This window comes from Paraburkholderia lebeckiae, assembly GCF_014201005.1.
Lineage (GTDB): Bacteria > Pseudomonadota > Gammaproteobacteria > Burkholderiales > Burkholderiaceae > Paraburkholderia > Paraburkholderia tuberum.
Genome location: NZ_JACHDK010000018.1, coordinates 1 through 114,853 on the forward strand (window position 1 = coordinate 1; position 114,853 = coordinate 114,853).

Genomic DNA, 114,853 nt, shown 5'->3' on the forward strand with positions numbered 1-114,853 from the left:
CATACCTTGTCGCTTAGTAACGTGCGAATCATCCCGTCTTGCAATTGCAAAAAACAAGATGTAAACACATTTCGTCAAATGTAAACAGACCCTAGAGATCGACACGGCAAGTATTGAAGTCGCAGAAGCAAGCCGCTTGCGAGGCTGTTTTTGATGCACTTCGGCCGGTCGCCGGGGCGATCGCTGACGACTTCTCGACCGAAGTCGACTCTTGATATCAGGACTGGCAAGGCAGTTATAGGTCTCCTTTGCCTGCCTGCATTTGTGCATCCACGACCTGAAGGTCGGGATGTAGGACACCTTGCACGTTTAGAGGCCCTACCATTGGTAGCGCACGCCGAGATCGCCCTCGACGCCACTACGGCGGACATTGCTGTCTCCACTCACGGCGAACTGGTAGCCGAACTGTCCGTAAAGGTTCAGCCGCTCCTTGATCCTGGCGGTGACACCGCCGGCGAGCTCCAGTCGCGTGGCCTGCACATTCAGCGGCACCCGGTCATTGGCGAAGGTCGTGGTGGCCTGGGCATTGAAATCCCGCCACAGGTTGGCACGCACATACGGCTGCCACACCGCTCCCTGGCTGCCTTCGATGGTCCACTTCCCGCGCACGCCGAGCCGGCCACTCGCGCCCGAAGTGGAGCCGAGGGAGACTTCACCCAGACCATCGTTCGCGTCGGAGAACGACACGTGCTGCCAGATGATCTGCGCCTGCGGCTCCAGCTCGAAACCCGGGCCGAGCGGCAGCGGGATCGGATAGCCCCCCTCGAGTGACGTCGCGAAGCCCGTACCCCGGACCGGCAGATTCGCAAACTGAGTGGTCGCGGCGCCGTCGTAGTGCGTACCCTGCACAACCGCATCGACATACCAGCCACTGGGGCCGTAGTGCGTCCAGTAGCCTCCGCCTGTATATGCATTCAGATGCATTGAGCCGGTGTGCTCCAGCGTGTATCCGGTTGCCGTTGCGTTGGTGACCAGGCCATCGACATCTGCACTGCCGTAGCCGTATGCAAAGTAGACGCCTGCAGCGTCGCGATGACCGGGCCAGACGCTTCCACGCCATATGTCGAGACCGGTCTGCACGCCTCCGACTCCGCCGCTCACGCGCGGATCGGCGTAAGCCCCGTAGCGGTTGTCGATCTGGCCGCCGAACACGCGTCCCCAGGCGGAGTTTGCCCAGCCCGCGCCGCCGCTCTCCGTCGTGAGCGTGTCGCCGATGCGCTCATGGAGCGTCCCGAGCATCTCGACACCCATCTGCCGGGCGACCGGTTGAACTACGCCATAGGTGGCCAGTTCCGGCCCGATGATCGGGTAGACGCCTGGCGGCAGCGGATCCGACGGGGGCTCGGTGCCAGGTCCAGTTCCCGGTTCCTCTTCGCCTCCCTCGGGTGGGGGCGGCACGACGAACGACGAGCGCAGAAACCAGTCCTCGGGATTGCTGCTGTTGAGGCCGCCGCGAAACAAACGATAGTCTTCGGCGCCACCGCGCGCCTCGCCGACGAGCGTAAAGGCGTCCGACGCCGTGGTGCCACCGTTGGTTGTCTCGACGACGAGAATGCCGTTCCCCGTCGTCAACCCACCGGAGCCGCCTGCGTTCGTGATGCGTACGGCTGAAGGGTCGGCGCTGCCGCCGTTGATGATGAGTCTGTCCGACGGCGAGCCATCCAGACCGAGGAACGTGCGCAGCGCGAGCGTGCCGCCGGCACCCACGAAATTTTTGACAGTCATCGCACCGAATTGCCCTGCCGGGAGCCCGAAGCCCGGCTCGACCGTTCCGGCATTGGTGACGGTGTTCAAGTCCGTTCCTGTACCGCCCAGGGTTCCGTTCGCCTCCACATTGACCGGCGACTGCAACGAGCCGGTCAGATTGAGCACGCCATTGCGAACGTTGGTCGGACCGGTAAAGGTGTTCTGGCCGGATAACGTGAGCACGCCGTTGCCGGCCTTGGCCAGTGCCCCGCTTCCGGAGAGCACGCCGGACCATGTCGCGCCCATGCCGTTGGTGTCGATGGTCGACGTCGTGCCTCCGACCAGCGTTGCGTTGACGCCTGCGCTCAGCGCCGAACCCACCACCTGTATCGTTCCTCCACCGAGATTGAATGCATAGGTGCCACCCAGATTGTTGAAGTCGCCGAACAGCGAACTTCCGCCAATCTGCAGGGTGCCGCCCGACAGGTTATACGTGCCGTTGCCGGCCGCCGCGAGGAACAGTCTCGACGCGCTGCCGATTGCAAGAGTACCGCCGGTCTGGTTGATCGTACCGGTGCCCTGGCTACCCGTGGACGTGACGTTCGAGCCGATGAACAGCGTCCCGTTAGCCACGTTGAAGGTGCCGCCGCTCAGGTTGAGCGTGCCGCTGCTCGGGCTGCCTTGCGTATTGCGGCCGAGCGTCATGAAGTCGGTGGTGCTGTTGCCGAATGTGACCGTTCCGCCCGCCAGGTTGTAGGTGCCCGTGCCGCCCTGGTTGCCGATGTTCAGCGACACCGGCGTGCCCGGCATACCGAAGACGACGTTGCCCGCGGTCTGCGTAACCGTGCCCGTGCCGCCGAAGTCGCCGACCTGGAGCGCGGAGTTGAACGTGAGCGTGCCGCCGCTCACGTTCAACGTGCCAGACGACGTCGATCCGGGGACCTGCGTCGCGAGGGAATTGCCGAGGCCCAGCGAAAGATAGTCGATCGCGGTGCCGCCGCTGGAGACCGCTAGTCCACCGCCCACCACAAAAGCCGAGCCGCCCTGAATCCGCGCACCGTTGATCGTGAACGTCCCTGCGCCAGTCTTGACGAAGATGCCGTGCAGCGCGTCGCTCGCCGTGCCGGCATTGATGATCGTGCCGGCGAAACTGGTGCTCGTGTTATCGGTGCCAACCACCAGTATGTTCGTGCCGTCGATCACGGTGCCGCTGCCCGACAGGTTCGGCAGCGGCACGACACCCGTCGCGACCCCCGGAATCGGAGTGGTTGTGACGCCCGAAATATCGAAGGTGCCGTTGTTTAACATCCCGCTGGTCAAATTGATGCTGCCGCTTCCCGTCAGCGCCAGCGTGCCGGCAGAGATGGTCGTCATGCCGGTATAGGTATTCGCATTGGTCAGCGTGAGCACGCCGTTGCCGGCTTTGGCCAGTGCCCCGCTTCCGGAGAGCACGCCGGACCATGTCGCGCCCATGCCGTTGGTGTCGATGGTCGACGTCGTGCCTCCGACCAGCGTTGCGTTGACGCCTGCGCTCAGCGCCGAACCCACCACCTGTATCGTTCCTCCACCGAGATTGAATGCATAGGTGCCACCCAGATTGTTGAAGTCGCCGAACAGCGAACTTCCGCCAATCTGCAGGGTGCCGCCCGACAGGTTATACGTGCCGTTGCCGGCCGCCGCGAGGAACAGTCTCGACGCGCTGCCGATTGCAAGAGTACCGCCGGTCTGGTTGATCGTACCGGTGCCCTGGCTACCCGAGGACACGACGTTCGAGCCGATGAACAGCGTCCCATTAGCCACGTTGAAGGTGCCGCCGCTCAGGTTGAGCGTGCCGCTGCTCGGGCTGCCTTGCGTATTGCGGCCGAGCGTCATGAAGTCGGTGGTGCTGTTGCCGAATGTGACCGTTCCGCCCGCCAGGTTGTAGGTGCCCGTACCGCCCTGGTTGCCGATGTTCAGCGACACCGGCGTGCCCGGCATACCGAAGACGACGTTGCCCGCGGTCTGCGTAACCGTGCCCGTGCCGCCGAAGTCGCCGACCTGGAGCGCGGAGTTGAACGTGAGCGTGCCGCCGCTCACGTTCAACGTGCCAGACGACGTCGATCCGGGAAGAGTTGGGGCATTGCCCAGGCCCAGCGAAAGATAGTCGATGGCGGCGTCGCTGCTCGTCACTGCCAGTCCGCCGCCAATCACGAATGCGGAGCCCCCCCGGATCCTTGCGCCGTCGAGCGTCAGTGTTCCGCCTCCCGTTTTGACAAACTGGCCTTGTTGCGACGCTGGATCGCTCGCAACGCCAGCATTGTTGATCGCGCCGGAGAAGCTGGTGCTCGTGTTATCGGTGCCAACAAACAGGACGTTGTTGGCGGGAGTGTCGATCGTTTCGCTCCCGGAGAGATTGGGCCGTTCAGTCACCGTCTGCTGCGCCAATGCCGGCACGGGTGCCAGGCCCATGAGCCATATGGCATGGAGGATGCAGAAAGGGTTGAGTCGCTGATGCCGCGTCGTCAGCGGAATTGTCAATCGACCGTGCGCGCCCCCGGCCAACGTGCTTAACGATGCGCGATGAATCGTTCTTGCCGCCACGACGACCCTCCGTTACCTGCCGGTGGAAGTTTGCCAAGTCAAGCGAGCTTGACTTCGGGAGACCGACCCATCGACGTTGACTTTGGAAAGCATCTCCCCGAACAGTCGTTGCCTTACTGGTTGTGCGCACGCGATTGAGCTGTTGCCAAGTTCTGCTAAGGGTAGGTAGGCATATTGATTTGTCAAGAATTAACCTGGAAGGCTTCGCTACAAAAAGCGGACGCATGACGCACGTTATCAGACCGGAGTTGGTCCAATGCAGCTATCCGTGTGCGTATTTCAAGTACCTGCAGCACGGATTGCCCGCGCGGCCTGTTAGCGTCCCGGGCTCACTCGCCTGGTGACAAGGAAGCCTCAACCGCGGACCGCCACAGTAACCACGATGAGAGCCGAGAAGATCAGCGCCGGGGCGAGATGCCGGAACGGCTCCCGGTTTCGTAGCAACGTGAAGAGCGCACCGATCATGATCGCACCGGCCAGCGTTAGGCCTACGACTCTGGTTTGTTGTCCAAGAAGAAGTGCCGCACTCAACAACTCGAGAGCGCCACAGAGCCACTGAAACCATGCCGGATAACCCCAGCGTGCGAAGTCGCGCTTCACCGCGCCGGGTCTTACGAGATTGACCACCCCAGCAACCGCGAACAGAACCGCTACGATCGTCGCGAGGATCGATTCTAAAGACGCACTGTTCCACGCCATCGTCATGCTCCGTTGATTTGCTGAAAGTGTTTTTGTGCAGAGAGGTCCGCAATCAGGCCGGGGCCATGGGGCTCCCACGCAAGAACTCGCCGGGCATGCTGGCCGCTTACTGTCTGGTCGAGCGCCAGTGCGTCAGCGAACAGTCCAAGCGATTTGCGAGCATCGTCGAGCGACCAGAGTTCGACGCGATCGGCGCCGACCGAAGCCCGAATCGCTTCACCCATTTCGGCAACGGCAACGGCATCTTCCGCGACCACGTTGAAGATCTGTCCCGTGACTCGATCGTCCCCGCTTGCCGCCTGTTCCACCGCGCTCAGGTAAGCCGCGGCGAGATCGTCGACGTGAACGGCAGGCCAGTGATCGCGACCATCGCCGACGATCCTCACACTGCCGGTCTGACGGACCATCCCGGCAAGCATGCCGAAGACGCCGCCGCCGTAGCCGTGCACCATCGCAGGCCTGAGAATCACTGCGACAATCGAGCGGCTCGCCGCTAGCGCCCGCACATGTCGCTCCACTGCGGGCCGCCAGGCGACAAGTGGTGTCGGGTTCAGCGCCGAAGCTTCAGTCGCGGGCTCCCCCTCCGTATTGCCGTAGACCCAGGTGCCCGACGTATAGACAAACGCCGCGCCCGGCTGCAAATGCGAAAGCATCGCTACAGCCGCAGCCTCGTCAACGGCACCGGCGGAAGCATCACTGGTCGATGCCATGTGCACCACGCCATCAGCGACACCGGCAGTCGCAGCGAAAGATTGTGGCTCACGCAGGTCGCCGGAATGCAGTTTCACGCCGAGACGTGCCAGCGCGCTGGCGGCCGCCGACCTGTCCTGGCGCACCAGCGCCGTCACCTGATGGCCGCGGCTGATTGCCTTGCGCGCGACCGCTTGCCCGATGTAGCCAGTACCACCTGTAATGAACAGTTCCATAGCGTTCTCCTCGATGATTGCCCGCGAAATTGATAAGTCACATGAACGAGACTTGCCGGTCTCGTTTGGCGAATCTAAACGAGACTGACCAGTCTTGTCAACTAGTCGGCGATCTGTTATCTATCTCGGATGAACACGCACTCTTTCCCCGACCTGAGCCCGCTGCAACGCCGTAAGCGGTCCGCCATCCTCGAAGGCGCGAAAGCCGTCTTTTTAAGCCAAGGTTTCGGCCTGGCCACAATGGACGATGTCGCCGCGGCCGCTGGCGTCGGCAAACAGACGGTCTACCGCCACTTCAAGTCGAAGGAGGCGCTCTTCGTTGGACTGGTGAGCTCGATGTGCGCTCAGGTGGGTGGACTTCTTGCCAGCGCTCGGGACGAGCAATCCGATGGATCGCCCGAAATCGAGTTGCGCGAGTTGGGATGGGTGTTGGCACGAAACCTTATCGCGCTCGACAATCTGCGGCTTTACCGGGCCATCGTTGCTGAGGCGGAGCGTCTTCCGGAACTCGGCCAGGTGTTTTACGAAAATGGCGCAAAGGTCGTGCGTGCCTTCGCGGCAAAAATTCTGCGAAAGCGATTTGACGAATCGACTGCTGTATTGCGGGCAGCGACATTCGTTCAGTTGGTGCTAGGCGACGCGTATCTGGAACTGTCAATTGGCTACGCGGTGCCCGATGTTGAAGCGCGCTTTGCGCTGCAAATTGACGAGGCGGTCGCGGCTGCGCTTCGCTAAAATGGGCCAATCCTGGCAGTTTTCCGCGTAGCGACACTGCAAATCAGTTCATTTTGACGCCGCGACCACACTAAGCGCGTATGCTGGGAATACCACCTTGTCACGCAATGCACCGGGAGCAACACCATGGCCAAGAGTCAATTACGCAGCACTCGCGAAGCGAAAAAGCCCAAGCAACCCACGAAGCCGTCAGTGCCGGCAAACCCGTTCAGCACGGTTCATTCGCGGGTTGCGAACGAAGTTGTCGCCAAGAAGAAGAAGTAAATCGGTTGGCCGCGGACACGCGGCACAGCGATCACATGCAATTTGTAATGTTCACCGCAGGAAATTGATATCTCCACATTGAAGGCGCAAACCGCCTCGGGAGGCGCATCATGATCCACCACAACTCGGACCCCACTTTTCGTGGGCTTCCGCTCACGGCCGAGCAAGACTCGGAAATTCGTCACTACCTGAACAGGAAGGCCAAGCTGGGCAAGCCATGGAATACTCCCGAACTGCGCGGGATGCTTGAGGACATGCTGCTGCCGCCAAGTACCGAAGACGACAGCGAGAGCGATATCCCGGGCGACGCGTCGACCGCCGCTGAGCGCGCAGCCGCGTTCGTCGATCAGGACATGGAACCAATCGAGGCGTATGAGGAATTGCATGCCGCGATGGAAGCCGAAAGCATGAAAGGCGATCCGCACTAGCGGGAGCGCTCCGCGCAGGTAGTGAGCGTGCAACCCGGTCCATCCAAGGCGTAGAACGAAGGACGACACATGGCACTCAGTTTTTCCAACCCCAGCCGCAGCTATGATGGGATCAGGCATGGCGTGTGGTTCTGGGGATACGACAAAGCACGCGAGATTACCTTCTTTGTGGAAGACCGCGTACTGAAGCATTTCGACTCCGCCCTCGGTACTGACGAAGCCGAGGTGCTGGCCTCCTTCGACCGGAATCGCAATGAGATCCTGAAGGTCGCCATGACCCTCTATGCCGAGGGGCCGCAGACTCTCTACACGCTGCACTAAAGAAGCCTGGGCAGGCCGCGAGCGACACACCCGCCGCATCGGGCGCGCAGGCATCCGCCGAGGCTTGCGCTCAAGGCGAGGATGCAGGAGAAAGCGCACGCTCGCTTCGACTTGCTTCGAGAAACTCATGCGATGAAGCCTCGAAAGATCCACTGATCCCTTCGCCGCGTCCAGACCGGCAATCGGACCCCGAGCCGGCGTTCGGTGTGTCACGAATAAAGGGCTGCTACGCATTGCCAACGGACTTTCAGATCGGGCAAGCATCGCTTCGTTCGCACCCGACGCCGCGGGATACGGTTCTCGACAGATTCTCAGCCTCGGCGGTGATCAGCCGTCCGTCGAAACGGTGGTAGCCTCCCAGGCATCGATTTCCGCGTTCAATGCCGACAACTTGTCTCGAACGAGCCCGAGTGCGTCGCTACCGAGCAAAAGACGCGTGGGCGGATGATCCGCTGCAATGGCGGCCAGCATTGCGCGCGCCGCTTTCCTGGGATCTCCCAATTGCTTGCCGCTTTTTTCCTCGCGGGCCTGGCGGATGGGATTGAAAATATCGTCGTAATCCGAAATCGAGCGGGGGGTCCGCGTCATCGAGCGACCTGCCCAGTCAGTGCGAAATGACCCCGGCGCCACGGCCGTCACGGCAATACCGAAGGGCTTGACCTCTTTGCCAAGCGCCTCGGAGATGCCCTCCAACGCGAACTTGCTCCCGCAGTAATAAGCGATTCCCGGCATCGTGATGTAGCCGCCCATCGATGTGATATTCAGAATGTGGCCGCGGCGGCGCTCACGCATGAACGGCAGGACGGCCTTCATCATGGCGACCGCACCAAATACATTCACATCGAACTGTCGGCGCATATCCGAGAGCGGCGATTCCTCCATGATGCCCTCGTGGCCGTAGCCGGCATTGTTGACCAGCACATCGATTGGTCCGACGCCAGCCTCGATTTCCGCCACGACGCCGTCGATCGCGTCGAAGTCGGTCACGTCGAGCACACGTCCCCAAGCGGCATTCGCGGATAAGGACTCGAATTCATGCTTCGCCTGGGCACTTCTCACCGTGCCGACGACCTTGTGACCCACCGCCAGCGCTTCCTGTGCGAGCGCGCGGCCAAAGCCGCTGCTGACGCCGGTGATGAGCAGAGTTTTGCTGGTTGCCATTGAAGCTTCTCCCGAATGTCGATTGGAGAGTGCATACTAATCTGACGCGCGAGGCAAATTAAGCCGAATTCCGCTAATTTTCTTGCATAAAACTATGAACACGATACGCGCTTCGACCCAGCATCCAGCTTTATCCTCTCGAAGCCAGAAACGCATGATTGTCCTGCTCCGCGCGTTGGCGCCCGACGAGGGCTACAACCTGACGGCACTGCCGAGCGTCCGCATCTTGCGGTCGAACCGGGCGCTATCGCGCACGCCCGTTCTGTACGACCCGGGTATCGTGATCGTCTGCCAGGGCCGCAAGCGAGGTTATTTCGGCGACCAGCTCTACCTGTACGACGAGCGTCACTACCTGGCCGTGTCCGTGCCCGTGCCGTTCAGCATGGAGACCGACGCAACCGTGGAGCGCCCACTGCTCGCGCTGTATCTGCACCTCGATTTCGCGTTGGCCGCCGAACTTGCGGAGCGGATCGACCGCGAAGGCGTGGGGGAGTGCGCACCAGCACCTCAAAGCATGATGTCGACGCCGATGGATGACGCAATGCAAGCGTCCGTGCTGCGCTTCCTCGAGGCGATGCATCGGCCACTCGAATCTGCTGTGTTGGGCGCCGGGCTGCTGCGTGAACTGTATTTCCGGGTGCTCACCGGAGCTCAGGGAGGCGCGTTGCGCGAGGCTTTGGCGATGCGAGGACAGTTCGGCCAGATAGGCCGCTCACTCCGCCTGATTCATGCAAGCTATGGGCAGCCCCTCGACGTGAGGCAACTGGCCGACGAAGCGGGTATGAGCATTCCGAGTTTCCACAGCCACTTCAAGGCAATTACGCAGGTGTCGCCGATGCAATATGTGAAGTCGACGCGCCTTCATCAGGCTCGCCTGTTAATGGTGCGCAATGAGCTAACCGCGGAGGCGGCGGGACATGCTGTGGGTTATGCGAGCCCGTCCCAGTTCAGCAGGGAATTCAGGCGTCTGTTTGGCTTGACGCCGGCCGCAGAGGCAAAGCGTATGCGCGAGAGCTTCGCGATCCCGGCAGTATTCGCTGATACGGCTTATGTCTCGTCGCACTGAATTTGCCGCGGTTCGGTTCGATCGTAGATCAGTGACCGGACATCCACGAATGTCTGCTAGACGGTGAGAAGCATGCGCCCGCAACTCGTCATGGAGGACGGTTACTTTTGACGAGGGAGGTTTTCAGCGCAGGTTGAAACCCGTCGCGAGTAACGGTCTTCGCTGGCTGCGGGTTGCAGACCGCCGGCCCCGCGTCGTAATCAAGGCAGCGCTGGATCACAACCGGCACCGATGAGCGCGAACGTTCGATGTCACGCCGATCGTGCGAAAGTTAGGGGGTACTGGGACGGCGGCCGTTTTCGAGCGGCGATGCAAATCACCGAGCCTACGGATTAACTGACCGAGGTCCGTCCTTGATTCGTTGCGCGGCCGCCGCCTTGAACTCCGCCGTGTACACCTGGTTTGGTACCTTGAACATCTCTTCTTTCCTTCCTTTGGGTCGATTTTATACACGACCTACTGGAAGGCGAAATTTCGGGGGAAGCTCAAGTGACCGTGCGACGGCGATGGCGAACCGCTGCAGCTGGGCCGTACTGCGTCCGACAGCGTCCGGCTCAGTTCCCCGGTCATGGTCCATTGCTTTTCCACGGAGCGGTCATTCAACGTTGGGGCGAACCCGGCCTTCTTGCGCGTTATGACCGGCCAGTCACACCCATTTTTTTCTACCGTCGCGATCTGTGTTGCCAGTCGCTGCTATTCGGTCACGCTACGCCCGACGAAATTGAACCGCTTGGTCGCTTGCGCTCATTTGCGCCCGGTTGCCAGCCTTGATTGCTCTCATTGGCCGGCTGGCGACTTTGTGGTTGGGGTCGCCAGCGAGTTGTTAACCCCGTAAGCGGGGGGGCGGGACGTCGAGCTACTGTTCGCGCTATTCGGCTGGCCCGAGGTCGGCGACCCGGCGCCGCTGTCCGTGTTGCTGGCACCAGGCGCGCCGTAGCCACTCGTTGCAGCAGCCGGCGACTGTGTGGTCGGAGTCGCCAGCGTGTTGTTGCTTTGTGCATATACGCTGCCCGACAGCGTGAGTGCGGCGACGGCCGCGATCAATGTGCTGGTTGCCTTGTTCATGACACGCTTCTCCTTGGTTGGACTGCGATTTCGACGCAAACGATGCTTTCGTACTGTTTCCGTCGCGGTCTCGTAATGCCAAGTTTAGGAAAGCGGTGGCTGATAGTTACGCGCATTATTCACAATGGTGAATATCGATTTTCGGCGCTAACCGGGTAACCTGGCGCGCGCAAGACTGCCACTGTGGCCGCCATCATTTCCCTTCCCGCATCCACGGCGTAAACGTGATTCCGACCAGCAATCCTTCCGGCCCGATGAAGCGACTGACCGTCTGGCCCCACGGCTCATTCCGGTTCCTGACCAGCATCCGATACCCTTGCGATTCAAGTTCCGCCGTTGCCGCCTCGACGTCGTCGACATCGAATTCGATCCAGGCTTGCGGGATGGGTACGTTGCGAGGCCACGAATCCGTGCCGAAGCACGACTGAGAGGCGTGGGAGAGCGGCCACAAGGCGAAAGAGTTTGCGCCGTTGAGACCCTCCGTATGGAGATAGCCGCCGTTCTCTTCCTTGAAGGGGATACCGAAGGCCCGACCGTAGAGATCGCGGCTTGCCTGGGTTTCAATCACAATCGGGCCAAAGCCTGCGATGAACAAGGCCGTGGCTTTTGGGATCTTTTCCATGGCTTCTCCTTTGCCGCGAAAGAGCGGCGCGATGAAGAACGAACATGTTCGCCCACGCCCATCGAACTGATCTGGCGGCGAGTTTTCCGGTACCGCGGGGCATGGCATGGTTGAGTGTAGGCTTGTTTCGGGTGGCCGGCGATGCGTCGCGCGGGGCCGTGGCGCGTGCGTCAACGCGAAACGGCGTTGGCACGCTTTACCGTCGCTTTGCAAGACTTGCAGAAATGTGCGCGGGTGCGATGCCCGGCGTCTTGCGCGTTGTCCTCGCCGCCTCGTTCAAGCGTGCTGCGATATGCGCGCGACTGCATCTCGGCAAGCCGGCTCAGCGTACGCGACAGATCATGCGCGCCTTCGAGGGTTCTGTCGCAGTAAGGCAAGTGGCACAAGCAAAGGCGATATGCGAAGGATGGCTTATGAAACCAACGAGTAAAATTGCTGGGCGGCAGACAGCGGAGTGTTGCCCGAACATTGCAGCTGTCCTTTCTTGGTCATGTGCATCAATTCGGGCCACGTACCACCGCACGCACGGCAGCATCACTTCAAGCGGATAGTGCAGCCGCTTCAGAACCTTGGCGATGCCCGGAGCAAGCGTAGTTCGTGGGGTCAGTGTCTTCTTCATCGTGCGGCCAAAGCGTTTTCCTCAGCGTCGAACTTTACCTCCCCCGCGTTAATGCGACAGAGCCGCGCGAACAGCACATCGGCGAGGCCCGCCGTCACGACGTGAAGATCAGAGTTCTCCTATAGCTAAGGACTGTAAAAAAATATAGCGTCGGACACGATACCTGCCGCCACAGCGATAGCTACGCGTCGCTGTCATCAATGATTGACAGCGCTTCGGGCGTTGTCCCATCCGAACGTCTTCAGGAAATGCATGTTGTCAAAATTCATCAACGCTTGTCGCGTGGCCAGTGCGGCCATTTTCTGTACCTTCGTAATCCCTGTCCCGACTGCCCTGGCAGGCCCGGCCTGGCCAGCTTCGGCGACGATTCCGGTGAATCTGGGCGGGAACGTAGCTGGACAATATACGGACGCAGCCGGTAACGTCTTCGACGGAACGGGTTACACGGTAGTCGACATTGACGGTGCATTTCGCCCCGACAATCCAGCATTCCAGTCCTCTGCCGGGAAAGCGAAAATTATCAGCGAGGCATGTTTCGGCGCGACCGCTGGAGCGATATTTCCCGATCTCTGTGACTTACCGACTTCCACCGTTTCATCCAGCCTGAGTGGATCGCCCGTCAGTTACTACTTCTCGTCGCTGCAAAAGTCTTCCTATCCTTCGGACTCGCCGTTCAGCTCCTGCCGGCAAACAGACATGGCGACGAACCAGCTAGCCCTTTGCCATTATTTCCATGGTACGGCCACGGCGGGCGTAATCGTCGGCCAGCAGACTTCCCGCTGGGAAGGCAGCACCCAGTTCTTCTATACGGGTGCAGCACCGGGCGCGAATGTCATTGCAATCAAGGTTGGCGGAGGTGCCGGTATCGATGCCAGCAACACAACCGGGTGGCCCATCGATTCCATAGTCAACGCGCTGTGGTACGTGAACGGCGCGCTTCTTCCCCGGCCGGACCTTGGGCGGATCGTGGCGGTCAACATTTCTGCGAACGGCATGTCGGCGGCAGGTGATTTTCCATGCGACGCAAATTCGGATGGTGCCCGGATTGACGCCGTCGCTGCCGTCCTCAGGTCAAAGGGCGTTGCCGTTGTCATGGCGGCGGGCAACGATGCTGTCAACGGAACGGGTACGTGGACATGCGGAAACAATGTCATCGCGGTAGGCGCGACGGGCATCGTGAACCCGGCCACCCCCACGACGGATACCAACATTTCACCGCGCGTCGCACTCTTTGCTCCGGTCGGCAGCGCCAATCGCAACACCTATGACTATGTGCTTGCTCCGTGGCAAGGTCTCGGCTCGTTCTATGTCGAGGGCACATCGTTCGCGGCACCGCAAGTAGCGGCCGCCTTTGCTGTCCTTCATCAAAAGTTCGGCCCGAATGTGAGTGTGACGTCGCTTCTGGATCTGCTGCAACGCACGGGCACGAAACTCACAGGCACCCGGTCGGGGCAGGCCAGCCCCAATGCTTCGGTATTGAACATCCGTGCGGCGCTGAACGGGACGCCATAGTGCTGACTTGATGCGCGACTGGCGGCTCAGGCGGGCTGGCGACCGGCCTGCGGCGAAGCAGACCCAATGAGCGCGTGCACGGAGCGCGCGCCATTTTACCAGCCACGTTCTGCGTCGAACGTTGGCACGCACACGCGTCGTCGAGCCGCTATCGCGTCATTTGTCGTGACGCCCCGGCAGCACGGCACCGAGCACCTGCTTCGCCGTTTCGACCACCACGTTGCCCTGATCGGGGTCGCCCTTCATCAACGTCTCGGCGAACGCTTTGGCCTGCGCGAGCGTGACATGCGGCGGCAGCGGCGGCACGTTCGGATCGGACTTCACCTCGATCACGACCGGACGATTCGACGCGAGCGCGTCGTCCCAGGCGGTGGCCATCTGATCGGGATTGTCGACATAGATACCCTTCAGACCGATCATCTCCGCGAAGCGGTGATAGGGCACGGACGGAATGTTCTGCGAGGCCTCGAACTTCGGATCGCCTTCCATCACGCGCTGCTCCCATGTGACCTGATTCAGGTCGCCATTGTTGAGCACCATGCAGATCCAGCGCGGATCGCTCCAGCCTTGCCAGTACTTCGCGACCGTGATCAGCTCGGCCATGTTGTTCATCTGCATCGCGCCGTCACCGACGAGCGCGATCACGGGCCGCTCGGGGTACGCGAACTTCGCGGCGATCGCATAGGGCACGGCCGCGCCCATCGACGCGAGCCCGCCCGATAGCGAGCACATCATGCCGCGCTGCACTTGCAGATCGCGTGCGTACCAGTTCGCGACCGAGCCCGAATCGCTGGTGACGATCGCGTTCGAGGGAATGCGCTTCGACAGCTCCCATACCGAGAGCTGCGGATTCAGGCCATCTTTCGCGGGTTCGTGCGCGCGTTTTTCCAGCGTCTTCCACCAGTCGGACACCCAGCCTTCGATGCGCTCGCGCCACAGCCGATCCTTCTTTTCCTCGAGTAGCGGCAGCAGCGCGCGCAGCGTCTCGGCGCTATCGCCGACGAGGTTCACTTCCATCGGATAACGCAGGCTCAGCATGTCGGCCTTGATGTCGATCTGCACGCCGCGCGCGTCGCCTTCCTTCGGCAGAAATTCCGAGTAGGGGAAGCCCGAGCCGATCATCAGCAACGTATCGCAATGGGTCATCATGTCGTAGCTCGGCTTCGTGCCGAGCAAGCCGATCGAACCGGTCACCCACGGCAGATCGTCGGGCAGCGCGGCCTTGCCGAGCAGCGCCTTGGCGACGCCAGCGCCGAGCTTCTCGGCGATCGCGATCACTTCGTCGCTCGCGTGCAGCGCGCCCGCGCCGACCAGGATCGCGACCTTGCGGCCCGCGTTCAGCACGTCGGCGGCCTGGCGCAACTGCTCGTCGCTCGGCACGACGCGCGGGCGCGCGTAACCGATGCCCGAATGCAGCGTGCCATGCTTGCGCCCCGGCGGCTCGTAGGGGATGTCCTGCAGATCGTTCGGCAGTATCAGCGCCGTGACCGCGCGCTCGGCGAGCGCGATGCGCACCGCGCGATCGACCAGATGGCGGACCTGCGCGGGCATCGTCGCAAAGCCGACGAACGAGCCGGCCACGTCCTTGAACATCGCGGGCAGATCGAGCTCCTGCTGATAGTGTCCGCCGATCGCCGCGCGTGCCTGCTGACCAGCGATCGCGAGCACTGGCATGTGATCCATGCGCGCGTCGTACAGCCCCGTCAGCAGATGCGATGCGCCCGGCCCCGAGGTGGCGATGCACACGCCCAACTCGCCGGTGAATTTCGCATGCGCGGCGGCCATGAAAGCGGCCATTTCTTCGTGTCGAACCTGGATGAATTCGATCGGGCCCGGCTGATCCGTGCTTTTGTGGCGTTTCTTCGCTTCGCTCTGCGCGCGGTTCAACGCCCCGAACACACCGTTGATGCCATCGCCTGGATAGCCGTAGATACGCCGCACGCCCCATGCATGCAGCCGCCCGATGATGAAGTCGCCGACGGTTTCAGCCATGATCCTCGCTCCCTCGATAACCAGTCGATGCCGCCGCGCGAAATCGGCGGCCATGGTCGGTATCGAGCGAGCAAGGGTTGTTCCTTGCGACTGGCTTGCTTAGCCGGTCTTGATCTTGGGTTGCGGCGCGTCGAGCGGTTCGCGGCCGAAGCGCTCGTATTGCGATATCACCTGCGCGCCGAACAGCAGCAAGGTGGCGAGCCATTCGAAGCTGAGCAGGATCACGATCGCCATCGTCAACGAGCCATAGACGACGCTGACCTGCGACAGCGTGGCGAAATACCAGACCAGCACGTGCCGGGTAATTTCCCACAACACGCCGGCCACCACGCCGCCGATCAGCGCGTGTTTGATCGACGGACGTCCCACCGGCATCACCAGATACACCGAGGTCAGCACGAAGATTTCGCCGGCGAGCCCGAACAGATACAGCACCACTCGCGAGAAGCCCTGCAACGACACATGCAGGCCGAACAGTCTGAGTCCTTCTGCGCCGATCGTGTCGAGCGCGCTTGACACGAACGTGACGATCAGCAGCCCCACGCCGAGAAACAGGATGTAGCAGTACGGCAGCAGCGCCGAGATCAGGAAGTGGCGCCGCTTCACGACGACGCGATGCACGAAGATCAGCGACATCGCGTTTTCGAGCACGGTGAATGCGAGCGAGCTGAAGAAGATCATCGTCAGCAGCAGCACCCAGCCGATCACCGCGCGATGCTGAAGAAAATTCGACAGCTCACGCACGAGCGCGGCCGACTGCCCGGGCACGAGCCAGCGCAGCAGATGCGAGAGCGCGTCGAGCACCAGCTGTTGCGGTACCACGCGCGACAGCACGATGACGACCAGGATCAGCAGCGGCACGATGGACAGCAACGCGTAGTACGCGACCGCGCCCGCGAGCAGCAGCCCCTGGTTCGCGCGAAACGCTTTCAGCGTTTGCAGCAGGAAGCGCCAGGGATGTCTGGCGATATACAGCGCTTGCTGGTCGAGCAGGATCGGCATGAGGCCTCGCGGTGCGCGCCGGGCACTGCCGGAGGGCAGCCGCTCACGACACGCCTGTGTGCTTTATATACCGTAAGCAGAAACAGGGCCATCAATGGCGCGGCATATAGTTTGCTTGGCCGCGTTCGCAAGATCGCGTTCCTTTCCCGAGGACAGCCGATGGATCAGTCGTCGCGTCAGACCAACACCGCGCCGCAAGCCAACGATCTGGTGATCGCGCGGCCGGAGGGACTGTATTGCCCGCCCGGCGATTTTTACATCGATCCGTGGCGGCCGGTCGAACGCGCGGTGATCACACATGCGCATTCCGACCACGCGCGTTTCGGTCATCAGCGCTACCTGGCCACGCGCGCGGGCGCGAGCGTGCTGCTGTCGCGGCTGCGCGGCATCGCGCTGCACACGCTCGACTACGGCGAGCCGCTGACGATCGGCGCGGCGCGCGTGTCGCTGCATCCGGCCGGGCACGTGCTCGGCTCGGCGCAGGTGCGGATCGAATACGCGGGCCGCGTGTGGGTGGCGTCGGGCGACTACAAGCTCGAGGCCGATCCGACCTGCGCCGCGTTCGAACCGGTGCGCTGCGATACGTTCATCACCGAATCGACGTTCGGTCTGCCGATCTATCGCTGGGATACGCCGCAAAGCGTGTTCGATTCGATCGATTCATGGTGGCGTCACAACGCCTCCGAAGGGCGCGCGTCGGTGCTGTTCTGCTATTCATTCGGCAAGGCGCAACGCGTGCTCGCGAGCGTCGATGCGGCGATCGGGCCGATCTTCTGCCACGGCGCGCTCGAGCCGCTCAATCGCGCGTATCGCGACGCGGGCGTGCGTCTGCCGGCGCTCGGTCTGGTCGGCGAGATTGCCGCGAAAGACAAGGGCGTATTCAAACAGGCGCTGATCGTCGCGCCGCCGTCCGCGCAGAACAGCGCGTGGCTCAAGCGCTTCGGCGACTACAGCGATGCGTTCGCGTCGGGCTGGATGCGCCTGCGCGGCGCGCGTCGCCGGCGCGGCGTCGATCGTGGCTTCGTGCTGTCGGATCACGCGGACTGGCCGGGTTTGCAAACGGCGATACGCGAGAGCGGCGCCTCCCGCGTGATCGTCACGCATGGTTCGATCGAACCGATGGTGCGCTGGCTCAACGAGCAGGGCCTGCACGCCAGCGCGTTCGAAACGCAATACGGCGACGATACCGTCGAAGCCGACGCAGCCGGCGCCGACGAAGCACCGGCGGCGAGCGAACCATGACGGGCACCGTATGAAACGCTTCGCGGCTCTCTACACCGCGCTCGATGCGACCACGTCGACGCACGACAAGCTCGCGGCGCTGACCAGTTATTTCTCGGTGGCCGACCCCGAAGACGCGGCATGGGCGTCGTATTTCCTCGCGGGCGGCAAGCCGCGTCAACTCGTGCCGACGCGTTTGCTGACCGAAATTGCGCGCGAGCGCGCCGGCTTGCCCGAGTGGCTGTTCGAGGAGTCGTATCACGCGGTGGGCGATCTGGCCGAGACCATCGCGCATATCCTGCCGCCCGCGTCGCGCAACTCCGAGCTGGGTCTCACGCAATGGATCGAGCAACGCATGCTGCCGTTGCGCGGCCTGCCGCCCGACGAGTTGCGCAGGCGTCTGCTCGGCTACTGGGACGAACTCGACTGGGGCGGTCGTTTCCTGCTGACCAAGCTGATCGGCGGCGGCTTTCGTGTCGGCGTCGCGCGGCAACTTGTGGTGCGTGCGCTCGCCGAAGTGGCCGGCGTCGATCACAAGCGGATCGCGCAACGAATGGTCGGCTGGACCGATTCGCAACAGAAGCCCGATGCGGCGCGCTATCTGCGTCTGATCGCGCCGCAGACCGACGACGCTTCGCAAGCGCACGCGCCTGAACACGATAGCGACCTCGGCCTGCCGTATCCGTTCTTTCTCGCGCATCCCTTGCAGACCGATCCGGCGACGCTCGGCGATCCCGCGCACTGGCTGATCGAGTGGAAGTGGGACGGCATACGCGCGCAACTCGTCAGACGCGGCGGCCGCGTGTGGTTGTGGTCGCGCGGCGAGGATCTGATTACCGATCGTTTTCCCGAAGTCGCGGCATTGGGCGAGTCATTACCCGATGGCTACGTGATCGATGGCGAGATTCTCGCGTGGGAGCCCGGCGCGGCAGCGCCATTGCCGTTCGCGCGGCTGCAACCGCGCATCGCGCGCAAGACGCTGACGCGCAAGATACTCGCGGATTCGCCCGCCGCGCTGCTCGCATACGACCTGCTCGAAGCGAACGGACAAGACCAGCGCATGAACCCGCTCGTTGAACGGCGCGCACGCCTCGATGCGCTGGCCAGCTCAGTCGACGGCACGCTCGCGCGTGGTCTGCTGCGCGTATCGCCGCTCGTCCTCGCAGCGGACTGGACCGCGCTCGCGGCGTTGCGCGACGAGAGCCGCGCGCGCGGCGTCGAAGGTTTGATGCTCAAGGAGCGCGAGTCGATGTACGGCGTCGGTCGTACCAAGGCGTCGGGCACGTGGTGGAAATGGAAGATCGAGCCTTATGCGGTGGACGCTGTACTTGTTTACGCGCAGCGCGGTCATGGCCGTCGCGCGAGTCTTTACACGGACTATACGTTCGCGGTGTGGGACGAAGCCGACGGCGTGCGCACGTTGGTGCCGTTCGCGAAGGCCTATTCAGGGCTCACAGATGAAGAGATGCGTCGGGTCGATGCGATCGTGCGCAAGACCACCGTCGATAAATTCGGTCCCGTGCGCAGCGTGACGCCAACGCTCGTGTTCGAGATCGGCTTCGAAGGGATACAAGCGAGTTCGCGTCACAAGTCCGGCGTGGCCGTGCGTTTTCCACGCATGCTGCGCTGGCGCACGGACAAACATATCGACGACGCCGATACGCTTGCGATGCTGAAAGGCTTCATCGATAATCGTGCGGGATAACCCGCAGAGCACAAACCCCTAACATGTCGAGCATTTTTTTATCGGCATCGTCGCTTATTCTTTGGATAAGACCGCGTCATCGATTCGCGCCATAAGTACGATTGCGGCTTGCATTGCGTGGACCCCTCAATCCGTTGAAATACCGATATCGTGCGACGCCTCTGAACGAGACGGACCGCACAAGGACAGTGCGTCGATCGATGTTGCGCAGCGCGCACATCGCAGGCGCCGTCATTCAAACGCCGTGATGAATGGGCACGCTGAATCCCGCATTCCAGGTGATTGCAACGTCGGAATGCGCGACCAGGCGTGCTGGCCGCGGCATCGTCCGAGCGAAGCGGAAATAACAGAAAACCGGTCGTAGTCCGGCAGACGCAACGGGATCGAATCTTGCACGTGTGGCCCGGATGCCCTTCAGGGCCAATGAAAAAGGGCGAGAAAAAATGACTGTGTTCAACGACAACGTGGACAGCAGCGACGACGTGCTCGTATGGCGGCCGATCCGCTATGCGATGGCCGCGCATCGTCGCGTGCTGGTAGTCGACGATTACCGGGAAGCGGCCGATGCGCTGCAAATGCTACTGACGGCCGACGGCTTCGAATGCCGCGCGCTCGACGATCCGTTTGCCGTGTGCGAGACCGCGCGCGAATGGCAGCCGTTCGCGGTGGTGCTCGACATCAAGATGCCTGGACTCGACGGGCTCGAACTCGCGCGGCGGCTGCGCGCGCATCCGCAGACTTCACACATGCTGCTGGTCGCGTGTACCGCGTTTGCGTCGCGCGACGATCGCGCGCTCGCGAAGGCCGCCGGCTTCGATGCGCACTGCGCCAAACCGTTGACACCCGAGCGTCTGCTGCGCGTGCTCGAATCGGCAGCGGCGTTGCATGCGGCGGAGCCATCATCTGAATCACGTTGTTAGCGAAAACTCACTGCCAGTTCTGTTATTTCTGCACGGTCGTCGGCAGAAAATCGCACTCGTCGCTCTGCGAATCCGTTTGTCATCAATCTGCCATCTGTCCGCCACCGTTCTGTCCAACGCAGTTTCTTAAGCCATGCGTGCCCCTGCGCTGCCCGGCGCGCAGGAGTTTCCTCTCGCTATCGCATGCAGGCCCACTCGTTGCTGAATGACCGATGATGCGGCGTGATCGTGCGCGCCGCCCATGTTCATCCGCACCGAGGAGATCCGACATGAGCGACACGCAACGTCCGGCACCGTCGTTTCCTGAACAGCAGCAGGACCACACGCCCGGCCGCACGGCCGACATGAACCCGCAACCGGATCACGGCGAGAAAACCTATGAAGGATCGGGGCGTCTCGCAGGCAAGGCGGCGATCGTGACCGGCGGCGACAGCGGCATCGGCCGCGCGGTCGCGATCGCGTTCGCGCGCGAAGGTGCGGATGTGCTGATCGCCTATCTCGACGAAGACGACGATGCGCGCGAGACCGCGCGCTGCGTCGAGGACGCGGGTCGCAAGGCGGTGCTGGTGGGCGGCGATATCCGCGATCGCAAGCATCGCGATGCGATCGTCGACAAGGCGATCGAGGCATTCGGCCGGCTCGACGTGGTGGTCAACAACGCCGCGTATCAGATGAGCTATCCGTCGCTCGATGCGATCAGCGACGAAGAATGGGACAAGACCTTCGATACCAACATCGGCGCGATGTTCAGGATCACGCGCGCGGCGGTGCGCCATATGAAGCCGGGCGGCGCGATCATCAATACGTCGTCGATCAATGCCGATCATCCGAATCCTGGCCTGATCGCGTATGCGACCACCAAGGGCGCGATCCAGAACTTCACCGGTGGCCTCGCGCAATTGCTCGCGGAAAAGGGCATTCGCGCGAACTGCGTGGCGCCGGGACCGATCTGGACGCCGTTGATTCCATCGACGATGCCGGCCGACAAGGTCGAGCAGTTCGGCAAGCAGGTGCCGATGAAGCGCCCCGGCCAACCGGCCGAACTGGCCGCCGCGTACGTGATGCTCGCGTCGGATGAAGCGAGCTACATCTCGGGCGCGACCATTGCGGTAACGGGCGGCGCGCCGATTATTCAGGTTGTCGAACTGATGGCGGCATGGCCGCCTGCGCTCACGTACGAGGTTCGCGCAGTGGGTTTTCATAACGTCATAAGGGAGAGTGCCATGAAGATCGATGTATCCGTCAAACTGGGTGCCGCGCTCGTTTCAGGCTGCCTCGCGCTAGGCTTTGCGCAGGCGGGCTTTGCGCAGACCGGTACCAATCCGTCCATGCAAAACGGCAAGTCTGCCGCGCAACCCGGCGCAAGCCAGGAAGAGTCGCGCACGCCGGATACGACCAGCGCGAACAATGCGAACGGCAATGTCGGCGAATCGGGGGGCGCCACCAATGGCGTCGCCGGCGGCGGGAATGGGAAAACCACCAACAAGCGCTTCAAAGGCGCGACGCCGCCGCGCGCGGGTAGTGGGGCGGGGCAATAAGCGATCCGTCGAGCGCGTCGGCCTGCCTCGCGACGCGCCGGACGCCGCGGCGGCATCGCGCTCGCGCGCTGTCGCCGCTTTGCATGGGTTTGAGTTGCGTTGAGTTCCGTCGCGTGTCGCATTGCTTGCGCGATGCCTTGTGAGGAGGAAATCCGATGGCTACCCCCGATGCTGAAACCGCCCGGGACGACGCGCCCGCGTCGCATGCATTGACGTTCGAGATCAACGGCGAGACGCGGCGCTTCGACGTCGAAGCGTGGACCTCGCTGCTCGATCTGCTGCGCGAGCATGCGCACCTGAGCGGCACCAAGAAGGGCTGCGATCACGGTCAATGCGGCGCTTGTACGGCGATCGTCAACGGCCAGCGGATCAATACCTGCCTCGCGCTCGCGGTCGTGTACGACGGCGCATCGATCACGACGATCGAAGGTCTCGCGAACGGCGACACGTTGCATCCGTTACAGCAGGCGTTCATCGATCACGACGCGTTCCAGTGCGGCTACTGTACGCCCGGACAAATCTGCTCGGCGCACGCGATGCTCGAAGAAGGACATGCGCGCTGCGCGGACGATGTGCGCGAGCAGATGAGCGGCAATCTGTGCCGCTGCGGCGCGTATACGAACATCGTCGCCGCGATTCTCGACGCTGCGCATTTCGGTGATGAGGACGCAAGGCAAGACAGTGCGCTCGCGAATAAATCTGGAGCGCGGCCATGAACCGCTTCTCGTACACGCGCGCCGATGCGGTGCAGGATGCGCTCGAACGGCATCGTTCGGACACGGGCGCCGCGTTCATCGCGGGCGGCACGAATCTCGTCGACCTGCTGTGCGAAGACGTGGCGCGCCCGGCTTTGCTCGTCGACATCAACCGTTTGCCGCTCAGGCAGATCGAAGCGTCGGCGCAAGGCGGCCTGAAGATCGGCGCGCTCGTCACCAATAGCGCGCTCGCGTATGACGATACCGTCGCGACGCGCTACCCGCTGCTCGCGAAGGCGATCCTGGCGGGCGCGTCGCCGCAGATTCGCAACGTCGCGACGGTCGGCGGCAATCTGCTGCAACGCACGCGCTGCTACTACTTCTACGACATTGGCACGCCGTGCAACAAGCGCGAACCCGGCAGCGGCTGTCCGGCGCTGCACGGCGTGAACCGCATTCACGCGATCCTCGGTGCGAGCGAGCACTGCATCGCCGTGCATCCGTCCGATATGTGCGTCGCGTTGGCGGCGCTCGGCGCCACCGTGCATCTGATCGGCAATGACGGCGCACGCACGCTGCCGTTCGCGGATTTTCACCGGCTGCCCGGCGATACGCCGCATATCGACACCAACCTGCGCGACGACGAACTCGTGGCCGCGATCGAACTGCCGCCGCAAGGCTTTGCCGCGCATCACGCGTACGTGAAGGTGCGCGACCGCGCATCGTATGCGTTCGCGCTGGTGTCGGCCGCGGTCGGTGTCGAACTCGATGACGAGTCGCGGATCGTCGACGCGCGGTGCGCGCTCGGCGGCGTCGCGCACAAGCCGTGGCGCGATCCCGCCGCCGAAGCCGCACTGCGCGGCGAGACGCTGAACGCGCGAAGCTTGCGCGATTTCGCGGCGACGCTGCTGCGCGGTGCGCGCGCCCAGCGCGACAACGCGTTCAAGATCGAACTCGCGGCGCGCGTGATCGTGCGCGCCTTCGGCGAGGCCACACAACGTTCGTTCGAGGAGGCCGCGCGATGAACCGTGCCGAAACCTTGCCGTCGACAGGCGGTCCGAAGCCAGCCACCGGCGTCCCGCATTCGCGTGTGGACGGGCCCGTCAAAGTGACCGGCGCGGCGCAATATGCCGCCGAGTTCTGCGCCGAAGGGCTCGTGTATGGCGTCGTCGTGTCGGGCACGATCGCGACGGGCAAGATCGTGTCGATCGATACCTCGGCCGCCGAGGCGCTGTCCGGCGTGCTGCTCGTGCTCACGCATCGCAAGCGCCCGGCGCTGCCGTCGGACGTCGACGCGTTCAAGGACATGATTGCGCCCGGGGGCACGCCATTGAGGCCGCTGTGGGACGAGCGCGTGTGGTACAGCGGGCAGCCGGTCGCGCTGGTGGTCGCGCAATCGCTGGAACTGGCGCGCTACGCGGCATCGCTGGTGCAGGTGCGTTACGAGGCCGGCTCGCACCAGACCGATATCGAGGCCGCGTTGAAGAGCGCCGTGCCGCCGTCGGCCGAGAAGGGCGGCTTCGATCCGCCTCCGCCCCCGCGTGGCGACCCACGCAAGGCCTTGGCCGATGCAAAGGCGCGCGTGGACGCTTTCTACACGACACCACCGGAGTATCACAATCCGATGGAAATGCACGGATGCACCGTGGTGCCCGATGCGCAAGGACGCTTGACCGTCTATGAAAAGACTCAGGGCGTCGTCAATACGAAGGGCTATCTGACGCGTGTGTTCGGTTTGAAAGACGACGAAGTGCACGTGGTGTCGCCGTTCGTCGGCGGCGCGTTCGGCTCCGGCTTGCGGCCGCAATATCATCTGGCGCTCGCGGTGATGGCCGCGCGCGAACTGACGAAACCCGTGCGCGTCACGCTGACCCGGCAGCAGATGTTCACCTTCGCGCATCGTCCGCAAACGGTGCAGCGCGTCGCGCTCGGCGCGTCGGCGGATGGCCGCCTGCAGGCGGTGATCCACGAGGCGGTGTCGGAAACCTCGCGCTACGAGGACTACTGCGACGTGGTGGTCAACTGGGCGGGGCAACTGTATCGATGCGACAACGTGTCGATGGGCTACAAGGTCGTGAAGCTCGACGTGCCGACACCGGCCGACATGCGCGCGCCCGGCGCGACACAAGGGCTCTTTGCGCTCGAAGTCGCGATGGACGAACTGGCCGAGGCATTGCGGATGGACCCGCTCGAATTGAGGCTCGTCAACTATGCGGAGCGCGACGCGAACAGGAATCTGCCGTTTTCGAGCAAGGCGCTGCGCGAGTGCTATCGCGAAGGCGCGGCCCGCTTCGGTTGGGCGGGACGGCCGCTCGAGGCGCGCGCACGCCGCGACGGCAACGAATTGATCGGCTGGGGCATGGCGACCGGTGCGTGGGACGCGATGCAGAACGAAGCGACCGCACGCGCGGTATTGACGCCCGATGGCCGCGTCGAGGTGTCGAGCTCGACCGCCGATATCGGCACCGGAACCTACACCGCGATGACGCAGATCGCCGCCGACTCGCTCGGCGTGCCGCTCGGCGACGTGAGCTTCGAACTCGGCGACACCCGGCTGCCGAAGGCGCCGATCGAGGGCGGATCATGGACGGTGTCGTCGGTGGGCAGCGCAGTCGATGCCGCGTGTACGCGCCTGCACAACCGTCTGGTTGAACTGGCGCGCGAATATGGTGGGGCACGGTTCGCGTCGGCGACTCGCGAACACGTGCGGCGCGAGCACAACCGGCTCGTGTGCGGCCCACACGCGGACGACTCGATCGCGATTGCGACGCTGTTGCAGCGCGCCGGGCTGGACGAACTCGAAGAGCAGGCCAGCGTGAAGCCGCACGAAAAGCAGCAGGCGTATTCGATGGGCACGCATTCGGCGGTGTTCGCCGAAGTGCGCGTCGACGAAGCGCTCGGCACGGTGCGGGTGACGCGCGTGGTCAGCGCGGTCGCGGCAGGACGCATCGTCAATCCGAAGACGGCGGGCAATCAGGTCGCGGGCGGCGTCGTGTGGGGCATCAGCATGGCGCTGCACGAGCACGGCCAGTTCGATCACGCGCTAGGACGGCAGATGAATCACAATCTCGCCGAATATCACATGCCGGTGAATGCCGACATTCACGAGATCGACGTGCTGTTCGTCGACGAGCGCGATGACATCGTCAATCCGCTCGGCGTCAAAGGTGTCGGCGAAATCGGCGTGGTGGGCGTGGCCGCGGCAGTGTGCAACGCGATCTGGCATGCGACCGGCAAACGCATCCGCGATTTGCCCATTACGCCCGACAAGCTGCTCGGCTGACTACGCCCCTGAACGCATGTGCATGGATGCCCCGTTGCCGCGTCGATCAATTCGACGCGGCAACGCCGCGCTCAATCCGCGTACTTGAACTCCGGCAACGCCTCGATCGATTTCTTCGTCGCCTCGGGCAGCACGATGCGCCGGTTGTCGATCTGCAGATCGTTGAACGGCACGGCGACCAGATGCTTGCCCATGCCGAGAAAGCCGCCGACCGACAGGATCGCATACGTGGTGCGCTCGGTGCCCGGCGACACGATCAGATCATCGAGCGTGCCGATGTTCTCCTTGTTGCGGTTGTACACGTCCGCGCCCGACAGCTTCGACGCGCGATAGCCGCTCGCGAGCTGCACGACGTCCGTGCGTTTTTCGGTGATCGCCTGGGGCGCGCCTTGCGCGAACGCGCTGCCGCACGTGCCCAACGCGGAAATCAGCGTAATCGCGGCGAGAAGCGATGCGGACGCGGCCAGCGGTTTGATCTGCGTGTTGCGCATCATCTGTGTTCTCCCTGTTTGCTGTCGTGGCGTTTCGACGGCGCGCCGATGCGCGCGCCTTGCCGCAATGCTGCAAATCTCATGCCGCGACTTTGATCTGAGGGAAAACGAGGCGGATCAGGCCCATAACTTGCTGGACGAACCGGCCTGCTGCTTTCGCGCGGGGCAACGTCCGGCGCGCGGGCCTCGAATGCCTACACTGGAACAATGCGCAGCAAAGAACATGGGGAAAGGCAGTTGAAAAAAAACACGTGCATGGTCCTGAGATACCAACCTCCTTGCAGCCACTGAGAACACCTATGTCATCCCCACCCAGCTACTCGACGCGCATTTCCGAAGGCACGCCTTTTCCGCTTGGCGCGACATGGAACGGCAGTGGCGTCAACTTCGCGTTGTTCTCCGCGCACGCAACCAAAGTCGAACTGTGTCTGTTCGATGAAACTGGCCAACACGAACTCGAACGGATCGAGCTGCCCGAATACACCGACGAGGTATGGCATGTGTTCGTACCGAATCTGAAACCGGGTGCCGTCTATGGATATCGCGTGCATGGTCCCTACGAGCCCGAAAACGGGCATCGCTTCAATCCGAACAAGCTGCTGCTCGATCCCTATGCGAAGGCGCACATCGGCGAGCTCAAATGGGCGCCGGAAATCTTCGGCTATACGCTCGGCTCGGAAGAGCTCGACCTGTCATTCGATGAACGCGATAGCGCGCCTTTCGTGCCGAAGTGCAAGGTGGTCGACGCGAATTTTTCGTGGAGCCATCCGGAGCGCAACGCGCTGCCGTGGGAGCGCGTGATTCTTTACGAGACGCACGTGCGCGGCTACACGAAACGTCATCCGCGGGTGCCCGAGCATTTGCGCGGCACGTTCGCGGGTCTGGCGCAGCAGCCGGTGCTCGACCATATCCGCAGCCTTGGCGTGACCTCGGTCGAGCTGATGCCGATCCAGACTTTCGTCAACGACAGCCATCTGCTCGACAAGGGTCTCACGAACTACTGGGGTTACAACACGATCGGCTTTTTCGCGGCCGATCCGCGCTTTTTCGCGTCGTCGACCGAGTCGGTCGGCGAATTCAAGGAGATGGTCGACCACTTTCACCAGGCCGATCTCGAAGTGATACTCGACGTCGTGTACAACCACACGGCCGAAGGCAACGAACGCGGCCCGACAGTCTCGTTCAAGGGCATCGACAACGCGTCGTACTACCGGCTGATGCCCGACGAGCCGCGCTACTACATCAACGACACCGGCACCGGCAATACGCTGAACCTGTCGCATCCGCGCGTGCTGCAGATGGTGACCGACAGCCTGCGCTACTGGGTCACCGAAATGAAAGTGGACGGCTTCCGCTTCGATCTCGCGACGATCCTCGGCCGCGAAGATCACGGCTTCGACGAGGGCGGCGGCTTTCTCGACAGCTGCCGCCAGGACCCGGTGCTCTCCAGCATCCGGCTGATCGCCGAGCCGTGGGATTGCGGCCCCGGCGGCTATCAGGTGGGCGGTTTTCCGCCGGGCTGGGCCGAATGGAACGATCGCTTCCGCGACACCGCGCGCGCGTACTGGAAGGGCGACGAGGGCACCGCCGCCGATCTCGCGACGCGCGTCACCGCGTCGGGCGACAAGTTCAATCATCGCGGCCGGCGGCCGTGGGCGAGCGTGAACTTCATCGCCGCGCACGACGGCTTCACGCTGAACGATCTGGTCTCGTACAACGACAAGCACAACGAGGCAAACGGCGAGGACAACCGCGACGGCCATTCGGACAACAAGTCGTGGAACATGGGCGTCGAAGGACCGACCGACGACGCCGACATCCGCCAGCAACGCGAGCGCCAGAAGCGCAATTTGCTCGCGACGCTGCTGCTGTCGCAGGGCACGCCGATGATCCTCGCCGGCGACGAATTCGGCCGCACGCAGCAGGGCAACAACAACGCGTATTGCCAGGACGACGAGATCAGCTGGGTCGATTGGGATGCGATCGACGACGACGGCCGCGCACTGACCGAGTTCGTGCGCAATCTGACCACATTGCGCCACCGCTTGCCGGTGCTGCGGCGCGGCCGTTTTCTGACTGGCGAATACAACGAGACGCTCGACGTGACCGACACGCGCTGGCTATCGCCGGACGGCACCGACATCACTGACGAGCAGTGGGCCGATCCGGCGATGCGCTGCTTCGGCCTCGTGATCGACGGCCGTGCGCAGGCGAGCGGCATTCGCCGTCTCGCGTCCGACGCGACCTTGCTGCTGGTGCTGAACGCGTATCACGACGTCGTCAACTTCACGCTGCCCGACGTTCCTGAGGGCGAGCGCTGGACCTGCCTCGTCGACACCAACATGCCTGTGCGCGCCGAGCTGCCGCAATTCAGCGCGGGCGATGCCTACCAGGTGACCGGCCGCTCGCTGCTGCTGCTCGCGCTCGAAGCGCCGAGCCGCGCAACGCAGCGCGTGTTCGACCGCCTCGAAGAGCAGTTGACTTCCGACGAAGGCGACTCCGCGCCAGGCTAGTGCAGGCTGGCGAGCGACGCCAGCCCCGTTGCAAAAGCGAGCCGCAGCACAGGTACAAGGTTTGCTCCTTCTGTTGTTGACGATACGCACGCGTCTGCGATCTTCGCCACGGCAGGCGTGCGCACGCAAACGGCCAAGCTGGAGTGAACAAATGGAACAGGAACCGAGCGTCGACGAGCAGATCCGCATGCGCGCCTACTATCTGTGGGAGCAGGCGGCCGAGCCGAAGGGCACGCCCGAGCAATACTGGGAGCAGGCCCGCAGCGAGATCGAGAAGGAGGCACCACCGGTCGAGAGCGGGCCGGTGTCGGGCGATACGATGAAATAGACATCGCTCAACGGTATTGAGCAATAAGACTCCGAGCCGGCGAACCGCGTGCGGCTCAGGGACCGTTTTCCCATGCCCGATTTTCGCTCCGCAAGATGAACGACACACCCGAGCCGCGCGGCACGAGCCCCGCCGCGCGCATTCAGGCGGCCTCCACCGCACTCGGTATCGAGGGCCTCGTCACGTTCGGCGTCGGCGTGATCGCGGTCGCATGCCTGTACGTCGCGAGCGCGGTGATGATTCCGATCACGCTCGCGATCCTGTTGAGCTTTCTCGTCGCACCGCTCGCCGATGCGCTGTCCCGGCTCAAACTCGGCCATGTCGCGTCGGTGTGCGCGGCGGTCCTGATCTCGGTGTCGGTCATCGCGCTGCTGTGCGCGGTAATCGCCACACAGCTGACCGATCTCGCGGCCGGCATGCCGCGCTATCAGGCGACCATCCAGCACAAGATCGACACCGTGCACAGTCTGACGATCGGCAAGCTGAACCGTTTCGCGAGCGAGGCGGGGCAGGCATTGCAGCGCGCGACGATCGAGCCGCCGCAGCCGCGAGCGCCGAACGGCGCGGCGGCCGCGGCGAGTCCGCAGGCGTCGACGGCGGTGCCGGTGGAAGTGCGCGAGCCGGTGCCGACGCCGTTCGAGCTCGCGCGACGCGTGCTGTCGCCGGCCATCAGTCCGTTGGAAACCGCGTTAATCGTTTTCGTCGTCACGATCGTGATCCTGCTGCAACGCGACGACCTGCGCGATCGCGCGATCCGGCTGTTCGGCTCGCGCGACCTGCACCGCACGACCACGGTAATGGACGAGACCGCGCGGCGCTTGAGCCGCTACTTCGTGTCCCAACTCGGCGTGAACACCGGCGTCGGTGTCGTGATCGGGGCGGGGCTATTTCTGATCGGCGTGCCGAGCCCGATCCTGTGGGGCATTCTCGCGGCGCTGCTGCGGCTCGTGCCCTACGTCGGCATCTGGATCGCGGCGATACTGCCCACCGCGCTCGCCGCCGCGGTCAGTCCCGGCTGGGCGATGGCGATCTGGTCGCTGGTGCTGTTCGTCGTCGCGGAACTGGCCGTGGGGCAGGTGGTCGAGCCGCTGCTGTATGGGCGCAGCACCGGCCTGTCGCCGTTTTCGGTGGTGGTCGCAGCGATCTTCTGGAGCTGGATCTGGGGGCCGATCGGGCTGATCCTGTCGACACCGTTGACGCTGTGTCTCCTGGTCCTCGGCCGGCACGTGCGGCGTCTCGAGTTTCTCGACGTGCTGCTCGGCGATCAGCCCGCGCTGACGCCAGTCGAAAACTTCTATCAACGCGCGCTCGCCGGCGATCCGGATGAAGCGATCGAGCAGGCCGAAGTGCTATTGCGCGACCGCTCGCTGTCGGCCTACTACGACGAAGTCGCGATCAAGGGCTTGCGGCTCGCGGCCAATGACCTCACGCGCGGCAGCGTGACGAGCGCGCAACTCGCGCGCATCGAGTCGACGACCAACGACCTGGTCGACGGCCTCGACGGCTACGAGGATCGCGAGCCCGCGCCGCTCGCGACGCAGGCGAACCCGGGCGCAGTGGGGCCGCTGGCGTCCTCCGACGAAACGCAGGCCGCGCGGGCGATGCCACGATCGGTCGACGCCGCGAACAGCGGCATCGGCACCACTGCGGTCACGCCTGAACAGATCCACGGCCCGGAGCAGGGGGCGTTCAGCCAACCGTCCGCCGCCGCGCCCGTATTCGCCTGGCATGCGCCGACGAGCCGCGTGTTGTGCCTGCCGGGCCGTGGCCCGTTCGATGCGCTCGCGACGATCATTCTGCTGCAGTTGCTCGGCAAGCACGGCTTCGCGGCGCGCTCGCTGCCGCACGAGGCGGTGTCGCGCGCATCGATCGACAGCCTCGTGGCGGACGACGTGGGCATCGTCTGCCTTCTGTATCTGCAGATCGACGGCATACCATCGCATCTGCGCAATCTGATCCGGCGCATCCGCACGCGCTTGCCGAATGTGTCGATCGTGGTCGGCCTTTGGACACCCGAGGATACGCAGCAGTGGAGCGCGGAACAGCAGGAATCGCTGGAAGCGGAGTGCTCCGTGACGTCGTTGCAGCAGATGCTGGCCGCGTGCCGTCGCATCGATGCGACGCGAACGGTGATCGCGGAGCCGCAGTTCGAGCATGGCCGTTAGGTGGTTTTCCTGAACAATCGTTGCTGATGCGTCCCGGCATCGCGGCTTGTTATCCGTCTATTGACCGGCGGGCTTGTCGTGCCCGCCCTTTGACTTGTCCTGCTCCGGCTCGATCTTCGTGGTGCCGCCCGTCGAAGGCGGGTCGCTAGCCGGGAAGCTGTCTTCGACCTGCTTGTCGATCTGCTGCTCGCTCTTTTCCGCGTGCGGATGCTTTTCCTTGTTTGTCGTCATGGTGGCTCCTTGCTCCAGGTTGAACGTCAAGACATCGGATCGCGCGAGTCCACGTGCGCATCGTCACGACGCCGCCGCTTCCGGCGCGCCGATGATCGCGAGCGCGTCGGCACGCGACAGCCCCCCGCGCATCGCGTCGGAAAGCCGCGCGGTCAGCGCTTCGCGCTCGCAGGCGAACACCGCGTCGACTTGGCCGTCGCGCACGTACAGCGCGATGAACTGGTGATGATCGAAGTCGCCATCGACGACGATCTCATCCCACTCGCTCGCGTGGCCGAGGTATTCGAAGTTCTTGCCGTAGTGATAGGTCCAGAAGAACGGCACGTCGGCATAACGATTGCGCAAACCGCACATGTTCTGCGCGGCGATGCGCGCATGCTGCTGCGCGACGCGCCAATGCTCGATACGCACCGGCTCCTGGTTCTCATGCAGCGTGAACACGGCGATATCGCCGGCCGCATACAGACCGCACGCGGCGTTCATGCCGGCATTGACGACCACGCCGCCGTCCTTCTGCAACGGCAGTCCTTCGACAAACCCCGTAGCCGGCGCAACCCCCGTGCCCAGCAGCACGACATCGGCCGCGATGGCCTCGCCGCCGGCAAGCATCACCGTATGCACATTGCCTTCCTCGCCCTCGAGCGAGGCGACCTTGGCGTCGAGATAAAACTTCACGCCATTGCTTTCGTGCAGCGCGCGAAACATCTGGCCCGCGCGCTCGCCGAACTGCTTCTCGAACGGCACCTTGTCGCGCGAAATCACGGTGACGGGCACGCCGTGCTTGCGCAACGCGGACGCGACTTCGAGGCCGATGAAGCTGCTGCCGAGAATCGCGACACGGGCTTGCGATGCATCGTCGCCGAGCGCGTCGATCAACGCGGCGGCATCGTCGAGGTGTCGAAGCACATGCACGCCGCCGAGTTCGCAGCCGGGCATGTCGGGCACTTTCGGCACGCTGCCGGTCGCGAGCAGCGCGGTGTCGTATTTCAGCGGTTCGATGCTCTGCTCGCTACTACCGGCGCCGGCTTCGAAATGGATCGTGTGCGCAGGCACGTCGAGCCGCGCGACCTTCGCGACGATGCGCTCGATGCCGTGCGCGTGCAGCCAGTCGGGCGGCAGCAGCGGCGGCACGTCGGCGGGCGTCATTTCAAACGAGGGGACGAATTTGCTCAGCGAGGTGCGGTCATAGGGCGCGTGCGCTTCGTCGCCGATCAGCGTGATGCGGCCCTCGAAGCCGAACTCGCGTAACGCGGCACAGGCAGCGGCGCCGGCCGCGCCCGCGCCGATTACCACGTAGTGCTTGCCTTGCGCGGTGGCATCGGGCGGTGATGGGTGCGCCGCCGGTTCCGGCGCTGCGATTTTTTCCGCCGAGACGAGCACCTCGTCGCCATCGAGCGTGACCGGGTAGCGATCGAGCGGCAGCAGCGCGGGCGGTTCGAGCACGTTGCCGGTCGCGACGTCGAACGTACCCTTGTGCCACGGGCAGATAATGCGGCCGTGGCACAGCGCGCCCTCTTCGAGCGGGCCCCCGGCATGCGGGCAATCAGGCGAGTACGCGCGCACGGTGTCGCCGTCGCGCACGAGCAGAATCGGCGTGCGGTCCACCATCACGCGCACCGCGCGGTCCGCTGGTAATTCCGAGAGCCGCGCGACGCGGCGGGCAGTCGTGGACATGGTGAGGCCTCGCGCAAGAAAGAACTCGCGCAGCGCACGCAAACGCGTCGCGAGCGGTGACGGAAGCAGGCTTGCCATCAAACAGCGATAAGGCAGCAATCGCCGTGCCCGGACGCGCCGGCGGAGCAATGCCGTGAACCCGCTTGGGAAGATGGGCTGAGTTGCTGTAAATTTCGAGACAGGGGAATTAGCGCGCGAACAGCGGCGTGCGAATTCACAGGCAATGCCTTCCCTGACCGTATGCAACTTTGATGGAGCAGGTGACCGTGCAGCGTGCAGAACGTGTCGCAGTCGATGTGCCGATGCCGTCACGCAACTTCGCGGCGACGCGGCGCATGCTGCTGATCTTGCTTGCCGTGTCGATCATGTTTCCGTTGGCCTGCCTCGTGGGCTACGGCTACTTCGACTACCAGCGTCGAATCTCCGATGCGAACGATATGCTCGACCGCCTCGCGCGCGTGGCGCAGGAGCAGGCCGTCAAGGTGCTGGATTTGAACCGGCAGATGGCCTCGCGCGTGATCGAGCTGCTCGGCAATTCCGACGACGCGCAGATCCGCGCGCGCGAGCGCGAATTGCACGAACGTCTGCAGAGCATCGGCGGCGACTTTCCGCAGGTGGCGTCGATCTCACTGCTCGGCGTGAACGGCCAGTTACTTGCGTCGAGCCTCGCATATCCGGCGCCGGCAGTGACGATCGGCTTGCGCGACGACTTTCTCGCCGCGAAGGCGATGCGTCCGCAGCCGTATTTCTCGCTGCCGATGTTCGGCGCGCAGTCGAAGGTCGACGTGTTCACGACCGCGATCGGCCGCACGGGTACGGACGGTCAGTTTCTCGGCGCGGTCACGGTGGCGCTGCGCAACGAATATTTTTCGCGCTTCTATCGCGAGCTGACCAACGGCGATCCGTCGCTCGCGCTCGCGCTGTACCGGCAGGACGGCAATCTGCTGGTGCGCTATCCGCCATGGCCGGCCGGCGCGCGGCCGTCGATGCACAGCGCGTTCATGTCCGCGTTGCGCGACAAAGAGCTGTTCGGGCACGTGCATCTGAATTCGACCGTCGACGGTGTCGAGCGGCTGCTCGCGTTTCGCCGCGTCGGCGACTATCCGTTGTATGTGATGAGCGCGTACGCGATGTCATCGATCGTGGCGGCGTGGCGCACGCACTTCATGTTGATCGCGGTGCTGACGGCGGTGCCCTGCATCGCGATCTGGGGGCTCGTGCTGTATTCGCTGCGTCAGCTCGAGGCGGAGCGGCGCGCGTGGGAGCGGTGGCAGGGCGAGGTCGCGATGCGTCTGTCGGCCGAGGCGTCGAGCCGGCAACTGCAGCGCATGGGCGCGCTCGGCAATCTGGTCGCGAATGTCGCGCACGATTTCAACAACCTGCTGATGGTGGTGTCGGCGAACACCGAGCTCGCGCGCCTCAAGCATTACAACGATCTCGAGAAGGAAGTGCATGCGGTCGAGCGTGCCACGGCCACGGCCGAAGCGCTGACGCGGCGTCTGTTGAGCGTCGCGCGAAAGCAGCCGCTGAAGCAGGAGCCCGTCGAGCTTGCGCGCTGGCTGCCGGCCGCCGTGCCGCTGATCAACGCGGCGCTCGGCGACACGATCGAACTGGCGTTGCGCATGCCGGAGAACCTGTGGCAGGTGCTCGTCGATCCGACCGATCTCGAATTCGCGATCGTGAACATCGCGATGAACGCGCGCGATGCGATGCCGCGCGGCGGGCGCTTCGTGATCCGCTGCCAGAACAATCGGCTTGTCAGCAGCGATACGCTGCTGCCGGACGGCGAGTACGTGCAGATCGCCTGTTCCGACGACGGCGAAGGGATGCCCGAATCGGTCGCGCGACGCGCGTTCGAGCCGCTGTTCACGACCAAGCTACGCGGCTCGGGCACTGGCCTCGGGCTCGCCCAGGTACTGTCGATGTCCGAGCAGGCCGGCGGCACCGCGAAGATCGACAGCGTGCTGGGCAGTGGCACGACGGTGCGGATGTTTCTGCCGCGCTATCGTGAGCGCGCCGCGCTGGCCGGCGCCGATGCGCGCCAGCCGCTGCCGACCGCGGCCGGGGCCGTGCTGCTCGTCGAGGACAACGAGGACGTCGCGGCCGGCGTGACCGCGGTGCTCGAAACCTTCGGGTGCGAGGTGCATCACGAGCCGACCGCCGACCAGGCGTTCGACGTGCTGAGCGCCGGCGAGCGCTTCGAGCTCGTGCTGTCGGACATCCAGATGCCGGGCAAGCTGAACGGTATCGACCTGGCGGAGAAGATCCGCAGCGCGTGGCCGTCGCAGAAGATCGCGCTGATGACCGGTTACGCCGACGAGCTCGACCGCGCGCGTCGGCTCGGCATCGCGATACTCGCGAAGCCGTTCAATATCGACGAACTGCATGCGCTGGTGGCTTGCGGCACCTGAAGCCGCGGCACCGTTCGTCTATCGCGTTCATGGGCTTTTGCTGGCGTGCTGTGCTGCGGCACAGCCCTTGCTGAAAAGAGCGCGAGGTTTGCGCGTGCGGTCACCGCGCGCCCACTTCCTTTCGACACTCTCGACACCCAGGAGAATCGCCATGAAGATCAGACACGCAGTGCTCGCTTCCACCTTGCTCGCGGCTTCTTCGCTCGCAATGGCGCAAGGCGCCGGCGGCGGCGCAGGCGGCGGCGGGGGGCCGGCCGGCAACGACCCGAACACCAACGCCGCGACCTCGACACGCGAGGGCGGCGATGCGGGCGCAACCGGGATGACCACGCCTTCGACTCACCATCACATGAAGAAGCATTCGAAGTCGAAGAAGCCCATGACCGACTCGACGAATACGCCGGGCGCCGACGCGAGCAGCGATACGAAGGGGCAGTAAGCGCAGCGTATCAAGGCAGAAGGGCGGCTGGAGTCGCGCGTCGGGTGTGACCCGGCGTGTCGGCTCCTGCCGTTTTGTACATAAACGTGATTACTGGCGATTTGCAATCGCTCGCCAGCGGTCAATCCTTTTCCATCGCCGCGTCGTACTTGCCGAGCGCGGCCGCGCCGTTCAGACGCGCGCGCTTGAGCAACGCCTGCTGCGCTTCCTTCACGTTGGCCGGCTGTCCGCGCCACGCATTCAACGGCGGCTCCTGCAACGCGCGCCCGTACGAAAAGCTCAGATTCCACGGCAGCGCACCGAGCCGGTTCATCGCACCGAGATTGGCGGTGGCCTCCTCGGGCGACTGTCCGCCCGACAGGAACACGAGACCGGGAACCGAAGAGGGCACCGTACGCATCAGCACGCGCACGGTCGCCGCCGCGATATGCGCCGTGCTCGACTGCTGCTGATGCTCGGAGCCGGCCAGCACCATGCTCGGCTTCAGCACGATATGTTCGAGCACCACGCGATGCCGATGCAGCGCATGAAACACCTCGTGCAACACGGCCTCGGTGACTTCCGCGCAACGCTCGATCGTGTGATCGCCGTCCATCAACACCTCGGGTTCGACGATCGGCACGATGCCGGCTTCCTGGCTGATCGCCGCGTAACGCGCGAGCGAATCGGCGTTCGCCTCGATCCCGAGCCGGCTCGGCAGACTCGCGGTGATGTTGTAGACCGCGCGCCACTTCGCGAAGCGCGCGCCTTGCCGCTTGTAATCGACGAAGCGTTTGGCGAGACCATCGAGGCCCTCGGTGATCTCGTCGCCGGGAGCGAGCGCGAGCGGCACCTTGCCGAGGTCGACCTTGATGCCGGGCACGATGCCGTTCGCCGCGGCCACCTGCGGGAACGGCGTGCCGTCGTCGGCTTTCTGGCCGAGCGTTTCTTCGTAGAGGATCACCCCGCTCACGAACTCGCCGAGACCGGGCGTCGTCAGGAGCAGGTTGCGATACGCGCGACGGTTTTCCTCGGTCGATTCGAGGCCGATCGTCTTGAAGCGTTTGGCGATGGTCGGGCCGCTTTCGTCGGCGGCGAGAAGACCCTTGCCCGGTTGAACCATCGCCTTGACGGTGGCTTGCAGCTCGCTACGGGTGTCCATGAGGTGTGCTCCCTTGGGTAGGCTCCGTTCGATGCGGTGTGCGGAGAAGTGCCGGTGACAGTTTCCTTTGCGTGACGAGTGGGTGCGAAAGCGGACTTCATTCGCCGAGCAGATGCAACACGATATCGCGAGGTTGCGGGTGACGCCGATGTTCGAACAGATACAGCCCCTGCCAGGTGCCGAGCACCATCCTTCCATGCTCGACGGGCACGCACAACTGCACCTGGGTGAGCGCCGTGCGCAGATGCGCGGGCATGTCGTCGGGGCCTTCGGTGTCGTGCTCGTAGCGCGTGTCGTCCTCGGGCGCGAGGGTCTCGAAGTAGCGCTGCAGATCTCGCCGCACGGACGGATCGGCATTCTCCTGAATCAGCAGCGACGCCGACGTGTGCCGGCAAAACAGCGTCAGCAGACCGGTACGGATGTCCGTCTCGTCGACGAAGCGGCGCGCGTCGTCGGTAAATTCGACGAGGCCGCGGCCGCGGGCCTGGATACTCAGATGATGGATGACCTGGCGCATGACGGAGCTCCAATCTCAGAGCGACGCGAACGCGTCGTCGATATCCTCGGCGCTGCGTGGCCGCACCACGCGCGCGACCTCGGCGCCGTCGCGCATCAGCACGAGCGTCGGCCACAGCTTGACCTTGAACGAGCGGCCGAGCGGGCGGCCCGGGCCGTCCTCGATCTTCAGATGCCGCAGGCCCGAGTGCGGCGCGAGCGCCTGCCGGATCGATGCCTGCGCGCCCTGGCAATAGCCGCACCAGTCGGTGCCGAATTCGACGACGGTGGCGCCGGGCAGCGAGTCGAGCTCGGCGCGGGTCGGTCCTTTCGGGGAATAAGCTGTCGGCGAGGTCATGCGTGCTCCGCTGCTGATCGTGATCTGCCAAGGGTAGCAGCTATGCCGCGGATCGTCAGCGCAGCGGCCGTATGCTGCCGATGCGCGCGGTGTCACCGCGGCATGTTAAAAAGCGGTGCGCGCGTGCTCGACCGATCGACGCGCCGCGTCATCGCACGGAACCTCGCAAAACATGAACGCACGAATCTATCTGCAACATCCGCAACACAAAGACGCTATCGCGGTCGCGACCGGCTTCAGCTGGGGCGCCTGCCTGCTCGGCTTCATCTGGGCGCTGTCGAAGAGAATGTGGTTCGCCGCGTTCGTGATGCTAGGCATCAACGTGATCCTGCTCGGCATCGGTCTGTGGGGCGAGACGGCCGATCTGATCGGCTTCGTGCTGTCGATCGTGTTCGCGTTCGGATGCGGCGCGTATGGCAACCGGTGGCACCGCTGGACGCTCGAACAGCGGGGCTACGTCGTGGTGTGATGCGTTCGCGCTGGAGCGGGGATTGCTGCGCGCAGGGGTGTTATCGAAGCTGAGTTCAATCCGTCATGGAGGCGTTTCATGCTCATTGCATTGGCAATCGCTGGTCTTTCCGCTGATCGGCTTTCGACGCGCGGCGCGCGTGCGGTCGCGCTGGCTGCAGCGTTGGTCATGTTGGCCATCGCGCCGCTCGCGCACTGCGCCGAAGCGGCGCCCCCCGCCACGATTGCGGCCACCCCAGCCGCGCCAGCCTCCGCGCCCGCCGACGACACCTTCCTGCTGACGATCTTCCTGCGCCACGACGAATCGAAGCCGCTGCCGAAAATCAACGATCAACTGCGCGAGCAGGGCTTCTTCAAGACCTTCCCGCCGCCAGGCATCGAAGTCGTGTCGTGGTACGTGATGATGGGCATCGGGCAGGTCGTGACGCTGCGCGTGCCCGCGAGCCGGTTGCGCGAAGTAAACCGCGCGATCGAATCGACCGCGTGGGGCGGCTATCACACCGAGTTCTATCCGACCTACGACTACAAGGCGCAGGCGCAGCAAATGCGCGCAACCGAGGGCAAGTAGCGGCGAGCGTGCCAGCACGCTTGCCGCTAACGGCACGCATCGGCGCGGCGCGGCGCGAATAGCCGGATGAATCCGCAGGCTTCTCACGGATTTGGGACAGCTATTAGCGGGTTTACGCGAGCCGCGCTCCGGGTCGATAATGCCCCGGTCGTTCCGGCCCCCTGCCTGCGACGCCTAACGTGCCTTCGAGCGCTTCGCTGCGTATCGAGGCCCGCTCCACCTGACCCACCGTCCCCGTGTTGAAAACTGCGCGTTTTTTCGACCTGCTTCGCATTCCTGGCTTCAAGCCGCTCGCCGCCGCCACCCTGATGCTCGGTGTGGCGATGTCCTTCACCGCACCGTATCTGTCTCTGTTCGGCATCGAACGCGCCGGCATGACGCCGTTCCGGCTCGGTGTATTCATGACGCTGATCGCCGCGAGCGGTGTGCTCGCGAGCACGGCGGCGGGGCGCTGGAGCGACCGGAGCGGGCGGCATCGACCGTTATTGCTGGCGGCGCTCATCGCCGCCGCGCTCGGCTACCTGTGTCTGTGCGTGGTGCGCGATTACCGGTTGCTGCTCGTGGTCGGCATCGTGTTCATCGGCGCGGGCGGTTCGGCGATTTCGATGGTGTTCTCGTTCAGCCGCGCGGCGCTGCCGGTGCCCGACCCTGCCGAGCGCGTGTTCGCGAGCGCGACGCTGCGTACGATCCTCTCGGCCGCATGGGTATTCGGGCCGGCGGTCGGCGCGCTGGTGCTCGCCGCGACGAGCTTCACCGGACTCTTCCTGTTCGCGGCCGCCAGCTTCGCGACCTGCGGCTTCATCGTCTGGCGCATGCAGGAGCCGCAGAGCCATCTCGGCGATCATACGGTCGAGGACACCGCGTCGGAGCCGTCCGCGTCGATCACGGTGCCGCCGTTGAGGCAGCCCGGCGAGGACGCGCACGAAACGCTGCCGGTCGCGTCGGCGAACGACATCCTGCGCTCGGTGACCGCGCTGACCCTGCTCGGCCTCGCCGCGAACGCGACGATGATTGTGCTGCCGCTGTACATCGTGCACGGGCTCAACGGCACGCATCTCGACGTGTCGGTGATGCTCGGTCTCGGCGCGCTGACCGAGATCCCGATGATGCTCGCGCTCGGCGCGAAGTCGTCGTCGCTGCACAAGCCGAACTGGCTTGCCGCGTGCGCGGCCGTGCATGCGGTGTACTTCGTCGCGATGTCGCTGGCCGGCAACGTCAGCGTGCTGATCCCGATGCAGATGCTGAACGCGTTCGTGGTCGCCGTGACCTCGTGCCTCGGCATGACCTACGTGCAGGATCTGATGCCGCATTCGCCCGGGCGTGCGACCGCGCTGTTCTTCAATGCGGCGCGGGTCGGCTCGATCCTGTCGGGCGTGCTGTCGGGGCTGCTCGTGCAGGCGTTCAGCTATCGCGGCACGTTCCTGTTCTGCGGACTGCTGGCGCTGGGCGCGCTCGTGCTGTTCGCGGTGCCCGGCTATCGCTATCCGCTGATGTGGCGCGCGGTCAAGCGCTTCGCGGCCGAGCAATACGCGAAGCTGGCCGCCCGCCGCGGCACGCGCGTGCCCGAGCGCAGCGAATGACACGTGGGCCCGCCGCGTTCGCTTTCGTGCGGATGCGGCGCGCCTCCAGCTACGTGGAACTTTGAGCCGCGCTGCGCCTCTGGAAAAAAGTGCGGCTTGCTTCGGTACATTCAGCGTAGCTCGCGACACAGCGCCTATGCTTAAGGGCAGCCACGCCGCCGCAACACGACGACCGGAAAATCGGGCAGCGCAACGCAGCATCTTTCGGAGCGAGCCATGCAGCTAGGCATGATTGGATTGGGACGAATGGGCGCCGACATGGTGCGGCGCCTGACGAGGGGAGCGCAGCAGTGCATCGTCTACGACGTGCAGCCGGCGGCGGTCGACAGGCTGAAGCAGGAAGGCGTGGCCGGCGCGAGCTCGCTCGAAGACCTCGTCGCGAAGCTCGACAAGCCGCGCGCCGTGTGGCTGATGGTGCCCGCCGCCGTGGTCGACGCGACGCTCGACCAGCTCGTGCCGCTGCTCGAGCCGGGCGACGTCGTGATCGACGGCGGCAACTCCTACTATCACGACGACATCCGCCGCGGCCAGCAACTCGGCGCGCGCCAGCTTCACTACGTGGACGTCGGCACGAGCGGCGGCGTCGCGGGGCGCGAGCGCGGCTACTGCCTGATGATCGGCGGCGAGGCTGAGGTCGTCAAACGGCTCGAACCGATCTTCTCGACGTTGGCGCCCGGCGTGGGCACGCAGAGCGCGACACCGGGCCGCGCGGCGGGCGCGAGCACCGCTGAGCAGGGCTTTCTGCATTGCGGCCCGCAAGGCGCGGGGCATTTCGTCAAGATGGTTCATAACGGCATCGAGTATGGGCTGATGACCGCCTACGCCGAGGGTCTGAACGTGCTGCGCCACGCCGACGCCGGCCGGCACGCGCGCGAGGCCGATGCCGAGACCTCGCCGCTGCGCCGTCCCGAGCTGTATCAGTACGATCTGAATCTCGCGGATATCGCCGAGGTCTGGCGGCGCGGCAGCGTGATCGGCTCGTGGCTGCTCGACCTGATCGCCGGCTCGCTCGCCAGCGACTCCGAACTGAAAGGCTATGCGGGCCGAGTATCGGATTCGGGCGAGGGGCGCTGGACCGTCGCGGCGGCCATCGACGAAGGTGTGCCGACGCCGGTGCTCAGCGCGGCGCTGTTTGCGCGCTTCAGTTCACGCGGAGAAGCCGATTTCGCGAATCGCGTGCTGTCGGCGATGCGGCACGATTTCGGCGGCCACGCGGAAAAACCCGTCGCGCCGGATGGCGGGCTGAAGTAGCCGAGGCCATCCACGCGTTTGCTATCACGCCGATCCGCCGAACCGTCCCGCCGAACTTGCCACAAGGAACCCCGATGCCAGTCACCTCCGCCACGCCGCACGACGTCGTGTTTCTGTTCGATTGCGACAACACGCTGCTCGACAACGATCACGTTCTGCAGGATCTGCGCGCGCACATGATGGGCCAGTTCGGCGAGGAGAACAGTGCGCGCTACTGGGAGATCTTCGAAAACCTGCGCACCGAACTCGGTTACGCCGACTACCTCGGCGCGCTGCAGCGCTACCGGACCGAGCATCCACGCGACACGCGCCTGCTGTTGATGTCGTCGTTCCTGATCGAGTATCCGTTTGCGAACCGGCTCTATCCGGGTGCGCTCGACGCGCTGCGGCATCTCGGCAAGCACGGGCCGACGGCGATCCTGTCGGATGGCGACGTCGTGTTCCAGCCGCGCAAGATTTCGCGCTCGGGCCTGTGGGACGAAGTCGACGGGCGTGTGCTGATTTACATCCATAAGGAGCTGATGCTCGACCAGGTGATGGAATGCTATCCGGCGCGCCATTACGTGATGGTCGACGACAAGCTGCGAATTCTGAGCGCGATGAAGAAGGCATGGGGCGCGGAGCTGACCACCGTGTTTCCGCGCCAGGGACACTATGCGTTCGATGCGAAGGAGATCGCGAGCAACCCGCCCGCGGATGTGACGGTCGGGCGGATCGGCGAGTTGGCGGAGATCGACGTGGAAACGTTGTTGCGTAGCGCGAAGGGCAACTAGGCGGCGCCGCGCGCGGTGTGCGGCCGCCGTTTCATGGGTGAAATCGCGGGCTCACGCGCCCAGCGCTTTCAGGCGCGCGTGGGTATCGGCCGCGCCCATCCGTGCGGCGGCATCGGCCGCGCTGACGCCGTTCGCGTCGCGCGCATGCGGGTCCGCGCCGTGCGCGAGCAGCAGATCGACGATCGCGGTGCGGTTGAACATCGCCGCGATCATCAGCGCGGTGCGGCCATCGGGCGATGCGCCTTCGACGTCGGCGCCATGCGCGAGCAAGGTTTCGATCACCTTGTCGAAGCCCTTGAATGCGGCGCCCGCGATCGGCGTCTGGCCCGCGTCGTTGCGCAGGTTCGCATCGGCGCCCCGCTCGAGCAGCGTGCGCACTGCATCGACGTGGCCGTGGTAGCTCGCGAGCATCAGCAGGCTGTCGCCGCGCTCGTTGCGCAAATTCGGCGGCACGCCTTTCTCGATGACGGCCGCGAGCATCGTCGCATCGCCGCGCCGCGCAAGGTCGAAGACTTCGCGCGCGAGCGCCTGCAATTCGGGATCGGGTTGCGATGCGGGCGGGTTGTCGGTGTGGTCGGTGTGGTCGGTCAAGGCACTCTCCTTGCGATGAATGAGCGGCGCATTGCCAATGCCGCGCCCGGTCTTTCAGCGAGCATACACATTCCGTGGCGCTCGCGCTCGCACGCTGGCAGCCGCACCGCTGTGCTAGCCGTGGCCGAACAGCTTGACCAGTAGCCCGAATATGCCGATCGGTATGGCGACAGCCAGGCATGTGAACACGAGCGTAAGGACCAGGATCACGAGCACTTTGAGCGCACTGGGAGATGTCGACATGGTGGCCGTTGACCTGAGATAGAAAATCACGAAAAGAAAGCAGACAGCGCAAGGGAGTTGCAGTATGAATGCCACATTCAGCGCGACATACTGCGAGAGGTAGAAAGCATTCGCCCCCGTTTGAGCAGCCTGGTACATTCGACTCGCACCGCCCGGCTTCGTTTCGAGTGCGCCGCATCATCCGCCAACCAGCCTGACAGTTCTGTTCGAGGAGTGACGCCATGGCCGAAGCAACCTCGCATCCCAACCCACCGCAAGTTCTGGACCCTGATACGCTGCGCAACCTCGATCGCTACTGGCGCGCATGCAATTACCTGTCGGTCGGCATGATCTATCTGCGCGACAACCCGTTGCTGCGCAAACCGCTGAAGCCCGAGCACATCAAGAACCGGCTGCTCGGCCACTGGGGTTCCGACGCTGGCCAGAGCTTCGTGCTCGTGCATCTGAACCGGCTGATCCGCAAACACGATCTCGACGTGATCTTTCTGTCCGGCCCCGGTCACGGCGCCCCCGCGAGCCTCGCGCACTGCTACCTGGAAGGCCACTACTCGGAAATTTATCCGGACCGCAGCGAGGACGAAGCCGGTATGCAGCGCTTTTTCCGGCAATTCTCGTTCCCGGGCGGCATCGGTTCGCATTGCACGCCCGAAACGCCGGGCTCGATTCACGAAGGGGGCGAACTCGGCTACTGCCTGTCGCACGGCTACGGCGCCGCGTTCGACAACCCCGAGCTGATCGTCACCGTGATGATCGGCGACGGCGAAGCGGAAACCGGCCCGCTCGCCACGTCGTGGCATTCGAACAAATTCCTGAACCCGATCCGCGACGGCGCGGTGCTGCCGGTGCTGCATCTGAACGGCTACAAGATCGCCAACCCGACGCTGCTCGCGCGCATTCCGCGTGAGGAACTCGAAGCATTGATGGTCGGCTACGGGCACAAGCCGTATTTCGTCGAAGGCGACGATCCCGACACGATGCATCAGCAGATGGCCGCGACGCTCGAACAATGCATCGGCGAAATTCGCGCGATCCAGCAGCATGCGCGGCAGAACAACGACACCACGCGGCCGCGCTGGCCGATGATCGTGCTGCGCTCGCCGAAGGGCTGGACCGGGCCGAAGGAAGTCGACGGTCACAAGGTGGAAGGCTCGTGGCGCTCGCATCAGGTGCCGGTGGCCGATGCGGTGAGCAATCGCAAGAGTCTGCAGATCGTCGAGGATTGGCTGCGCAGCTACGGCCCCGAAACGCTGTTCGATGCGAACGGCCGGCTCGTCGAAGAACTGCGCGCGCTCGCGCCCGAGGGCGCGCGCCGCATCAGCGCGAATCCGCACGCGAACGGCGGGCTGTTGTGCAAGATGCTCGACATGCCGCCGTTCCGCGACTACGCGGTGGCCGTGAAGAAACCGGCGGCGGCGTATACGTCGCCGACCGCGGTGCTCGGCACGTTCCTGCGCGACGTGATGCGCAACAACATGTCGAACTTCCGGCTGTTCGGTCCCGACGAAACTTCGAGCAACAAGCTGCACGCGGTCTATGAAGCGTCGGGCAAGACCTGGCTCGCCGCGCTCGAACCGGGCGACGCCGACGGCGGCGAACTGTCGCCCGATGGCCGCGTGATGGAAATGCTCAGCGAGCACACGCTCGAAGGCTGGTTGGAAGGCTATGCGCTGACCGGCCGTCACGGACTCTTCGCGACCTACGAAGCGTTCGTGCACGTGATCGACTCGATGTTCAACCAGCACGCGAAGTGGCTCGAAAAAGCCAAGCGCGAGCTCGGCTGGCGGCAGCCGGTGCCGTCGCTCAATCTGCTGATCACGTCGATCGTGTGGCGCCAGGATCACAACGGTTTCACGCACCAGGACCCCGGTTTTCTCGACGTGGTCACGAACAAGAGCCCGGACGTCGTGCGCATCTATCTGCCGCCCGACGCGAACTGTCTGCTGAGCGTCGCCGATCACTGCCTGCGCTCGCGCGACTACGTGAACGTGATCGTGTCCGACAAGCAGCCGCACCTGGACTATCTCGACATGGACGCGGCCGTCACGCATTGCACCAAGGGCATCGGCATCTGGGACTGGGCGTCGACCGATCAGGGCGTCGAGCCGGACGTCGTGATGGCGTGCGCGGGCGACATCGCGACGATGGAAGCGCTCGCCGCCGTGCAGATCCTGAAGGAGCGCTGCCCGACGCTGAAGATCCGCTTCGTCAACGTGGTCGATCTGTTCCGCCTGATGCCCGAGCATGCGCATCCGCACGGACTGTCCGACCGCGATTTCGATTCGCTGTTTACGACCAGCAAGCCGGTGATCTTCAACTTCCACTCGTATGCGGCGCTCGTGCACAAGCTCACGTACAACCGTCAGAATCACGGCAACATGCACGTGCATGGCTATAACGAGAAGGGCAACATCAATACCCCGCTCGAACTCGCGATCATCAACGGCGTCGACCGCTTCACGCTGGCGATCGATGCGATCGATCGCGTGCCGTCGCTGCGCGGCGTCGGCGATCATACGAAGGAGTGGCTGCGCGGGCAGATCATCGAGCATCTCGCGTATGCGCACGAGGAAGGGATCGACAAGGAGGAAATCCGCAACTGGACGTGGAAAGGCTGAGCGAGGAGGCGCCATGCACGATCACGATCAGGAACGGACGATCCTCGTGCTGAACAGCGGTTCGTCGTCGCTGAAGTTCGGGCTGTTCGCCCGGTCGGCCAACGACGAAACACTGTTGCTCGAAGGCGCGGCCGAGGGCATCGGCCGCGACGACGGCCGGCTGCGGATCAAAGCGGCCGATGGCCGCGTGCTGTTGCAGCAGGAGCACTTGCTCGAATCGCAGACCGAGGCGTTGCAGGCGCTCTCGCAGGTGCTCGCGCAGCAGCATCATGAGCGGCCCTCGGCGGTGGGGCATCGCGTCGTGCATGGCGGTCCGCATCTGCGCACGCACCAGCTCATCACCGACGACGTGCGCCGTCAGTTGCGCGACGCGCTGCACTTCGCGCCATTGCATATTCCGCCGGCACTCGCGCTCATCGATGAAGCCACGCAGATCTTCGGCGACGCGCCGCACTATGCGTGCTTCGACACCGCGTTTCACGCGACGCTGCCGCCGCGTGCGGCGCAGCTCGCGTTACCGGGCCGTTACGCGGACGCTGGTGTGATCCGCTATGGCTTTCATGGACTGTCGTACGAATCGCTGGTCATGCAGCTCGGCGCGGCGTTGCCGTCGCGAGCGGTGTTCGCGCATCTCGGCAATGGGGCGAGCCTGTGCGCGCTACTCGACGGCCGCTCGGTCGATACGTCGATGGGCCTGACGCCGACCGGCGGCATCCCGATGGGCACGCGCTGCGGTGACCTCGATCCGGGCGTGCTGCTGTATCTGCTGCGCGCGGAACGGCTCGACGCCGATGCGCTGGAAGCGCTGCTCAATCGCCGCAGCGGGCTGGCCGGTTACGCGGACGGCGAAAGCGACATGCAAGTGCTCGAAAAACGCGCGGCGGCCGGCGACGCGCGGGCGTCGCTCGCGCTCGATGCCTTCGCGACCGCGGTGCGCAAGACGATCGGCGGGTACGCGGCACTGCTTGGCGGCATCGATCTGCTCGTGTTTACCGGCGGGATCGGCGAGCACAGCGCCGAGGTTCGGCGGCGCGTATGCGATGGGCTTGCGTTTCTTGGGCTCGTCGAAAACGATCCGGCGGGCAAGGTGAGGGTGTTGCACACCGAGGAGGAAAGGCAGATCGCGCGGCATTGCCGGCAACTGCTGCAAGCGGGCGGGAGCTGACCCGCCTGACTGAGGTCAGCCCTTGCGGACGACGGTCCGGTCCACGACTGAGGTGACGCCGAACAGACGCGTCACGTCTTCGAGCATCGCGGCGCGCTGTGCTTCGCGCTGAAGCTCGCCCGACAACGTGATGCGCCCCCGCGCGACCTTCACGCGCACGGCGCGTGGCGGCACGGCCGAATCCCACGCGAGACGGCGCGCTGCTTCGGCGGCGATCTGCGCGTCGGTCAAGCGGGCAGATTCGCTCGATCTCGAGCTTGTGGACCGCATGGCGTCTCCGCGAAACAGAATGTCGATCAACTCACACTAGCAGATGTGGCGGGTTTTGCCGGCGTGCGCGCTTCGCCGGCAGCGCAGATTCGCTCGCCGCGCCGCGCTCGCCACGTTTATCATAGTGCCCACCTGACAGAACGCGCCGTCCAGCCGCGAACGGCGCGCGCATCTTCCACGAGACCTCGCAATCCCATGAATTCGACTCCCGACGCTCCTTCCCGACCTTCGCTGCGCGCGCTGACCGCGCTCGAAGGACGTGTTCTCGGCGTGCTCGTCGAAAAACAGCACACGGTACCCGACAGTTATCCGTTGTCGCTGAACGCGCTGACGCTCGGATGCAATCAGAAGACCGGCCGCGCGCCGGTGATGAGCGCGACCGAGGCCGAGGTGCTGACCGCCGTCGACGGGCTGAAACGCCTGAGCCTCGTGTTCGAAGGCAGCAGCAGCCGCGTACCGCGCTTCGAGCACAACATGAACCGCGTGCTCGGGCTGCCGGGACAGTCGATCGCGCTGCTGACCACGCTGCTGCTGCGCGGCGCGCAAACGGCCGCCGAATTGCGCCTGAACAGCGCGCGCCTGCATGGCTTCGCCGATATTTCGTCGGTCGAGGCGTTTCTCGACGAGCTGGCCGCGAACGATCCGCCTCGCGTCGTCCGGCTGCCGCGTATGGCGGGCGAGCGTGAGAATCGCTGGATGCATCTGTTGTGCGGCGAAGTCAGCATCACCGAAGCCGCGCAGTCCGCGCTCGCCGAGGACGACAGCGTGCCGCCGTCGGCATTCGAGGCGCTGAAGGCCGAGCAGAAGCGTCTCGCCGATGAAGTCAGCCGTCTGCAGGCCGTCGTGCGGCGCATGGCGACCGAGCTGGGTATCAGCGCGGACGATCTGTGATCTGAAACTGAAACTGAAACGAAAGCGAAGGCGAAGGCGAAGGCGAAGGCGAAGGCCAAAACGCGCCCGGCCGCCTGTTTCACGCATCACGCCGACGCGGCCTGTCCGCCAGCAACGTGCGCTGCGTGCGATAGAAGATCCGCGGCGGCACGTTCGGCGAGTCTTCGGCGAGACGGTCGAGTTCGGTACGGATTCCGGTGAGGTAGTGCGCTTCGCGCGCATCGGCGTCGCCGGCAAACACCGCTTCGAGCCGCCTACGCACCGCGCCATAGCGCGCACCGGCCGCGCGATGCTTCTCGGCACGCTCCGCATAGCGCAGGAACGTCTGCAACGCGGCCGACATCGCCGCCGCCACGCTGACGAGCCCAACGACTATCCGCACCTCGATCGACACCGGCGGCGCGCTCAACGACGCGAACACCGCCGTGCCGACGAACGCGGTCAGCGCGGTCACGAGCCAGCCCATGCGGCGCTCGCGCGCCGACAGCAGATCCGCCATGTCGTAATGGCTCATCTGCGATTCGCGCGCGCGGCGAATCCATTTCAACAGCAGCTCGGTTTCGTCGACGGGCGGCTCGTAGGCGGGCAGGGTCGTCATCGTTCAGCGTTCGGCACGCGCATCAATCGTAGGAAAACGAGCTGCCGAACTTCTCGATCCGCTCCAGCGCCATGCCCGAGCCGCGTACGACGCAGGTCAGCGGCGCCTCTGCGACGAACACCGGCAGGCCGGTTTCCTCGGCGAGCAGACGGTCGAGATCGCGCAGCAGCGCGCCGCCACCCGCGAGCGTGATGCCGCGCTCGGCGATGTCCGCGCCGAGTTCCGGCGGCGTCTGTTCCAGCGCGATCTTCACCGACGACACGATCTGATTCAGCGGATCGGTCAGCGCTTCGAGGATTTCGTTGCTCGACACCGTGAAGCTGCGCGGAATGCCCTCGGACATGTTGCGGCCTTTGACTTCCATCTCCATGACCTCGGAGCCCGGAAACGCGGAGCCGATTTCCTTCTTGATTGCCTCGGCGGTCTGCTCGCCGATCAGCATGCCGTAGTTGCGGCGGATGTAGTTGACGATGGCGTCGTCGAACTTGTCGCCGCCGACGCGCACCGAGCCTTTGTACACGATGCCGCCGAGCGAGATCACGCCGACCTCGGTGGTGCCGCCGCCGATATCGACGACCATCGAACCGGTTGCATCCGACACCGGCAGGCCGGCGCCCGTCGCCGCGGCCATCGGTTCCTCGATCAGATAGACCTGCGAGGCGCCCGCGCTATGCGCGGCCTCCTTGATCGCGCGGCGCTCGACCTGGGTCGAACCGCACGGCACGCAGATGATGATGCGCGGCGATGGCGCAAACAGCCGCGACTCGTGCGCCATCTGGATGAAGCGCTTGATCATTTGCTGGGTGATGTTGAAATCGGCGATCACGCCGTCTTTCATCGGGCGGATCGCCTCGATGTTGCCCGGTACCTTGCCGAGCATCTGCTTCGCTTCGCGGCCCACGGCGAGGATGATCTTCTTGCCGTTCGGCCCGCCTTCCTGGCGGATCGACACGACGGACGGCTCGTCGAGAACGATGCCCTTGCCGCGCATGTAGATCAGCGTGTTCGACGTGCCGAGGTCGATTGCCAGGTCGTTGGAAAAGTAGCCGCGCAGAAAACCGAACATGCGTATTCCTGTCTTTGCGAAGGCGGGCGCGTGAGCGCCGCCGGGGGCTTGTCGGGGTCTGCCGCTTGCACGCGGCGGGCGGCCAGAGCGGCCGCGCGACAGCAAGAATAGCAGTTTATCGACGGGCGCGGCCGCAGTATCGTCCGCTATCTGCCGCTCGCCGGCCCCAGCCGCGCCGCGATCGTGCGGCATGCCGCAAGCAGCGGCTCGATGTAAGTGGCTTGCACATCGTCGCGACGGCGGAAGGTCGGCATGCTGATGCTCACGCAGCCGGCCACGCGGCCGTCCGGGCCGCGAATCGCGGCGCCGTAGCAGCAGATCGATACTTCGTTCTCCTCGCGGTCTTCCGCGTAGCCGCGCTGCGCGGTCGCGTCCAGCTCGCGGCGCACGGCGTCGAGGTCGGTCAGCGTGTGCTCGGTGAAACGCTCGAGCGGCGCGTTCTTCAGCAGCGCCTCGCGCTCGGCCACGCTGAGTGTCGCCAGATACGCCTTGCCGACCGAACTCGACGTCAGCGACACACGCGTGCCGATGCGCGATGCCATGCGCACCGCGTGCGGGCTTTCGAGCTTTTCGATGTAGACCATCTCGCCCTGGCTGGGCACCGCGAGGTGGATCGTCTCCGATGTGAAGTCGCGCAACGCCATCAACGCATCGACGGCCGCGAGCCGCAGATCCGAGCGCTCCCAGCTATGGCTCGCAAGGTTGATCAGGCGCGGTCCGAGGCCGAAGGTGCTGCCGCTGCCGCTCGCGACGATCAGCCCTTCAGCCTGCAAAGCCGCGACGATGCGATGGACGGTCGGGCGTGGATAGCCGCTCGCCGCGCTCAGCTTCGCGACGTTGGGCGGCGTTGGCGCATCGGCGATCAGCTGCAGCACCGCAATGAACTTCGAGAACGCGGCGGCGCCGGCGACGGCCCTGGAGTCGGCTTTGTTGTCGGCGTGCCCGACAGCATCATGGCCGGCGGCGCCGGCGTGGGAACGGGGTTTGGAAGCGGAACTCGACATCACACAGAGGCAGGGCAGGGGTACGCAATTATGCCTTTATCGATGGCGTCGAACGACGGCGGCGCCGCTTCACGCGACGACTCGATCAAGCGACGAGATATCCGCCGTCGACCGGCACGATTGCGCCCGTCATGAACGACGCCGCCGGCGAACACAGGAACACCGCGACCTGCGCGACTTCCTCCGGCGTGCCCCAGCGACGCAGCGGCGTACGTTCCAGAATCGCCAGCGAGCGGCCATCGTCGTCCTGCAACGCCTGGGTGAGCGGCGTTGCGATCCAGCCCGGCGCAACCGCATTGACGCGAATGCCGTCGGCGGCATAGGCGATCGCGAGCGACTTCGTTAGCTGCGCCACCGCGCCCTTGCTCGCGCTATAAGCGGGCACGAGACCGCCGCCGAAAAAACTCAGCATCGACGCCGTATTGACGATGCAGCCCGCCGACGCCTTCAACGACTCGCGCGCGGCGGCGCACACGCGCATCGTGCCGTTCAGATTGATATCCATCACGCGTTCGAACACGTCGAGCCGATGTTCTTCGACGCGACTGATCACGCCCGCGCAGTTGACCACGATGTCGAGACGATCCAACGCGTTCACCGTGGCCGTTACGGCGTTGCCCGAGCGGACATCCAGCGTGACGCGCGCAATCTCGCGATTGAGCGTATCGGGCGTGCCTTCGGGCAGCGGCAAACCAGCCGCCACCGTGTGCGCGCCAAGCTGCGCGAGCGTGTTGGCGATCGCCGCGCCGATACCGGACAAGCCGCCGGTCACGAGCGCGGTCTTGCCTTCGAGGAGCTGGTTCTGGAATGTCATGGGAGAAGCCGCCTCAGGTGGGTTGGGTCTCGATCGAGCTCGCGAGCGGCGCGGGCGCCACTTCCTGGACGACGAACAGATAGACGAGCGCCGCCGCGAACGCGACGGCCGCGCTGATCAGCAGCGCGTTGACGAACGAATGCGTCCGATCGACGACGATGCCGGTGATCACCGGCGCGAACGAGCCGCCCAGATAGCCGCCGAAGTTCTGCATGCTGCCGAGCGACGCCACCAGATGTCGCGGCGCGGCGACGCTGACGAGCGCCCATGCGCTGCCGCTCGACAGGTTCACGAACAGCATCGCGAGCGACACGTAGACGATCGCGAGCGTCGTGCTCGGTGTGTAGGCGGCCGGCACCGTGAATGCGGCCGCGCCGACGAGACCGACGCACAGCGGCCACTTGCGGCTGCGGATCGGCGCCATGCCGCGCTTCAACAGATAGTCGGCGATCACGCCGCTGCTCGCCATGCCGATCGTGCCGAACACATACGGAATCGCGACGAGCCAGCCGGTGTGCGCGATGCTCAGATGACGCTCACGCTCCAGATAGCCGGGCAGCCACGTCAGATAGAGCCACACCATGTAGATCACGCCCATGAAGCCGAAGATCATGCCCCACGTGTTGCGCAGCTTGAACAGCGCGCCCCATTCGGACCAGCTGAGGCCCTGCGGGTTCTCCTGGCCGGTCGCGCCTTCGTTCAGATGCGCGGTTTCTTCTTCGGTCAGCGCGATTTCGCTGCGATTGCGATAGACGAGGTACCACGCGAGCGCGACGGCAATGCCGGCCACGCCCATGATGACGAACATCGTTCGCCATCCGAAGGAAAGCATCAGCACCGTGAGCAGCGGCGGTGCGATCATCGGCGCAATGGTGGATGACGAGATGAAGGTGCCGATCGGCGTGCCGCGCTCGCGTACCGCGAACCATTCGCTGACGACTTTCGCGCCGGCCGGAAACAGCGGCGCCTCGGCGATGCCTAGCACGACGCGCGCCGTGAGGAAATGATTGAGCGTCTGGATGAAGCCGCCCGCGACCTGGGCGATCGACCACACGAGCATGCCGAGGCCGAGCATCACGCGCGATCCGAAACGGTCCAGCAGCGCGCCAACCGGCAACTGCGCGAACGCATACGACAACGAGAACGCGGACAGCAGCAGCCCCATCTGCGAAGCGGACAGATGCAATTCCTCGCTGACCAGATGATTCGCGATCGACAGCGTGCTGCGGTCGAGATAATTGACGATGCCCGCCACCGTCAGAAAGACGACGGCGACCACCTGGATACGTTTCAGACGCTGCGACTTCTGAAGCATGTTTGTCTCCTGCGCAATGGGTCCTGCTGTGTGGGAATGGTGTTGCCGTGCCTGTCGGTATTGCGGTGTGTCCTGCCTGTTGGTTCCGTCGGGGCTTGCGCGGTTTTTTACCGGACGAACTGGTCGACGTAGTCTTCGCCGAGGCCCACCGCCGCGTAGTGCTTGCGGCACATGTCGATCTTCGTGAATACGTCTTCGTAACCGGTGTAGTTCCCGTACGGATCGCAATAGAACATCACGCCGTTGACCTGGAAGTACGTGATCATTTCCTCGACGTCCTCGGGCACATATAACGTATGCGTTTCGCCCGGCGGCTCGTACACGTAGCTGCCTTCGGTCGCGACCCAGTCATGCTCGAGATAACGCCAGCGGCCCTTGAGCACCATGCCGTGCACGGCCTGCGGATGACGATGCCGGCTCAACACACCGGAGCGGCGTACGCGCAGCAGATTCATCCAGTATCCCTGCGACGCATTCAGGCACAGTGGGCGGAACGACACGTTTTCTGCCTGCGGGACCCACACGCGTTTGTCGGTCGGAATCGCGAAGGGCACGACGATTTCCTTTTGCGCTTCCTTCGGGAACGGTAGCTGGTACGGCGTCAGGTCGGATTGATTTGCCTCTGGCATGGGAAATACCTCGCGAAGTGTGCAGAAAAAAACACTGTCCACATTGTGGATAAAAAGTCCACAGTATGGTTATTATCGGAACCGCTTTGGGCGGGGTCAATCCTGGGGAAATTACTGGTCAGGCACGATAAAGCGACGCCGCATCCGTTCTCGAATCGCGCGAAAGATGCGCGTGTTGCTATCTCATAAAAGCCGCACGACACGCAAAAAGCGCCTAAAACAAGGCCTGCGCGCGAATTCTGATCGAACACCATCTTTAAGTCTGCTTTAAGTGGAGGCCACTACATTACGCATCCTCCATGTAACCCTCCGCAACATTCCCTGACTATGACCACCAAAAACTATTGGCGCGGTAGCGCTGCGATCGGCGTCGTCCTCGCAATCGGCGGCGCGTATGCGCTCAGCCATCGCAATGCCGATGCGTCGGTGAACGACGCGCAGGGCCCGACGTCGTCGCTGCACGCGGCGGCGGATATCGTCGGCTCGCGCTCGTCGGCACCGGACTTCTCCAGCATCGTGACGCGGTATGGCCCGGCGGTCGTGCATATCGGCGTGAAAGAAGCCGCGTCGGTCGACGAGAACGGTGAACGCAAGAGCGGCGGTGAAGCGCTCGGCTCGGGCTTCATCATCAGCCAGGACGGGTACATCCTGACCAACAATCACGTCGTAGACGGCGCGACCAGCGTGACCGTGAAACTCACCGACGGCCGCGAATTCCACGCGCGCGTGATCGGCAAGGACAAGGCCACCGACGTCGCCGTCGTGAAGATCGACGCGACCAATCTGCCGACCGTGAAGATCGGCAACCCGGACAGCAGCAAGGTCGGCGAATGGGTCGTGGCGATCGGCTCGCCGTACGGCTTCGACAGCACGGTGACCTCGGGCATCATCAGCGCGAAATCGCGCTCGTTCTCCGACGATAGCCCGATTCCGTTCATCCAGACCGACGTGCCGGTCAACCCGGGCAATTCGGGCGGTCCGCTGTTCAACCTGAACGGCGAAGTGATCGGCATCAACTCGATGATCTACTCGCGCACCGGCGGCTTCCAGGGACTGTCGTTCGCTATTCCGATCGACGCGGCGATGCACGTGAAAGACCAGCTCGTGAGTACCGGTCACGTAAGCCGCGGCCGCATCGGCGTGGGCGTCCAGCCGCTCAGCGCCGACAAGGCCAAGGCGCTCGGCCTCGACTCGACGGGCGGCGCCCTGGTCGGCTCGGTCGACCCGGATGGTCCCGCGCACGCAGCCGGTCTGCGCCAGGGCGACGTGATCGTCGGCGTGAACGGCAAGCATATCGGTAACCCCACCGAATTGATCGGTCAGGTCGCGCAACTGTCGCCGGGCAGCAAAGCGACGATCAGCGTGTGGCGCAACGGCGGCGAAAGCAAGCTGGCGGTGACGGTGGGCGCGCAGCAAGCGTCGGAGATGGCGTCGGCCGCGCCACCCGAAGAGCAGCAGCAACAACCGCAGCAGCAAAACCGTCCGCGTCTCGGCGTCGCCGTGCGTGCGCTGAGCAGGGACGAACAGCAGCAAGCGCAGTTGCCGGGCGGCGTGGTGGTGCAGCAGGCCACCGGTCCGGCCGCCGAAGCCGGTATTCAGGCTGGCGACATCATCGTTGCCGTCGACGGCAAGGTGATTCACGGCGTCGAGCAGCTGCGCCGCATGATCGCTCAGGCCGACGACAGCGTGTCTGTCACCGTGGTGCGCGATGGTGAACAAGCATCGGTCGACGTAACGCTTGGCTGATGAGTAGAACCGGCCGGTGCAATGCCGGCGGCGGGCACGACGCGCTGCTGTGGCGCGCGTGCCTCAGTTGGACGGCTGGCCCCCCTCAGCGTGAGACGTGCTTTGCGAGACGTTCCGCGGCTCGTCGGGCCCGCCCCCCAATGCGACGTAAAGCGACACCCCGTTCTGCAAAGCCGTCGCCCGAAGCTGGATCAGCTGCTGTTCTGCGGCAAACTGATTGCGTCGCGCATCCACCACCTCGAGATAGATCGAGATCCCGTTTTCGTAGCGCAGCTCCGCCGTTTCGGCGAGTTGCCGCTGCGCCTGCACCGCCTGTTCCTGCGCCGCGATCTGTTCCTTGTAGCGTTGTCGCGCGACCAATGCGTCGGAAACTTCACGAAACGCGTTCTGCACCGTGCGCTGATAATCGGCGACCAGTTCGTCGCGTCGCGCGCGCGCCTGCGATAGTTGCGCCTGGCGCTGTCCCGCATCGAAGATCGGCATGCCGACCAGCGCGCCGAACGACCACGCCTGCTTGGCCGGCACGAACAGATCGCCGAGTTCGGGCGACACATATCCGAAGCTACCCGTCAGCGCGATGCGCGGAAAAAAGTCCGCGCGAGCGGCGCCGATGTCGGCATTGGCTGCGCGCAGTTGCTGCTCGGCCTGCTGGATGTCCGGCCGGTCGATCAGCAGCGCGGAGGGCAGGCCCGCATCGAGCTCGCGGAACTGCGCGGCGTCGGCGATAGGCGGCGCCTGCGGTAGCGACTGGTTGAGCGGCCCGCCGATCAGCACCTCGAGCAGATGGCGCTGCTGCGCGGTGGTCCGTTGCAGCTCCGCCAGCTGCGTCTGCGCCTGCGTGACCAGAATGGCGGCCTGGTCGTAATCGACCATGGACGTGACGCCCGCGTCGAGCCGCATCTTCGCGACTTCCAGCGCGTAGCGCCGACTGTCGAGCGTCTGTTGTGCAAGCTCGATGCCTTCCTCGCCCGAGCGGATCGCGTAGTAGTTCGACGCGACATTGCCGATCAGCGACAAACGGAACGCGTGCTGCGCGTCGACAGTGGCCAGATATCGACGCCGCGCGGCTTCGCTGGTGTTGCGCACGCGCCCCCAGAAGTCGAGTTCGAACGACGTCACCGTCGCCTGAACGTTGTACTGGTTGAACTGGACCGAGATGTCCGTGTTGTCGAACTCGGGATCGATCGAACCGAGTGGCGCCCTGGTGCGGGTCGCACCCGCGTTCACATTGACCTGCGGCAAACGCGCGGCATTCTGGATGCGATAAAACGCGCGCGCCTGCTCGATGCGCGCGATCGACGCAGCGAGATCGCGGTTGTGCTCGAGCGCCGCCTCGATCAGCAGCTTCAGTCGCGGATCGGCGAAGAAGGTCTGCCAGTCGACTTCGCTTGCCAGATGCGCGGTGGCCGGATTGGCGGTCTCCGTCGTGTCGAAATGATCGGCGATCGGCAATTGGGGCTGCTGATAGTTCGGCGCAAAGTTGCAGGCGGCGAGCGAGCAGCAGAAGAGGGGCAGCAACAGGCGCACATGAAGGCATCTACGCATCGCGCTGCCCTCCACCCGAATCGCGCGGCATGGCCGTCGGCAGATCGTCATCGTCGAGATCGATGCTGCGTTTGTTGCGGCTCAGCCAGCGTCGCGCGGCGACATAGAACAGCGGCGTAAAGAAGATGCCGAACAACGTCGCGGTCAGCATGCTGCCCATCACGCCGGTGCCGACCGCGCGGCGGCTCGCCGCGCCCGCGCCGGTCGCGAGCACGAGCGGCAGCATGCCCAACACGAACGTGACGCTCGTCATCAGAATCGGGCGCAGACGCTGCTGTGCGCCGCTTTTGGCGGCGGCTAGCGCGTCCCTTCCTTCGGATTCCTCCTTGATCGCAAATTCGACGATCAGAATCGCGTTCTTCGCGGCAAGGCCGATGATCGTCACGAGGCCGATGTTGAAATACACGTCCGCGGACAGTCCACGTAGCATCGTCAACAGTACCGCGCCGATCACGCCGAACGGGATGATCAGCAACACCGCGACCGGAATCGCCCAGCTCTCGTACAGCGCCGCGAGCAACAGGAACACGACCACGAGCGACAGCCCGAGCAGCATGCCGATCTGGCCGCTCGCCTGTTTTTCCTCGAGCGCGGTGCCGGTCCATTCGTAACTCAGGTTGCCGGTCAACACGTGCGACGCGATGCGCTCCATCTCGGCGATCGCCGCGCCGCTCGAACGGCCGGGCGCGGCCTGACCCGACAGCGTCGCGGACGGAAAGCCGTTATAGCGTTCTAGCTGCTGCGGTCCGGAAATCCAGCGCACGCGCGTGAACGCGGAGAACGGCACCATCTCGCCGCGGTTATTGCGCAAGCGCAGCGAAGTCACGTCCTCGGCACGCATGCGTTGCTCGGCGTCCGCCTGCAACAGCACGCGCAGCACGTTGCCCTCGAACACGAAGTCGTTCACGTAGTTCGCGCCGAACGTCAGCGCTAGCGCCTGGTTGACCTGACCGATTTGCAGGCCTAATGCGCGCGCCTTCACGCGGTCGATCTCGACATACAATTGCGGCGCTTCCGGCATGCCCTCGGCGCGCACGCCCGCGAGAAGAGGGCTTTGCGACGCCTCGATCATCATCCGCCGCGCGGCCTCTTGCAGCGGTTCGCCGCCGATGCCGCTGCGATCCTGGATCTTCATCGTGAAGCCGGTCGCGTTGCCGAGCGACGGAATCGCCGGCGGGTCGAGCGCAAAAATGATCGCCTCGGGAATCTGCCGAAACGCCGCGTTCGCGCGACGCACCAGCGCGCTCGCCGAATTGGCCTCGCCCGAGCGCTCGTCCCACGGCTCCAGATCGACAAACGACAGAGCCGCCGATTGCCCCTGGCCAAAGAAGCTGAAGCCCGTCACGGATGCGACGTTGCGCACTTGCGGCTGGGTTCGCAGAAACGCCTCGACCTGGTCGATCGCGCGCTGCGTGCGCTGGTCGGTCGAACCCGGCGGGCCGGTATACGTAATGAAGATATGCCCCTGGTCCTCGGTCGGCAGAAAGCCGGTCGGTAGCCGCGTGAAGAAAAACACGGTGATCGCGCAGGCCGCGACGAACACCAGCAGCCAGCGCAGCGGCGAGCGCAACATCGCATCGACGCCGCCGATATAGCGCGTGGTGCCCGCATCGAGCCCGCGATTGAAGCCGTCGAACACGCGATGCAGCATTCTTGACGCCGGGTTCTTCGGCCGCTCCCTGGCGGCCGCCTCGCTACGCAACAGCGCCGCGCACAACGCCGCGCCGAGTGTCAGCGCCAACAGCGTCGACAGCAGGATCGACACCGCGAGCGTGACCGAAAACTGCCGGTAGATGCCGCCCGTCGAGCCCGGAAAAAACGCCATCGGAATGAACACCGCGACGAGCACCAGCGTACTCGCGATCGCCGCGCCCGATATCTGCCCGATCGCCTTCACCGTTGCGCGCGGCGCGCCGAGCCCTTCCTCGCGCATGATGCGCGCGACGTTTTCGACGACGACGATCGCGTCGTCGTTGAGGATACCGATCGCGACCACCATGCCGAACAGCGACAGAATGTTGATCGACAGCCCGAACAGATAGAGCCCCGCGCACGTGCCGATCAAAGCGATCGGCACCACGATCGTCGGGATCACGGTCGCGCGCCAGTCCTGCAGGAACAGGAACACCACGACCGTCACGAGCAACAGCGCCTCGACCATCGTGCGGATCACGCCCTGCACCGAGGTCGTGATGAACGGCGTGGTGTCGAACGGCACGGTCCACGCGACGCCGCGCGGGAAGATCGGCTGCAATTCGGCCATGCGCTGGCGCACCGCGTTGGCGACTGCGAGCGCGTTCGCCCCGCTCGCGAGCTGGATCGCGATTCCGGCCGACGCCTTGCCGTTGACGGTCAGGCGGTTGCCGTAGCTGTCGTTGCCGAGCTCGACGCGCGCGACGTCGCCCACCCGCACGGTCGAGCCATCCGGATTCGCGTGCACGATGATTTCGCGGAACTGCTCGGGCGTCGTGAAGCGGCTTTGCGTGACGATCTGCGCGGTGAACTCGGAGCCCGGCGCGATCGGCTGATCGCCGAGGCCGCCGCCCGCGGTCTGGCTGTTCTGCTCCTGGATCGCCTGCAACACCTCGCTGGCCGACAGCCCAAAGCCCGCGAGCTTGCGCGGATCGAGCCAGATCCGCATCGCGTACGACGAGCCGAAAAGTTGCACGTCGCCGACACCGTCGATACGGCGCAGCTCGTTGACGATGTTGTTCGACGCGAAGTTGCCCATCGCGACGGCACTGGTGGTGCCGTCGGTCGCCTGCAGCGCAAGTAGCATCAGAAAGCCCGACGACGCCTTCGTGACGCGCACGCCGACCTGACGGACTTCGAGCGGCAAGCGCGGCTCGACGCGGCTCAGACGGTCCTGCACCTGGGTGCGTGCGATGTCGAGATCGGTGCCGGGCTTCAGCACCACGGTGATCTGCATCGTGCCGTTCGAGCGGCTTACCGACGACATGTACAGAAAATTCTCGATGCCGTTCATCTCGTCTTCGACGATCGACGTGACGGTACGCTCTAGCGTGCTCGCGTCGGCGCCGCTGAAGGCCGCGGTGATGCTGAGCGACGGCGGGGCAACGTCGGGGTACTGCTCGACCGGCAACAGCGTGAGCGCGATCGTGCCGAACAGCACGATGAAAAGGGCGATGACCCACGCGAAGACCGGCCGGGCGACGAAGAATCGATTCATCGGCGAGCCCGTCAGTGCGCGGTCGAAGCGGGAGCGGGCGACGCGGCCGAATGCGCCGCTGGCGACGCCTCGGGGGCGGGTCGCGCGTCGACCCGCTGACCCGGCTGCACCTTCTGCCAGCCATCGACGATCAGGCGCTCGCCGGGCTTCAGACCGTCGCGCACGGTCCAGCGTCCTTCGCCCTGTTCGCCGAGATTGATATTGCGGCGGACCACGGTGCCGTCGTCGGCGACCAACGCAACGCTTGCAATGCCGTTGTCGAGCTGCACCGCGCGCTCGGGAATACGGATGCCCTGCAGATTGCCCGCCGCGATGATGCGCCCGCGCACGAACTGCCCCGGCAACAGCGTGCGGTCCGGATTCGCGAACCGCGCGCGCACCGTCTGCGTACCGGTCGACGGATCGACGACGAGATCGGCGAAGTCCAGAAAACCGCGCTCGTTGTAGACCTGGCCGTTGGCAAGGATCAGTTGCACCTCGACGTGCTTCATGCTGGTCGGCTTGCGCGCGCCCGACTGGATCTGCTGCTCGACGTCGAGCATCGCGGTATTCGACTGCGTGAACACCGCGTTGATCGGCGTCAGCTGATTGACCTGCGTGAGCAGCGTGGCGGCGCCCGCGCTGACGAGCGCGCCTTCGGTGACGAGCGCGCGGCCCGCGCGCCCGGCGATCGGCGTGCGTACGATGCAGCGATCGAGCCGCAGTTGCGCAAGCGAAACCGCAGCTTGCGCATCGGAGACATTGGCCTGCGCCTGCTGCATGGTCGCGAGCGCGGCGTCGTATTCCTGCGCGCTGACCGCATGACGGCCGACGAGCGGCTTGAAACGGTCCACCACCGACGCCGCGTTGTCGCGCACGGCGGTGGCGCGCGTGAGCGCGGCCTGCGCCTGCTGCAACTGCGCGCGATAGTCGCTCGCGTCGATCTGGAAGAGTGGGGCGTTGGCCGGCAGGTCCGTGCCTTCCTGATAGAGCGTGCGCTGGACGATGCCGTCGACGCGCGCGCGAATCTCGGCGGTGCGCACGGCCTCGATGCGGCCAGGCAACTCGACGACATCGGCGACAAGGGTGGTGGAAACCGTTTCGACCAGCACGGGAACCGGCGGCATCGACGCGGCGGTGGGAGTCTGCGACCGGTCGTTGCAGGCGGCAAGCAGGAGCGGCAAACCGGTGATCAGAAGCGATACGGCACGACTACGCAGGCGGAGTGCGGAGCAAAGCAAGAGAAACTCCTTTGATCAAGGCAGTCTTTTTTGCACGTGAGATCGGTGACGGTTTTAACGGTTTGCGGTCGAATTAACTATTCAGAACGTGTGTGGGCGCGTTAATGCGGGGAAAAGATTTCTGTTGATCCTACCGTGTCTGGGTGGCTTGTCAATTTATTCTTGGTGGTCGCGAGTGGAATGGACTCGCAACGACCAGGCGGCGGACGCAGCGGTCACGACCGGGGGATTCCCGCTCGCAGACGAGATCTTGAATGGTAATTGTCAATTACATGTCAATTGCCATCCGGCAATTGCCGCAATTCAAAGGCATGCAATTGTCATCGAAATCGATGCGCCTGAAAAATATTCCGAGTCGCCACACACTCACGTACGTTTGCGCTCCGGATGCCGCAACACCGAATGGTTGCGGCCGTATGACAGATAAATCGTCATGCCGATCACGAGCCACACCACGAGCCGCAGCCACGTGACGAGCGGCAAGCCAACCATCAGCAGCAGGCAGAACAGGATGCCGAGCACTGGCACGACCGGCACGCCGGGCGCCCGGAATGGACGCGTCGCCTCGGAGTCGCTGCGCCGCAGATAGAGCACCGCGCCGCACACGAGGACGAACGCGAACAGGGTGCCGATGCTGACCATCTCGCCGAGCACGCCGATCGGTGTCAGCGCCGCGACGATCGCGACGACGGTGCCGATCAGGATCTGACTCAGATAGGGTGTATGCAGACGAAGATGGACCCTTGAGAAAAAGTGCGGCAACAAACCGTCTTGCGACATCGTGAAGAAGATGCGGCTTTGTCCATAGAGCAGCACGAGTATCACGGTGGTCAGCCCCGACAACGCGCCAATTTTGATCAGGATCGAGAACCACGTGACCCCGATCGCGTCGACGCCCTTGGCGATCGGATCAGGAACGTTCAGTTCGGGGTACGCAACGAGGCCGGTCAGCACGCCGGCGACGAGGATGTACAGCACCGTACAGATGATCAGCGAGCCGAGAATGCCGATCGGCATGTCGCGCTGCGGCTGTCGCGCTTCCTGCGCGGCGGTCGACACCGCATCGAAGCCGATGAACGCGAAGAACACCACGGCCGAGCCGCGCAGAATACCGCTCATGCCGAAACTGCCGAACTGGCCGGTATTGGCAGGAATGAACGGATGCCAGTGTTCCGGCTTGATGAAAAACAGGCCGATGGCGATAAACGCGACCACCACGGTCAGCTTGATCGCGACCATCACGTTGTTGAGCCGCGCCGACTCCTTCGTCCCCATCACGAGCAACGTGGTCAGGATCGCGATGATCAACACGGCCGGCAGGTTGATCACGCCGGTGACCGTCGAGCCATCGGCCAGTTTGACGACGGTGCCGGGGGCGGCGGCGAGGGTAGGTGGAATGTCGATGCCGACATTGCGCAACAGGCTCACGATATAGCCGGACCAACCGACCGCGACGGTCGCGGCGCCCATGGCGTACTCGAGGATCAGGTCCCAGCCGATGATCCACGCGAAGATCTCGCCGAGCGTCGCATACGTGTACGTGTAGCTGCTCCCGCACACGGGCAGCATCGCCGCAAGCTCCGAATAGCACAGGCCGACGAACGCGCACGCGATGCCGCCCAGCACGAACGACAGCGTGATGGCCGGCCCCGCGAACTGCGCGGCGGCGGTCCCCGTCAGCACGAAGATGCCTGCGCCGATGATCGCGCCGATGCCCATCGCGGTGATACTCGTCGCGCCCAGCGTTTTCGACAGGTGACGGCCTTCTTCGACGTCCGCGCTGGCGACGATATCAGCAACGGTTTTGCGTGCCATGTAACCGGTATCGGCCATGATAAGTCGTCCCTTTTCAGTGTTGATCAGGCACGAACCGGTTAGGCTGCCATCGGCTCGTGGAGCACGACAAAAACATCCGTCGCCGTGCGCGGCAACGGCCACGGCAAGTGCGGAGAAAGCGTCTAACGGAAAATTCAGTCTATGCCGGATTAAAAGCAAAGTGAAATCCGCTTGCTTTGTCGGGGCGATAGGGCAGTGCGATGGCTGGCGCGCGCAGCGCCGGGCGTGCCGCGGGCCGTGGTGCATTTATGCATTGCGATCGCAAGCAAGGCCTCTGGTTCGATTCAGGAGGACTTATGATGTGCGATTGCGGAATCGGCAAGCCAAGGTGGACAATTTCAGGCTTGCGGGGCGGACCTCAGCCGATCCGTCCGCGCCGCAGCACGCTGCTCAGACCGAGCGAGTGGCCTGGGTCGTAGTAGTGAATGAGGAGTGTGCGCCGCTGTCCGTTCTGTACGTCGAGGTTCGCATGCTGAAGTGCGAAGCCGTTGAATTCGTAGACGCTGCCCGGCTTGACCGGAATGCGCTTGCAGTTGCCGACACGCAGATCATGCAAGGTATGCCAGCTGCGCCAGCTGAGCGGCAGGCTTTGCAGGAAGCCATGGCGCATCTTGCAGATCACGTTGGTCAGCGTCGTTACGGACAGGCGCGGCTTGCGGTACATCACGAGGTCGCCGTTGTGAACTCCGTCGGGTGCGAGCTGAAGCGGAATCAGCAGCGTCAGCAGGTGCGAGTCGTAGTGGCGGCAGTGGCTCTCGGCCAACGAAGTCTTGCTCGCACAGCGCAGTACGTGGAACGGCTCAGTCGGTAAGTTTGTCCGACCGAACTTCGCGGCCATCGCGCGCGCATTCGCGCAGATCGACTGTTCGAGCTCGCGAAAGGCCTGACCGCGACGCAGCATCTCTGCAATCTCTGCGCCGGACTGCGAGCGCGGTGCCGTCGTGCCAAACAGGTGGTCGATGAAGTCGTTGATTTCGACGATCGACTCCTGCGGAATCACGTCGTCAAAAGACTTCAACGCGACGCTTTTGTCGATTCGAATCCGCTTAGTCTCCGTCTGCCCACGCACGTCTGTCAGGGTGTCCATAGCCCAAATTTCCATTTGCTTTTTGTTCTACGACCGTATTGAAAAATATTCCCTACGAGGCGCGCACAATGTGCGCCAGCGTACATAAAGCCCTCAGGCGATTGAGCTCGATCATTAAATCTAAAGCGGATTTCTCTGACAGTTTTGTAGATCTCGTTGGGCGATTTGGAAAATGCTGCGACTGCGACGTTGCGCGCTGGATTTCGGCGCAATGCCCAAAAAACGAGTCGATCTCGATATTCGACTTTGGACTAACAGACTTTTCGTTGATAATTTATCTTATGTCAAATTGTGAATTCTTCGGAAAAGGCTTCCAGTACGCATCGCACGCGCCACCGTCGATGCGCGTGCAGCGTGTCGGCCCCCACGCCACAGGTGATGCACACCGATGCCCGGTGACGATCGCGAATCGTCCGAACCGCGACTCTTTCGCCTGCCACAACTGGCGCCGGGTGCAGCCCGTTTCAGTGATCAACAAAACTGGCGCGGCAATTCAATTCCAATTTTATGGCGGGCCTAATCAGAGCCCTCACGAATTAAGACGCGCCGTGCGTACCGATTAATTCATGCACGCCACACGCCGCAATTAGACACTGTTAAATACTGCCTTGCGCACCACGAGAATAAGCTTTGTGGCGAAAAGACAATACCGCTATCGCACTTCGCGCGGATTTTTTTATCGTCGGCTATTGCCTTGTGGCTTAGAGACGTTTCGCATTTCTCTCAATCGGAGAGCGTGTCGCCGTTGAGCGACTGTGAATGGGCTACGTGCATTTCGACATGGCATACGGGCGCAACGTGTTCGCCACCCTCCCACTGGCCGCAATCTGAGATGCATGTTCGAACACGCGCAGACGCTCGGCATCCGCAATCAGTCGTTTCTTCGTCATCGAGCGTCCCGCCGATCCGAAGCCCATCACCTTTTCGTACTCACGCGGCCTGCCGTGCCTGAAGCGATTAAAGAAGTCATCGCCCGGCAGGCCGTTGTCGAGGCTCATCAGGCAACCGTAGTCGAGCGACGCGCAATCGCTCAGTGAGCGCGCCGCGTCCTCCAATGCGCGATAGCGGCCTTGCAACGGTTCGTCGCGACCGAAAAGCGCGTGCAGTTCCTGATAAGTCACGAGTCTTTTGCGTTTCGCGGCACGCAGTAGCATCGCGGCAATATCGCGGGTCCTATCCATGTTCATGTCGTTCTCCTTACCGCGGGCTTGCAAGCGCCCAATGGCAACCGATGAAAGCGCTGTCAGCTTTTATCGCGGTTATGCGTATCGAATCGGAAACTGCCCGGCATAAAATATTTCCGGTGTTGAACGACGCCGCTAAAATTAAGCGGGTGGTTACTGGATTCGGGCTTCACAACGCCACTCTGCGCGAATGCCCCGGTTAGCTATAATCCGCCGGAAAAACGCCGCGAAGGGTTTTCAAGCTTCAGCAGTTTTTTCGCAGCTCTCCGGCGAATCGCCACTCTGCATCGAAAAATGCATTCCAATTAGATTCGCAAAACAGGAATCCGCGCACTCAAACGGTTCAGTCTTTCGACCTGTCGCACGCACTTAAAAGCGCCCGACGTCAAGCGGTATGCGGCCTGGCGCTATCCGGGGTGCCAGAGCGAGCCGGGTGTTTAAAATCACTTCATTCAGGTTAGCAAACGTTAAATTCAATCGCAAGACAGATATTTAAGATTTTAGAAAGAAAACATCGGGAAACCGCCTTACGTGATGTTTGCGTGATTTTCTATCAGAGGAAAGACGCGATTGATTTTTTATTCTTTCGGACACAACGGGCGACTTTTAGATTATCTGTAGGTGACGCGCCCTCCTCACTGTCTACCCTGGTAACCGATTGCAGTCCGGTCAGCGGCCCAACGGCGGAGTTCTCCGATGCATCGACCAAATGACGATTTGCCGACCGTCGCACGGCGTCTCACGGCGGGCAAGAAACTGCTCGACGGCGTCGCTGCGGCCGAGGTCGCGAGACAGATGGGCATGGCAAAGACCACCGTCGAGCGATATCGCAAGCTATTGGAGCAAGGTGGGCTCGAGGCGCTGAGAAACATGAGCGTCGGCGGCCGCCATTCCGCACTCGCGGTGGCGGATCTGGACTGGTTGGCCCAGGCGCTGAGGGCCTCGCCGCGGGACTATGGCTTCGACGCCGATGGCTGGAGCAATGCGCGCATGCGTGAGCTGATAAGCCGTCAGTTCGGCATTTCGTACTCGCGAGTCTATGTATGGCAACTGGCCACCCGACTCGGCGTGTCTTATCGGCTCGGCCGGAATGCGCTGTAAAACGGCGGGAGTACCCAGCTAAAGCACGCGCGTGCGCATCGGCTCAGGCGCTTTCTCGAACCTTTGGCAGAAACTGCGGCGCCAGTTCGACCTCCGACCATCGGAACGGCAACGCGCCGCGACTGCGCCGCACTTCGTTCACATGAAACCGCACGAGCCGCTGCGCGCCTGCCAATGCCGCGAGTTCGTCGCCGTCCCAGATGATCTCTGCTCGCACCGCCAGATAAAGCAGATCGCCGGTTGCGAAGTCGATAAACAGCAGACCCGCGCGCGGATCGTGCACGAGGTTGCCGATCGTGTTGAAAAAACGGTTGCCGCTGTAGTCGGGCGTGGTCAGCGTAGTTGCGTCGTCCACGCGCACGAAGCCCGGCGCACCGCCGCGATGGGAAACGTCGATCCCCTTTCCCGGCCCCGCTTCCTCGCTCAGATTCGCGCTGGCGATAAAGAACGTGTCCGCGCTCGCGAGCAACTCGCGGTCGGCACTGCTCAGAAGCGTGGCGATTTCGGGCTGCGCGCGCGTCGCGGCCGCGTCCCGCTCGATGAAAGACGGCGCGCGGCTCTGGATATACTTCGGGCAATTGCCGAAGCTCTGCGTGACTTCGACCTGCAACGTCTCGCCTTCCACGGACCGGACGACGCCATTTGCCCGATTGCGCCGCCGCGTACGCGGCTCGATGCCCAGCGCACCAAGCTGCGCGCCTTCGCGCCAACCCGCGGCGAGCGGATCGCCAGCCAATGTGCCACCGTCGATGCGCAGTGTCCCCGCATCCGCTGACGAGACGAAACCCGGCGCACCCGCACGCAGCGTCGCCCAGGGCTGAGCGCTCGCATCGACGCCGCCGATCACGACGAACGGCTGCGCGGCAAAGAACTCGCGATGCTGCTCAGGCATGAATCGGCGAATGCCCCGACGTCCCATCGACTCGGCCACCTCACGCACACCCGCGCGCTGCTGCGCATCCTGCTCGCCGGCATGAAACGGCGACGCGTCGCTTCCCCAGTTATTCAACGGGACGAACTCGGACATGATCGGACTCCTTTGCAAGATCTGACGCGGCCGTCAACGCGTATCACGCCGCCAGCAAGCCCGCCTTCGTCGAAGGCATCGCGATGAAACGCGGCAGTGCCTCCACACGCTGCAGCCACGCGCGAATGTTCGGATACGGCTGCAACGACACGCCGCCCTCGGGCGCGTGAGCGATATACGTGTGCGCGGCGATATCGGCGATCGTGACGTGCGCGCCAGCCACGAACGGCTTACCGGCAAGCTCCTCGTCGATCACGTCGAACAGCTTGACGGCGATCTGTTTCGCACGTTCGTGGTCGAGCGGCGCGCCGAACACGGTCACGAGCCGCGCCGCGCACGGCCCGTAGGCGATCTGGCCAGCCGCGAGCGACAGCCAGCGCTGCACCGCCGCGGCGCCGCGCGGATCGTCCGGCAGCCACGATGCGTCGCCATAGCGCTTCGCCAGATAGACCAGAATCGCGTTCGAATCGAACAGCGTGAGCTCGCCGTCCTGAATCGTCGGCACCTGACCGAATGGGTTCAGCGCGAGGTATTCGGGCTTGCGGTTGTCGCCCGCCTTCATGTTCAGCTCGATGACCTCGAACGGCAGATCGAGCAGCGTCAGAAACAGCTTCACGCGATGACCGTGGCCTGAAAGCAGCGTCGTATACAGCTTGATAGGCTCGGCGGGTCTGGCAGCGGGCATGGATGGCTCCGGATAGGTTGAATGACACGCCCAGCATAAGGCGTAGGCACTGTCGCGCGGAAGCCCGATAATCCGGGAAACACAGTCAAGCGAGAATGGACAATCGATCATGGCCGATGTGCGCAACGTGAACCTGAACCGCCTCGCGATCTTCGTCGCGGTCATCGACGCCGGCTCGCTGAGCGCCGCCGCGACGCGGCTCGGGCTCGCGAAGACGATGGTCAGCACGCACATGCAGAGGCTCGAGGCGGAGGTCGGCGCGAGCCTGCTGGTGCGCACCACGCGGCGGCTCGGCGTCACCGAGGCGGGCCGCACGTTCTATGAGGCGAGCGTGAAGATTCTGCGCGCCACCGAGGACGCGCTGAACGCGCTCGGCGGGGAAACCTCACCGGTGCGCGGCACGCTGCGCGTCAGTGCGCCGAACGACTACGGCACGCTCGTCGTCACGCCCGCGCTGGTCGAATTACGCCGCACGCATGCGCAGCTCGACGTCGAGCTGCTGAGCAGCGACCGCCCCGTCGATCTGATCGCCGATGGCATCGATGTAGCGATCCGGCTTGGTCGCCTCGCGGATTCCAACTATCGCGCGGTGAAGCTCGGCAGCTTCGTCAAATGGCTCGTCGCGAGTCCGGAGTTCCTGCGGACGTGGGGCGCGCCGGGCACGCCGGCCGCGCTGGAGACGCTGCCCTATTGCGCGTTGTCGGTGTTGCCGCATCCGTTGACGCTCGACTTGCGGCACGTCGACGGCAAGATCGCGAGCGTGCGCTGCGCGTCCGCGTTGCGCGTCAACACGGCCGATGCCTGCCGCGCGGCGACGCTCGCGGGCGGCGGCATCGGTCTGTTGACGGATTTTTCGATCGCGGACGACGTCGCGACGGGACGGCTGATCCGGCTGCTGCCCGAATGGGCGAGCGCACCGGCGAGCATTCAGGCCGTGTTCCCGCCGACGAGTCACCCGCCGGCGAAGGTGCGCGCGTTGATCGATACGCTGAAGCGAAGGCTCACGGCGGAGCCTGCGGTCTAGCACGGCAGATCCTTCTGGCGCTCCCATTCCAGCGCAACGGCGGTTAGCTTCTATCCGCGTTATCGACCGATTTGCTCTACTGCGACGATGCGCGCCGCACCCCGCGGCCTCGCCTGATCGTCAATGTGGAGAGCTTATGTCCGCCATTTCCCGTCCTGCTCAATGGGTTCTCACCGTCGCGTGTCCGAGCGCGGCGGGCCAGGTTGCCGCCGTCGCTGGCTTTCTCGAACGGCATCGTTGCTATGTCGACGAACTCACCGTATTCGACGACGAACTGAGCGAGCGCTTTTTCGTGCGCTGCGTGTTTCACCACGTCGATCGCGACGATGCGCTGCAGATCGCCACGCTGAAGCAGGAATTCGCGCCGATCGCCGAACGCTTCCGGATGACGTGGGCGATCCACGATCTGTCGAGCCGGCCGAAAGTCCTGATCATGGTTTCCAGGCTCGAACACTGTCTCGCCGACCTGCTGTTTCGCTGGCGCATGGGCGAACTGAAGATGGACATCGTCGGCATCGGCTCCAATCATCGCGATCTCGAACCGCTCGCGCGACAGCACGGCCTGCCGTTCCATCATCTGCCGATTACAGCCGACACGAAGCCACAACAGGAAGCCGGCCTGCTCGATCTGTTCGATACGTCCGGCGCCGAACTGCTGATTCTCGCGCGCTACATGCAGATCCTGTCCGCCGAAACGAGCCGCGCGCTCGCCGGGCGCGCGATTAATATCCATCATTCGTTCCTACCTGGTTTCAAGGGAGCGAGACCGTATCATCAGGCCCATGCGCGCGGCGTCAAGGTGATCGGCGCCACCGCGCATTTCGTCACCGACGATCTCGACGAAGGTCCGATCATCGAGCAGGGAGTCGAACCGGTCGATCACTCGTACAGCCCCGAACGGCTGCTGACGACCGGACGCGACGTCGAATGCATTACGCTCGCGCGCGCGGTCAAGGCGTTCGTCGAGCGGCGTGTGTTCATCAACGGCGAGCGCACCGTCGTGCTGCGGTAAACACAAAAACGCCGCTGAAAAGCGGCGTTTTTGTGTGCTGCGCCGACGCCTGGCCGAGTTACTTCACCCAGCTATTCACCCGATCCGCATGCGAGCTGACCCACGCGTCGGCCGCTGCAGCCGGCTTTTCGCCATTCTGCGTGGCCAGCATCACCGTGTCGATCTCGCCCGGCTTCCATTGGAACTTCTTCAGGAACGCGACCACGGTCGGCGCTTTTTTCTCGAGCTCGGGATTCACCACGCTATCCACGTGCTCGGCTTCACCGAATACCTTCTTCGGATCGTCGAGGAATTTCAGCTTGTACTTGGCGAACATCCAGTGCGGCTTCCATCCGGTCACGATGATCGGCTTGCTGGCCGCCTCCGAGCGCGCCAGTTCGGCGGTCATCGCGCTTCCGGAACTCGGCATCAGCTGATAGTCGAGCCCATAGGCCTTGATCGCCTCGCTGGTTTTCTGCATCACACCCGCGCCGGCATCGATGCCGACGATGCGCGCGCCGAACTCCGCCTTCTTCGCCTGCAGATCGCCGACGCTCTTCACGTCCACGTTGTCCGGCACGATCAGACCGATCTTCGCGTCGTTGAAGTTCGGCCCGAGGTCGACCACCTTGTCCTTGAAGTTGTTCCAGTAGGCGCCGTGCGTGACCGGCAGCCACGCGGACAGCGTCGCGTCGAGATCGCCGCGCGCCACGCCCTGCCACATCACGCCGGCCGCCACCGGCACCAGTTGCACCTGATAACCGAGGCGTTTTTCGATCACCTCGGCGGCCACGTTCGAGGTCACCACGCTATCGTCCCAGCCCTCCACGTAACCGATCTTGATGGTCGGTTTCGAATCGGCCGACACGCCCGCACTGACCGCCGCCAGCATCACCCCCAACGCGCTTGCCACCACTCTCTTTCCGATCAGTCTCATCGACGTTCTCCCGTTGATCCATTTGCCCATTGACGCGTTTGCCATCGAACCGCACATTGCGTATTTAGAATCGCCAGCCAGAATTGCCGGGTAGCGTTGTTTTGCGACATGCAGTTGTCCGCATGCGACTTCCACGCAAATCCGCGCAGTGTTTGCCGTGTTGTTGTGGTGTTATCAGTCGTATTACTTGTCGACGACGAGATCGGTCAGCGGCTTGCTACAGCACAGCAGCACCATGCCTTGATCGATCTCACGCTGACGGATACCGCCCGCGTGCTTCATCGCCACTTCGCCCGACACGAGCTTCACCTTGCAGGTGCCGCACATGCCTTGCGTGCACGACGCCGGCAGCCGCACGCCCGCCTGCTTCGCCGCATCGAGCACATGCTGGCCGCCGCCGCACTCGATCTCGCGATGACTGCGCGTAAAGCTCACCTTGAAACGCGTGGCGGTTTCGGCCGGCGCGCACGCATCGCTCAGCGTGTCCGCGACATGCGCTTCGGCCATTTGCGCAGCCACTTCGCTGACGGTCTCGAACGAGAAGCTTTCCTCGTGATAGTGCTGACGATCGAAGCCGCCTTCATCGAGCAGATTGCGCACCGCCTGCATATACGGCGCGGGGCCGCACGTGAAAATCTCGCGCTCCAGAAAATCCGGCGCAATCAGTTTCAGCAGCGGCAGCGTCAGAAAGCCGGTGATGCCGGGCCAATTGGTGCGCGTGCCCACGCGTTCGCAGACGAACGCGGTGCGGAAATGCGCCTGATTGGCGGCGATCAGATCGAGCTCGCGCGCGAAGATGATGTCGTCCGGCGTACGCGCGCTGTGCACGAAGACGATATCGCTGTCCTCGCCGAGTTCATGATGCGCGCGGCTCATCGACATCAGCGGCGTGATGCCCGAGCCCGCAGACAAAAACAGGAACTTGCGCGCCGGATGCCGCGCGCAGGTGAATTCGCCGGCTGGGCCCAGCACGCGTACCTGCATACCCGCATGCAGATGGTCGTGCAGCCAGTTGGACACCGGGCCGCCCGGCACGCGCTTCACGGTGATCGAAATCGTATGCGGCCGTGTGGGCGGAGACGAAATCGTATAGCAGCGATTGACGCGCTCGCCGTCAATCTCCAACTCCAGCGTGATGAATTGCCCCGGCTCGAACACGAACGCCCGACCGGATGGCGCGCGGAAGAAGAAACTCTTCACGTCGTGCGTTTCGCTGCGGACCTGGCAGCACTCCAGCGTGTCGTCGGCGTCGCTGCTCCAGCGCGCCGGCAGCGCGTCCCAGAAGCGCGGCTGCGAGACACGGCTCGGCGCGTCAACTGGATTCTGTGAAGGCTGCTCGATGTCCGGTTGAAACATGGCCTGATCGCGCATCATGGTTGTCCCCCCGCTCCTCATCGCGGTCTTGCGCTCAGCGCACGAACGACACGACTTTCTCGTCGTGCACCGCCCGTGGGTTCGCGTCGTAATCCGCGAGACGGCCGATATACCACTCGCAGAACTTTTCGACGAGTCCTTCGGTGAACGGCGAATAAGGCCCCGGCTCATACGCGCTACTCGTCGCGCCGCGCTGCGAATATTCGACGAGCGCGCGATCCTGGTCGTTGGTCGCGCGCCACACGGCGGTCAGATTGTCGACGTCGTAATCGATGCCTTCGCGCGCGTCCTTGTGCACGAGCCATTTGGTGCGCACCAGCGTCTTGCCGGCCGACAGCGGAATCGCCGAGAAACTGACGATGTGGTCGCTCATGAAGTGATGCCACGAGTTCGGCTGGGTCCAGAACGACAGGCCGCCGAGATCCGCATGCTTGAAACCGCCGAGCAGCTTCTTCGAGGCGACCTTCGCGTCGAGCGTCTGCGATTCGCCGTCGCGATCGAGCGGCAGACGTTGCGTACGAAACCCGGTGACCAGGTCGGCGAGCCGTTCGATTTCCGCCGACGGCAACTGCATCGCCTCCCACTGCGCGGTGCGGCGCGCGACCGTCGTCTCGAACGCGGCCATGCCCTCCTCGTTCGCCGGCGTGCGCTGATAACCGAAACCGTATTCGTACAGCGAGATGGTCAGCTCCGGATGGTTCGCGACGCAGTGATAGCACTCGCGATTGTTTTCCATCGTCAGCTTCCAGTTGCCCTCCTCGATGATGTCGATCGACGCGGCGATCTTGCAGCCGGCCAGATCGTGCGGCAACAGATACGGTTCCATCGCGGCGCGCATCACGGCGAAATCGGCGGGCGGCTGCTCGGCGAGGCAGATGAAAATCAGTCCGGCGAGATTTTCGACATGCACCGCTTTCAGACTATGTTTGCAGCGCTCGAACTGCTCGCCCATGTGCTCGGCGAACATCAGGTCGCCATTGAGGCTATACGTCCAACTGTGATACGGACAGACGATATTGCCGAGCGAGCCCTTGCCGGTATTGCACAGACGCGCGCCGCGGTGGCGGCATACGTTATGAAACGCGCGCACCCGCATGTCGTCGTCGCGCACGATCAGGATCGAATCGTCGCCCATCTCGACCGTCACATAGTCGCCCGGCTCGGGCACGTCGGGCTCGACCGCGACCTGAATCCAGTGCTGACGGAAAATCGCGTCGATGTCGAGCGCGAAGATGTGCTCGCTGGTATAGAACGGCGCTTCCAGCGTGTAATTCTGCTTGCGGCGTTCGATCATTGCGCGAACGTCTGCGGAAACTTTCATTGTGTGCTCCGTTGCGTGTCACGTCTGGCGCCGCGCCAGGCCCTCCTGGTCGCATGCTGGCCCGAGCCGGAATTCAGTAATCGACCAGTTGATGCTCGCGCAAATACGCGAGTATCACTTGTGCTTTTTCGACGGAACTCCCTTCAATTACGACGCTGCCGCCGCGGCTCTCGGACGTCGTCGCCGACAGCATGCGCGCGTGGCCTGAGCGTTTTTCGGCGGCGGCGAGGCGCACCGGTTTCGCTGTGGTGGGGCCGATCGTCCATGCGGACCGTTCGGGAGTGGTGCCGTGCCGCGGGTCGGCGACCGGCGCGACGGCGCGCTCGATCGTGCCTTCGCGCATCCGTGCATACGCGTACGACGTCGCGACGTTCGCGAGCGGATGCACGGCGACCAATGCCGGCAGCCGCACTTCGACGCGCCGTCGCAGGCCCTTCGGCATGAACTGCCGGACCTGCGCTCGACCGTCGCGCAGCGCCAGATCGACGGCGGCGCCGACGAGCGGCACCGCCAGCGCATGCGCGACGCGATACGGCAGCATGCCGCTATCGAAACCGCCTTCGGCGAGCGTGCCGGTCAGCACCAGCTCGTAGCCACGCAAACGCCCGGCGAGTTGCGGCGCAGGATCGGCGTCGGGCGGCATCTCGAGCACTTCGACCGAACGCGCGCCGAGCGCCAGATACTCGTTCAACGCGGCGTTCGACGGATCGCCCGCGTGCAGCACGTCGAGCGTCGCGCCATGCGTTCTGACGAGCGACAGCGCCAGCGTCAACGCCGCCGCATCGTTGCGGCTGTAGCGCGCGACGCCGCTGACCGGGTGACGTCCGACTGAAACCAGCACGGCGATCTTCATGCGAGCACTCCTTCGGCAAGCTGGCCCGGTTGCAGCAGCGCGGCCGAGGTGGCGCGCGCGGCGTGCGCCGCGGCCGCCGCCTCGTTGAGCGCCGCGATGGCTTCCTGCGCGTCGGCGATCACGGTCAGATTCGCGCGCTTCGCGATCGGCGCGCTCGCGTCGAGATTCACCGCGATCACATGGCGGCAATCCTTGATGCCTTGCAGATGCTGCACCGCCCCCGAGATGCCGAACGCGATATACACGCTCGCCTCGACGGTCTTGCCGGTCGCGCCGATCTGCTTGTCGCGCGTGAACTTGCCGTCGTCGACGGCAACCCGGCTGGCACCGATCGCCGCGCCGAGGGTCGTGGCGAGTCGCTCGAACGCGGGCACGTCGCTGACGCCGTTGCCCGCCGACACGATGAAATCCGCCTCCTCCAGCGCGACCTGCGCCGCGTCGATTTCGTCGATGCCGAGATCGTGTATCGCTCGTTGCGCGACCGTGCTGTCCGCTTCGTGGTCGAAGCGCCACGCGACCCGCTCGCCCGCGCCGACGAACGGCAGCTTCGGATCGACCGCATTCGGCTCGAGCAACACGACCTCGGGCAGCGCGCGGCTGGCGAGCGCCGTATTCGCGCGAATATAGGTGCACACGTGCCCGGCAGCGATCTCGACGACGTGCGTCGCGACGCTTGCATCGGCCGCCGCCGCATAGCGGCGGCCGAGGTCGCCGTCGCCGGTCGCGTTGTCGGGCAGCAAGACATGGGCTGGCGCATAGGCCGCGACGCAGGCCGCCAGCGCATTCAGTTCATCGTCCGGCGCGTACGTGCGGCGATCGAAGATCGGCAATTCGATCAGCTTGTCGGCGCCGAGTGCGGCGGCATCGCCGGTGAATTCGCCGAACACCAGCAGCACGACTTCGGTGTGCGTGTCCGCGATCAGCGCGGCGGCGGCGAGCGTCTGGCGCGCATGTTCATCGAGCGCGCCGCGGTCCGCGTGCGCCGCGACCAGCAGCACATGGTGCGGCGTGGCCGTCGTGCGGCGCGGCTTCGGCTGTTCGCCATGCGCGGCGTGACGCGCATCAGCCAGCGACGCACTGCCGCCGGCGTCCGCGATGCCAACGACGCCGAGCGTGATGCGCCTGAGTCCCTGTGCCGTCACCGTGAACGGCCGGCGCGGATCGATTCGTTTGAGCGTGTTCAGCATCGCGTTACTCCAGCGCCGCGGCAACCAGTTCGGCCACGTCCAGCACTTCCGGTCGCGGCCCCACCACCCCTTCGAGCATCGCGGTGCAATTCGGACAGCCGACCGCGACGATTTCCGCGCCGCTCGCGCGCGCGTCGTCGATACGGATGTCGGGAATCCGCCGTTTGCCGGGAATATCGGTCAGCGGTGCGCCGCCGCCACCGCCGCAGCAGCGTCCACGCAGGCCGTGACGCTCCATCTCGACCACCTTGATGCCGATGCTCTTCAGCACCCGGCGCGGCGCTTCCGTCTCGCCGTTGTAGCGGCCCAGATAGCACGGGTCGTGATACGTGATGTTGCGCTCCGCGGCGGCGGCGGCCGCGCGCGGCGACAGCTTGCCGCTCGCGATCAGTTCGTCGATCAGCGCCGTGTGATGCTGCACCTGATAGAGCCCGCCGAGCGCGCGATACTCGTTGCGCAGGCTATGCAGCACGTGCGGATCGGCGGTAACGATGCGCGCGAACGAGTACTGCGCGAGCGTCCCGATCAGCGTACGGGCCAGTTGCTGGAACGTCGCTTCGTCGCCGAGCCGCCGCGCGGTGTCGCCGGTATCGGTCTCGACACCGCCCAGCACCGCGTAGTCGACGCCCGCGCGGTTCAGCACCTTGACGAGCGCGCGCAGCGTGCGCTGATAGCGCATGTCGAACGCGCCTTCGCCGGCGATCAGCAACACGTCCACGTGACGGCCCGGCTGCGCGACCTGCACCTGCAGATCGACGGCCCAGTCGTAGCGCGCGCCGATGTCGTAGCCGTTGAGGCTGCCGGTTTCGCGCAGATTCGCGAGCGTCGCCGGCCCCTTGCCCGGCACGCTGCCTTCGACGAGCGTCTGATTGCGGCGCATGTCCACGATCGCGTCCACGTGCTCGATCAGCATCGGGCACTCCTGCACGCAGGCGCGGCAAGTCGTGCAGGACCACAGCGTGTCCGCTTCGATCAGCGTCGAGATCAGCGGCTTGCCGGGCGCGCCCGCGTGCTTGCCGACAGCAATGCCGGGCGTCGGGCTGCCTGCGTACTGCGCGTCGGTGCCGCCGACCATGCCGGTTACCAGATCCTGAATCAGCTTCTTCGGATTGAGCGGCTGACCGGCCGCGAACGCGGGGCACGCCGCTTCGCATTTGCCGCATTGCACGCAGGCGTCGAAGCTGAGCAACTGGTTCCAGCGGAATTCGACCGGCTTGCCGACGCCGTATTCCTTCGCGTCGAGCAGCGGGGTTTTAAGCGCGGTGGGCGGCACGGCATCGCGAGCGTGACGCGCTGCGGTGGAATCGGCAAAGCGCTCCTGGCGCGGATGAAACGCGAGATGCAGCAGTCCGGCCAACGCATGTTTCATCGGGCCGCCACGCGCCGCGCCGAACGTCATCGTGAACGCGCCCGCCGCGATCAGCAGCGCGACGATCACGGCGAGCGCGCCGGACATCGCCGTCGCGGGCAGCGCGACGAACAGCACGAGACCGAGCGCGAATGCGCCGAGCAGCAACGGCAACTGATCCCACGGCCCGCGCGAGAGTCGCGCCGGCACCGTCTTCGCGCCATGCCGGCGGCGCCACATGAACACCGTGCCGATCAGCATCGCCAGCGCGGCGAGAAAGATCAGTTTGTCGAGCCACGGCGAGTAGATCGCGAGGCCGTAGTTGACGAACACGAGCGCCATCGCGAGGATCGCTCCGCCCGCCGTGGCAACGTGTGTGCGTGCGATATACGGATCGCGTGCGACCACGTGATGCAGATCGACGAAGTAACGCTTCGGGATCGCGAGCAGATTGGCCCAGCCATAGGCGCCCGCGACGGTCGCGCGGCCCTCGCGCCAGTAGGCGGCGCGGCGCGCCAGCGCGAACGCGAGACCGGCCACCGACACCCACAGCAGGACGGTGATGACAAACACGGGGCTCATCGTCAGAAGTCCTTGCAAAGGCGCAGCGCGTCGTAGATCGCGCCGTGAATGTTGTGCATCGAGATGCAGTCGCCGACCCGGAACAGCAGGAAGCGGCCGTCGCCGAGCTGCTCGTCGAGGCACGGCTGCGGTTCGGACGCGAACAGTTTGTGCACGTCGAGCTGGCCGCGATTGACCGATTCAGGCTTCAGTTGCCAGTAAAGTCGGTCGTTCGGCGTACTGCCGTTTTCGATCACCACCTGATCGACCGCGCGCTCCTCCTGCTCCTCGGTGTACTCGTTGCGGATCACGGCGATCTTCTTGCCGTCATCCTCGTACACCCTGTCGAGCCAGTAATTGGGCGTATGGATCACGCCTTGCGCGTACAGACGGCGATAGAAGATCGGGAACGTGGTGCCGCCGACGTCGTCGGCGACCTTCACGTCGGGCGTGACGATCTCCACGTTGGCGCCGCGGCTCGCGATGAAATCGGCCACACCCGCCCCCGCATGCGTGCTGACGCCGTCGTACACGAGCACGTTCCTGCCCGGCTCGACCTTGCCGGCCAGCACCTCCCACGAACTGACCGCGAGCCCCGCGTCGACGCCCCACGCCGCGACCTGCGACGTGAACGCCGAACCGCCGGTGGCGAGCACGACGATGTCGGGCTTCTCGGCCATGATGGTCCGCTCGTCGGCGGCGACACCGAGGCGGCGGTCCACGCCGAGGCGCTTCGTCTCCATGTCGAACCAGCGCACGATGCCCGCCATCTGCTCGCGCTGCGGCGCTTTCGCCGCCAGCATGATCTGGCCGCCCACGTGATCGTTCTTTTCGAACAGCACCACGTCGTGACCGCGCGACTTCGCGACGCGCGCCGCTTCGAGCCCCGCCGGCCCCGCGCCGACCACCACGACCTTGCGCTTCGGCCCGCGCGACCTGGCAATCACGTGCGGCATCGTCGCTTCGCGCGAGGTCGCCGCGTTCTGCACGCACAGCACGTCGAGCCCGTTGTACTGACGGTCGATGCAGTAGTTCGCGCCGACGCACTGCCTGATTTCGTCCTCGCGGCCGTCGCGGATCTTGATGACCATATGCGGATCGGCGATCTGTGCGCGCGTCATGCCGACCAGATCGACCATGCCGCTCGCGAGCAAGCGCTCGGCCTGGCCCGCGTCGCGAATGCTTTGCGCGTGCATCACCGGCACCTTGACGACCTGCTTGATGCCGGCCGCGAGATGCACGAACGGCTCGGGCGGCAGCGCCATCGGCGGCATGCAGTTGGCGAGCGTATTGTGCGTGTCCGCGCCGGAACCGATCACGCCGAGATAGTCGATCAGGCCCGTCTCGCTCATCGCCTGGGCAATCTCTTTCAGCTGCTCGTGATCGAGCCCGTCTTCGTGGAATTCGTCGCCACACATGCGCAGGCCGACGCAGAAGTCGGCGCCCACCGCCGCGCGCACCGCCCGCAACACTTCGACGCCGAAACGCAGGCGATTTTCGAGCGAGCCGCCCCATTCGTCGGTACGGAAGTTGGTGCGCGGGCTCCAGAACTGATCGATCAGATGCTGGTGCGCCGCCGAGATCTCGATGCCGTCCATGCCCGCATCCTTCACGCGCTTCGCGGCCGCCGCGAAGTCGCCGATGATGCGGCGGATCTCTTCGACCTCGATGATCTTCGCGTTGCCGCGATGCACCGGCTCGCGCACTCCCGACGGCGACATCAGATGCGGCCAGTGCTCGCCGTGAAACGCCGAGCGACGTCCCATGTGGGTGGCCTGAATCATGATTTTCGCGCCATGCGCGTGCATTGCTTCGGCGAGCCGCGCGAGCGGATCGACGATCCGGTCGGTGGCGAGATTCACCGACTTCCACCAGCCTTGCGGGCTGTCGATCGACACCGGGCTCGAACCGCCGCACACGGCGAGTCCGACTCCGCCCTTGGCCTTTTCCTCGTAGTACCGGATATAACGGTCGCCGGGCAGGCCACCCGGCTCCGCATAGACCTCCGCGTGCGCGGTACTGACGATGCGATTGCGCAGCGTCAGCTTGTTCAACGTGAGCGGCTTGAAAAGGTTCGGGTAACGCATCGCGATCGACCTCGGAATGCCCGGATTAGATTGACGCGAGCGGCGAGACTTCGAACACGCAGTGCTCGTGTCCCTCCGCCGCGCAGCGCGCTTCTTTCGACTGCGACGGCGGGCCCTTGCGCGCGCCGTCGGGCGCGGTATCGTTGACCCAGTCCATCGCGCCCGCGAACCAGCCGGCGAACATGTAGCAAAGCTTGCCGGTCTTGCCCGGTTGCGCGAGCACGAACGACGAGTGCCGCAATTCGATCCGCGCATGCGAGCTGGCCGGATCGGCTTCGATGAGCTTGAAGATGCCCCAGCCGCGCTGCGACAGACGGTTCAGGTAATGCTCGAATACCGCCATGCCGGCAAGACCATGTTGCTTCGCTTCCTTCTCGCACCAGAAATAGGCGGACTTGTGACCGGCCTTGTAGAGAATCTCCGCGTACGTGTCGCGGCCGAGCGCTTCCTCGACGGCGACGTGGTTGTTGGTGAAGAAGTGGCGCGGCACGTACAGCATCGGCAGCGCGTCGGTGATCCAGACGCCGGTGTCGGGATCGACGTCGATCGGCAGTTGCGGTTGCATGGGAAGGCTCCGTTTTTATCCGCTATAAAAGAAGGGGTAAAGCTCACACCGTCCAGACTTCGCCGAACACCCGTACCCAGTTTTCGCCCATGATCTTGCGGATGCGCGTCTCGCTCCAGCCGGCGCGTTCCATCGCGGCGGTCAGGTTCGGAAACTCGCCGATCGTGCGAATGCCTTCGGGATTCACGACCTTGCCGAAGTTCGTCAACTGGCGATAACGGCCCTTGTCGTGCGTGATCCAGTCGAAAAACTCGGTGCTGTAGCCCTGCGTGAAATCCGTGCCGATCCCCACCTGGTCCTCGCCGATCAGGTTCACCACGTACGCGATCGCCTCGATATAGTCCTCGACGGTCGCATCCGGTCCGCGCTTCAGGAACGGCGCGAACATCGTCACGCCGACGAAGCCGCCCGCGTCCGCGATCTCCTTCAGCTGCTCATCGGTCTTGTTGCGCGGATGCTCTTTGAGCCCGGACGGGCAGCAATGCGAATAGCAGACCGGTTTCTTCGAAGCCGCGATCGCCTCCGACGACGTCTTGCCGCCCACATGCGACAGATCGACCATGATGCCGACGCGGTTCATCTCCTGAATCACTTCGCGCCCGTAACCGGACAGACCGCCGTCGCGTTCGTAGCAGCCGGTGCCGACCAGGTTCTGCGTGTTGTAGCAAAGCTGCACCACGTTGACGCCGAGATCCTTGAACGCTTCGATATAGCCGAGGTTGTCCTCGAACGCATGCGCGTTCTGGAAGCCGAAGATGATGCCGGTCTTGTTCTCTTCCTTGGCGCGGAAGATGTCGTCGGTGGTGCGCACCAGCGTGAGGATTTCGCTGTATTGGCGGATTTGCTGCTTCATTTCGGCGATGTTGTCGACGGTCTTCTGAAAACTCTCCCAGACCGACACCGTGCAGTTCACCGCGGTCACGCCGCCCTTGCGCATGTCCTCGAACACCGAGCGCTCGAACTTCGAAATGTTCAGCCCGTCGATGATGATGCTGTTCTCGTGCAGTTGACTCATCGTTTGCTCCACGCGTACTCAGTAAATGGGAAAGCGCTCGCACAGCGCGAAAATCTCGCGGCGCACGCGTTGTTCGGTTGCGGTATCGCCTTCGGGCGACACGCGCAGCGCATCGAGCACCTCGACGATCAGACGCCCGACCTCGCGGAATTCGCTGACGCCGAAGCCGCGCGTCGTGGCCGCCGGTGTGCCGAGGCGGATGCCGGAGGTGATGGTCGGCTTCTCCGTATCGAACGGAATGCCGTTCTTGTTGCAGGTGATGCCCGCGCGCTCCAGCGCGTGTTCGACCTGATTGCCCTTGAGCCCCTTCGGCCGCAGATCAACCAGCAGCAGATGGTTGTCGGTGCCGCCCGTCACCAGATCGACGCCGCCCGATGTGAGCACCTCGCCCAATGCCCGCGCGTTCGCGAGCACCCTATCGATATAGGTTTTGAAGCCCGGCTGCAGCGCCTCGCCGAATGCGACCGCCTTGCCGGCGATCACGTGCATCAGCGGGCCGCCCTGCAAGCCGGGGAACACGGCAGAGTTGATCTTCTTTGCGATCTCCTCGTCGTTGGTCAGCACGAAGCCGCCGCGCGGACCGCGCAAGGTCTTGTGGGTGGTCGACGTGACCACGTGCGCATGCGGGACCGGATTGTCATGGCGGCCGGCCGCGATCACGCCGGCGATATGCGCCATGTCCACCATCAGCTTCGCACTGGCGCCATCGGCGATCGCACGCAGCCGCGCGAAGTCGAGCGCGCGCGGATACGCGGAGAACCCGGCGATCAGCAGCGTCGGCTTGTGCTGTTGCGCCAGTTCCTCGATCTGCTCGTAGTCGATCAGCATCGTGTCGCGCCGCACGCCGTACTGCACCGCGTTGAACCACTTGCCCGACAATGCGGGTTTCGCGCCATGCGTCAGATGCCCGCCCGCGTCGAGCGACATGCCGAGCACCGTATCGCCCGGCCTGGTGAGCGCGAGCATCACCGCGCCGTTCGCCTGCGCGCCGGAATGCGGCTGCACGTTGGCAAACTTCGCGCCGAACAGCTGCTTGATGCGATCGAGCGCGAGCGTCTCGATCGCGTCGACGTATTCGCAACCGCCGTAGTAACGCTTGCCCGGATACCCTTCCGCGTACTTGTTGGTCAGCACCGAGCCCTGCGCGTCGAGCACCGCGCGCGACACGATGTTTTCCGACGCGATCAGCTCGACTTGCGACTGCTGGCGCTCGAGCTCTTTCAGAATGGCGCCGCGCACGGCCGGGTCGCGCGCCGCTAGCGAGTCTTCGAAGAAGGGATTCGGGTTCGACATGGAAGATCCGTGAGATCGTTGACGGGAAGGCCGCTGCGGGTTGCCGGCGGGATCGCGCTACCGCTTTGCCTTGGGTCTATTCTTGACGGTCGCCCGGCGCGTCTATTTACGAATTCAGACGCGTTCTTTGCCTTTTCCGCCATGCGCAACCTTTTTCGACAAGTCGGCGCGATCCGCGCGCTCAGCGCTGCACTACAACGCAGTATTCCTGCGCCGATCGGGTGCGCTGCAAGGGCGTCGCCGCGCTGTTCCGGTGCCGCGCGGATGCTTTCATCAGTCGATTGCTTAGCTATTCCAGGCTTTGTGCGCAGTATCCAAGGGTTTAGCCTGATGGCACGGTAGTTGCCCTGATACTCAGAATTGAGATAGTCGCCCTCCCCACGGCGACGCGACATTTACATCAGGAATCACCGTTCCCATGTCCACCGATCGCACGGCATCGTTGTCGCATTTCGCATTCATGCCGGTCCCCAACTTCACGATGATCGCCTTCTCGAACGCGATCGAAGTGCTACGCATGGCGAACTATCTGACGGGCCAGACGCTTTACCGCTGGTCGATCGTGAGTCCCGCCGGCGGGCCGGTCATGGCGAGCAACGGGTTATCCGTCGATACGGGTCCGGTCGAATGCGTCGGGCAACCCGATATCGTGTTCGTGGTCGGCGGCATCGACGTGCAGCGCTCCACCACCGCCGAGCACCTGTCCGCGCTGCGCCGTTTCGCGCGCATGGGCTGCGTGCTGGGCAGTCTTTGCACGGGCACCTATGCGCTCGCGCGCGCCGGCCTGCTGGCCGGTTACGCGTGCGCGATTCATTGGGAAAACATGTCGGCGCTGAAGGAAGAGTTTCCCGAGACGCGCTTTCTGAAAGAACTATTCGTGATCGATCGCGATCGCGTGACCTGTACCGGCGGCGTCGCGCCGCTCGACATGATGCTGAACCTGATCGCGCCGCGGGTTGGCACCGCTCGGGTCACGCAGATCGCCGAGCAGTTCATCGTCGAACACGTGCGCGACACCAGCGCGCAGCAGAAGATGCCGCTCGTCGCGCGGCTCGGCTCGGCCAACAAGTCGCTGTTCGAAGTGATATCGCTAATGGAGAACAACATCGAGGAGCCGCTGTCGCGCGAAGAGCTGGCGCGGCTCGCCGGCATGTCGCAAAGGCAGTTGCAACGGCTGTTCCGCGAGCATCTGGGCATGACGCCGACGCACTACTATCTGACACTGCGCCTGCGGCGCGCGCGCGAGCTGCTGTTGCAGACCGACATGTCGATCATGCACATCACGATGGCGTGCGGCTTCCAGTCGGCCTGCCACTTCTCGAAGAGCTATCGCGATGCGTTCGGCACCGCGCCGACGCGCGAGCGTCGCAAGCAGGTGCCTTCGCTATCGAATGCGCCGGTGATGGCCGCTTGATACCAGCGGCCAACCAAACTCAAGCGGCCTTCAACAACCCGTGCGGGTCGATCACAAACTTCTTCGGCGCGCCGCCGTCGAATTGCCGGTAACCCTCGGGCGCATCGTCGAGCGACACCACCGTCACGTTGACGATGTCGGCGATCGGCAAACGGTCCCACAGGATCGCCTGCATCAGATTGCGGTTGTACTTCATGACCGGCGTCTGTCCGGTGTGGAACGAGTGCGATTTGGCCCAGCCGAGCCCGAAACGCAAGCTGAGGCTGCCCTGGCGCGCGGCGGCATCGGTCGAGCCCGGATCGTCGGTCACGTAGAGTCCGGGAATGCCGATCGCGCCGGCCGCGCGGGTGATTTCCATCAGCGAATTGAGCACTGCGGCCGGGGCCTCCTCGTGTGAGCTGCCGCTGCCGTGACCGTGTGCTTCGAAGCCGACGCAGTCCACCGCGCAATCCACTTCGGGCTTGCCGAGAATCTGCTCGATCTGTTCGCCGAGCGTCGCGTCCTTCGACAGATTGATGGTCTGGAAGCCCATCTTGCGCGCATGCGCAAGGCGTGCCTCGTTCATGTCACCGACGATCGTGCAGGCCGCACCCAGCAGGCGCGCGGACGCGGCCGCCGCCATGCCCACCGGGCCCGCGCCCGCGATGTAGACGCTCGCACCGGGCTGCACGCCGGCCATCACCGCGCCGTGATAGCCGGTCGGCAGAATGTCGGACAGGCACGTCAGGTCACGGATCTTCGACATTGCCTGCGCGCGGTCGGGAAATTTCAGCAGGTTGAAGTCCGCGTACGGGACCAGCACGTATTCGGCCTGGCCGCCGATCCATCCGCCCATATCGACGTAGCCATACGCGCCGCCCGCGCGCGACGGGTTCACGTTCAGGCACACGCCGGTATGCTGCGCCTTGCAGGTCGGGCAACGCCCGCAGGCGACGTTGAACGGCACCGACACCAGATCGCCGACCTTCAGCGTCTCGACATCGCGCCCGACCTCGATCACTTCGCCGGTAATCTCGTGCCCAAGTACGAGGCCGACCTCGGCGGTCGTGCGGCCACGCACCATGTGCTGATCGGAGCCGCAGATATTCGTGCTGACCACTTTCAGGATCACGCCGTGGCCGATCGAACGGCCGCGAGGATCGACCATCTTCGGGTAGTCGATCGATTGCACTTCGACCTTGCCCTGCCCCAGATACACGACGCCGCGATTGCTGCTCATTGTCTCGTCTCCATGTTCGTGAGCGGCACGCCCCGCACGCCGCGCGGCGCACCGTTTCACCAGCGTAGCGGCCGCCCGGAGCGACACCTGTGTCGAACCCGACACGCGTTTGGCTTCAGCCGACAACGCCGGCGCCGCTCGCATTGCCGCCCACAACTTTTTCTTTACCGTCGCCTAACTTATCCTCGTTTGCCAGCGGTTCGCAAAAGCCGGATAGTGCTGCCTCAGCCGAATCGCCGATCCACCGATTCACACTCCCCCGACCGAGGACCCGTTTGCAATGAAGACCCGAGCGCTCAAACTGATAACAACCGCCACGTTCGCGCTGTTCACGCTCTGCGCGATCTCACCCGTCGGCCATGCGGCCGAGCCCACCGCCGCGCAACTCCAACCGACCATCGATGCCGCGATCAGGCCGCTGATGGCGAAGTACCATATCGCCGGCATGGCGATCGGCGTGATCGACGACGGCAAGCCCTACGTCTACAACTACGGCGTCGCATCGACGCAAACCGGCAAGCCGGTCACACGCGATACGCTGTTCGAACTCGGCTCGGTCAGCAAGACCTTCACGGCGACGCTCGCGTCGTATGCGCAGCTCGACGGCAAGCTGTCGTTGTCGGACGGCACGGAGCGCTATCTGCCGACGCTGCGCGGCCGCCCGTTCGGCCAAGTCAGCCTGCTGAACCTCGGCACGCACACGCCTGGCGGCCTGCCGCTGCAGGTGCCGGACGACATCCACAACAACGCCCAATTGCTGCAGTACTTCCACGACTGGCAGCCCGCTCACGCGCCCGGCACGTTCCGCACCTACTCCAATCCCGGCATCGGTACGCTCGGCCTGATCGCCGCGAAGAGCATGGGCCAGGACTTCACCGTGCTGATGCAGCAACGCGTGTTTCCGGCGCTCGGTATGAAAAGTACCTATATCGACGTGCCCGCGGCGAAAATGCCGGACTACGCGCAGGGCTATGCGAAAGACGGTGCGCCGATCCGCCTGACGGGCGGCGTGATTTCCGCCGAAGCGTACGGGGTGAAGTCGACCGCCGCCGACATGCTGCGTTACGTGCAGGCAAACATGAATCTGATTCCGCTCGACAGCCAGCTCCAGCGTGCGATCACGGACACGCATACCGGCTACTTCCAGTCCGGCGTGCTGACTCAGGATCTGATCTGGGAGCAGTACCCGTATCCGGTCGCGTTGCCGACCCTGCTGGCCGGCAATTCGCCGGAGATGGTCCTCAACGGGACGCCGTCGACCGCAATCAAACCGCCGCTGCCGCCGCAGCAGAACGTCTGGATCAACAAGACCGGATCGACCAACGGGTTCGGCGCGTATGTCGCGTTCGTGCCGCAAAAGCGGATCGGCATCGTGATGCTCGCCAACCGCAATTTCCCGAACGAGGCCCGCGTGAGCGCCGCGCATCAGATCCTCACGGCGCTGGATGGTGGCAAGCCCTGATACGGCGTGGACTTACGGGCGCAGCCGCGCACGCGCTGCGCCGGCGATCCGCGCGAGCGCATCCGCGCTCAGACGGGCCGCGATTTTCTCGACGTACGCATGATGCCGCCCTTCGAGCGGCGCACCGAGCTCCCGCGCGAGTAGATAGCGGATCAGCGCAATGCGCCGATGACGCAGCGCGATACTTTGATCGAGCAGCGCGAGCGCGGCGCCGGCATCGCGCTCATCGCACGCGCGTGCCGTGAGAAGCGAGGTGGCCGCGCGTGCCGACGTCATGGCGAAATCAGCAAAGCGAACCGCGCGTCGCTCAGCACATCAACGGCTCGGCGGCGTCGAGCATGATTCTGACGAAGTAATCCGCGAAGCTGCGACGCACGACGATGTCGAAACTGTCGGCGCCCGTGGGCAGCAACGTGATCGACGCCTTGAAATAGTGGCTCTGCGCGCACTGCCCCGGGCCGAAAAGTTTGGGATGCAGATCGAGCGGACAGCCGCGCGCGAGCACGTCGCGCGTGCGCGTGCCGGTGATTTCAAGCACCGTATAGCCGCTGCCCACATCGACCGCCGATGCGAACACGCCCGCGAACGCCGCGCCGAGCTTCGCCTGCAACGGCGCCGTGCGCGTCGCATCGTGCGCGGTCTCCGAACGCACGAGCCATTCGTCGGGGCCGAGCCAGACCATGTCGTAGCCGTTGCCGCGCGCGACGGTGTTCGGCTTCTCCGGCGGCTTGCAGCCGATCACCTGTTCCACCGCGCGAATGAACGCCGCGTCGCGCGTATCGCCGCGCACGTTCACGAGTTCGAGAAATGGCCGCTCGCCGAGCCGGAACGCGGCGGTCGCGTTGGCCTGATGCTGTTTCAGCAGCCCATCCACACCGACCAGCGGCGACTCCTGCCACGCGCCGTTTTGCCGCCCGAGCGTGCGGTCCACGATGGACACCGTTCCGCCAGTTTCATTCCACATGTTGACGTGCTCCTTCGCTGTCGTAGAACACCGGACTCGCGATCCTCGCCGCGATCTGTTTGCCGCTCGCGAGCGGAATCGTGACGGTCGTGCCGATCTTGTCGAGACCGCCCTTGACGACCGCCATCGCGATCGAGCGTTGCAGAATCGGGCTGTAATAGCTCGACGTGACGTGCCCGAGCATCGGCGCGGTGTCGCCCTGGAACGGACCGGCGACGATCTGCGAGCCCTCGGGTATCACGAACGACGCATCCTCCGCGAGCAGCCCGACCAGTTGCTTACGTCCCGCCTTCGCGGTGTCCGAGCGGGCGAGCGAGCGCTTGCCGAGAAAGTCCTTCGACTTCGCGACGAGCCCGCCCATGCCGAGGTCGTGCGGCGTCATCGAGCCGTCCGTATCCTGGCCGACGATGATGTAGCCCTTCTCCGCGCGCAGCACGTGCATCGTCTCGGTGCCGTACGGCGTGATGTTGAACTCCGCGCCCGCGGCCATCAACGCTTCCCACACCGCGCGTCCGACGTTGGCCGGCACGTTCACCTCATACGCGAGTTCGCCCGAGAAGCTGATGCGCATCACGCGCGCCGCCGCGCCCGCGACGGTGCCTTCACGATACGTCATGAACGGAAACGCCGCGTTCGCGAAGTCGATGTCGTCGCAGACCTTTTGCAGCACCTTGCGGCTCATCGGACCGACTACCGCAAGAGTTGCCCAGTGATCGGTGACCGACGCGAGCCGCACGCGCAGGTCGGGCCATTCGGTTTGCAGCCAGCGTTCGAGCCACGTGAGCACACGCGCCGCGCCGCCGGTGGTGGTCGTCATCATGTAGTGCTGCTCGGCGAGGCGCACGGTCACGCCGTCGTCGAAGATCATGCCGTTTTCGTCGAGCATCAGGCCGTAGCGGCACTTGCCGACTTCGAGCCTGGTCCACGGATTCGTGTACACCCAGTTCAACAGTCTCGCGGAATCGGGGCCCTGAATATCGATCTTGCCTAGCGTCGACGCATCGAGAATGCCGACGCTCGTGCGCACCGCGAGCGCTTCGCGCGCAACCGCCGCGTGCAGATCCTCGCCCGCTTTCGGGTAATACCACGGACGCTTCCAGTTGCCGACGTCCTCGAACGCCGCGCCGTGTTCCACGTGCCATTCGTGCACCGCCGTCTTGCGCACCGGATCGAGCAATTCGCCCAATTCCCGGCCGGCGAACGTGCCGAACGTGACCGGCGTGTAGTTCGGCCGGAACGTCGTCGTGCCGGTCTCGGGAATGGTCTTACCGAGCGCCTGGGCGAGAATCGCCATGCCGTTGATGTTGCCGAGCTTGCCCTGGTCGGTGCCGAAGCCCATCGCGGTGTAGCGCTTCACGTGTTCGACCGATTCGAAGCCTTCGCGCGCCGCGAGGAAGATGTCGGCCGCCGCGACGTCGTTCTGGAAATCGACGAACTGCTTGGGCCCGCGCGTGGCCAACTCGCGTCCGCCGACGAGCCACAGCGGTTCCAGCTTCGTTTCGCTCAGTTCGGCGACCTGCACCGGCTTTGGCCGCGCGACGATGTGCCCGGCCGCGCGCGCCGCTTCGACGCCGGCGTCGAGCGCGAAGCGGATGCCCTGGCCGAGCGTGAAGTCGCCCGCGCAGGCGCCGACGCTGGTCTCAGGCTGGACCGCCTTGCCCGGCACGAAGCAGGCCTTGTCGTCATGCCAATGGGCCTTGCCCCCCGACTGCGCGAACAGATGCAGCACTGGGCTCCAGCCACCCGACATCGCGAGCAGATCGCACGGCAGTTGGCCCTGCTGAGCGGTGATTTGCCCTTTCGCATACGATGCGAGCGACACCGACGCGACGCGCAGCTTGCCATGCGCCGCCGTGACGACCGTGCCGTTCAGCACCTTGATGCCATGGCGGCGCGCGAGCGCGGGCAGCGTGCCCTTCGATTCGCCCGCGCGCGGATCGATGACGCTCACCTGCGCGCCGGCCGCCTTCAGGTCGAGCGCACATTGATAGCCGTCGTCGTTGTTCGTGAACACGATCGCATTGCGACCCGGCAGTACCGCATACCGATGCAGATAGCTCGACACCGCCGACGCGAGCATCACGCCAGGCAGATCGTTGTTGCCGAACACGATCGGCCGTTCATGCGCGCCGGTCGCGAGAATCACGCGTTTCGCGCGGATCTTCCACAGCAGTTCGCGCGTGCCCTTGCGCTGCGACACGGGCAGATGATCGGTCAGGCGCTGCGTGACCGTGACGAGATTGTGGTCCTGATAGCCGAACGCGGTGCTGCGGCTCAGGATCTTCACATCGGGCAACTGCCGCAATTCGTCCTCGATTTTCCGCACCCACTGCAGCGCGGGCTTGCCGTCGATCTCCGCGCCGCAGGACAGCAGCGAGCCGCCCAGCTCGGGCTGATCGTCGACGAGCGTCACGCGCGCGCCGGACATGGCCGCCGCGTGCGCGGCCGCGAGCCCGGTCGGGCCGCCGCCGACCACCAGCACGTCGCAATGCGCGAAGCACTTGTCGTAGCGGTCCGCGTCGCGCTGTCGCGGCGCGGTGCCGAGGCCGGCCGCGTCGCGAATCGCTTCCTCGTACTTCGGCCAGAGTTTGCGCGGCCACATGAAGGTCTTGTAGTAGAAGCCCGCCGGAATGAAGCGCGCGATCTTCTGGTTGATCGCCATGCGGTCCTTCTCGATGCTCGGTTTCGCGTTCACGCTGCTCGCGACGAGCCCCTGGTACAACTCGACCTCGGTGGCCCGCGCGTTCGGCACCGTGTAGGCGCCGGTCTCCAGTTGCACGACCGCGTTCGGCTCCTCGACGCCCGCGGTCACGATGCCGCGCGGCCGATGATATTTCCAGCTGCGCGCGACGAAATGCATGCCGTTCGCGAGCAATGCGGACGCGAGCGTATCGCCTTGATAACCCTGATACTCGACGCCGTTGAACGTGAAGCTCAGCGCGATCGCGCGATTGATGCGCCCGCCGGTCGGGAGTCGGTCTTTCTGGCTCATGATGCTTTGCCCTCTTGTGCCTTTACCTGTGCGTTTGCTGCCTGTGTATCGGTACTGTCCAGCGCCAGCAACGGACGCTCGAACGTCTGATAGCCCTGGAACGCATAGCTGACGGTGTCGCGCTGCGCCTTGAACCAGCGGCGGCAGCCCTGCGTGTGGAACCATTGCTCGCGATGCACGCCGCGCGGGTTCTTGCGCATGAAAAGGTAGTCGCCCCATTCCTTGTCGGTGAGCGTGTCCGTGTCGAGCGGGCGGGCGATGTCCGCCTCGCCGCCGCACGTGAATTCGGTTTCGGCGCGGGGACCGCACCAGGGGCATTCGATCAGCAGCATCTGTGTCTCCTTGTCGACTAGTGGGCCACGGCGGCAGCGCCATGCTCATCGATCAGATGACCGGTATAGAACCGGTCCAGCGAAAACGGCGCGTTCAACGGATGGGGTTCGTCCTTCGCGATCGTGTGCGCATAGACCCATCCCGAGCCGGGCGTCGCCTTGAAGCCGCCCGTCCCCCAGCCGCAGTTGAAATACAGTCCCTTCACATCGGTCTTGCTGATGATCGGGCACGCGTCCGGCGACACATCGACGATGCCGCCCCACTGCCGGTTCATCCGCACGCGCGAAAACACCGGGAACATCTCGACGATCGCCTCGAGCGTGCCCTCGATGATCTGGAAGCTGCCGCGCTGCCCAAAGCCCGTGTACTGATCGACGCCCGCACCGATCACGAGATCGCCCTTGTCGGACTGGCTGATATACGCGTGGACCGCATTCGACATCACGACCGTGTTGACGACCGGCTTGATCGGCTCCGACACCAGCGCCTGCAACGGATGGCTTTCGAGCGGCAGTCGCACTCCGGCCATGTCGGCGAGCGTCGACGTGTTGCCGGCCGCGACCACCGCGACCTTCTTCGCCTTGATGAAACCCTTCGTCGTGTCGACGCCCGTCACCTGGCTGCCGTCGCGGCGAATGCCGACGACCTGGCAGTTCTGCACGATATCGACGCCGGCCTGATCGGCGCCGCGCGCGAAGCCCCACGCCACCGCATCGTGCCGGGCCACGCCGCCGCGCCGCTGGATCGATGCGCCGAGCACCGGATAGCGGCTGTTCAGATTGATGGTCGGCTCGAGTTCCTTGATCTGCGCGGGCGTGAGAAATTCGGCGTCGACGCCGTTCAGGCGGTTCGCGTTGACGCGGCGTTCGGTGTCGCGCACGTCCTGCAGCGTATGCGCGAGATTCATCACGCCGCGCTGGCTGAACATCACGTTGTAGTTCAGATCCTGCGCGAGCCCTTCCCACAGCTTCATCGCCTTCTCGTAGAGCGCGGCGGATTCGTCCCACAGGTAGTTCGACCGCACGATCGTCGTATTGCGCGCGGTGTTGCCGCCGCCGATCCAGCCCTTCTCGAGCACCGCGACATTGCGCACGCCATGCTCCTTCGCGAGGTAGTACGCGGTCGCGAGACCGTGCCCGCCGCCGCCGACGATCACGACGTCGTATTCACGTTTAGGCTCGGGGCTGCGCCATTGCCGCTCCCAGTTCTCGTGATACGACATCCCGTTGCGTAGCAGGCTGAATATCGAATAGCGGCTCATCGTCGGTCCTTTGCGGTTTTGCGGATGCGGTGTAGCAGTTCAACACTCGATGACGTTCACGGCCAGTCCGCCGCGCGACGTCTCCTTGTATTTCGTCTTCATGTCGGCGCCGGTTTCGCGCATGGTGCGGATCACACTGTCGAGCGACACCACGTGCTTGCCGTCGCCCTTCATCGCGAGGCGGGCCGCGTTGATCGCCTTGATCGCGCCCATCGCGTTGCGCTCGATGCACGGAATCTGCACCAGCCCGCCGACCGGATCGCAGGTCATGCCGAGGTTGTGTTCCATACCGATTTCGGCGGCGTTCTCGACCTGGGTGGGCGTGCCGCCCATCACGGCCGCGAGCGCGGCGGCGGCCATCGAGCAGGCCACGCCCACTTCGCCCTGGCAGCCCACCTCGGCGCCGGAGATCGACGCCGTTTCCTTGTAGATGATGCCGATCGCCGCGGCGGTCAGCAGGAAGTCGACGATGCCCGCGTCGTTCGCCGCATGCATGAATTTCACGTAGTAGTGCAGCACGGCCGGGATCACGCCGGCCGCGCCATTGGTCGGCGCGGTGACGACCCGGCCGCCCGCGGCGTTCTCCTCGTTGACGGCCATCGCGTACAGGTTGACCCAGTCGAGCATCGACAGCGGGTCGCGCAGCGATTCCTCCGAGCGTGCGCGCAAGCGCTCGCACAGCTCGGCCGCGCGACGCTTCACGTGCATCGGGCCGGGCAACTCGCCGTGCACCTTGCAACCGCGCTCGACACACGCGGCCATCGTGCGCCAGATCGCCAGCAGGCCCTCGCGCACTTCGGGTTCGGGCCGGGTCGCGCATTCGTTGCGCAACGTCACTTCGGCGATGGACAGGCCGCTTTCGCGGCACACGCGCATCAGATCGTCACCGGTGCGAAACGGATACGGCACCTCGGCGTCGGCGCGCCGGCCGTTCACGCGATCGCCGTCGCGATTGACGACGAAGCCGCCGCCGATCGAGAAGTACTCTTTTTCGACGAGCAGTTGACCGTTCTCGTCGAAGGCCTGGAAGCGCATGCCGTTCGGATGCACGACGCCCGAGCCCGGCGCGCCCGGCATCAGCTTGCGCAAGAAGCCGACATGTTCGCGCTCGTCGAACGCGACCGGATGCTTGCCGAGCAGCAAGAGCTGGCGGGTCTCGCGGATCGCGCGCAGCCGCGGCCCGATCAGCTCAGGATCGAGCCGGTCGGGCAGATTGCCTTCGAGGCCTAGCAGCACCGCCTTGTCGGTGCCGTGGCCCTTGCCGGTCGCGCCGAGCGAGCCGAACAGCTCGGCTCTGACGCGCCGCACGAAGCCAAGCAGATTCGCGTCCTCGATGTGCGATGCGAAGCGGCATGCGGCGATCATCGGCCCGACCGTGTGCGAGCTGGATGGACCGATGCCGATCTTGAACAGATCGAAGACGCTGACGTTCATGGCGTGCCTTGTGCGTTGTGTCTTGCGTGTTGCGATGGCCGGAAGCGCTTCGACTCGACTGATGCGCCCGGATGGAATGTGCGTCTATTGCACCGCACGCCGGGCCGGATCGATAGAATAAAAACGGCATCGCAATGGGATGGCGTCGTCAAGTGAGCCGCCATGCGGGTCTCCCGGCGCATTTGCGATGACTTGGGACGCATTTGCGACAGGCGGCCCGATTGCGGCCGGCAATGCTGAAGGTCCGTGGTGCTATCCTCGGCTTCACCGTTTCGGTCAACGTCCGTTCCTCTTTCGCCGTTCTTTTCACCGACCCGCCGCGCGCATGAATTCCGCTGAAACGCTTGCCCCTCCCTCACTCGACACAGCAACGAAGCAGCGCATCCGCTTCGGCATCATCCTGCTGCCGAACTTCACGCTGACCGCATTCTCCGGTTTCGTCGACCTGCTGCGCCTGTCCGCCGACGAAGGCGACTTCAGCAAGCCGGTGCGCTGTTCGTGGAGCGTGATCGGGGAAACCCTGGCCCCGGTGCGGGCGAGTTGCGGCATCCAGATCACGCCGTGGGAAACCTTCGAGACCGCCGAGAAGTTCGACTACGTGGTGGTGGTCGGCGGACTGCTGCACTCGGGGCCGGCCGCGAGCGAGGCGACGCTCGCGTTCATCCGCCGCGCCGCCGCCCGCGACGCGACGCTGGTCGGCATGTGCACCGGCGTGTTCTCGCTGATGCGCGCGGGCGTGCTCGACGGCCATCGGATCTGCGTGAGCTGGTTTCACTACTGGGATTTCATCGAGCGCTTTCCGTCGGTCGACGAACAGATGCTGGTCGCCGACCGGCTGTTCGTGATCGACCGGCGGCGCATCACCTGTTCCGGCGGCCGCGCGTCGATCGACGTCGCCGCCGCGATCCTGCTGCGTCATTTCGAAACGGCGACGGTGCAGAAGGCGCTGCGCATCCTGCTCGTCGACGACCTGCAAAAAGGCAACGCGCCGCAGCCGCATCCCCCCGGTCTCGCGCCGGCCTCGCATCCAAAGGTCAAGCGCGCGATCCTGCTGATGGAGCAGCACGTAGGCCGCGCGCTGCCGCTCGACGAACTGGCGGGCAAGCTCGATCTGTCGCCGCGTCAGCTCGAACGGCTGTTCAAGGCGCAGACCGGCAAGGCGCCGCAAGCCTACGCGAAGCAGGTGCGCCTGCGCACTGCCGCGTGGTTGTTGACGAGCTCAGACAAGACCGTCGCCGATATCGCGTCGAGCTGCGGCTTTTCGGACGCCTCGCACCTGGGACGGGAATTTCGCAAACAGTTCGGCGTGCCGCCGATGATGTATCGCGAGCAGCGCGGCACGGCGCAGCAAGCCGACGACGGCTCGTGCTACGACGAAACGTTTCCGGGCCGCGCGCAGGCGATCTGAATCCGCGCGGCATGAGAGGCCGCGGCACCCGCTACTCCGGCATGCGCCGCTCGACGCTCGGCGCATGTCCGAACTGCGCGCGATAGGCCTTGCTGAAATGACACGGAGAATGAAAACCGCACATCGTGGTCACACGCGCGATCGACGCATCGGTATTGCGCAGCAGATCGCGCGCGCGGCGCAGCCGCAAACTCAGGTAGTAATGCGTCGGCGACACGTTCAGGAATAGCTTGAACATCCGTTGCAAATGACGCTGTGACAGGTTGACGAGCCGCGCGAGTTCGTCGAGCGATAGCGGCTCCTCGACGTTCGCTTCCATCAGCCTCACCACTTCGATCAGTTCAGCGCGCGACAGGCCGATCCGCGCGTCGACCGGAATGTGCTGGTAATCGGTCGAGCCGCGAATCCGCTCGACGATGAATTGCTCGGACACCTGCGCGGCCACTGCGGCGCCTAGCCGCATGCCCACCAGATGCAGCATCAAATCGAGCGGCGCGGTTCCGCCAGTGCAGGTCAGCCGGTCGCGGTCGATCACGAACAGTTCGTCGTCGAAATGCACGTGCGGATAGCGCTGGTGCAACGGCGACATGTCCTCCCAATGCACGGTCGCGCGATAGCCGTCGAGCAGCCCGGCCGCGAGCAGCGCATACGGACCCGTGCAGATGCCGCCGAGCGGCACGCGATGCGCGGCCGCCTCGCGCAGCAGCGCGATCACCGCGTCGTTGACATACTCGCGCACGTGCCAGCCCGCGCACACGAACAGCAGGTCCGGCATGCCGGCCTCGGCGAGCGTGGTGGTCGGTTTCACCGTGATGCCGTTGCTCGCGCGCGCCGGCTCGCCGTCCGGCGTGATCACCGACCACCGGTAGTGCTGCGCGCGGCCCACGTAGTTCGCCATGCGCAGCACCTCGACCGCGCTCGTGAACGCGATCATCGAGAAGTTCGGCAGCGTCAGGAAGCCGACGTGCGCGACGGCGCACAGCCGCGCATCGGCTTCGGCGGAGGCGATTGCGTCGCGCTTCATGGACGTCTCGAATCAGGCCGTCAACCGTGTTGCGCCGCCAGCTCGCGGCGCACTTTCATCGCATTGCGCAAACCGGCGAACAGGGGGGCGCGTACCTTGCCCGGCGCCCGGCCGAAGCTCTCGGTGATGCGGTCCAGAATGATCGCCAGCATCACGACCGACATCCCGCTTTCGAAGCCGAGTCCGATATCGAGCCGCTGGATGCTCGCGAGCACGTCGTTACCAAGGCCGCCCGCACCGACCATCGACGCGATGATCACCATCGACAAAGCCATCATGATGGTCTGGTTCACGCCGGTCATGATCGACGGCAGCGCGTTCGGAAACTGCACCTTGTACAGCAGTTGCCACGGCGTGCAGCCGAACGCCTGTCCCGCTTCGACGATTTCGCGATTCACGTGCCTGATGCCGAGCGCAGTCAGACGCACCGCGGGCGGCATCGCGAAGATCACCGTCGACAGGATGCCCGGCACGCGGCCGAGACCGAACAGCATCGCGGCCGGAATCAGGTAGACGAACGCGGGCATCGTCTGCATCAGATCGAGCACCGGGCGCACGATCATTTCGACGGTGCGGCTCTTCGCCGTCCAGATGCCGAGCGGCACGCCGAGCACGAGACTGATCACCGTCGACGACAGCGTGAGGCCGAGCGTGATCACCATCTGATCCCAGAAGCCGGTGCCATAAATCAGCAGCAGCGCCGCCAGCGTGAACAGCGCAAAGCGCCAGCCGACGCGCCACAAGCCGATGCCGACGAAAAACGCCATCAGCGCCCACATCGGCACGGCCTGCAAACCGTGCTCGACCGCCGCGGCGAAACTCTCGATGACCTTGCCGATCGTATCGAACGTCTTCGCATCGTGATCGAGCAGGTAGTGAACGCCGTGATCGACCCAGGCGCCAAGTGGAATGACTTCAGACATGGGAACCTCGATGGCGCGTGAGAACGGTCAGCACGTTCGTCTTGTTGACCGAACCGCAGTAGGAGCCGTCCGCTTCGACGACCGGCAGCGGCGCGCGGCTCGCCACCACGCGCTCGACCACGTCGTCGAGCGGCGTGCTGCGGCGGATGCATTCGATCTGGTTGAGTTTCGGCGACGCGCTGCCCGTCGCATCGCGGCACACGAAGCCGCGAATTCGGCGCTCGCTGTCGAGCACGAACGCGTAGTCGGCGCTGCCGTCGAGCGTCGCGGCGACGCTCGACGCGTCGATCTGCGGCGCGTGCATCAGCGGCACGTCGTCGGTCTGCATCAAATCGCCGGCCGTCAGATAGCGGCTCGTGTCGATGCCTTCGAAGAACGCGCGCACGTAGTCATCGGCTGGGTTCTTGATGATTTCCCGCGGCGTGCCGATCTGCACCACGCGTCCGCCTTCCATGATCGCGATGCGCGTGCCGATGCGCATCGCCTCCTCGAGATCGTGCGACACGAACAGGATCGTGCGCTGCTGCTCGCGTTGCAGATCGAGCAGCACGTTCTGCATCTCCTTGCGCTTGAGCGGATCGAGCGCGGAGAACGCCTCGTCCATGATCATCAGCGACGGGTTGACCGCGAGCGCGCGCGCAAGCCCGACGCGCTGCTGCATGCCGCCCGACAACTCGGCCGGCAGTTTCTGCGCGAACGGTGCGAGGCCGACCTGTTCGAGCACCGTCAGCGCCTGCGCCTCGCGCTCCTTGCGGCCGACCCCCGCGACCTCGAGCCCGAACGCGGCGTTGGCCAGCACGCTGCGCTGCGGCATCAACGCGAAGGACTGGAACACCATGCTCATGTCCTTGCGGCGCAGCGCGGTCAGCTCGGCGCGCGGCACGCTCGCGACATCGCGGCCGTCGATCAGCACTTTGCCGGCGCTGGGCTCGACGAGCCGATTGATCAGGCGAATCAGCGTCGACTTGCCCGAGCCGGACAGGCCCATCAGCACGAAGATCTCGCCCTCGCGAACCTCGAACGACGCGTTGTGGACGCCGACGATCTGACCGGTGCGGGCAAACACCTCTTCTTTCGTGGCGCCGCCGGCCAGCATCGCAAGCGCCTGTTTCGGGTTGCTGCCGAACACCTTGCACAGCCCTTCGACCACGACCTTGGGGGAATTCATCGAATGCTCTCCTCGCTCGCGGACGTCCGTCCGCGCTGTGCCTACATAGTTGCCAGAAAAAAGTGCGGCTAACCGACTAATTCCGACAACCACATGAGGAAATGCGACACCCGGGTGCGCGGTGAACGCTCGACGCGGCGAGGAAAGCCTTGTGGGAGAAAGGATTGGCGCGGATTGGCCGACGCGCGGAGCGTGTCGCCACAGAGCAGGCAGCGCTCCCGGACGGCGGCGAGCGCGCGACGCTTGCGGGGTGAACCGGTCAGGAAATCGACACGCCCAGCAAACGCCCGACGCCGAACGTAAACCCCGCCGCGATCAGTCCGATAATGATCTGGCGCAGCGCCGAAAACCCCGCGCTGCGGCCGTTGAACAGCGACGTGAACACGCCGATCGACGCGAGCGCCAGCATGCTCAGCACGACACACTGCACGATCGCGCTGACGCCGCTCGTCCACAGGAACGGCATCACCGGGAAAATCGCACCGAGCGAGAACAGGCAGAACGACACGCCCGCCGCCGACCACGGATTGCCGCCCAGTTCCGCCGGATCGAGACCGAGCTCCTCGCGCGTGAGGGTGTCGAGCGCCTTGTCCTTGTCGCGCATCATCTGCGAGGCCACGCGTTTCGCCTCGTTCGCATCGAGCCCTTTCGCGCGGTAGATCAGCGCGAGCTCGTGCTCCTCCGCTTCGGGCTGTTCTTCGATCTCCTCGGCTTCCTTGGCGATCTGCGTGCTCGCGAGTTCGCGCGCATTGGTGACCGACAGCCATTCGCCGAGCGCCATCGAACAGGCACCGGCGATCAGCCCGGCCAGGCCGGTCAACAGGATCGCCTTGTTGCCGGTGCCCGCGCCGGCGACGCCCATGATCAGACAGAAGTTGGACACGAGGCCATCGTTCGCGCCGAGAACCGCCGCGCGCAGATCGTTGCCCGACGCGGCGCCCTTGTGCCACGACTCGGCCGCGGCAATGCGCGCGCCGGACGACAGGTTGGCATTGCCGGTGCTCGCGAGCGTCTGCACGACGGCCGCGTGATGATGTTCGTCGGCCGACATGTGGCCCGCGTCGCGTTGGCCCTGATATTTGTTGCGGTCCGCGTATTCGGCGGCGGCGAGCGTCGGCAGCACGAAGTCCGCGCCGCACACGCGCACGAGGCCCTTCATCAGACGCGTTTTGACCGCGTGCCCACGGCCCTTGGGTTCGATGCCATTGGCTCTGAGCTTGTCGGCCCACACTTGCGCGTGGCTGTGTTCGGATTGCGCGAGATCCTGATAGACCTGCTTGCGGGTCTCGTCTTGCTCGACCTGCGCGAGCGTCTCATAGAGGGCGGCGCTGTGCAGTTCGTCGGAGAGATTCGCCTTGTAGCGTTTCACTTCATGTTTCGTTGCCATGATCGCGCCTCGCAACTGCCCGGCGCCTCATCAACGATGAATGCCACGCCGGGCGTCCGGTGTCCGTTACTGGCTGGCAGGCGCACCAACGCCGGCCTTCTTCTGGGCTGCCTGCAGCTTGTCCGGATAGTTCGGATCGTTCTGCGCCGGCTGGTAGCCCGCGTCTTCGAGTTTCTTCAACTCGGCGTTCTTTTTCGCGCGAGCCTGTTTGCGCTCAGCCTTACGCTCGGCCTTGGTCGGCTTTGGGGTGGTCGTCGTCGCGCCTTCCTGGGCCGCGGCATCCGTCGAGCCCTGCGCGAGCGCGAGCGGAATCGTACCGGCCATCAGTGCGACGGCCGAAACCCCCAGCATGATTCGTTTAATGGCGAAGCTCTTCATCACTGATATCCCCTGAAAAAATTGGCAATAACGTACGAATTGCGTCTGCGAATCGTGAACCACACGCCGGGTCGCGCAGCCTCCACGCGAACCCGTCAACGGGAGCTTACAGCCAAATAGCGGGATGCGGGTCGGGAGCGTGGACGACCCCTGCGGCCTCGCTTTCAGAATGCTCCGGGTTTTGCCGAGACTGACTCATAGCCGCTCGTCCGCGCTTGTAGTCAACTGCCTCGTATGCACGAGCCCGTGCCTCGCCGCGACAGCATCCAGGCCACGAGCGTTTCCCTCCGTGATTGAGTCTCTTTGGCAAGGCCTCCCAGCCAGGAGTATCGTTTAACCGCGCCGGAAGCGCCAAAACCATCACTCCTCTACAAGACAGGCGCTTCCCAGAGTCCAGACCAGCTCGACAAAGCGCGGCGTTTCTAACATGCAGCGAAGCGACATCAACTAATCGAGGAGGTGAAACCGTGAAAACAGTCAATCTTTTGAAGGTGCTCGGTATTGCATTGTGCGTGGCAACCGCATCCAGCGCCTATGCCCAGGCGAGCGACGCGCAGGCGCCTGCCGCCACGGCAGCCGCGCCGGCCACGACCGCCCAGTCGACGCGTGCGGCGGATCGCAAGCTCGGCCGCGACGTGCGGCGCGCGCTCGGTAAAGCACCGGGCTTCAATGTATCGAACGTGTTCGTGCGGGCGCGCGGCGGCGCGGTGACGTTGACCGGCTCGGTGCCTCAGGGCGAAATGATCCAGCAGGCCGGCGATGTTGCGAAAGGCGTGCCGGGCGTGACCTCGGTGACCAACAGACTCACCCTGAACCTGCCATCCCGCGGGAGTGGCGGGAGCTGAGCACAAGCTGGACGCAACTCAGCGCCGCACCAACCCCACCACATACCTGCACACCTCGGTGCCCGCGTTGAAGAACTCGCATTCGACCGGCGCACCGAGTTGCAAACAATCCCCCGCTTCGAGCCGGTGCGTCAGCGCGCCCTCGCGAAACGTCAGCACCCCTTGCGTGACCCAGATCTGCTGATGCTGAAACACGAACGCATCCGACGGATAAGGCACCCTCACCCCAATCGGCAATTCGATTTCGAGCAGTTCCAGCACGCCGCCGGTCGGCGGTGAAATACGCCGCCGCGTATAGCCGGTTTCGGGGTCCTCCCACAGCGACTGGTCCGCATGACGCACGAGCCGCTCGCCGGTCTGCTCGGCGAGTGCGAGCAACGTGGACAGCGTCAGCCCGAACGCGCCCGACAGCCGCCCGAGCACCGTCGCGGTCGGACTCGCCTCGCCACGCTCGATCTTGCTGATCATCGCCTTCGATACTCCCGAGCGCTCGGCCAGCTCGGCGAGCGACCAGTTGCGCGCCTCGCGCTCGGTCTTCACGCGCGCGGAGATCGCGTGGGTCAGATCGATGGCGGAAGTTTCGGACATGGCGTGGTCGTCGTTGCGCAAGTGGGGGGCACCTTATCCTCAAATACCTTCCGACAACCGGCCTTGGTCAAGGCCTCTTGTTGCAACTCAAGGTTCTGATCCTGCGTCGAGACACGGGGGTAGCCGATGATCGTGGCGTGACAGTGCCCATTGACGAGTTCGTTGCCGCCGGCGGCCGAGATAGTTGCCTTCAGTTCCGTTAACTCCATCCGCTCGGTCATTGCTTTATTCCATCGTCCTTGCGGTCTTCATCTTCGGCATCCTGGCACGCGGCAGGCAGTTGTTTCAGTAGCTCTGGTAGCGCCGTTTGCACTGTGTCCCACACCACATCAAGGTTGATATCGAAGTAGCCGTGGGCGATGCGGTTGCGCATCCCGCGCATGCTGCGCCACGGCACTTCAGGGTGCGCCTGAGCGAAGTCGGCATAGCGGTCCATTACTTTCGTGGCGGCCTCGCCAATGATGATGAGGCCCATGACGACGGCCCGTCGAGGTAGTCCGGCAAGCGGTTCTCGTTCATACCGGCTGCGCCTCCGCAAGCACCTTAGCCCGGAACTTCTGCGGCAGGTCGGCCGGGGTCAGCAGATCGACGTGGACGCCGAGTAGCGCTTCCAGTTCATCCTGCAACCCCCCTAGGTCGAACAGCGTCGCCCCTGGCAGCGCATCGACCAGCAGATCGAGGTCGCTGCCGTCCCGGTCGGTGCCGTGCAGCACGGAGCCGAACACGCGCGGGTTCGCTGCGCGGAAGCGACTCGTCGCTTCGCGCACTACGCTACGCTTCATGTCGAGAACAACGGACGGTCGCATGGGCATCCTTTCTTATCGAAACTGATCGAGACGATAAGCGATTGAGTCAAGACTCGCAATGCCTTCACCTCCCGTGCCATGCCGGTTGCGTTGGCGGGCTTGCTGCCCCGGCACAGCCTACGCCAAGCTGATTACCGTTGACGCAGCAGCGCCAGGATCAGCGCAGACCAGTTCAGACCGCTACGACCACCGCAACCGGCACAGCCAGCCAACCATGTCTTGCATAGTGATTTTTCGTCCACTATATTAAACGAAACGCCATCGCCCGAACCCGCTCATCAGCAGGAACACACCATGCCGAAGGAAATCGTTCTCAACGCGTTCGACATGAACTGCGTAGGCCACATCCAGCAAGGGCTGTGGACCCATCCGCGTGATCAGTCCACGCGCTACACGGATCTGCAGTACTGGACCGACTACGCGCGCAAGCTCGAAGCCGGCCTGTTCGACGGCATCTTTTTCGCGGACGTGGTCGGCGTGTACGACGTCTACGGCGGCAGCCCGGACGCGGCAATCGGCGGCGCCGTGCAGGTGCCGGTCAACGATCCGACACTGCTGATTCCGGCGATGGCCGCGCTCACGCGGCATCTGTCGTTCGGCGTCACGTCGAACCTGTCGGTCGAGCAGCCGTTTCTGTTCGCGCGCCGCATGTCGACGCTCGACCATCTGACGCGCGGCCGGGTCGGCTGGAACATCGTGACCGGCTATCTGGACAGCGCATCGCGCGCGATCGGCCTGAGCGGCCAGATGGCGCACGACGACCGCTACGATCTCGCCGACGAGTACATGGAGCTCGTGTACAAGCTGTGGGAATGCAGCTGGGAAGACGGCGCGGTGCTGCGCGACAAGGCGCACGGCGTCTATGCGGACGCGTCGAAAGTCCACGTGATCCATCACCACGGCAAGCAGTACCGCGTCGATGCAATGCATCTCGCGGAGCCGTCGCCGCAACGTACGCCGGTGCTGTATCAGGCCGGTTCGTCCGCGCGCGGCAAACAGTTCGCGGCGGCACACGCGGAGTGCGTGTTCGTCAACGGCCAGGCGAAGCCGGCGGTCAAGACGATCGTCGACGACATCCGCGCGCACGCGGTCGCCGGCGGCCGCCGCGCCGACGACATCAAGGTACTGCTCGGCCAGACGGTGATCACGGGCCGCACCGATCAGGAAGCGCGGGAGAAATTCGAGGAGTACCGCCGCTATGTGAGCTCGGAGGCGGCGCTGGCGCATGCGGCCGCATCGCTTGGCATCGACTTCGCGCGCTACGACCTCGACGAGCCGATCGAAACGGGCAAGAGCCAGGCGATCGTGTCGAACGTCGAAGCGATGACGCGCGCGGCCGGTCCGCAATGGACGAAGCGCAAGCTGCTCGAACAGATGGTGCTCGGCAGCCGCCAGCGGCCGCTCGTCGGTTCGGCCGACAAAATCGCCGACGAGCTGATCGCGTGGACCGAGGAAACCGGCGTCGATGGCTTCAATCTGTCGCGCACCGTCGTGCCCGAGTGCTTCGACGATTTCATCGAACTGGTCGTGCCGCTGCTGCAGGAACGTGGTGCCTACAAGCGCGCGTATCGTAACGGCACGCTGCGCGAAAAGCTGTTCGGCCACGCGCGGCTACCTGACAGCCACACAGCGGCGCGCTTCCGTTCGCCGGCTTGCGCGGCGGCGCCGGACGGCGAGCCTCGCGGCTAACTCGACCACCGTTGTTTTGGCGAACCCGACTTCCCGCAGAGGCCACCATGCTTGACAAGAGCACGTTCCGCGACGCGATGGCCGGGCTTGGCGCGGCCGTCAACATCATCACCAGCGACGGCGAAGCCGGTCTTGCGGGCTGCACTGCGTCGGCGGTCTGCGGCGTCACCGACGAGCCGCCCACCCTGCTCGTTTGCATCAACCGCAGCAGCCGCAACAACGCGGCGTTTCGCAGCAACGGCAAGCTCTGCGTGAACGTGCTGAGCGCCGAGCAGCAGGCGCTTGCCGCGCACTTCGCCACGAGCGCGCTCGCGATCGAAGAGCGCTTCGCCGCCGCGCAATGGGACGACCTCGCAACCGGCGCACCGGTGTTGCAGGACGCGCTCGCGTCGCTCGACTGCGAGATCGAGTCGGTGACCGAAGTCGGCACGCACACGGTGTTCTTCTGCGCGGTGAAAGCCGCGCGCACGCAGGGCGCGGGCGATGCGCTGATCTACTACGGCCGCCGCTATCATCGCGTCGGCGAGCGCTCGGTTCACGCGACGCCCGCCGCTTCACCTGCCCCGCCCCAGCCTCGCCAACGGCCCAGCCGCGATCGTCCGGCCGAATAGCGCGGCCGCGGTGCGCTCCGGATTGAGCGCAATACTTTCGCTCGCTGCACCGACGATCAACGCGTCGAGCAAAGCAGTCAGCGTCGGCTCACGCGACTCGCCATGCCGATGCGACGCGAACCCCCGTCCGCCGCGATCGCACGTCGCTCGCCCACGGAATCCTCGATCGCCCATCACGCCTCCGTGCCATCGTCATTGCACGCCGCTGTTCGATCAACGCGTCACGCCCGCACGACGCCCGTCATCGGTCTGCCCGCCACGGTCCGGCCAAACAGCGCTGCCGCCGTCCGTGCGGGATCGAGCCCGAGACTTTCACTCGCGGTGCCGGCGATCAACGCATCGAGCGAGGCGGTCGGCTTCAGGTCGCGCGACTGATACAGCTGATGCGGCGCGAGGCCCGGCCAATCCGCAATCACGCGTCCGCCCTGCACCGATCCGCCCAGCACCATCGCGACCGAGCCGGTACCGTGATCGGTGCCGCCCGTGCCGTTCGCGGCGGCGGTCCGGCCGAACTCCGTCGCGACCAGCACCGTGGTCTTGCTCCACGATGAACCCATGCCGTCGCGCAACGCCGCGAGCATCGTGTCGAGTGCCTTCAGTTGATTCGCGAGCCGCGCGTTCTGCGCGCTGTGCGTGTCCCACCCGCCGGTCTCGATCATCGCGATGCGCGGACCGTCGTCGCGCGCCAGAAAACTGGCCGCAAGCTTGCCGAGGCTCGCCGGGTCCTGGCGCGCGCCAGCGTCGCCCGCAAGGCCGCGCGCCGCCATCGCCGATTCCCACAGCGCACGCAGCTGCGCGTCCCGCTCGTACAGTTGCGACACGCGCGCGAGCAGATCGTCGGGCGCCTGCGGCAAGGCCGATGGTGCATACGACGTCACCGCCGCGGGCCCGCGCAGCGCCATCGGCACGGTCGGCGCGAACGCGATCGCGTTTTCGCGGCTGGCGGGCAGTAGCGCTGCGAGCCGGTTGAGCCAGCCGTCCTTCGTCTGATACGGCGACGTGCCGCCGGTTTCGAGCACGTTCTGTCCGTCGAAATGCGAGCGGTCGCGATACGGCGAGGCGACCGCGTGCACGAACAACGCCTCGCGCTGCGCGTACAGCGTCGCCATCTGCGCGAGCGCCGGATGCAGCGCGAACGTGCCGTCCAGATGCGGCGCGTTCGACGCATCGATCGCGAGCGGCCCGCGCAGCGTCGCATACGCGGGGTCCGCGTACGGCACGACGATGTTCAGCCCGTCGGCCGCGCCACGCTGGATCACGAACACGAAGCGGCGGTCGGTCGCGACATGCGCGAACGCAATCCGCGGCGACACGAGCAGTGCGCCGGCACCGGCGGCGGCGACGCTCAGAAACTGGCGGCGTGACAGCATGGCGTTCATCTCCGTTGAAAATCGGGCGATACCAGCAGCAGCGCGATCGCCGTCGATGCGCTTTCCGCGCGCGACACCGCCGTGGCCGTCGGCTCGCTGAGCGAGCCAGCCAGCAAGGTCTGGCCGAGCGAGCGCGCATCGAGCCGGTCGCCCACGCGCGCGGCGAAACGTTGCGCGACTTCGACGCGGCGCACGAGCGCATCGGGCGCGGCCCAGCTCGCGGCGATATCGTCGTAGCCGGCGGGTGAACCGGGCCGCCACACCGGCTGGCCAAGCTGCGTGAGGATCGGCGCGCTCTGCAGATTGCCGGGCTCGCGCCAGCCGAGTCCGCGCATCGACGAGATGGTCCACTCCCACGGTGTCTTGAACTTCACCGCGGCCGGCGACCATGCTTGCGGCGTATCGATCAACGCGCGATAGACGGCCGGCAGATCGCCGTCGCTGCGCGTGAACGCATCGGCCAGACGTTCGCTGACGCCAGGTGGCGGATCGTCGGCGACGAAATGGCGCGCGAGCTTCGTGCCGATATGCCGCGCGGTGGCCGGCGCGCGCGCGAGGTCGTGCAGGATCGCGAGCGCCTGCTGTTCGCCGGCTTCGTCGTAGCGGCGTCCCATGATCGTGCGCGAGCCGGGCTCGTGCAGCGCGGGACGAAACACGAAGCTGCCGGGTTCGCCGTTCTGTTCCAGCACGCGCCGGTTTGCATTGGCGCCGCCGTTCCCCGAATTGCCGACGAGACTCCAGCCGGTCAGCGCACGCGCGAACTCGGTCACGTCGTCCTGGCTATAGCCGCTGCGAACGCCGAGCGTATGCAGCTCCATGATCTCGCGCGCGAGGTTCTCGTTGAGTCCGCGTTTGTTGTCCGGATTGCGCTGCGCGGCGCGCAGCGCGGCCATGCTGTCGGGACCGACCGAGCGGTTCTGGTCGAGGAACAGCTGCATGGCCGGATGACGCTCGACGGCCACCAGCATGTCCTCGAAACGGCCGAGCACATGCGGGCGAATCGCCTCCGCTTCGAACGACCCGGCGAGCGCCGCGACGCCGGGCTTTTCGGTCGACACCGCGAAGTGATTCGCCCAGAAATGCACGAGGCGTTCGATGAACGGCGTCTGCGTGGTCAGCGCGCTTGCGACGCGCGCATTGACCGACGAGCGGTACATGTCGAGTATCTCGACGCGAAGTGCTTTTCTTTCGGCTTGCCTGGCGGCTTGCGCGTCGGTCTGGCTGACCGCTGCGGTGTTGCTGGCGCTGTTGTTTGCGCTTTTGTTTGCGCTGTTGTCTGCGCCGTGGTTCGCATTCTGGCTCGGGTTGTCTTCCCCGCCCGCCTTCTGTTTCGACTGCTGCTCCATCTGCATGCGCTGCTGCGCGAGCTGCGTCGACAATGCGATCGAATCAGGTTGGTTCGCCCACGCGTCGGGCCGCGGCTGATACTGCTCGAACTGCGCGAGCAGCCAGCCCTTCGGATCGGCGGGCGGCGTCTCGTCGGCGCGCGCGCCGAGGCCGAAGCGGTTCAGTGCGATCGCCGCGGCATTCAGGTTCGGTGAGTTGGCCATACGATCCTCGTCGGCAGGTAGGACACCTGCATGTCCGTTAAACGGCCGACACGCTGAAATCCGTCGCCATCGCGCGCATTTTTTATTCGCTCGATGCGGCATTCGCCGCCGGTTTTTTCGCGTTCGGCGCCGGCTGCGCTTCGCGCCATTGCCCGCGCGACTTCAAACTCTCGGCGAATTCGACGCGCTCCTCGGGCGTCAGCGTCGCCGCGAAATCGGCGACGCTCGCTTCGACCATCGCGCGCAGGCTGACATCGGCCGCGCGCGTGCGCGCGAGCGCGGCATCGAGTGCGGCGCGATCGAACTGCGGCGCGGCCAGCAGACGCAGCACCTCACGACGCCCTTCGCGAGCGTCGCGCGCATACTGGCGCCCGTCGCGCCGCGCGCTCTTCAGGCCGTCGATAAACGCCTGCCGCTGCTGCGCCGACAGCGGCTCGGCGGCGAACCGCAGCGCGCGTTGGTCCTGCGCCGCCGCCGGCGGATTCGCACCGTGCGCGGCGAACCATTGATACGCGCCGCCGGCGATCGCGCCGAGCAGGAACACGTTGAGCACCACCGAGCCCAGCAGCGCAAATTTCCACGAGCGCCCGTTCATTCGCCGCTCCAATCGGCGGAGCTGCCGCCGAAGCTCGAAGTCAGATACGAGGATTCATGCACGACCGGCGCGTTCCCGGTCAGCACGAAGAACGACACCGTGAACGCCCCCGCCACGCCGCCGAGCAACCCGACACCTGCCACCGCCGCGCCCGACCACCACAAACGCCAGCGCGCGGCTGGGCGTCGGGACGGCGCGCGGTCGATGATGCGACGCTGCAGTTCGAGGCTCGGCGGCTCGAGCTCGTCGGCGGCGAGCCACGCGTCGAGGCTGGCCGCGTCGCTCAACGCCGCATCGGCTTCGGCGCGATGCTCGCGCGCCCACGCCTGCGCGGCTTCGCGTTCGCGCTCCGGCCAGCGGCGCGCGTCGGCGCCGTACGCTGCAACGATCTGATGAAATCTTTCGGGCGTCATGACTTGTCCTTGCTAAGGCCGCTGCCGGCCAGTTGAGCGCGCAAACCGCGGCGCGCGCGGCTCAGCAGACTCTCCAGCGCATCGACGCTGACGCCCATCAAGGCGGCAGCGTCGAGGTTCGACATCTCCTGGTAGTAGGTCAGCACGAGTGCCTCGCGCTGTCGCGCCGGCAGCGCCGCGAGCGCCGCGCGCACGCGCGCGTGGTCGGCACGCGCTTCGAGCCGCGCGTCGGGCGGCGCGGCGGGATCGGCCGAGTCGGGCAGTTCGTCGCTCGGGTCTTCGCGCTGGCCGCGCAGACGGTCATAGCAAAGATTGAGCGCGACCCGGTGCATCCACGTGTCGAACTTCGCTTCGCCCTCACGCCAGCGGGCCGCCTGTTTCCAGATTCGCACGAAGACCTCCTGCGCGACGTCCTCCGCTTCCATGCGATCGCCGAGCATGCGCGTGGCGAGCGCAAGTAGCCGCGGCAACTTGCGCGTGACCAGCGAGCGGACCGCGCCGGGCTCCGCGCGGCCCACCCGCGCGATCAGCTCGGCGTCCGGATCGGGTGGTGCGTCGCTCAAGGCGTGCGGCTCGGTCGCGACATCACGCGCGCGCTTTCGCGTGAGGACCGCATCACGGGATCAACGTCGTTCACTTGCCGCCGCTCCTTCAGCTGTCGTGTCGTTATGTTGTCGTGCCGCTACGCCGCTATCCGGCCAGGTATCACGTACGCGGTCAATATACGACGAGCGCCGGCCGGTAATAGGCCGGGCGTGCCGGATAGACCACACAGCCGGCGAGCGAGGCCGCCAGCAGAATCATCACGAGTGTTTTCATCGCAAGCCTCGTTCAAGCCCAATGTCCTTCGATCCAGCGCCAGTGCGGCCCACGTTGCGCCCAATGCCCGGGCACCCAGCGATAGCCGAGGCGCACCGGCTGCCAGTGGCCCGGCACCCACACATAGCGGCCGTGCTCCCAGCGCCAGCGGCCCTGATCCCACACATAGCCATCCCGTGGCGCGGGCACGACTTCGACGCGCGGCGGCGGCGGCGCCATCGGCGCGATCATCACTTGCGCGGAGGCGGGCGCGGCGGTCAGCGTGACCGCGCAGCACAGCGCGGCGCTCAGCGTGGAACCGAGCAGACGGCTCATGCGGGTCGAGATCATGCCGTTTTCTCCCATAGGACCGGAAAGAGTCGGAGCCAGAAATCGCCCCGTTTCTTCTTCAACGTGTCGGCAGGGGGAAATCCGTCGCTCTGCCTGCAAATAAAGTGCGGCGGGAAGAAAGCGCTTGACGGTTGGCACTACGCGAACCGGAAGTCAGAGATATGAATGGAAAACGATAGCCGCCGTAATGTCTGCGACTCGAATCTTTAATCGAGGGCTGCTGAAATCTCCGGCAGCTTGATCGCGGCAACAACAGTAACAGCAACGGCATTTCTACCCATATTCCGCGGCGAGTCTCCATGCCTGTCGATGGAACGCTGCGCGGCCAAGTCGAATCTGGAGTCAGTCACATGTTCCGTAGAGCTTTGTTACCCATTCCGTTCGCCGCGATGCTGACGCTCGCCGGCTGCGGCAACAACAGCGTCAGCACGCCCGCGGCGTCGACTACGGGCGCGTCGTCGCCGGCCGCCTCGGTCTCCGCGCAGGATGCGCTGACGACCGCCACGCCGATCAAGCACGTGGTCGTGATCTTCGGCGAAAACGTGTCGTTCGATCACTACTTCGGCACCTATCCGCAAGCGACCAACCCGGTCGGCGAACCGCAATTCACCGCGGCCGCGGGCACGCCGACGGTCGACAACCTCAGCAGCAACAATCTGCTGACGTCGAACCCGAACGCGCTGGCGAGCTCGCCGAACACGGCGGGCCGCACGGTCGGCACCGTGGCGATCGCGGGTCTCGGGCTGCCGGCCGCGGACCTGCTGCCGTTCCGCCTCGATCGCTCGCAAGCGAATACGTCGAGCCAGAATCACGCGTACGCCGCCGAGCAGCTCGCCTATAACAACGGCGCGATGGATTCGTTCCCGCTGTTCACGGCGGCCGGTACGACGATCGCCGGCAGCACCGGCGCGTTCGCGACGAAAGGCCAGGTGCTCGGCTACTTCGACGGCAACACGGTCACCGCGATGTGGAACTACGCACAGAACTTCGCGATCAACCAGAACGCGTACACGGACACCTACGGACCGTCGACGCCCGGCGCACTCGAAGTCGTGTCCGGCCAGAACAACGGCGTGATCCTGACGGGCGGCACGTCGGCCAACGCGATCCCCGACTCGGCTGGCGGCAACACGATGATCGGCGACCTCGATCCGACCGGCGACACCTGCACGATCGCGGCGGGCAGCACGGTGACCGGCACGATGTCGTCGAAAAACAGGAATATCGGCGACCTGCTGAACGCGAAGAAGATCACGTGGGGCGGCTTCATGGGCGGCTTCAATCTGCAGACCGTCAACCCGAACGGCACGACCGGCTGCGCGCGCTCGACGTTCTCGCAGGTGCTCAACGCGAGCAAGGCCGACTACGTTCAGCACCACGCGTGGTTCCAGTACTACGCGAGCACGGCGAACCTCGCGCATACGCGGCCGACGTCGACGGCGGTGATTGGTGCGACCGATCCGCTCGATAACACCGCGACCCCGGTGCATCACCAGTACGACACCGACGACTTCTTCACCGCGGTGAAGGCCGGCAACTACCCATCGGTCAACTTCCTGAAGGCGCCGGCCATCAGCGACGGCCACCCGGGAAACTCGGACCCGATCGACGAGCAGGCGTTCGTCACGAAGGTGATCAACTTCCTCGAACAGCAGCCTGACTGGAAGAACACCGCCGTGATCATTGCCTACGACGATTCGGACGGCTGGTACGACCACCGCTACAAGGCGCCGACCAGCGCGTCGTTCGACTCGACCAGCGCGCAATCGGCGGGCGGCGGGACCGTTGCCGGCAGCGACAACCTCAGCGCGGCGGGCCAGTGCACGGCCGCGGGCGCGGTGCAGCCGCAAGGCGTCAACGGCGGCGTGGTGAACGGCCGCTGCGGGCCGGGTACGCGCACGCCGTTCATCGTCGTGTCGCCGTGGGCGAAGGTCAACTTCGTCGACGACACGCTGATCACGCAGGCGTCGGTGGTGCGCTTCATCGAGGACAATTGGCTTGGCGGCCAGCGCCTCGGCGGCGGATCGTTCGATGCGACGGCCGGCAGCATCATGAACATGTTCAATTTCTCGGGTTCGGGCAACACCGCGCCGCTGTATCTCGACGAAAACCTCGGCACCAGGCTGTCCTCGCCGCCGTCGACCTGAGCGGGCGCCATATGCGTGTTTGATCGCGCGTTGTTCGCGTTGCGCAGCTGTATTCGTGGCGCGGTGCGAAGCACGCGCGACACCGCGATCCGTGACGGCAATCGGGCCAGTGCCTGCGCGCTGGCTCGCTTGAGCCGCTGACATCTCCGTCCACGTCCCTGCTCACGTATCCGATCGATCTATTCGTCAACGCCATGAACCGACCGTCAGACGCATTCGCACCAGCGCCGCTGCCTGCCGGCGATCGACCGGACCCCGTGAACACTCGCCGCGCGTGGTTGCGGCTGCTCGCGGGGAGCACGGCGACTGTCGTGCTCGGCTTTGCCGCGTTCTCGGCGTACGCACTCGTCTATCCGGAGCGGATGCCGCCCGCGGTGGGCGGGATCGTCGAGCAGATCACCGGCGCGAATCCGCATCCGGTGCATCTGATGCGTCCGCAGCAAGCGCCGCTCAGTGCGGTTGCCGTGCTCGGCAAACAGATCTTCTTCGACAGGACGCTGTCCGCCTCGGGTCTGCAGTCGTGCGCGACATGTCACTCGCCGCAGCATTCGTATGGACCGGATAACGCGTTGCCGGTGCAGATGGGCGGCTTGCATCTGAACCGGGCGGGCTATCGTCCGCCGCCCTCGCTCGCGTATCTGTACCGGCAGGCGCCGTTCAGTATCGGCCCCGATCAGGGCGATACCGACGTTCCCGTCGACATGACGCTGCTCGCCTCGCAGGCTGCCGGCATGCAACGCGCGCAGAAAACCGCGCTCGCCGCGCCGGCGGCTGCGGCGATGGTGCCGCAAGGCGGCCTGTTCTGGGATGGCCGCGCCGATACCTTGCAGAACCAGGCAATCGGCCCGCTGACGAATCCGGTCGAGATGGCCAACGCGAGCGAAGCCGACGTCGCTCGAAAGCTGCTGCAAACGCCCTACCTCGACCAGTTCAAACGGATATTCGGAGATGGCATCGTCAACAATCCGAGCCTGCTGATTTCCGAAGCGATGTTCGCGGTGGGCCGCTATCAGACCGAAGATCCGTCGTTTCATGCGTTCACGAGCAAGTACGACTACTGGCTCGAAGGCAAGGCGCGACTCACGCATGCGGAACTGCACGGTCTGCAACTGTTCAACGACAAGGACAAGGCGAATTGCGCGGGCTGCCACCTGAGCCAGCCGAGCCGCGACGGCCTCCCGCCGCTCTTCACCGATACGCAATACGAAGCATTGGGCGTGCCGCGCAATCCGGCGATTCCGATGAACAAGGACCCGACGTTCTTCGACATGGGCGTATGCGGACCGTTTCGCGACGACCTCGCGAAGCAGACGCAGTACTGCGGCATGTTCCTCACGCCGACGCTGCGCAACGTCGCCGAACGCAAGGTGTTCTTCCACAACGGCGTGTATCACGACCTGAAGCAGGTGATGGACTTCTACAACCTGCGCAACACGGCGCCGGACAAGATTTATCCGTGCGATGCGTCGGGCAAGGTGATGAAGTACGACGATCTGCCGCCGCAGTATCACGCGAACATCGATATCGCCGACGCGCCGTTCGACCGTAAGTTCGGCGATCGACCCGCGATGACCGATCAGGACATTCTGGACATCATCGCGTTCCTGAAGACGCTGAGCGACGGGTACAGGGAATGACGCCGCGCGCGTAATGCAAAGCGAAGCGCGGCGCTGTCGGCCGCTCTTCGCGCTGCGGCCCGCGGGCCGGTGAGGTATCCTTGCCGGTTTGGCGAACCTTATCCCTACCCTCCCCGATGTCCGATTTTCCTTTCGACGCCGTGCTCTTCGACTGCGACGGCGTGCTCGTCGATTCCGAACCCATCACGAACCGCGTGCTCACCGAGATGCTTGGCGAGCTCGGCTGGTATTTGAGCGTCGAAGAGACGATGCGCATTTTCGTCGGCAAGACGGTCAGGGACGAAGCCGCGTTGATCGAGGCGCGCACCGGCTTCGCGATCACGGCCGAATGGCTGGCGCAGTTCCGCGCGCGTCGCAACGTGGCGCTCGACCATGAGTTGCGCGCAATCGACGGCGCGCCTTGCGCGGTCCGCGCGCTGCAGCAGACGTTGAATGGACGCATCGCGGTGGCGTCGGGCGCGGATCGCATCAAGATCGAATTGCAGCTCGTGAAGGCCGGCATCCTCGACTGCTTCGGCGGACGCATCTTCAGCGGCCACGAAACGCCGCGCAGCAAGCCGTTTCCCGACGTCTACCTCGCCGCGGCCGCGGGACTCGGCGTCGAGCCGACACGCTGTGCGGTCATCGAGGATACGGTGACGGGCGCGACCGCGGGCGTCGCGGCCGGCGCGACGGTATTCGGCTATTGCCCGACGCACCTCGGCCATAGCAGCGCGACCGCGTTGCATGGCGCGGGCGCGGTGCACGTGTTCAGGGAGATGGCCGAGCTACCGGCGTTGCTC

At 64.7% G+C, this 114,853-nt stretch carries 100 protein-coding genes and 6 pseudogenes (1 of these 106 cut by a window edge); 40 read left to right on the top strand and 66 right to left on the bottom strand.

Annotated features, from left to right (window positions below; genetic code table 11):
- Positions 1-318: 318 nt before the first annotated feature.
- The 3 genes from HDG39_RS26200 to HDG39_RS26210 all read right to left on the bottom strand — a co-directional run bounded on the left by HDG39_RS26200 (position 319) and on the right by HDG39_RS26210 (position 5,891).
- A complete protein-coding gene (locus tag HDG39_RS26200; RefSeq protein WP_184009901.1) occupies positions 319-4,134 on the bottom strand; it encodes an autotransporter outer membrane beta-barrel domain-containing protein in 3,816 nt (1,271 codons plus the stop codon).
- 486 nt (positions 4,135-4,620) lie between these two features.
- A complete protein-coding gene (locus HDG39_RS26205; protein WP_184009903.1) occupies positions 4,621-4,965 on the bottom strand; it encodes a DoxX family protein in 345 nt (114 codons plus the stop codon).
- Positions 4,966-4,967: 2 nt separating this feature from the next.
- The gene (locus tag HDG39_RS26210; RefSeq protein ID WP_184009905.1) at positions 4,968-5,891 is read right to left on the bottom strand and encodes an NAD-dependent epimerase/dehydratase family protein; all 924 of its coding nucleotides are present in this window, start codon (positions 5,889-5,891) and stop codon (positions 4,968-4,970) included.
- A 129-nt stretch (positions 5,892-6,020) separates the two neighbouring features.
- Here HDG39_RS26210 and HDG39_RS26215 point away from each other — a divergent pair, with 129 nt between their 5' ends.
- The 4 genes from HDG39_RS26215 (at position 6,021) to HDG39_RS26230 (ending at position 7,639) form a co-directional block, all read left to right on the top strand.
- Positions 6,021-6,626, top strand: a complete 606-nt coding sequence (locus tag HDG39_RS26215; RefSeq protein ID WP_184009907.1) for a TetR/AcrR family transcriptional regulator — start codon at positions 6,021-6,023, stop codon at positions 6,624-6,626.
- Between the two features lie 126 nt (positions 6,627-6,752).
- Positions 6,753-6,890, top strand: a complete 138-nt coding sequence (locus HDG39_RS26220; protein WP_184009908.1) for a hypothetical protein — start codon at positions 6,753-6,755, stop codon at positions 6,888-6,890.
- Between the two features lie 110 nt (positions 6,891-7,000).
- Positions 7,001-7,318: a hypothetical protein gene (locus HDG39_RS26225; protein WP_184009910.1), complete on the top strand. Its 318-nt coding sequence runs from the start codon at positions 7,001-7,003 to the stop codon at positions 7,316-7,318.
- Between the two features lie 69 nt (positions 7,319-7,387).
- Positions 7,388-7,639, top strand: a complete 252-nt coding sequence (locus tag HDG39_RS26230; RefSeq protein WP_018425166.1) for a DUF1488 family protein — start codon at positions 7,388-7,390, stop codon at positions 7,637-7,639.
- 327 nt (positions 7,640-7,966) lie between these two features.
- Here the strand turns inward: HDG39_RS26230 and HDG39_RS26235 are convergent, their stop codons facing one another.
- On the bottom strand, positions 7,967-8,800 hold the full coding sequence (locus HDG39_RS26235) for an oxidoreductase (protein ID WP_018425165.1): 834 nt from the start codon (positions 8,798-8,800) through the stop codon (positions 7,967-7,969).
- A gap of 154 nt (positions 8,801-8,954) precedes the next feature.
- Here HDG39_RS26235 and HDG39_RS26240 point away from each other — a divergent pair, with 154 nt between their 5' ends.
- Positions 8,955-9,866: an AraC family transcriptional regulator gene (locus HDG39_RS26240; RefSeq protein WP_260328266.1), complete on the top strand. Its 912-nt coding sequence runs from the start codon at positions 8,955-8,957 to the stop codon at positions 9,864-9,866.
- Positions 9,867-10,643: 777 nt separating this feature from the next.
- Here the strand turns inward: HDG39_RS26240 and HDG39_RS26245 are convergent.
- From HDG39_RS26245 to HDG39_RS26255, 5 genes and pseudogenes are all read right to left on the bottom strand, one after another.
- The gene (locus tag HDG39_RS26245) at positions 10,644-10,931 is read right to left on the bottom strand and encodes a hypothetical protein (protein WP_184009913.1); all 288 of its coding nucleotides are present in this window, start codon (positions 10,929-10,931) and stop codon (positions 10,644-10,646) included.
- A gap of 193 nt (positions 10,932-11,124) precedes the next feature.
- On the bottom strand, positions 11,125-11,553 hold the full coding sequence (locus tag HDG39_RS26250) for a VOC family protein (protein WP_184009916.1): 429 nt from the start codon (positions 11,551-11,553) through the stop codon (positions 11,125-11,127).
- Positions 11,554-11,723: 170 nt separating this feature from the next.
- A pseudogene (locus HDG39_RS35240) lies at positions 11,724-11,909 on the bottom strand (hypothetical protein); the annotation flags it as partial.
- A 55-nt stretch (positions 11,910-11,964) separates the two neighbouring features.
- Positions 11,965-12,057, bottom strand: a pseudogene (locus HDG39_RS35930) (IS6 family transposase); the annotation flags it as partial.
- A gap of 1 nt (position 12,058) precedes the next feature.
- A pseudogene (locus HDG39_RS26255) lies at positions 12,059-12,172 on the bottom strand (IS6 family transposase); the annotation flags it as partial.
- Positions 12,173-12,424: 252 nt separating this feature from the next.
- Between HDG39_RS26255 and HDG39_RS26260 the strand changes: the two are divergent.
- Positions 12,425-13,684 carry a S8 family serine peptidase gene (locus HDG39_RS26260; RefSeq protein ID WP_184009918.1) on the top strand — a complete coding sequence of 420 codons (1,260 nt, stop codon included), beginning with the start codon at positions 12,425-12,427 and terminating at the stop codon, positions 13,682-13,684.
- Between the two features lie 156 nt (positions 13,685-13,840).
- Here HDG39_RS26260 and HDG39_RS26265 read toward each other — a convergent pair whose 3' ends face one another.
- Together HDG39_RS26265 and HDG39_RS26270 are read right to left on the bottom strand one after the other, a co-directional pair.
- Positions 13,841-15,676, bottom strand: a complete 1,836-nt coding sequence (locus HDG39_RS26265; protein WP_184009920.1) for a thiamine pyrophosphate-requiring protein — start codon at positions 15,674-15,676, stop codon at positions 13,841-13,843.
- A gap of 99 nt (positions 15,677-15,775) precedes the next feature.
- A complete protein-coding gene (locus tag HDG39_RS26270; protein WP_184009922.1) occupies positions 15,776-16,678 on the bottom strand; it encodes a YihY/virulence factor BrkB family protein in 903 nt (300 codons plus the stop codon).
- A gap of 159 nt (positions 16,679-16,837) precedes the next feature.
- Here HDG39_RS26270 and HDG39_RS26275 point away from each other — a divergent pair, with 159 nt between their 5' ends.
- From HDG39_RS26275 to HDG39_RS26305, 7 genes and pseudogenes are all read left to right on the top strand, one after another.
- A complete protein-coding gene (locus tag HDG39_RS26275) occupies positions 16,838-17,920 on the top strand; it encodes a ligase-associated DNA damage response exonuclease (protein ID WP_184009924.1) in 1,083 nt (360 codons plus the stop codon).
- 10 nt (positions 17,921-17,930) lie between these two features.
- Positions 17,931-19,604, top strand: a complete 1,674-nt coding sequence (locus tag HDG39_RS26280) for an ATP-dependent DNA ligase (RefSeq protein ID WP_184009926.1) — start codon at positions 17,931-17,933, stop codon at positions 19,602-19,604.
- 443 nt (positions 19,605-20,047) lie between these two features.
- On the top strand, positions 20,048-20,524 hold the full coding sequence (locus HDG39_RS26285) for a response regulator (RefSeq protein ID WP_184009928.1): 477 nt from the start codon (positions 20,048-20,050) through the stop codon (positions 20,522-20,524).
- Positions 20,525-20,793: 269 nt separating this feature from the next.
- A pseudogene (locus HDG39_RS26290) lies at positions 20,794-21,657 on the top strand (glucose 1-dehydrogenase); the annotation flags it as partial.
- A 560-nt stretch (positions 21,658-22,217) separates the two neighbouring features.
- On the top strand, positions 22,218-22,778 hold the full coding sequence (locus HDG39_RS26295) for a (2Fe-2S)-binding protein (protein ID WP_184009930.1): 561 nt from the start codon (positions 22,218-22,220) through the stop codon (positions 22,776-22,778).
- Positions 22,775-23,782: an FAD binding domain-containing protein gene (locus HDG39_RS26300; protein ID WP_184009932.1), complete on the top strand. Its 1,008-nt coding sequence runs from the start codon at positions 22,775-22,777 to the stop codon at positions 23,780-23,782. The genes HDG39_RS26295 and HDG39_RS26300 overlap by 4 nt, the downstream gene beginning before the upstream one ends.
- Complete coding sequence (locus HDG39_RS26305; RefSeq protein ID WP_184009934.1) at positions 23,779-26,040, top strand: xanthine dehydrogenase family protein molybdopterin-binding subunit; 2,262 nt, start codon at positions 23,779-23,781, stop codon at positions 26,038-26,040. Before HDG39_RS26300 ends, HDG39_RS26305 begins: the two co-directional genes overlap by 4 nt.
- Positions 26,041-26,111: 71 nt before the next feature.
- On the opposite strand, the gene HDG39_RS26310 is transcribed toward HDG39_RS26305, so the two are convergent.
- Positions 26,112-26,534, bottom strand: a complete 423-nt coding sequence (locus HDG39_RS26310) for a PRC-barrel domain-containing protein (protein ID WP_184009936.1) — start codon at positions 26,532-26,534, stop codon at positions 26,112-26,114.
- A gap of 296 nt (positions 26,535-26,830) precedes the next feature.
- On the opposite strand from HDG39_RS26310, the gene glgX reads away from it, so the two are divergent.
- From glgX to HDG39_RS26325, 3 genes are all read left to right on the top strand, one after another.
- A complete protein-coding gene (glgX, locus tag HDG39_RS26315; protein ID WP_184009938.1) occupies positions 26,831-29,044 on the top strand; it encodes a glycogen debranching protein GlgX in 2,214 nt (737 codons plus the stop codon).
- A gap of 151 nt (positions 29,045-29,195) precedes the next feature.
- On the top strand, positions 29,196-29,372 hold the full coding sequence (locus HDG39_RS26320) for a DUF2934 domain-containing protein (protein WP_013091710.1): 177 nt from the start codon (positions 29,196-29,198) through the stop codon (positions 29,370-29,372).
- A gap of 95 nt (positions 29,373-29,467) precedes the next feature.
- Complete coding sequence (locus tag HDG39_RS26325) at positions 29,468-31,537, top strand: AI-2E family transporter (protein ID WP_184009940.1); 2,070 nt, start codon at positions 29,468-29,470, stop codon at positions 31,535-31,537.
- Between the two features lie 57 nt (positions 31,538-31,594).
- Here the strand turns inward: HDG39_RS26325 and HDG39_RS26330 are convergent, their stop codons facing one another.
- Positions 31,595-31,768, bottom strand: a complete 174-nt coding sequence (locus HDG39_RS26330) for a hypothetical protein (RefSeq protein ID WP_184009942.1) — start codon at positions 31,766-31,768, stop codon at positions 31,595-31,597.
- Between the two features lie 63 nt (positions 31,769-31,831).
- On the bottom strand, positions 31,832-33,442 hold the full coding sequence (locus HDG39_RS26335) for an FAD-dependent oxidoreductase (RefSeq protein ID WP_184009944.1): 1,611 nt from the start codon (positions 33,440-33,442) through the stop codon (positions 31,832-31,834).
- Positions 33,443-33,708: 266 nt separating this feature from the next.
- Between HDG39_RS26335 and HDG39_RS26340 the strand changes: the two genes are divergently transcribed.
- Both HDG39_RS26340 and HDG39_RS26345 read left to right on the top strand, forming a co-directional pair.
- Positions 33,709-35,853 carry a hybrid sensor histidine kinase/response regulator family protein gene (locus HDG39_RS26340; protein WP_311667406.1) on the top strand — a complete coding sequence of 715 codons (2,145 nt, stop codon included), beginning with the start codon at positions 33,709-33,711 and terminating at the stop codon, positions 35,851-35,853.
- Positions 35,854-36,004: 151 nt separating this feature from the next.
- Complete coding sequence (locus HDG39_RS26345; RefSeq protein ID WP_184009948.1) at positions 36,005-36,292, top strand: hypothetical protein; 288 nt, start codon at positions 36,005-36,007, stop codon at positions 36,290-36,292.
- A 121-nt stretch (positions 36,293-36,413) separates the two neighbouring features.
- Here the strand turns inward: HDG39_RS26345 and HDG39_RS26350 are convergent, their stop codons facing one another.
- From HDG39_RS26350 to HDG39_RS26360, 3 genes are all read right to left on the bottom strand, one after another.
- Positions 36,414-37,433 carry a class I fructose-bisphosphate aldolase gene (locus HDG39_RS26350; RefSeq protein ID WP_184009950.1) on the bottom strand — a complete coding sequence of 340 codons (1,020 nt, stop codon included), beginning with the start codon at positions 37,431-37,433 and terminating at the stop codon, positions 36,414-36,416.
- 97 nt (positions 37,434-37,530) lie between these two features.
- Positions 37,531-37,950 carry a secondary thiamine-phosphate synthase enzyme YjbQ gene (locus HDG39_RS26355; RefSeq protein WP_184009952.1) on the bottom strand — a complete coding sequence of 140 codons (420 nt, stop codon included), beginning with the start codon at positions 37,948-37,950 and terminating at the stop codon, positions 37,531-37,533.
- Positions 37,951-37,965: 15 nt separating this feature from the next.
- A complete protein-coding gene (locus tag HDG39_RS26360) occupies positions 37,966-38,286 on the bottom strand; it encodes a thioredoxin family protein (RefSeq protein ID WP_184009954.1) in 321 nt (106 codons plus the stop codon).
- 172 nt (positions 38,287-38,458) lie between these two features.
- On the opposite strand from HDG39_RS26360, the gene HDG39_RS26365 reads away from it, so the two are divergent.
- From HDG39_RS26365 to HDG39_RS26385, 5 genes are all read left to right on the top strand, one after another.
- Positions 38,459-38,755 carry a DUF2628 domain-containing protein gene (locus tag HDG39_RS26365; RefSeq protein WP_018425131.1) on the top strand — a complete coding sequence of 99 codons (297 nt, stop codon included), beginning with the start codon at positions 38,459-38,461 and terminating at the stop codon, positions 38,753-38,755.
- A 78-nt stretch (positions 38,756-38,833) separates the two neighbouring features.
- Entirely contained in the window at positions 38,834-39,322 is a 489-nt protein-coding gene (locus HDG39_RS26370) for a hypothetical protein (RefSeq protein ID WP_184009956.1), read from the top strand.
- A 236-nt stretch (positions 39,323-39,558) separates the two neighbouring features.
- A complete protein-coding gene (locus HDG39_RS26375) occupies positions 39,559-40,902 on the top strand; it encodes a sugar efflux transporter (RefSeq protein ID WP_184009958.1) in 1,344 nt (447 codons plus the stop codon).
- A gap of 216 nt (positions 40,903-41,118) precedes the next feature.
- Positions 41,119-42,153, top strand: a complete 1,035-nt coding sequence (gnd, locus tag HDG39_RS26380; protein ID WP_184009960.1) for a phosphogluconate dehydrogenase (NAD(+)-dependent, decarboxylating) — start codon at positions 41,119-41,121, stop codon at positions 42,151-42,153.
- A gap of 74 nt (positions 42,154-42,227) precedes the next feature.
- Positions 42,228-42,926 carry an HAD family hydrolase gene (locus tag HDG39_RS26385; RefSeq protein ID WP_184009961.1) on the top strand — a complete coding sequence of 233 codons (699 nt, stop codon included), beginning with the start codon at positions 42,228-42,230 and terminating at the stop codon, positions 42,924-42,926.
- Between the two features lie 51 nt (positions 42,927-42,977).
- On the opposite strand, the gene HDG39_RS26390 is transcribed toward HDG39_RS26385, so the two are convergent.
- Both HDG39_RS26390 and HDG39_RS35245 read right to left on the bottom strand, forming a co-directional pair.
- A complete protein-coding gene (locus HDG39_RS26390; RefSeq protein ID WP_184009963.1) occupies positions 42,978-43,517 on the bottom strand; it encodes an ankyrin repeat domain-containing protein in 540 nt (179 codons plus the stop codon).
- A gap of 114 nt (positions 43,518-43,631) precedes the next feature.
- Positions 43,632-43,760, bottom strand: a complete 129-nt coding sequence (locus HDG39_RS35245; protein WP_260328269.1) for a hypothetical protein — start codon at positions 43,758-43,760, stop codon at positions 43,632-43,634.
- Positions 43,761-43,981: 221 nt separating this feature from the next.
- On the opposite strand from HDG39_RS35245, the gene HDG39_RS26395 reads away from it, so the two are divergent.
- Positions 43,982-46,375 carry a phosphoketolase family protein gene (locus tag HDG39_RS26395; protein ID WP_184009965.1) on the top strand — a complete coding sequence of 798 codons (2,394 nt, stop codon included), beginning with the start codon at positions 43,982-43,984 and terminating at the stop codon, positions 46,373-46,375.
- A 13-nt stretch (positions 46,376-46,388) separates the two neighbouring features.
- Positions 46,389-47,540, top strand: a complete 1,152-nt coding sequence (locus HDG39_RS26400; protein WP_184009967.1) for an acetate/propionate family kinase — start codon at positions 46,389-46,391, stop codon at positions 47,538-47,540.
- Between the two features lie 15 nt (positions 47,541-47,555).
- On the opposite strand, the gene HDG39_RS26405 is transcribed toward HDG39_RS26400, so the two are convergent.
- Positions 47,556-47,810, bottom strand: a complete 255-nt coding sequence (locus HDG39_RS26405; RefSeq protein WP_184009969.1) for a BON domain-containing protein — start codon at positions 47,808-47,810, stop codon at positions 47,556-47,558.
- 195 nt (positions 47,811-48,005) lie between these two features.
- Here HDG39_RS26405 and HDG39_RS26410 point away from each other — a divergent pair, with 195 nt between their 5' ends.
- Positions 48,006-48,701, top strand: a complete 696-nt coding sequence (locus tag HDG39_RS26410) for a YceH family protein (protein WP_184009971.1) — start codon at positions 48,006-48,008, stop codon at positions 48,699-48,701.
- 79 nt (positions 48,702-48,780) lie between these two features.
- On the opposite strand, the gene HDG39_RS26415 is transcribed toward HDG39_RS26410, so the two are convergent.
- The 6 genes from HDG39_RS26415 to HDG39_RS26440 all read right to left on the bottom strand — a co-directional run bounded on the left by HDG39_RS26415 (position 48,781) and on the right by HDG39_RS26440 (position 54,127).
- Positions 48,781-49,299: an SLATT domain-containing protein gene (locus HDG39_RS26415; RefSeq protein ID WP_184009973.1), complete on the bottom strand. Its 519-nt coding sequence runs from the start codon at positions 49,297-49,299 to the stop codon at positions 48,781-48,783.
- 22 nt (positions 49,300-49,321) lie between these two features.
- Positions 49,322-50,365: a rod shape-determining protein gene (locus HDG39_RS26420; RefSeq protein WP_013091688.1), complete on the bottom strand. Its 1,044-nt coding sequence runs from the start codon at positions 50,363-50,365 to the stop codon at positions 49,322-49,324.
- A gap of 146 nt (positions 50,366-50,511) precedes the next feature.
- On the bottom strand, positions 50,512-51,369 hold the full coding sequence (locus tag HDG39_RS26425; protein WP_184009975.1) for an IclR family transcriptional regulator: 858 nt from the start codon (positions 51,367-51,369) through the stop codon (positions 50,512-50,514).
- Between the two features lie 85 nt (positions 51,370-51,454).
- Positions 51,455-52,183 (bottom strand): SDR family NAD(P)-dependent oxidoreductase, encoded by a 729-nt coding sequence (locus tag HDG39_RS26430; protein WP_184009977.1) that lies wholly within the window; start codon positions 52,181-52,183, stop codon positions 51,455-51,457.
- A 13-nt stretch (positions 52,184-52,196) separates the two neighbouring features.
- Positions 52,197-53,498, bottom strand: coding sequence for an MFS transporter (locus HDG39_RS26435; RefSeq protein ID WP_184009979.1), 1,302 nt, complete (start codon positions 53,496-53,498; stop codon positions 52,197-52,199).
- Positions 53,499-53,605: 107 nt separating this feature from the next.
- The gene (locus tag HDG39_RS26440; protein ID WP_184009981.1) at positions 53,606-54,127 is read right to left on the bottom strand and encodes a 2,4'-dihydroxyacetophenone dioxygenase family protein; all 522 of its coding nucleotides are present in this window, start codon (positions 54,125-54,127) and stop codon (positions 53,606-53,608) included.
- A 327-nt stretch (positions 54,128-54,454) separates the two neighbouring features.
- Between HDG39_RS26440 and HDG39_RS26445 the strand changes: the two genes are divergently transcribed.
- Positions 54,455-55,873, top strand: a complete 1,419-nt coding sequence (locus tag HDG39_RS26445) for a trypsin-like peptidase domain-containing protein (RefSeq protein WP_184009983.1) — start codon at positions 54,455-54,457, stop codon at positions 55,871-55,873.
- A gap of 63 nt (positions 55,874-55,936) precedes the next feature.
- Here HDG39_RS26445 and HDG39_RS26450 read toward each other — a convergent pair whose 3' ends face one another.
- From HDG39_RS26450 to HDG39_RS26470, 5 genes are all read right to left on the bottom strand, one after another.
- On the bottom strand, positions 55,937-57,418 hold the full coding sequence (locus HDG39_RS26450) for an efflux transporter outer membrane subunit (RefSeq protein WP_260328271.1): 1,482 nt from the start codon (positions 57,416-57,418) through the stop codon (positions 55,937-55,939).
- Positions 57,411-60,608, bottom strand: a complete 3,198-nt coding sequence (locus tag HDG39_RS26455) for a multidrug efflux RND transporter permease subunit (RefSeq protein WP_184009987.1) — start codon at positions 60,606-60,608, stop codon at positions 57,411-57,413. The genes HDG39_RS26450 and HDG39_RS26455 overlap by 8 nt, the downstream gene beginning before the upstream one ends.
- A gap of 11 nt (positions 60,609-60,619) precedes the next feature.
- A complete protein-coding gene (locus tag HDG39_RS26460; protein ID WP_184009989.1) occupies positions 60,620-61,828 on the bottom strand; it encodes an efflux RND transporter periplasmic adaptor subunit in 1,209 nt (402 codons plus the stop codon).
- A 366-nt stretch (positions 61,829-62,194) separates the two neighbouring features.
- A complete protein-coding gene (locus tag HDG39_RS26465; RefSeq protein WP_184009992.1) occupies positions 62,195-63,661 on the bottom strand; it encodes an amino acid permease in 1,467 nt (488 codons plus the stop codon).
- Positions 63,662-64,022: 361 nt separating this feature from the next.
- Positions 64,023-64,751 (bottom strand): hypothetical protein, encoded by a 729-nt coding sequence (locus tag HDG39_RS26470; RefSeq protein ID WP_184009994.1) that lies wholly within the window; start codon positions 64,749-64,751, stop codon positions 64,023-64,025.
- A gap of 38 nt (positions 64,752-64,789) precedes the next feature.
- Here HDG39_RS26470 and HDG39_RS26475 point away from each other — a divergent pair, with 38 nt between their 5' ends.
- The gene (locus HDG39_RS26475; RefSeq protein ID WP_184009996.1) at positions 64,790-65,314 is read left to right on the top strand and encodes a hypothetical protein; all 525 of its coding nucleotides are present in this window, start codon (positions 64,790-64,792) and stop codon (positions 65,312-65,314) included.
- Between the two features lie 201 nt (positions 65,315-65,515).
- On the opposite strand, the gene HDG39_RS26480 is transcribed toward HDG39_RS26475, so the two are convergent.
- A complete protein-coding gene (locus HDG39_RS26480; RefSeq protein WP_184009998.1) occupies positions 65,516-65,938 on the bottom strand; it encodes a hypothetical protein in 423 nt (140 codons plus the stop codon).
- 693 nt (positions 65,939-66,631) lie between these two features.
- Between HDG39_RS26480 and HDG39_RS26485 the strand changes: the two genes are divergently transcribed.
- On the top strand, positions 66,632-67,036 hold the full coding sequence (locus HDG39_RS26485; protein ID WP_184010000.1) for a helix-turn-helix domain-containing protein: 405 nt from the start codon (positions 66,632-66,634) through the stop codon (positions 67,034-67,036).
- Positions 67,037-67,079: 43 nt separating this feature from the next.
- Here the strand turns inward: HDG39_RS26485 and HDG39_RS26490 are convergent, their stop codons facing one another.
- Positions 67,080-68,063, bottom strand: coding sequence for a pyridoxamine 5'-phosphate oxidase family protein (locus tag HDG39_RS26490; RefSeq protein ID WP_184010002.1), 984 nt, complete (start codon positions 68,061-68,063; stop codon positions 67,080-67,082).
- 43 nt (positions 68,064-68,106) lie between these two features.
- Positions 68,107-68,748 (bottom strand): glutathione S-transferase family protein, encoded by a 642-nt coding sequence (locus tag HDG39_RS26495; protein ID WP_184010004.1) that lies wholly within the window; start codon positions 68,746-68,748, stop codon positions 68,107-68,109.
- Between the two features lie 109 nt (positions 68,749-68,857).
- Here HDG39_RS26495 and HDG39_RS26500 point away from each other — a divergent pair, with 109 nt between their 5' ends.
- Both HDG39_RS26500 and purU read left to right on the top strand, forming a co-directional pair.
- Positions 68,858-69,772, top strand: a complete 915-nt coding sequence (locus HDG39_RS26500; protein WP_184010006.1) for a LysR family transcriptional regulator — start codon at positions 68,858-68,860, stop codon at positions 69,770-69,772.
- A 136-nt stretch (positions 69,773-69,908) separates the two neighbouring features.
- The gene (gene purU / locus HDG39_RS26505; RefSeq protein WP_184010008.1) at positions 69,909-70,784 is read left to right on the top strand and encodes a formyltetrahydrofolate deformylase; all 876 of its coding nucleotides are present in this window, start codon (positions 69,909-69,911) and stop codon (positions 70,782-70,784) included.
- A 58-nt stretch (positions 70,785-70,842) separates the two neighbouring features.
- Here purU and HDG39_RS26510 read toward each other — a convergent pair whose 3' ends face one another.
- The 10 genes from HDG39_RS26510 to HDG39_RS26555 all read right to left on the bottom strand — a co-directional run bounded on the left by HDG39_RS26510 (position 70,843) and on the right by HDG39_RS26555 (position 83,304).
- Positions 70,843-71,700, bottom strand: a complete 858-nt coding sequence (locus HDG39_RS26510) for a glycine betaine ABC transporter substrate-binding protein (RefSeq protein WP_184010010.1) — start codon at positions 71,698-71,700, stop codon at positions 70,843-70,845.
- A gap of 183 nt (positions 71,701-71,883) precedes the next feature.
- Complete coding sequence (locus HDG39_RS26515) at positions 71,884-73,074, bottom strand: FAD-binding oxidoreductase (protein ID WP_184010012.1); 1,191 nt, start codon at positions 73,072-73,074, stop codon at positions 71,884-71,886.
- A gap of 34 nt (positions 73,075-73,108) precedes the next feature.
- Positions 73,109-74,395, bottom strand: a complete 1,287-nt coding sequence (locus HDG39_RS26520) for an aromatic ring-hydroxylating oxygenase subunit alpha (RefSeq protein WP_184010014.1) — start codon at positions 74,393-74,395, stop codon at positions 73,109-73,111.
- Between the two features lie 73 nt (positions 74,396-74,468).
- Positions 74,469-75,248, bottom strand: coding sequence for an electron transfer flavoprotein subunit beta/FixA family protein (locus tag HDG39_RS26525; protein WP_184010016.1), 780 nt, complete (start codon positions 75,246-75,248; stop codon positions 74,469-74,471).
- The gene (locus HDG39_RS26530) at positions 75,245-76,432 is read right to left on the bottom strand and encodes an electron transfer flavoprotein subunit alpha/FixB family protein (protein WP_184010093.1); all 1,188 of its coding nucleotides are present in this window, start codon (positions 76,430-76,432) and stop codon (positions 75,245-75,247) included. The genes HDG39_RS26525 and HDG39_RS26530 overlap by 4 nt, the downstream gene beginning before the upstream one ends.
- A gap of 7 nt (positions 76,433-76,439) precedes the next feature.
- On the bottom strand, positions 76,440-78,365 hold the full coding sequence (locus tag HDG39_RS26535) for a (Fe-S)-binding protein (RefSeq protein WP_184010018.1): 1,926 nt from the start codon (positions 78,363-78,365) through the stop codon (positions 76,440-76,442).
- A 2-nt stretch (positions 78,366-78,367) separates the two neighbouring features.
- Positions 78,368-80,431 (bottom strand): NADH:flavin oxidoreductase, encoded by a 2,064-nt coding sequence (locus tag HDG39_RS26540; RefSeq protein ID WP_184010020.1) that lies wholly within the window; start codon positions 80,429-80,431, stop codon positions 78,368-78,370.
- A 25-nt stretch (positions 80,432-80,456) separates the two neighbouring features.
- The gene (locus HDG39_RS26545) at positions 80,457-80,996 is read right to left on the bottom strand and encodes a DUF5943 domain-containing protein (protein ID WP_184010022.1); all 540 of its coding nucleotides are present in this window, start codon (positions 80,994-80,996) and stop codon (positions 80,457-80,459) included.
- 43 nt (positions 80,997-81,039) lie between these two features.
- Complete coding sequence (locus HDG39_RS26550) at positions 81,040-82,011, bottom strand: dipeptidase (RefSeq protein ID WP_184010024.1); 972 nt, start codon at positions 82,009-82,011, stop codon at positions 81,040-81,042.
- Between the two features lie 18 nt (positions 82,012-82,029).
- The gene (locus HDG39_RS26555; RefSeq protein ID WP_184010026.1) at positions 82,030-83,304 is read right to left on the bottom strand and encodes a serine hydroxymethyltransferase; all 1,275 of its coding nucleotides are present in this window, start codon (positions 83,302-83,304) and stop codon (positions 82,030-82,032) included.
- A gap of 418 nt (positions 83,305-83,722) precedes the next feature.
- On the opposite strand from HDG39_RS26555, the gene HDG39_RS26560 reads away from it, so the two are divergent.
- Positions 83,723-84,718 carry a GlxA family transcriptional regulator gene (locus HDG39_RS26560; RefSeq protein WP_184010028.1) on the top strand — a complete coding sequence of 332 codons (996 nt, stop codon included), beginning with the start codon at positions 83,723-83,725 and terminating at the stop codon, positions 84,716-84,718.
- Between the two features lie 19 nt (positions 84,719-84,737).
- Here HDG39_RS26560 and fdhA read toward each other — a convergent pair whose 3' ends face one another.
- Positions 84,738-85,937 carry a formaldehyde dehydrogenase, glutathione-independent gene (gene fdhA, locus HDG39_RS26565; RefSeq protein ID WP_184010030.1) on the bottom strand — a complete coding sequence of 400 codons (1,200 nt, stop codon included), beginning with the start codon at positions 85,935-85,937 and terminating at the stop codon, positions 84,738-84,740.
- Positions 85,938-86,217: 280 nt separating this feature from the next.
- Here fdhA and ampC point away from each other — a divergent pair, with 280 nt between their 5' ends.
- Entirely contained in the window at positions 86,218-87,399 is a 1,182-nt protein-coding gene (gene ampC, locus HDG39_RS26570) for a class C beta-lactamase (RefSeq protein WP_184010032.1), read from the top strand.
- A 12-nt stretch (positions 87,400-87,411) separates the two neighbouring features.
- Here the strand turns inward: ampC and HDG39_RS26575 are convergent, their stop codons facing one another.
- The 6 genes from HDG39_RS26575 to HDG39_RS26600 are packed head-to-tail and all read right to left on the bottom strand — an operon-like array spanning position 87,412 to position 94,383.
- A complete protein-coding gene (locus HDG39_RS26575; protein ID WP_184010034.1) occupies positions 87,412-87,675 on the bottom strand; it encodes a hypothetical protein in 264 nt (87 codons plus the stop codon).
- A 31-nt stretch (positions 87,676-87,706) separates the two neighbouring features.
- Entirely contained in the window at positions 87,707-88,363 is a 657-nt protein-coding gene (locus tag HDG39_RS26580) for a sarcosine oxidase subunit gamma (RefSeq protein WP_184010036.1), read from the bottom strand.
- Positions 88,353-91,355 (bottom strand): sarcosine oxidase subunit alpha family protein, encoded by a 3,003-nt coding sequence (locus tag HDG39_RS26585; RefSeq protein WP_184010038.1) that lies wholly within the window; start codon positions 91,353-91,355, stop codon positions 88,353-88,355. The genes HDG39_RS26580 and HDG39_RS26585 overlap by 11 nt, the downstream gene beginning before the upstream one ends.
- Positions 91,352-91,687, bottom strand: a complete 336-nt coding sequence (locus tag HDG39_RS26590; RefSeq protein WP_184010040.1) for a sarcosine oxidase subunit delta — start codon at positions 91,685-91,687, stop codon at positions 91,352-91,354. Before HDG39_RS26590 ends, HDG39_RS26585 begins: the two co-directional genes overlap by 4 nt.
- A gap of 17 nt (positions 91,688-91,704) precedes the next feature.
- Entirely contained in the window at positions 91,705-92,949 is a 1,245-nt protein-coding gene (locus tag HDG39_RS26595; RefSeq protein WP_184010042.1) for a sarcosine oxidase subunit beta family protein, read from the bottom strand.
- A 39-nt stretch (positions 92,950-92,988) separates the two neighbouring features.
- Positions 92,989-94,383: an L-serine ammonia-lyase gene (locus HDG39_RS26600; RefSeq protein WP_184010044.1), complete on the bottom strand. Its 1,395-nt coding sequence runs from the start codon at positions 94,381-94,383 to the stop codon at positions 92,989-92,991.
- Positions 94,384-94,708: 325 nt separating this feature from the next.
- On the opposite strand from HDG39_RS26600, the gene HDG39_RS26605 reads away from it, so the two are divergent.
- On the top strand, positions 94,709-95,791 hold the full coding sequence (locus HDG39_RS26605) for a GlxA family transcriptional regulator (protein ID WP_184010046.1): 1,083 nt from the start codon (positions 94,709-94,711) through the stop codon (positions 95,789-95,791).
- Between the two features lie 31 nt (positions 95,792-95,822).
- Here HDG39_RS26605 and HDG39_RS26610 read toward each other — a convergent pair whose 3' ends face one another.
- The 5 genes from HDG39_RS26610 to HDG39_RS26630 form a co-directional block, all read right to left on the bottom strand.
- Positions 95,823-96,815, bottom strand: coding sequence for a GlxA family transcriptional regulator (locus HDG39_RS26610; RefSeq protein WP_184010048.1), 993 nt, complete (start codon positions 96,813-96,815; stop codon positions 95,823-95,825).
- A 20-nt stretch (positions 96,816-96,835) separates the two neighbouring features.
- Positions 96,836-97,738, bottom strand: coding sequence for a choline ABC transporter permease subunit (choW, locus tag HDG39_RS26615; RefSeq protein ID WP_184010050.1), 903 nt, complete (start codon positions 97,736-97,738; stop codon positions 96,836-96,838).
- Positions 97,731-98,906, bottom strand: a complete 1,176-nt coding sequence (locus HDG39_RS26620) for a quaternary amine ABC transporter ATP-binding protein (RefSeq protein WP_184010052.1) — start codon at positions 98,904-98,906, stop codon at positions 97,731-97,733. The genes choW and HDG39_RS26620 overlap by 8 nt, the downstream gene beginning before the upstream one ends.
- A 259-nt stretch (positions 98,907-99,165) precedes the next feature.
- A complete protein-coding gene (locus HDG39_RS26625; RefSeq protein WP_184010054.1) occupies positions 99,166-100,293 on the bottom strand; it encodes a VIT1/CCC1 transporter family protein in 1,128 nt (375 codons plus the stop codon).
- A 66-nt stretch (positions 100,294-100,359) separates the two neighbouring features.
- On the bottom strand, positions 100,360-100,671 hold the full coding sequence (locus HDG39_RS26630) for a hypothetical protein (protein WP_176078901.1): 312 nt from the start codon (positions 100,669-100,671) through the stop codon (positions 100,360-100,362).
- A 467-nt stretch (positions 100,672-101,138) separates the two neighbouring features.
- Here HDG39_RS26630 and HDG39_RS26635 point away from each other — a divergent pair, with 467 nt between their 5' ends.
- On the top strand, positions 101,139-101,516 hold the full coding sequence (locus HDG39_RS26635; protein WP_026226637.1) for a BON domain-containing protein: 378 nt from the start codon (positions 101,139-101,141) through the stop codon (positions 101,514-101,516).
- Between the two features lie 18 nt (positions 101,517-101,534).
- On the opposite strand, the gene HDG39_RS26640 is transcribed toward HDG39_RS26635, so the two are convergent.
- The 4 genes and pseudogenes from HDG39_RS26640 to HDG39_RS26655 all read right to left on the bottom strand — a co-directional run bounded on the left by HDG39_RS26640 (position 101,535) and on the right by HDG39_RS26655 (position 102,910).
- A complete protein-coding gene (locus HDG39_RS26640) occupies positions 101,535-102,104 on the bottom strand; it encodes a helix-turn-helix domain-containing protein (RefSeq protein ID WP_184010056.1) in 570 nt (189 codons plus the stop codon).
- 14 nt (positions 102,105-102,118) lie between these two features.
- Positions 102,119-102,235 (bottom strand): annotated as a pseudogene (locus tag HDG39_RS35250) (recombinase family protein); the annotation flags it as partial.
- An 86-nt stretch (positions 102,236-102,321) separates the two neighbouring features.
- Positions 102,322-102,642, bottom strand: a complete 321-nt coding sequence (locus HDG39_RS26650) for a HepT-like ribonuclease domain-containing protein (protein ID WP_503125005.1) — start codon at positions 102,640-102,642, stop codon at positions 102,322-102,324.
- Positions 102,620-102,910, bottom strand: a complete 291-nt coding sequence (locus HDG39_RS26655; RefSeq protein WP_184010058.1) for a nucleotidyltransferase family protein — start codon at positions 102,908-102,910, stop codon at positions 102,620-102,622. Before HDG39_RS26655 ends, HDG39_RS26650 begins: the two co-directional genes overlap by 23 nt.
- Before the next feature lie 294 nt (positions 102,911-103,204).
- Between HDG39_RS26655 and HDG39_RS26660 the strand changes: the two genes are divergently transcribed.
- Together HDG39_RS26660 and HDG39_RS26665 are read left to right on the top strand one after the other, a co-directional pair.
- Positions 103,205-104,599: an LLM class flavin-dependent oxidoreductase gene (locus HDG39_RS26660; RefSeq protein ID WP_184010060.1), complete on the top strand. Its 1,395-nt coding sequence runs from the start codon at positions 103,205-103,207 to the stop codon at positions 104,597-104,599.
- A 47-nt stretch (positions 104,600-104,646) separates the two neighbouring features.
- Positions 104,647-105,210: a flavin reductase gene (locus HDG39_RS26665; protein ID WP_184010062.1), complete on the top strand. Its 564-nt coding sequence runs from the start codon at positions 104,647-104,649 to the stop codon at positions 105,208-105,210.
- 221 nt (positions 105,211-105,431) lie between these two features.
- Here HDG39_RS26665 and HDG39_RS26670 read toward each other — a convergent pair whose 3' ends face one another.
- The 6 genes and pseudogenes from HDG39_RS26670 to HDG39_RS26695 all read right to left on the bottom strand — a co-directional run bounded on the left by HDG39_RS26670 (position 105,432) and on the right by HDG39_RS26695 (position 110,287).
- Complete coding sequence (locus tag HDG39_RS26670; RefSeq protein WP_184010064.1) at positions 105,432-106,580, bottom strand: DUF1501 domain-containing protein; 1,149 nt, start codon at positions 106,578-106,580, stop codon at positions 105,432-105,434.
- Positions 106,581-106,585: 5 nt separating this feature from the next.
- Positions 106,586-108,130 carry a DUF1800 domain-containing protein gene (locus HDG39_RS26675; RefSeq protein WP_184010066.1) on the bottom strand — a complete coding sequence of 515 codons (1,545 nt, stop codon included), beginning with the start codon at positions 108,128-108,130 and terminating at the stop codon, positions 106,586-106,588.
- 82 nt (positions 108,131-108,212) lie between these two features.
- Positions 108,213-108,725 carry a periplasmic heavy metal sensor gene (locus tag HDG39_RS26680; protein WP_184010068.1) on the bottom strand — a complete coding sequence of 171 codons (513 nt, stop codon included), beginning with the start codon at positions 108,723-108,725 and terminating at the stop codon, positions 108,213-108,215.
- The gene (locus tag HDG39_RS26685) at positions 108,722-109,138 is read right to left on the bottom strand and encodes a hypothetical protein (protein ID WP_184010070.1); all 417 of its coding nucleotides are present in this window, start codon (positions 109,136-109,138) and stop codon (positions 108,722-108,724) included. Before HDG39_RS26685 ends, HDG39_RS26680 begins: the two co-directional genes overlap by 4 nt.
- Positions 109,135-109,725, bottom strand: a pseudogene (locus tag HDG39_RS26690) (RNA polymerase sigma factor); the annotation flags it as partial. The pseudogene HDG39_RS26690 and the gene HDG39_RS26685, both read right to left, overlap by 4 nt.
- A 244-nt stretch (positions 109,726-109,969) precedes the next feature.
- The gene (locus HDG39_RS26695) at positions 109,970-110,287 is read right to left on the bottom strand and encodes a YXWGXW repeat-containing protein (RefSeq protein ID WP_184010074.1); all 318 of its coding nucleotides are present in this window, start codon (positions 110,285-110,287) and stop codon (positions 109,970-109,972) included.
- A gap of 350 nt (positions 110,288-110,637) precedes the next feature.
- Between HDG39_RS26695 and HDG39_RS26700 the strand changes: the two genes are divergently transcribed.
- From HDG39_RS26700 to HDG39_RS26710, 3 genes are all read left to right on the top strand, one after another.
- Entirely contained in the window at positions 110,638-112,434 is a 1,797-nt protein-coding gene (locus tag HDG39_RS26700; protein ID WP_184010076.1) for a phospholipase C, read from the top strand.
- Between the two features lie 194 nt (positions 112,435-112,628).
- Complete coding sequence (locus HDG39_RS26705) at positions 112,629-114,071, top strand: cytochrome-c peroxidase (RefSeq protein WP_184010078.1); 1,443 nt, start codon at positions 112,629-112,631, stop codon at positions 114,069-114,071.
- Between the two features lie 116 nt (positions 114,072-114,187).
- A protein-coding gene (locus HDG39_RS26710; protein WP_184010079.1) for an HAD family hydrolase crosses the window boundary here: on the top strand, positions 114,188-114,853 show its 5' portion. It continues 21 nt past the right edge of the window; the window shows 666 of its 687 coding nt (coding positions 1-666); its start codon is at positions 114,188-114,190; its stop codon lies beyond the right edge, outside the window.

Bases quoted from the DNA above. Each gene is read 5' to 3' on its own strand.
- HDG39_RS26230 (WP_018425166.1), top strand. From the start codon at position 7,388: ATGGCACTCAGTTTTTCCAACCCCAGCCGCAGCTATGATGGGATCAGG.
- HDG39_RS26545 (WP_184010022.1), bottom strand. From the start codon at position 80,996: ATGCAACCGCAACTGCCGATCGACGTCGATCCCGACACCGGCGTCTGG.
- HDG39_RS26575 (WP_184010034.1), bottom strand. From the start codon at position 87,675: ATGACGTCGGCACGCGCGGCCACCTCGCTTCTCACGGCACGCGCGTGC.
- HDG39_RS26495 (WP_184010004.1), bottom strand. From the start codon at position 68,748: ATGCCCGCTGCCAGACCCGCCGAGCCTATCAAGCTGTATACGACGCTG.
- HDG39_RS26445 (WP_184009983.1), top strand. From the start codon at position 54,455: ATGACCACCAAAAACTATTGGCGCGGTAGCGCTGCGATCGGCGTCGTC.
- HDG39_RS26490 (WP_184010002.1), bottom strand. From the start codon at position 68,063: ATGTCCGAGTTCGTCCCGTTGAATAACTGGGGAAGCGACGCGTCGCCG.
- HDG39_RS26485 (WP_184010000.1), top strand. From the start codon at position 66,632: ATGCATCGACCAAATGACGATTTGCCGACCGTCGCACGGCGTCTCACG.
- choW (WP_184010050.1), bottom strand. From the start codon at position 97,738: ATGTCTGAAGTCATTCCACTTGGCGCCTGGGTCGATCACGGCGTTCAC.
- HDG39_RS26500 (WP_184010006.1), top strand. From the start codon at position 68,858: ATGGCCGATGTGCGCAACGTGAACCTGAACCGCCTCGCGATCTTCGTC.
- HDG39_RS26355 (WP_184009952.1), bottom strand. From the start codon at position 37,950: ATGCGCCAGGTCATCCATCATCTGAGTATCCAGGCCCGCGGCCGCGGC.
- HDG39_RS26550 (WP_184010024.1), bottom strand. From the start codon at position 82,011: ATGAGTCAACTGCACGAGAACAGCATCATCATCGACGGGCTGAACATT.
- HDG39_RS26450 (WP_260328271.1), bottom strand. From the start codon at position 57,418: ATGCGTAGATGCCTTCATGTGCGCCTGTTGCTGCCCCTCTTCTGCTGC.
- HDG39_RS26345 (WP_184009948.1), top strand. From the start codon at position 36,005: ATGAAGATCAGACACGCAGTGCTCGCTTCCACCTTGCTCGCGGCTTCT.
- HDG39_RS26250 (WP_184009916.1), bottom strand. From the start codon at position 11,553: ATGGAAAAGATCCCAAAAGCCACGGCCTTGTTCATCGCAGGCTTTGGC.
- HDG39_RS26295 (WP_184009930.1), top strand. From the start codon at position 22,218: ATGGCTACCCCCGATGCTGAAACCGCCCGGGACGACGCGCCCGCGTCG.
- HDG39_RS26275 (WP_184009924.1), top strand. From the start codon at position 16,838: ATGGATCAGTCGTCGCGTCAGACCAACACCGCGCCGCAAGCCAACGAT.
- purU (WP_184010008.1), top strand. From the start codon at position 69,909: ATGTCCGCCATTTCCCGTCCTGCTCAATGGGTTCTCACCGTCGCGTGT.
- HDG39_RS26365 (WP_018425131.1), top strand. From the start codon at position 38,459: ATGAACGCACGAATCTATCTGCAACATCCGCAACACAAAGACGCTATC.
- HDG39_RS26235 (WP_018425165.1), bottom strand. From the start codon at position 8,800: ATGGCAACCAGCAAAACTCTGCTCATCACCGGCGTCAGCAGCGGCTTT.
- HDG39_RS26520 (WP_184010014.1), bottom strand. From the start codon at position 74,395: ATGAAAGTTTCCGCAGACGTTCGCGCAATGATCGAACGCCGCAAGCAG.
- HDG39_RS26685 (WP_184010070.1), bottom strand. From the start codon at position 109,138: ATGACGCCCGAAAGATTTCATCAGATCGTTGCAGCGTACGGCGCCGAC.
- HDG39_RS26435 (WP_184009979.1), bottom strand. From the start codon at position 53,498: ATGCTTCAGAAGTCGCAGCGTCTGAAACGTATCCAGGTGGTCGCCGTC.
- HDG39_RS26225 (WP_184009910.1), top strand. From the start codon at position 7,001: ATGATCCACCACAACTCGGACCCCACTTTTCGTGGGCTTCCGCTCACG.
- HDG39_RS26280 (WP_184009926.1), top strand. From the start codon at position 17,931: ATGAAACGCTTCGCGGCTCTCTACACCGCGCTCGATGCGACCACGTCG.
- HDG39_RS26265 (WP_184009920.1), bottom strand. From the start codon at position 15,676: ATGGCTGAAACCGTCGGCGACTTCATCATCGGGCGGCTGCATGCATGG.
- HDG39_RS26320 (WP_013091710.1), top strand. From the start codon at position 29,196: ATGGAACAGGAACCGAGCGTCGACGAGCAGATCCGCATGCGCGCCTAC.
- HDG39_RS26310 (WP_184009936.1), bottom strand. From the start codon at position 26,534: ATGATGCGCAACACGCAGATCAAACCGCTGGCCGCGTCCGCATCGCTT.
- HDG39_RS26285 (WP_184009928.1), top strand. From the start codon at position 20,048: ATGACTGTGTTCAACGACAACGTGGACAGCAGCGACGACGTGCTCGTA.
- HDG39_RS26425 (WP_184009975.1), bottom strand. From the start codon at position 51,369: ATGTCGAGTTCCGCTTCCAAACCCCGTTCCCACGCCGGCGCCGCCGGC.
- HDG39_RS26330 (WP_184009942.1), bottom strand. From the start codon at position 31,768: ATGACGACAAACAAGGAAAAGCATCCGCACGCGGAAAAGAGCGAGCAG.
- HDG39_RS26200 (WP_184009901.1), bottom strand. From the start codon at position 4,134: ATGGGCCTGGCACCCGTGCCGGCATTGGCGCAGCAGACGGTGACTGAA.
- HDG39_RS26370 (WP_184009956.1), top strand. From the start codon at position 38,834: ATGCTCATTGCATTGGCAATCGCTGGTCTTTCCGCTGATCGGCTTTCG.
- HDG39_RS26385 (WP_184009961.1), top strand. From the start codon at position 42,228: ATGCCAGTCACCTCCGCCACGCCGCACGACGTCGTGTTTCTGTTCGAT.
- HDG39_RS26300 (WP_184009932.1), top strand. From the start codon at position 22,775: ATGAACCGCTTCTCGTACACGCGCGCCGATGCGGTGCAGGATGCGCTC.
- HDG39_RS26700 (WP_184010076.1), top strand. From the start codon at position 110,638: ATGTTCCGTAGAGCTTTGTTACCCATTCCGTTCGCCGCGATGCTGACG.
- HDG39_RS26415 (WP_184009973.1), bottom strand. From the start codon at position 49,299: ATGACGACCCTGCCCGCCTACGAGCCGCCCGTCGACGAAACCGAGCTG.
- HDG39_RS26325 (WP_184009940.1), top strand. From the start codon at position 29,468: ATGAACGACACACCCGAGCCGCGCGGCACGAGCCCCGCCGCGCGCATT.
- HDG39_RS26585 (WP_184010038.1), bottom strand. From the start codon at position 91,355: ATGAGCCAGAAAGACCGACTCCCGACCGGCGGGCGCATCAATCGCGCG.
- HDG39_RS26620 (WP_184010052.1), bottom strand. From the start codon at position 98,906: ATGAATTCCCCCAAGGTCGTGGTCGAAGGGCTGTGCAAGGTGTTCGGC.
- HDG39_RS26675 (WP_184010066.1), bottom strand. From the start codon at position 108,130: ATGGCCAACTCACCGAACCTGAATGCCGCGGCGATCGCACTGAACCGC.
- HDG39_RS26455 (WP_184009987.1), bottom strand. From the start codon at position 60,608: ATGAATCGATTCTTCGTCGCCCGGCCGGTCTTCGCGTGGGTCATCGCC.
- HDG39_RS26555 (WP_184010026.1), bottom strand. From the start codon at position 83,304: ATGTCGAACCCGAATCCCTTCTTCGAAGACTCGCTAGCGGCGCGCGAC.
- HDG39_RS26205 (WP_184009903.1), bottom strand. From the start codon at position 4,965: ATGGCGTGGAACAGTGCGTCTTTAGAATCGATCCTCGCGACGATCGTA.
- HDG39_RS26470 (WP_184009994.1), bottom strand. From the start codon at position 64,751: ATGGACACCCTGACAGACGTGCGTGGGCAGACGGAGACTAAGCGGATT.
- HDG39_RS26640 (WP_184010056.1), bottom strand. From the start codon at position 102,104: ATGTCCGAAACTTCCGCCATCGATCTGACCCACGCGATCTCCGCGCGC.
- HDG39_RS35245 (WP_260328269.1), bottom strand. From the start codon at position 43,760: ATGTCGACATCTCCCAGTGCGCTCAAAGTGCTCGTGATCCTGGTCCTT.
- HDG39_RS26660 (WP_184010060.1), top strand. From the start codon at position 103,205: ATGCCGAAGGAAATCGTTCTCAACGCGTTCGACATGAACTGCGTAGGC.
- HDG39_RS26395 (WP_184009965.1), top strand. From the start codon at position 43,982: ATGGCCGAAGCAACCTCGCATCCCAACCCACCGCAAGTTCTGGACCCT.
- HDG39_RS26410 (WP_184009971.1), top strand. From the start codon at position 48,006: ATGAATTCGACTCCCGACGCTCCTTCCCGACCTTCGCTGCGCGCGCTG.
- HDG39_RS26665 (WP_184010062.1), top strand. From the start codon at position 104,647: ATGCTTGACAAGAGCACGTTCCGCGACGCGATGGCCGGGCTTGGCGCG.
- HDG39_RS26465 (WP_184009992.1), bottom strand. From the start codon at position 63,661: ATGGCCGATACCGGTTACATGGCACGCAAAACCGTTGCTGATATCGTC.
- HDG39_RS26580 (WP_184010036.1), bottom strand. From the start codon at position 88,363: ATGTGGAATGAAACTGGCGGAACGGTGTCCATCGTGGACCGCACGCTC.
- HDG39_RS26440 (WP_184009981.1), bottom strand. From the start codon at position 54,127: ATGCCAGAGGCAAATCAATCCGACCTGACGCCGTACCAGCTACCGTTC.
- HDG39_RS26260 (WP_184009918.1), top strand. From the start codon at position 12,425: ATGTTGTCAAAATTCATCAACGCTTGTCGCGTGGCCAGTGCGGCCATT.
- ampC (WP_184010032.1), top strand. From the start codon at position 86,218: ATGAAGACCCGAGCGCTCAAACTGATAACAACCGCCACGTTCGCGCTG.
- HDG39_RS26350 (WP_184009950.1), bottom strand. From the start codon at position 37,433: ATGGACACCCGTAGCGAGCTGCAAGCCACCGTCAAGGCGATGGTTCAA.
- HDG39_RS26400 (WP_184009967.1), top strand. From the start codon at position 46,389: ATGCACGATCACGATCAGGAACGGACGATCCTCGTGCTGAACAGCGGT.
- HDG39_RS26245 (WP_184009913.1), bottom strand. From the start codon at position 10,931: ATGAACAAGGCAACCAGCACATTGATCGCGGCCGTCGCCGCACTCACG.
- HDG39_RS26540 (WP_184010020.1), bottom strand. From the start codon at position 80,431: ATGCGTTACCCGAACCTTTTCAAGCCGCTCACGTTGAACAAGCTGACG.
- HDG39_RS26670 (WP_184010064.1), bottom strand. From the start codon at position 106,580: ATGCTGTCACGCCGCCAGTTTCTGAGCGTCGCCGCCGCCGGTGCCGGC.
- HDG39_RS26590 (WP_184010040.1), bottom strand. From the start codon at position 91,687: ATGCTGCTGATCGAATGCCCCTGGTGCGGTCCCCGCGCCGAAACCGAA.
- HDG39_RS26595 (WP_184010042.1), bottom strand. From the start codon at position 92,949: ATGAGCCGCTATTCGATATTCAGCCTGCTACGCAACGGGATGTCGTAT.
- HDG39_RS26705 (WP_184010078.1), top strand. From the start codon at position 112,629: ATGAACCGACCGTCAGACGCATTCGCACCAGCGCCGCTGCCTGCCGGC.
- HDG39_RS26695 (WP_184010074.1), bottom strand. From the start codon at position 110,287: ATGATCTCGACCCGCATGAGCCGTCTGCTCGGTTCCACGCTGAGCGCC.
- HDG39_RS26305 (WP_184009934.1), top strand. From the start codon at position 23,779: ATGAACCGTGCCGAAACCTTGCCGTCGACAGGCGGTCCGAAGCCAGCC.
- HDG39_RS26210 (WP_184009905.1), bottom strand. From the start codon at position 5,891: ATGGAACTGTTCATTACAGGTGGTACTGGCTACATCGGGCAAGCGGTC.
- fdhA (WP_184010030.1), bottom strand. From the start codon at position 85,937: ATGAGCAGCAATCGCGGCGTCGTGTATCTGGGGCAGGGCAAGGTCGAA.
- HDG39_RS26655 (WP_184010058.1), bottom strand. From the start codon at position 102,910: ATGCGACCGTCCGTTGTTCTCGACATGAAGCGTAGCGTAGTGCGCGAA.
- HDG39_RS26480 (WP_184009998.1), bottom strand. From the start codon at position 65,938: ATGAACATGGATAGGACCCGCGATATTGCCGCGATGCTACTGCGTGCC.
- HDG39_RS26630 (WP_176078901.1), bottom strand. From the start codon at position 100,671: ATGAAGAGCTTCGCCATTAAACGAATCATGCTGGGGGTTTCGGCCGTC.
- HDG39_RS26335 (WP_184009944.1), bottom strand. From the start codon at position 33,442: ATGTCCACGACTGCCCGCCGCGTCGCGCGGCTCTCGGAATTACCAGCG.
- HDG39_RS26680 (WP_184010068.1), bottom strand. From the start codon at position 108,725: ATGAACGGGCGCTCGTGGAAATTTGCGCTGCTGGGCTCGGTGGTGCTC.
- HDG39_RS26515 (WP_184010012.1), bottom strand. From the start codon at position 73,074: ATGATGCGCGATCAGGCCATGTTTCAACCGGACATCGAGCAGCCTTCA.
- HDG39_RS26405 (WP_184009969.1), bottom strand. From the start codon at position 47,810: ATGCGGTCCACAAGCTCGAGATCGAGCGAATCTGCCCGCTTGACCGAC.
- HDG39_RS26240 (WP_260328266.1), top strand. From the start codon at position 8,955: ATGATTGTCCTGCTCCGCGCGTTGGCGCCCGACGAGGGCTACAACCTG.
- HDG39_RS26600 (WP_184010044.1), bottom strand. From the start codon at position 94,383: ATGAACGTCAGCGTCTTCGATCTGTTCAAGATCGGCATCGGTCCATCC.
- glgX (WP_184009938.1), top strand. From the start codon at position 26,831: ATGTCATCCCCACCCAGCTACTCGACGCGCATTTCCGAAGGCACGCCT.
- HDG39_RS26535 (WP_184010018.1), bottom strand. From the start codon at position 78,365: ATGAGCCCCGTGTTTGTCATCACCGTCCTGCTGTGGGTGTCGGTGGCC.
- HDG39_RS26270 (WP_184009922.1), bottom strand. From the start codon at position 16,678: ATGCCGATCCTGCTCGACCAGCAAGCGCTGTATATCGCCAGACATCCC.
- HDG39_RS26525 (WP_184010016.1), bottom strand. From the start codon at position 75,248: ATGAAGATCGCCGTGCTGGTTTCAGTCGGACGTCACCCGGTCAGCGGC.
- HDG39_RS26605 (WP_184010046.1), top strand. From the start codon at position 94,709: ATGAATTCCGCTGAAACGCTTGCCCCTCCCTCACTCGACACAGCAACG.
- HDG39_RS26360 (WP_184009954.1), bottom strand. From the start codon at position 38,286: ATGACCTCGCCGACAGCTTATTCCCCGAAAGGACCGACCCGCGCCGAG.
- HDG39_RS26625 (WP_184010054.1), bottom strand. From the start codon at position 100,293: ATGGCAACGAAACATGAAGTGAAACGCTACAAGGCGAATCTCTCCGAC.
- HDG39_RS26560 (WP_184010028.1), top strand. From the start codon at position 83,723: ATGTCCACCGATCGCACGGCATCGTTGTCGCATTTCGCATTCATGCCG.
- HDG39_RS26430 (WP_184009977.1), bottom strand. From the start codon at position 52,183: ATGACATTCCAGAACCAGCTCCTCGAAGGCAAGACCGCGCTCGTGACC.
- HDG39_RS26510 (WP_184010010.1), bottom strand. From the start codon at position 71,700: ATGAGACTGATCGGAAAGAGAGTGGTGGCAAGCGCGTTGGGGGTGATG.
- HDG39_RS26420 (WP_013091688.1), bottom strand. From the start codon at position 50,365: ATGTTCGGTTTTCTGCGCGGCTACTTTTCCAACGACCTGGCAATCGAC.
- HDG39_RS26215 (WP_184009907.1), top strand. From the start codon at position 6,021: ATGAACACGCACTCTTTCCCCGACCTGAGCCCGCTGCAACGCCGTAAG.
- gnd (WP_184009960.1), top strand. From the start codon at position 41,119: ATGCAGCTAGGCATGATTGGATTGGGACGAATGGGCGCCGACATGGTG.
- HDG39_RS26610 (WP_184010048.1), bottom strand. From the start codon at position 96,815: ATGAAGCGCGACGCAATCGCCTCCGCCGAAGCCGATGCGCGGCTGTGC.
- HDG39_RS26220 (WP_184009908.1), top strand. From the start codon at position 6,753: ATGGCCAAGAGTCAATTACGCAGCACTCGCGAAGCGAAAAAGCCCAAG.